Source organism: Terrabacter terrigena, from assembly GCF_042676085.1.
Lineage (GTDB): Bacteria > Actinomycetota > Actinomycetes > Actinomycetales > Dermatophilaceae > Terrabacter > Terrabacter terrigena.
The window spans coordinates 456524-569426 of sequence record NZ_JBHTKH010000001.1; the positions used below are offsets into that span (position 1 = coordinate 456524).

102 protein-coding genes, 1 tRNA gene and 1 pseudogene (1 of these 104 only partly in view) are annotated in these 112903 nt (G+C 72.3%); 41 read left to right on the plus strand and 63 right to left on the minus strand.

Annotated features, from left to right (window positions below):
- Window positions 1–1526 carry the 3' portion of a hypothetical protein gene (locus ACFQ2V_RS02110; RefSeq protein WP_386050317.1) on the plus strand. It extends 40 nt beyond the left edge of the window, so the window shows 1526 of its 1566 coding nt (coding positions 41–1566); the start codon falls outside the window, past its left edge; its stop codon occupies window positions 1524–1526.
- A gap of 102 nt (window positions 1527–1628) precedes the next feature.
- Here ACFQ2V_RS02110 and ahcY read toward each other — a convergent pair whose 3' ends face one another.
- The 7 genes from ahcY to ACFQ2V_RS02145 all read right to left on the minus strand — a co-directional run bounded on the left by ahcY (window position 1629) and on the right by ACFQ2V_RS02145 (window position 8979).
- The gene (ahcY, locus tag ACFQ2V_RS02115; protein ID WP_386050318.1) at window positions 1629–3065 is read right to left on the minus strand and encodes an adenosylhomocysteinase; all 1437 of its coding nucleotides are present in this window, start codon (window positions 3063–3065) and stop codon (window positions 1629–1631) included.
- A 199-nt stretch (window positions 3066–3264) separates the two neighbouring features.
- Entirely contained in the window at window positions 3265–4209 is a 945-nt protein-coding gene (locus ACFQ2V_RS02120) for a DUF808 domain-containing protein (protein ID WP_386050320.1), read from the minus strand.
- Window positions 4210–4251: 42 nt separating this feature from the next.
- On the minus strand, window positions 4252–5655 hold the full coding sequence (locus ACFQ2V_RS02125; protein WP_386050322.1) for a mycothione reductase: 1404 nt from the start codon (window positions 5653–5655) through the stop codon (window positions 4252–4254).
- A 36-nt stretch (window positions 5656–5691) separates the two neighbouring features.
- Complete coding sequence (locus ACFQ2V_RS02130) at window positions 5692–6831, minus strand: SIS domain-containing protein (RefSeq protein ID WP_386050324.1); 1140 nt, start codon at window positions 6829–6831, stop codon at window positions 5692–5694.
- A 14-nt stretch (window positions 6832–6845) separates the two neighbouring features.
- Window positions 6846–7052, minus strand: coding sequence for a Trm112 family protein (locus ACFQ2V_RS02135; RefSeq protein WP_386050326.1), 207 nt, complete (start codon window positions 7050–7052; stop codon window positions 6846–6848).
- A complete protein-coding gene (locus ACFQ2V_RS02140; protein WP_386050328.1) occupies window positions 7049–8578 on the minus strand; it encodes a phosphomannomutase/phosphoglucomutase in 1530 nt (509 codons plus the stop codon). Before ACFQ2V_RS02140 ends, ACFQ2V_RS02135 begins: the two co-directional genes overlap by 4 nt.
- Before the next feature lie 8 nt (window positions 8579–8586).
- Window positions 8587–8979, minus strand: a complete 393-nt coding sequence (locus ACFQ2V_RS02145; protein ID WP_386050330.1) for a DUF3499 domain-containing protein — start codon at window positions 8977–8979, stop codon at window positions 8587–8589.
- Between the two features lie 357 nt (window positions 8980–9336).
- On the opposite strand from ACFQ2V_RS02145, the gene ACFQ2V_RS02150 reads away from it, so the two are divergent.
- A complete protein-coding gene (locus ACFQ2V_RS02150) occupies window positions 9337–9672 on the plus strand; it encodes a metallopeptidase family protein (RefSeq protein WP_386050331.1) in 336 nt (111 codons plus the stop codon).
- Between the two features lie 60 nt (window positions 9673–9732).
- Here the strand turns inward: ACFQ2V_RS02150 and ACFQ2V_RS02155 are convergent, their stop codons facing one another.
- The 3 genes from ACFQ2V_RS02155 to ACFQ2V_RS02165 all read right to left on the minus strand — a co-directional run bounded on the left by ACFQ2V_RS02155 (window position 9733) and on the right by ACFQ2V_RS02165 (window position 14766).
- Window positions 9733–11196 (minus strand): DUF5719 family protein, encoded by a 1464-nt coding sequence (locus tag ACFQ2V_RS02155; protein WP_386050332.1) that lies wholly within the window; start codon window positions 11194–11196, stop codon window positions 9733–9735.
- On the minus strand, window positions 11193–14387 hold the full coding sequence (locus ACFQ2V_RS02160; protein ID WP_386050333.1) for a glycosyltransferase family 2 protein: 3195 nt from the start codon (window positions 14385–14387) through the stop codon (window positions 11193–11195). The genes ACFQ2V_RS02155 and ACFQ2V_RS02160 overlap by 4 nt, the downstream gene beginning before the upstream one ends.
- A gap of 112 nt (window positions 14388–14499) precedes the next feature.
- Window positions 14500–14766 carry a WhiB family transcriptional regulator gene (locus ACFQ2V_RS02165; RefSeq protein WP_020143018.1) on the minus strand — a complete coding sequence of 89 codons (267 nt, stop codon included), beginning with the start codon at window positions 14764–14766 and terminating at the stop codon, window positions 14500–14502.
- Window positions 14767–15009: 243 nt separating this feature from the next.
- On the opposite strand from ACFQ2V_RS02165, the gene cofD reads away from it, so the two are divergent.
- Window positions 15010–16023, plus strand: a complete 1014-nt coding sequence (gene cofD / locus ACFQ2V_RS02170; RefSeq protein ID WP_386050334.1) for a 2-phospho-L-lactate transferase — start codon at window positions 15010–15012, stop codon at window positions 16021–16023.
- The gene (locus ACFQ2V_RS02175; protein ID WP_386050336.1) at window positions 16020–17078 is read left to right on the plus strand and encodes a coenzyme F420-0:L-glutamate ligase; all 1059 of its coding nucleotides are present in this window, start codon (window positions 16020–16022) and stop codon (window positions 17076–17078) included. Before cofD ends, ACFQ2V_RS02175 begins: the two co-directional genes overlap by 4 nt.
- Window positions 17079–17131: 53 nt before the next feature.
- Here the strand turns inward: ACFQ2V_RS02175 and ACFQ2V_RS02180 are convergent, their stop codons facing one another.
- A complete protein-coding gene (locus ACFQ2V_RS02180) occupies window positions 17132–18103 on the minus strand; it encodes a zinc-binding dehydrogenase (protein WP_386050337.1) in 972 nt (323 codons plus the stop codon).
- A 51-nt stretch (window positions 18104–18154) separates the two neighbouring features.
- Between ACFQ2V_RS02180 and ACFQ2V_RS02185 the strand changes: the two genes are divergently transcribed.
- The 3 genes from ACFQ2V_RS02185 to ACFQ2V_RS02195 are packed head-to-tail and all read left to right on the plus strand — an operon-like array spanning window position 18155 to window position 20327.
- A complete protein-coding gene (locus ACFQ2V_RS02185; RefSeq protein ID WP_386050339.1) occupies window positions 18155–18877 on the plus strand; it encodes a biotin transporter BioY in 723 nt (240 codons plus the stop codon).
- A gap of 26 nt (window positions 18878–18903) precedes the next feature.
- On the plus strand, window positions 18904–19626 hold the full coding sequence (locus tag ACFQ2V_RS02190; protein ID WP_386050341.1) for an energy-coupling factor ABC transporter ATP-binding protein: 723 nt from the start codon (window positions 18904–18906) through the stop codon (window positions 19624–19626).
- Window positions 19623–20327: an energy-coupling factor transporter transmembrane component T family protein gene (locus tag ACFQ2V_RS02195; protein ID WP_386050342.1), complete on the plus strand. Its 705-nt coding sequence runs from the start codon at window positions 19623–19625 to the stop codon at window positions 20325–20327. Before ACFQ2V_RS02190 ends, ACFQ2V_RS02195 begins: the two co-directional genes overlap by 4 nt.
- A 33-nt stretch (window positions 20328–20360) precedes the next feature.
- On the opposite strand, the gene ACFQ2V_RS02200 is transcribed toward ACFQ2V_RS02195, so the two are convergent.
- The 3 genes from ACFQ2V_RS02200 to ACFQ2V_RS02210 all read right to left on the minus strand — a co-directional run bounded on the left by ACFQ2V_RS02200 (window position 20361) and on the right by ACFQ2V_RS02210 (window position 24321).
- Window positions 20361–21545 carry an NAD(P)-dependent malic enzyme gene (locus ACFQ2V_RS02200; RefSeq protein ID WP_386050344.1) on the minus strand — a complete coding sequence of 395 codons (1185 nt, stop codon included), beginning with the start codon at window positions 21543–21545 and terminating at the stop codon, window positions 20361–20363.
- Window positions 21546–21718: 173 nt separating this feature from the next.
- A complete protein-coding gene (locus ACFQ2V_RS02205) occupies window positions 21719–23014 on the minus strand; it encodes an HD-GYP domain-containing protein (protein ID WP_386050346.1) in 1296 nt (431 codons plus the stop codon).
- Window positions 23011–24321, minus strand: coding sequence for an HD-GYP domain-containing protein (locus ACFQ2V_RS02210; RefSeq protein WP_386050348.1), 1311 nt, complete (start codon window positions 24319–24321; stop codon window positions 23011–23013). The genes ACFQ2V_RS02205 and ACFQ2V_RS02210 overlap by 4 nt, the downstream gene beginning before the upstream one ends.
- Before the next feature lie 457 nt (window positions 24322–24778).
- Here ACFQ2V_RS02210 and ACFQ2V_RS02215 point away from each other — a divergent pair, with 457 nt between their 5' ends.
- Window positions 24779–24853: a 50S ribosomal protein bL37 gene (locus ACFQ2V_RS02215; protein WP_369791897.1), complete on the plus strand. Its 75-nt coding sequence runs from the start codon at window positions 24779–24781 to the stop codon at window positions 24851–24853.
- Window positions 24854–24995: 142 nt separating this feature from the next.
- Here the strand turns inward: ACFQ2V_RS02215 and rsrA are convergent, their stop codons facing one another.
- Genes rsrA through ACFQ2V_RS02235 form a run of 4 tightly spaced genes read right to left on the minus strand, consistent with a single transcriptional unit; the run spans window position 24996 to window position 27662 of the window.
- Complete coding sequence (gene rsrA / locus ACFQ2V_RS02220; protein WP_386050350.1) at window positions 24996–25283, minus strand: mycothiol system anti-sigma-R factor; 288 nt, start codon at window positions 25281–25283, stop codon at window positions 24996–24998.
- Entirely contained in the window at window positions 25280–26164 is an 885-nt protein-coding gene (locus ACFQ2V_RS02225; RefSeq protein ID WP_386050352.1) for a sigma-70 family RNA polymerase sigma factor, read from the minus strand. The genes rsrA and ACFQ2V_RS02225 overlap by 4 nt, the downstream gene beginning before the upstream one ends.
- A gap of 17 nt (window positions 26165–26181) precedes the next feature.
- On the minus strand, window positions 26182–26823 hold the full coding sequence (locus tag ACFQ2V_RS02230) for an alpha/beta hydrolase family protein (protein ID WP_386050353.1): 642 nt from the start codon (window positions 26821–26823) through the stop codon (window positions 26182–26184).
- Window positions 26820–27662, minus strand: coding sequence for an SOS response-associated peptidase (locus tag ACFQ2V_RS02235; protein WP_386050355.1), 843 nt, complete (start codon window positions 27660–27662; stop codon window positions 26820–26822). Before ACFQ2V_RS02235 ends, ACFQ2V_RS02230 begins: the two co-directional genes overlap by 4 nt.
- Before the next feature lie 209 nt (window positions 27663–27871).
- Here ACFQ2V_RS02235 and ACFQ2V_RS02240 point away from each other — a divergent pair, with 209 nt between their 5' ends.
- From ACFQ2V_RS02240 to ACFQ2V_RS02260, 5 genes are all read left to right on the plus strand, one after another.
- Entirely contained in the window at window positions 27872–28402 is a 531-nt protein-coding gene (locus tag ACFQ2V_RS02240) for a DoxX family membrane protein (protein ID WP_386050357.1), read from the plus strand.
- A 64-nt stretch (window positions 28403–28466) separates the two neighbouring features.
- Window positions 28467–29795: a 3-phosphoshikimate 1-carboxyvinyltransferase gene (gene aroA / locus ACFQ2V_RS02245; protein ID WP_386051035.1), complete on the plus strand. Its 1329-nt coding sequence runs from the start codon at window positions 28467–28469 to the stop codon at window positions 29793–29795.
- Window positions 29792–30835 (plus strand): ribosome small subunit-dependent GTPase A, encoded by a 1044-nt coding sequence (gene rsgA / locus ACFQ2V_RS02250; RefSeq protein ID WP_386050359.1) that lies wholly within the window; start codon window positions 29792–29794, stop codon window positions 30833–30835. The genes aroA and rsgA overlap by 4 nt, the downstream gene beginning before the upstream one ends.
- A gap of 114 nt (window positions 30836–30949) precedes the next feature.
- Window positions 30950–31741: a histidinol-phosphatase gene (gene hisN, locus ACFQ2V_RS02255; RefSeq protein ID WP_386050361.1), complete on the plus strand. Its 792-nt coding sequence runs from the start codon at window positions 30950–30952 to the stop codon at window positions 31739–31741.
- Between the two features lie 43 nt (window positions 31742–31784).
- Window positions 31785–32354, plus strand: a complete 570-nt coding sequence (locus tag ACFQ2V_RS02260) for a GNAT family N-acetyltransferase (protein ID WP_386050362.1) — start codon at window positions 31785–31787, stop codon at window positions 32352–32354.
- Window positions 32355–32438: 84 nt separating this feature from the next.
- Here the strand turns inward: ACFQ2V_RS02260 and ACFQ2V_RS02265 are convergent, their stop codons facing one another.
- Complete coding sequence (locus tag ACFQ2V_RS02265) at window positions 32439–33827, minus strand: M16 family metallopeptidase (RefSeq protein WP_386050364.1); 1389 nt, start codon at window positions 33825–33827, stop codon at window positions 32439–32441.
- Complete coding sequence (locus tag ACFQ2V_RS02270) at window positions 33824–35191, minus strand: M16 family metallopeptidase (protein WP_386050365.1); 1368 nt, start codon at window positions 35189–35191, stop codon at window positions 33824–33826. Before ACFQ2V_RS02270 ends, ACFQ2V_RS02265 begins: the two co-directional genes overlap by 4 nt.
- A 124-nt stretch (window positions 35192–35315) precedes the next feature.
- Here ACFQ2V_RS02270 and ACFQ2V_RS02275 point away from each other — a divergent pair, with 124 nt between their 5' ends.
- Both ACFQ2V_RS02275 and ACFQ2V_RS02280 read left to right on the plus strand, forming a co-directional pair.
- Entirely contained in the window at window positions 35316–35765 is a 450-nt protein-coding gene (locus ACFQ2V_RS02275; protein WP_386050367.1) for a hypothetical protein, read from the plus strand.
- A gap of 159 nt (window positions 35766–35924) precedes the next feature.
- Window positions 35925–37628: an aminotransferase class V-fold PLP-dependent enzyme gene (locus ACFQ2V_RS02280; protein WP_386050368.1), complete on the plus strand. Its 1704-nt coding sequence runs from the start codon at window positions 35925–35927 to the stop codon at window positions 37626–37628.
- A 147-nt stretch (window positions 37629–37775) separates the two neighbouring features.
- Here the strand turns inward: ACFQ2V_RS02280 and ACFQ2V_RS02285 are convergent.
- Window positions 37776–37849 (minus strand) — tRNA-Met (locus ACFQ2V_RS02285).
- 144 nt (window positions 37850–37993) lie between these two features.
- Complete coding sequence (locus ACFQ2V_RS02290) at window positions 37994–41014, minus strand: UPF0182 family membrane protein (RefSeq protein ID WP_386050370.1); 3021 nt, start codon at window positions 41012–41014, stop codon at window positions 37994–37996.
- A gap of 256 nt (window positions 41015–41270) precedes the next feature.
- Between ACFQ2V_RS02290 and ACFQ2V_RS02295 the strand changes: the two genes are divergently transcribed.
- Complete coding sequence (locus tag ACFQ2V_RS02295; protein WP_386050372.1) at window positions 41271–41801, plus strand: PPA1309 family protein; 531 nt, start codon at window positions 41271–41273, stop codon at window positions 41799–41801.
- Between the two features lie 38 nt (window positions 41802–41839).
- Here ACFQ2V_RS02295 and ACFQ2V_RS02300 read toward each other — a convergent pair whose 3' ends face one another.
- Window positions 41840–43015 carry a YlbL family protein gene (locus ACFQ2V_RS02300; protein WP_386050374.1) on the minus strand — a complete coding sequence of 392 codons (1176 nt, stop codon included), beginning with the start codon at window positions 43013–43015 and terminating at the stop codon, window positions 41840–41842.
- On the minus strand, window positions 43012–43485 hold the full coding sequence (locus tag ACFQ2V_RS02305; RefSeq protein ID WP_386050375.1) for a molybdenum cofactor biosynthesis protein MoaE: 474 nt from the start codon (window positions 43483–43485) through the stop codon (window positions 43012–43014). Before ACFQ2V_RS02305 ends, ACFQ2V_RS02300 begins: the two co-directional genes overlap by 4 nt.
- 153 nt (window positions 43486–43638) lie before the next feature.
- Between ACFQ2V_RS02305 and ACFQ2V_RS02310 the strand changes: the two genes are divergently transcribed.
- Window positions 43639–45339 carry a zinc-dependent metalloprotease gene (locus ACFQ2V_RS02310; RefSeq protein ID WP_386050377.1) on the plus strand — a complete coding sequence of 567 codons (1701 nt, stop codon included), beginning with the start codon at window positions 43639–43641 and terminating at the stop codon, window positions 45337–45339.
- Entirely contained in the window at window positions 45336–45905 is a 570-nt protein-coding gene (locus tag ACFQ2V_RS02315) for an NUDIX hydrolase (RefSeq protein WP_386050379.1), read from the plus strand. Before ACFQ2V_RS02310 ends, ACFQ2V_RS02315 begins: the two co-directional genes overlap by 4 nt.
- Before the next feature lie 363 nt (window positions 45906–46268).
- Here the strand turns inward: ACFQ2V_RS02315 and ACFQ2V_RS02320 are convergent, their stop codons facing one another.
- Entirely contained in the window at window positions 46269–46820 is a 552-nt protein-coding gene (locus ACFQ2V_RS02320; protein ID WP_386050381.1) for a M48 family metallopeptidase, read from the minus strand.
- Between the two features lie 189 nt (window positions 46821–47009).
- Here ACFQ2V_RS02320 and ACFQ2V_RS02325 point away from each other — a divergent pair, with 189 nt between their 5' ends.
- The 3 genes from ACFQ2V_RS02325 to ACFQ2V_RS02335 all read left to right on the plus strand — a co-directional run bounded on the left by ACFQ2V_RS02325 (window position 47010) and on the right by ACFQ2V_RS02335 (window position 49855).
- Entirely contained in the window at window positions 47010–47171 is a 162-nt protein-coding gene (locus ACFQ2V_RS02325; RefSeq protein ID WP_020143053.1) for a DUF5679 domain-containing protein, read from the plus strand.
- A 276-nt stretch (window positions 47172–47447) separates the two neighbouring features.
- Complete coding sequence (locus ACFQ2V_RS02330; protein WP_386050383.1) at window positions 47448–48419, plus strand: hypothetical protein; 972 nt, start codon at window positions 47448–47450, stop codon at window positions 48417–48419.
- A gap of 104 nt (window positions 48420–48523) precedes the next feature.
- Complete coding sequence (locus tag ACFQ2V_RS02335) at window positions 48524–49855, plus strand: ABC1 kinase family protein (protein ID WP_386050384.1); 1332 nt, start codon at window positions 48524–48526, stop codon at window positions 49853–49855.
- A 36-nt stretch (window positions 49856–49891) separates the two neighbouring features.
- On the opposite strand, the gene ACFQ2V_RS02340 is transcribed toward ACFQ2V_RS02335, so the two are convergent.
- From ACFQ2V_RS02340 to ppk2, 6 genes are all read right to left on the minus strand, one after another.
- Complete coding sequence (locus tag ACFQ2V_RS02340) at window positions 49892–50086, minus strand: hypothetical protein (RefSeq protein WP_386050385.1); 195 nt, start codon at window positions 50084–50086, stop codon at window positions 49892–49894.
- A 212-nt stretch (window positions 50087–50298) separates the two neighbouring features.
- Window positions 50299–50433, minus strand: coding sequence for a hypothetical protein (locus ACFQ2V_RS02345; RefSeq protein ID WP_386050387.1), 135 nt, complete (start codon window positions 50431–50433; stop codon window positions 50299–50301).
- Window positions 50434–50507: 74 nt separating this feature from the next.
- Window positions 50508–50795 (minus strand): WhiB family transcriptional regulator, encoded by a 288-nt coding sequence (locus tag ACFQ2V_RS02350; protein ID WP_386050389.1) that lies wholly within the window; start codon window positions 50793–50795, stop codon window positions 50508–50510.
- Window positions 50796–51104: 309 nt separating this feature from the next.
- Window positions 51105–51365, minus strand: coding sequence for a hypothetical protein (locus tag ACFQ2V_RS02355; RefSeq protein ID WP_386050391.1), 261 nt, complete (start codon window positions 51363–51365; stop codon window positions 51105–51107).
- Window positions 51366–51509: 144 nt separating this feature from the next.
- Complete coding sequence (locus ACFQ2V_RS02360; RefSeq protein ID WP_386051037.1) at window positions 51510–53624, minus strand: ATP-dependent DNA helicase UvrD2; 2115 nt, start codon at window positions 53622–53624, stop codon at window positions 51510–51512.
- A gap of 20 nt (window positions 53625–53644) precedes the next feature.
- Window positions 53645–54484, minus strand: coding sequence for a polyphosphate kinase 2 (gene ppk2, locus ACFQ2V_RS02365; RefSeq protein WP_386050393.1), 840 nt, complete (start codon window positions 54482–54484; stop codon window positions 53645–53647).
- A gap of 119 nt (window positions 54485–54603) precedes the next feature.
- Here ppk2 and ACFQ2V_RS02370 point away from each other — a divergent pair, with 119 nt between their 5' ends.
- Window positions 54604–54873, plus strand: a complete 270-nt coding sequence (locus ACFQ2V_RS02370; protein WP_386050395.1) for a mycoredoxin — start codon at window positions 54604–54606, stop codon at window positions 54871–54873.
- On the opposite strand, the gene nudC is transcribed toward ACFQ2V_RS02370, so the two are convergent.
- Entirely contained in the window at window positions 54874–55863 is a 990-nt protein-coding gene (nudC, locus tag ACFQ2V_RS02375) for an NAD(+) diphosphatase (protein ID WP_386050397.1), read from the minus strand.
- Window positions 55864–55960: 97 nt separating this feature from the next.
- Here nudC and ACFQ2V_RS02380 point away from each other — a divergent pair, with 97 nt between their 5' ends.
- Window positions 55961–57355, plus strand: a complete 1395-nt coding sequence (locus tag ACFQ2V_RS02380) for a phosphotransferase (protein ID WP_386050399.1) — start codon at window positions 55961–55963, stop codon at window positions 57353–57355.
- 57 nt (window positions 57356–57412) lie between these two features.
- Here ACFQ2V_RS02380 and ACFQ2V_RS02385 read toward each other — a convergent pair whose 3' ends face one another.
- The 4 genes from ACFQ2V_RS02385 to ACFQ2V_RS02400 all read right to left on the minus strand — a co-directional run bounded on the left by ACFQ2V_RS02385 (window position 57413) and on the right by ACFQ2V_RS02400 (window position 67061).
- On the minus strand, window positions 57413–60922 hold the full coding sequence (locus tag ACFQ2V_RS02385; RefSeq protein WP_386050401.1) for an ATP-dependent helicase: 3510 nt from the start codon (window positions 60920–60922) through the stop codon (window positions 57413–57415).
- Window positions 60919–64185, minus strand: coding sequence for an ATP-dependent helicase (locus ACFQ2V_RS02390; RefSeq protein WP_386050403.1), 3267 nt, complete (start codon window positions 64183–64185; stop codon window positions 60919–60921). The genes ACFQ2V_RS02385 and ACFQ2V_RS02390 overlap by 4 nt, the downstream gene beginning before the upstream one ends.
- Before the next feature lie 140 nt (window positions 64186–64325).
- The gene (katG, locus tag ACFQ2V_RS02395) at window positions 64326–66602 is read right to left on the minus strand and encodes a catalase/peroxidase HPI (protein ID WP_386050404.1); all 2277 of its coding nucleotides are present in this window, start codon (window positions 66600–66602) and stop codon (window positions 64326–64328) included.
- Between the two features lie 30 nt (window positions 66603–66632).
- Window positions 66633–67061, minus strand: a complete 429-nt coding sequence (locus ACFQ2V_RS02400) for a Fur family transcriptional regulator (protein WP_386050406.1) — start codon at window positions 67059–67061, stop codon at window positions 66633–66635.
- A gap of 297 nt (window positions 67062–67358) precedes the next feature.
- On the opposite strand from ACFQ2V_RS02400, the gene ACFQ2V_RS02405 reads away from it, so the two are divergent.
- Window positions 67359–68555 carry an FUSC family protein gene (locus ACFQ2V_RS02405; protein ID WP_386050408.1) on the plus strand — a complete coding sequence of 399 codons (1197 nt, stop codon included), beginning with the start codon at window positions 67359–67361 and terminating at the stop codon, window positions 68553–68555.
- A gap of 30 nt (window positions 68556–68585) precedes the next feature.
- On the opposite strand, the gene ACFQ2V_RS02410 is transcribed toward ACFQ2V_RS02405, so the two are convergent.
- Window positions 68586–69317, minus strand: coding sequence for an MGMT family protein (locus tag ACFQ2V_RS02410; protein WP_386050409.1), 732 nt, complete (start codon window positions 69315–69317; stop codon window positions 68586–68588).
- A gap of 43 nt (window positions 69318–69360) precedes the next feature.
- The gene (gene moeB, locus ACFQ2V_RS02415) at window positions 69361–70539 is read right to left on the minus strand and encodes a molybdopterin-synthase adenylyltransferase MoeB (RefSeq protein WP_386050411.1); all 1179 of its coding nucleotides are present in this window, start codon (window positions 70537–70539) and stop codon (window positions 69361–69363) included.
- Window positions 70540–70641: 102 nt separating this feature from the next.
- Here moeB and ACFQ2V_RS02420 point away from each other — a divergent pair, with 102 nt between their 5' ends.
- From ACFQ2V_RS02420 to ACFQ2V_RS02435, 4 genes are all read left to right on the plus strand, one after another.
- A complete protein-coding gene (locus ACFQ2V_RS02420) occupies window positions 70642–71331 on the plus strand; it encodes a TetR/AcrR family transcriptional regulator (protein WP_386050413.1) in 690 nt (229 codons plus the stop codon).
- A gap of 56 nt (window positions 71332–71387) precedes the next feature.
- The gene (locus ACFQ2V_RS02425) at window positions 71388–71609 is read left to right on the plus strand and encodes a DUF3107 domain-containing protein (protein WP_386050415.1); all 222 of its coding nucleotides are present in this window, start codon (window positions 71388–71390) and stop codon (window positions 71607–71609) included.
- A gap of 298 nt (window positions 71610–71907) precedes the next feature.
- The gene (locus ACFQ2V_RS02430) at window positions 71908–72180 is read left to right on the plus strand and encodes a GlsB/YeaQ/YmgE family stress response membrane protein (protein ID WP_386050416.1); all 273 of its coding nucleotides are present in this window, start codon (window positions 71908–71910) and stop codon (window positions 72178–72180) included.
- A 125-nt stretch (window positions 72181–72305) separates the two neighbouring features.
- Window positions 72306–72569 carry a GlsB/YeaQ/YmgE family stress response membrane protein gene (locus ACFQ2V_RS02435; protein WP_386050418.1) on the plus strand — a complete coding sequence of 88 codons (264 nt, stop codon included), beginning with the start codon at window positions 72306–72308 and terminating at the stop codon, window positions 72567–72569.
- A gap of 114 nt (window positions 72570–72683) precedes the next feature.
- Here the strand turns inward: ACFQ2V_RS02435 and ACFQ2V_RS02440 are convergent, their stop codons facing one another.
- Complete coding sequence (locus tag ACFQ2V_RS02440) at window positions 72684–73376, minus strand: ferritin-like fold-containing protein (protein WP_386050420.1); 693 nt, start codon at window positions 73374–73376, stop codon at window positions 72684–72686.
- A gap of 238 nt (window positions 73377–73614) precedes the next feature.
- On the opposite strand from ACFQ2V_RS02440, the gene ACFQ2V_RS02445 reads away from it, so the two are divergent.
- The 4 genes from ACFQ2V_RS02445 (at window position 73615) to ACFQ2V_RS02460 (ending at window position 78298) form a co-directional block, all read left to right on the plus strand.
- Window positions 73615–75435 (plus strand): DEAD/DEAH box helicase, encoded by a 1821-nt coding sequence (locus ACFQ2V_RS02445; RefSeq protein ID WP_386050421.1) that lies wholly within the window; start codon window positions 73615–73617, stop codon window positions 75433–75435.
- 138 nt (window positions 75436–75573) lie between these two features.
- Window positions 75574–75834, plus strand: coding sequence for a hypothetical protein (locus ACFQ2V_RS02450; protein WP_386050423.1), 261 nt, complete (start codon window positions 75574–75576; stop codon window positions 75832–75834).
- A gap of 75 nt (window positions 75835–75909) precedes the next feature.
- Entirely contained in the window at window positions 75910–77730 is a 1821-nt protein-coding gene (gene glmS, locus ACFQ2V_RS02455; protein ID WP_386050425.1) for a glutamine--fructose-6-phosphate transaminase (isomerizing), read from the plus strand.
- A 10-nt stretch (window positions 77731–77740) separates the two neighbouring features.
- Entirely contained in the window at window positions 77741–78298 is a 558-nt protein-coding gene (locus ACFQ2V_RS02460; protein WP_386050427.1) for a pyridoxamine 5'-phosphate oxidase family protein, read from the plus strand.
- Window positions 78299–78382: 84 nt separating this feature from the next.
- On the opposite strand, the gene ACFQ2V_RS02465 is transcribed toward ACFQ2V_RS02460, so the two are convergent.
- The 8 genes from ACFQ2V_RS02465 to ACFQ2V_RS02500 all read right to left on the minus strand — a co-directional run bounded on the left by ACFQ2V_RS02465 (window position 78383) and on the right by ACFQ2V_RS02500 (window position 85811).
- Entirely contained in the window at window positions 78383–79435 is a 1053-nt protein-coding gene (locus ACFQ2V_RS02465; protein ID WP_386050428.1) for an NAD(P)-dependent alcohol dehydrogenase, read from the minus strand.
- Window positions 79436–79542: 107 nt separating this feature from the next.
- Window positions 79543–80415 carry a ParA family protein gene (locus tag ACFQ2V_RS02470; protein ID WP_386050429.1) on the minus strand — a complete coding sequence of 291 codons (873 nt, stop codon included), beginning with the start codon at window positions 80413–80415 and terminating at the stop codon, window positions 79543–79545.
- Between the two features lie 26 nt (window positions 80416–80441).
- Window positions 80442–81113, minus strand: a complete 672-nt coding sequence (locus ACFQ2V_RS02475; protein WP_386050430.1) for a maleylpyruvate isomerase N-terminal domain-containing protein — start codon at window positions 81111–81113, stop codon at window positions 80442–80444.
- Complete coding sequence (locus ACFQ2V_RS02480; RefSeq protein WP_386050432.1) at window positions 81106–81990, minus strand: RecB family exonuclease; 885 nt, start codon at window positions 81988–81990, stop codon at window positions 81106–81108. Before ACFQ2V_RS02480 ends, ACFQ2V_RS02475 begins: the two co-directional genes overlap by 8 nt.
- 92 nt (window positions 81991–82082) lie before the next feature.
- Window positions 82083–82697, minus strand: a complete 615-nt coding sequence (locus ACFQ2V_RS02485; protein ID WP_386050434.1) for a MarC family protein — start codon at window positions 82695–82697, stop codon at window positions 82083–82085.
- Window positions 82694–83572, minus strand: coding sequence for a PHP domain-containing protein (locus ACFQ2V_RS02490; RefSeq protein ID WP_386050436.1), 879 nt, complete (start codon window positions 83570–83572; stop codon window positions 82694–82696). Before ACFQ2V_RS02490 ends, ACFQ2V_RS02485 begins: the two co-directional genes overlap by 4 nt.
- A 107-nt stretch (window positions 83573–83679) precedes the next feature.
- Window positions 83680–84222, minus strand: a complete 543-nt coding sequence (locus tag ACFQ2V_RS02495) for a MaoC family dehydratase (protein ID WP_386050438.1) — start codon at window positions 84220–84222, stop codon at window positions 83680–83682.
- A gap of 95 nt (window positions 84223–84317) precedes the next feature.
- Complete coding sequence (locus tag ACFQ2V_RS02500) at window positions 84318–85811, minus strand: threonine/serine exporter family protein (protein WP_386050440.1); 1494 nt, start codon at window positions 85809–85811, stop codon at window positions 84318–84320.
- Between the two features lie 235 nt (window positions 85812–86046).
- Here ACFQ2V_RS02500 and ACFQ2V_RS02505 point away from each other — a divergent pair, with 235 nt between their 5' ends.
- Window positions 86047–87576 carry an aminopeptidase P family protein gene (locus ACFQ2V_RS02505; protein ID WP_386050442.1) on the plus strand — a complete coding sequence of 510 codons (1530 nt, stop codon included), beginning with the start codon at window positions 86047–86049 and terminating at the stop codon, window positions 87574–87576.
- Here ACFQ2V_RS02505 and ACFQ2V_RS02510 read toward each other — a convergent pair.
- The 5 genes from ACFQ2V_RS02510 to ACFQ2V_RS02530 all read right to left on the minus strand — a co-directional run bounded on the left by ACFQ2V_RS02510 (window position 87573) and on the right by ACFQ2V_RS02530 (window position 95094).
- Window positions 87573–88772 (minus strand): hypothetical protein, encoded by a 1200-nt coding sequence (locus ACFQ2V_RS02510; RefSeq protein ID WP_386050443.1) that lies wholly within the window; start codon window positions 88770–88772, stop codon window positions 87573–87575. The genes ACFQ2V_RS02505 and ACFQ2V_RS02510 overlap by 4 nt on opposite strands.
- 90 nt (window positions 88773–88862) lie before the next feature.
- A complete protein-coding gene (locus tag ACFQ2V_RS02515; RefSeq protein WP_386050445.1) occupies window positions 88863–89507 on the minus strand; it encodes a general stress protein in 645 nt (214 codons plus the stop codon).
- Between the two features lie 38 nt (window positions 89508–89545).
- Complete coding sequence (locus tag ACFQ2V_RS02520; protein ID WP_386050447.1) at window positions 89546–90745, minus strand: acyl-CoA dehydrogenase family protein; 1200 nt, start codon at window positions 90743–90745, stop codon at window positions 89546–89548.
- A 132-nt stretch (window positions 90746–90877) separates the two neighbouring features.
- A complete protein-coding gene (locus tag ACFQ2V_RS02525; protein WP_386050449.1) occupies window positions 90878–91753 on the minus strand; it encodes a caspase family protein in 876 nt (291 codons plus the stop codon).
- Between the two features lie 62 nt (window positions 91754–91815).
- Window positions 91816–95094 carry a DUF7379 domain-containing protein gene (locus ACFQ2V_RS02530; protein ID WP_386050451.1) on the minus strand — a complete coding sequence of 1093 codons (3279 nt, stop codon included), beginning with the start codon at window positions 95092–95094 and terminating at the stop codon, window positions 91816–91818.
- Between the two features lie 285 nt (window positions 95095–95379).
- Between ACFQ2V_RS02530 and ACFQ2V_RS02535 the strand changes: the two genes are divergently transcribed.
- Window positions 95380–96288: a serine protein kinase RIO gene (locus ACFQ2V_RS02535; protein WP_386050453.1), complete on the plus strand. Its 909-nt coding sequence runs from the start codon at window positions 95380–95382 to the stop codon at window positions 96286–96288.
- A gap of 90 nt (window positions 96289–96378) precedes the next feature.
- Here ACFQ2V_RS02535 and ACFQ2V_RS02540 read toward each other — a convergent pair whose 3' ends face one another.
- The 3 genes from ACFQ2V_RS02540 to ACFQ2V_RS02550 all read right to left on the minus strand — a co-directional run bounded on the left by ACFQ2V_RS02540 (window position 96379) and on the right by ACFQ2V_RS02550 (window position 99693).
- Window positions 96379–97035, minus strand: a complete 657-nt coding sequence (locus tag ACFQ2V_RS02540; RefSeq protein WP_386050454.1) for a nitroreductase family protein — start codon at window positions 97033–97035, stop codon at window positions 96379–96381.
- A gap of 256 nt (window positions 97036–97291) precedes the next feature.
- Complete coding sequence (gene proS / locus ACFQ2V_RS02545; RefSeq protein WP_386050456.1) at window positions 97292–98701, minus strand: proline--tRNA ligase; 1410 nt, start codon at window positions 98699–98701, stop codon at window positions 97292–97294.
- A 92-nt stretch (window positions 98702–98793) separates the two neighbouring features.
- Window positions 98794–99693, minus strand: coding sequence for an extensin family protein (locus ACFQ2V_RS02550; protein ID WP_386050457.1), 900 nt, complete (start codon window positions 99691–99693; stop codon window positions 98794–98796).
- 436 nt (window positions 99694–100129) lie between these two features.
- Between ACFQ2V_RS02550 and ACFQ2V_RS02555 the strand changes: the two are divergent.
- Window positions 100130–100432 (plus strand): annotated as a pseudogene (locus ACFQ2V_RS02555) (alpha/beta fold hydrolase); the annotation flags it as partial.
- Between the two features lie 174 nt (window positions 100433–100606).
- Here ACFQ2V_RS02555 and ACFQ2V_RS02560 read toward each other — a convergent pair.
- Both ACFQ2V_RS02560 and ACFQ2V_RS02565 read right to left on the minus strand, forming a co-directional pair.
- The gene (locus ACFQ2V_RS02560) at window positions 100607–101506 is read right to left on the minus strand and encodes an HpcH/HpaI aldolase/citrate lyase family protein (RefSeq protein WP_386050459.1); all 900 of its coding nucleotides are present in this window, start codon (window positions 101504–101506) and stop codon (window positions 100607–100609) included.
- Between the two features lie 4 nt (window positions 101507–101510).
- Window positions 101511–102584, minus strand: a complete 1074-nt coding sequence (locus tag ACFQ2V_RS02565) for an HpcH/HpaI aldolase/citrate lyase family protein (RefSeq protein ID WP_386050461.1) — start codon at window positions 102582–102584, stop codon at window positions 101511–101513.
- 89 nt (window positions 102585–102673) lie between these two features.
- Here ACFQ2V_RS02565 and ACFQ2V_RS02570 point away from each other — a divergent pair, with 89 nt between their 5' ends.
- The 4 genes from ACFQ2V_RS02570 to ACFQ2V_RS02585 all read left to right on the plus strand — a co-directional run bounded on the left by ACFQ2V_RS02570 (window position 102674) and on the right by ACFQ2V_RS02585 (window position 106503).
- A complete protein-coding gene (locus ACFQ2V_RS02570) occupies window positions 102674–103360 on the plus strand; it encodes a hypothetical protein (RefSeq protein ID WP_386050463.1) in 687 nt (228 codons plus the stop codon).
- A 17-nt stretch (window positions 103361–103377) separates the two neighbouring features.
- Complete coding sequence (locus ACFQ2V_RS02575; RefSeq protein WP_386050465.1) at window positions 103378–104685, plus strand: magnesium transporter MgtE N-terminal domain-containing protein; 1308 nt, start codon at window positions 103378–103380, stop codon at window positions 104683–104685.
- Complete coding sequence (locus ACFQ2V_RS02580) at window positions 104682–105251, plus strand: DUF1003 domain-containing protein (protein WP_386050467.1); 570 nt, start codon at window positions 104682–104684, stop codon at window positions 105249–105251. The genes ACFQ2V_RS02575 and ACFQ2V_RS02580 overlap by 4 nt, the downstream gene beginning before the upstream one ends.
- A 109-nt stretch (window positions 105252–105360) precedes the next feature.
- Entirely contained in the window at window positions 105361–106503 is a 1143-nt protein-coding gene (locus ACFQ2V_RS02585) for an Mrp/NBP35 family ATP-binding protein (RefSeq protein ID WP_386050468.1), read from the plus strand.
- Window positions 106504–106679: 176 nt separating this feature from the next.
- Here the strand turns inward: ACFQ2V_RS02585 and tatB are convergent, their stop codons facing one another.
- From tatB to ACFQ2V_RS02610, 5 genes are all read right to left on the minus strand, one after another.
- Window positions 106680–107033, minus strand: a complete 354-nt coding sequence (gene tatB, locus ACFQ2V_RS02590) for a Sec-independent protein translocase protein TatB (RefSeq protein ID WP_386050470.1) — start codon at window positions 107031–107033, stop codon at window positions 106680–106682.
- Between the two features lie 56 nt (window positions 107034–107089).
- On the minus strand, window positions 107090–108778 hold the full coding sequence (locus ACFQ2V_RS02595; RefSeq protein WP_386050472.1) for a S1C family serine protease: 1689 nt from the start codon (window positions 108776–108778) through the stop codon (window positions 107090–107092).
- Window positions 108775–109455, minus strand: a complete 681-nt coding sequence (locus ACFQ2V_RS02600; RefSeq protein ID WP_386050474.1) for a hypothetical protein — start codon at window positions 109453–109455, stop codon at window positions 108775–108777. Before ACFQ2V_RS02600 ends, ACFQ2V_RS02595 begins: the two co-directional genes overlap by 4 nt.
- Before the next feature lie 19 nt (window positions 109456–109474).
- Window positions 109475–110134, minus strand: a complete 660-nt coding sequence (sigE, locus tag ACFQ2V_RS02605; RefSeq protein WP_386050476.1) for an RNA polymerase sigma factor SigE — start codon at window positions 110132–110134, stop codon at window positions 109475–109477.
- 142 nt (window positions 110135–110276) lie between these two features.
- Complete coding sequence (locus tag ACFQ2V_RS02610; protein WP_386050478.1) at window positions 110277–110735, minus strand: hypothetical protein; 459 nt, start codon at window positions 110733–110735, stop codon at window positions 110277–110279.
- Window positions 110736–110807: 72 nt separating this feature from the next.
- On the opposite strand from ACFQ2V_RS02610, the gene ACFQ2V_RS02615 reads away from it, so the two are divergent.
- The gene (locus ACFQ2V_RS02615) at window positions 110808–111431 is read left to right on the plus strand and encodes an O-methyltransferase (RefSeq protein WP_386050480.1); all 624 of its coding nucleotides are present in this window, start codon (window positions 110808–110810) and stop codon (window positions 111429–111431) included.
- A gap of 116 nt (window positions 111432–111547) precedes the next feature.
- Here ACFQ2V_RS02615 and ACFQ2V_RS02620 read toward each other — a convergent pair whose 3' ends face one another.
- Window positions 111548–111721 (minus strand): DUF3117 domain-containing protein, encoded by a 174-nt coding sequence (locus tag ACFQ2V_RS02620; protein ID WP_076262632.1) that lies wholly within the window; start codon window positions 111719–111721, stop codon window positions 111548–111550.
- A 152-nt stretch (window positions 111722–111873) separates the two neighbouring features.
- Here ACFQ2V_RS02620 and ACFQ2V_RS02625 point away from each other — a divergent pair, with 152 nt between their 5' ends.
- Window positions 111874–112707, plus strand: coding sequence for an enoyl-CoA hydratase/isomerase family protein (locus tag ACFQ2V_RS02625; protein WP_386050482.1), 834 nt, complete (start codon window positions 111874–111876; stop codon window positions 112705–112707).
- Window positions 112708–112903 lie beyond the last annotated feature (196 nt).

Here is a 112903-nt window from a genome sequence, read left to right on the forward strand (position 1 = left end):
CGGCGCCTGGCTCGGCGACCGACGCGGCGCCTGACGCGGCGCCTGACGCGGCTGCTGACGCGACCGCCGCGACGACCGCCGGCGAGGGTGTGACCCTGCCCACCGGGGACGGCTCCGGGCACGCGGACACCGGCCGCCGCTCGGCGCTGCCGCTGCTCCTGCGTCAGCTCCTCCCCGGCCTCGTCGTCTGCTTCACCGTCCTGCGCATGGTGAAGCCGGTCGACGACCCCGACACGTTCTGGCACATCGCCGCGGGCGACCGGCTGCGCGAGACCTGGTCGTTCAGCGGCCCCGACCCGTGGAGCACGATGTCGACGCAGCCCTGGCGGCTGCACGAGTGGCTCCCCGAGCTGGTCATGAGCTGGGCCCAGCAGGCGTTCGGCCTGCCGGGGGTCTCGTGGCTGCTCCCGGCCGGTGCCGCGGCGGTGGTCCTGTGCTTCTGGGTCGTCGTCCGCCGTCAGGCTCCCCTGCTCGTCTCCGCCATCGTGCTCGTCGTCGCGACGGTGGCCCTGAGCGGCAGCCTCTCGTTGCGTCCCCACCTCGTGTCGTTCGCCCTCGCCGCGGTGACAACGGGCGCGTGGCTGGCGACGCGACGCGACCTGAAGCCGCGCTGGTGGCTCGTCCCGCTCACCTGGGTCTGGGCGTGCAGCCACGGGATGTGGTTCGTCGGCGTCGCCATCGGGGTCGTCACCCTCGTGGGCCTCTTCCTCGACGGGTCGGTGCGCGGCCGCGCCTGGCTGCGGCTGGCGCTCGTGCCGCTGGGGTCGGTCGCTGCCGCAGCGGTGACGCCCGTCGGTCCCGAGCTGCTCGTCGCGCCGTTCTCTGTGCGTGAGTACGCGAAGTTCGTGACCGAGTGGCGGTCCCCGTCTCTCACCGACGCCGCATTCGTCGCCTTCCTCGTCGTGGCGGCGGTGACGCTGCTGGTCTGGTCCCGGGATCGTCGGCGCACACCGTGGACCGAGATCCTGCTCGTGGGCCTCGCGACCGGGTTCTCCCTGCTCTACGTGCGCACCATCGCCGTCGGTGCGGCGGTCATCGCGCCGCTGGCCGCCCTGACGGTGGCCAGGGTCGTGCGACTTCCTCGCGAGCCCATCGCCCGACGAGAGGTCGCCCTGACGCTGGGACTCGCGGCGGCCGCCCTCGCGGTCGCCGCCCTGCTCGCGCCCTCGCGTGGCGCCCAGCCGGAGTGGGGGCCGAACGACCTGGACAGCCAGATCGCGGCCCTGCCCGCCGGCACGGTGCTGTGCAACGACTACGGCAGCGGGGGCTGGCTCATCTGGAAGCACCCCAACGTCCGTCCCGCGATCGACGGGCGCACCGAGGTGTATGCCGTCACGCACGTCGAGTCGTACATGACCTTCCAGAGCGCCGCCACCGGCTGGGACGACTACCTCGACCGGACCGGGTGCCGGTGGGCCCTCGTGCCCAAGGACCTTCCCGTGGCGGAGGCCCTCGTGCGCCAGACCTTCTGGACCGTCGCCGCGCGCGGCTCGACCTACCTGCTCCTCAAGGCGCCCACCCCCTGACCGACGCGCACCCAGCCCCGAGAGCACGTATGCCGCCCACCTCGCGAGGTGGACGGCATACGTGAGCGGTCGGCTGGGCTCGTGGGCCCGGCGGACGGGTTGTCAGTAGCGGTAGTGCTCCGGCTTGTACGGGCCGGCGACGTCGACGCCGAGGTACTCGGCCTGGCCCTTGGTCAGCTCGGTGAGCTTCACACCGAGGGCGTCGAGGTGCAGCCGCGCCACCTTCTCGTCGAGGTGCTTCGGCAGCGTGTAGACCTGCTTGTCGTACTCGCCGGTCTTCGTGAAGAGCTCGATCTGGGCGATCGTCTGGTTCGAGAACGAGTTGCTCATGACGAAGCTCGGGTGGCCGGTGGCGTTGCCGAGGTTCATGAGGCGACCCTCGGAGAGCACGATGATCGAGCTGCCGCCCTCGAACGTCCACTCGTGGACCTGCGGCTTGATCTCGGTCTTCTGGATGCCGGGCACGCGGGCGAGGCCGGCCATGTCGATCTCGTTGTCGAAGTGGCCGATGTTGGCGACGATCGCCTTGTTCTTCATCTTCGTCATGTGGTCGGCGGTGATGACGTCGTAGCAGCCGGTCGTGGTGATGAAGATGTCGGCGCTGTCGACGACGTCCTCGAGCCGGGCGACCTGGAAGCCCTCCATCGCGGCCTGCAGCGCGCAGATGGGGTCGATCTCGGTGACGATGACGCGGGCGCCCTGGCCGCGGAGCGACTCGGCGCAGCCCTTGCCCACGTCGCCGTAGCCGGCGACGACGGCGACCTTGCCGCCGATGAGCACGTCGGTGGCCCGGTTGAGGCCGTCGATGAGCGAGTGGCGGCAGCCGTAGGTGTTGTCGAACTTGCTCTTGGTCACCGCGTCGTTGACGTTGATGGCCGGGAAGAGCAGCTCGCCGGTCTCGGCGAGCTGGTACAGGCGGTGGACGCCCGTCGTGGTCTCCTCGGTGACGCCCTTGATGCCGGCGGCGACCGTGGTCCACTTCTGCGGGTCGACGGCCATCGTCTGGCGCACGAGCTCCTTGAAGACGCCGAACTCCTCGGAGTCGTCCTCGGTGGTGGCGGGGACCTGACCGGCCTTCTCCCACTCGAGACCCTTGTGGACGAGCATCGTGGCGTCGCCACCGTCGTCGAGGATCATGTTCGGGCCCTCGCCGCCGGGCCAGGTGAGGATCTGGTCGGTGCACCACCAGTACTCGGGGAGGGTCTCGCCCTTCCAGGCGAAGACGGGCACGCCCTGCAGGTCGTCGGCCGAGCCGTGGGGGCCGACGACGACGGCGGCCGCGGCCTCGTCCTGCGTCGAGTAGATGTTGCAGGAGGCCCAGCGGACCTCGGCGCCGAGCGCTGTGAGCGTCTCGATGAGGACCGCCGTCTGGACGGTCATGTGGAGGGACCCGGCGATGCGCGCGCCCTTGAGCGGCTGGGCGGCGGCGTACTCCTCACGGATGGCCATGAGACCGGGCATCTCGTGCTCGGCGAGCCGGAGCTGGTGTCGGCCGGCCTCGGCGAGGCCCAGGTCGGCAACCTTGTAGTCGAAGGACATGAGTGATCGCTTCCTTTGATGGTCGGTGTCCTGACCCGGCGCGCCCCTCTGGGCTCATCTGGCGGGTCATCACCCACGCCGGCAGTCCCCGAGTCTAGCGGCGACGGCGCGTCGACTCGAACGCCGTGTCGAGCGTTGCGCGCGGCCTCCGCGCATCCGCAGACCTACGAGGCGGCCACACCGCGTGCGCGGTGAGTGCTCAGTGGGCCGACGCGGTCGCGTCGGCCTTCTTCCGACGCGGCACCACGTGCAGCACCGCGACGACGACGGCACCGACGACGAGGCCGATGAGCGCGGAGGCGAGCGTGTTGACCACCCACGCGAGGACGCCACCGACACCGGCGACCCCGGCCACACCCTCCTCGAGGTGGTGCACGAGGTCGTAGGGCGGGTGCCAGCCGAGCTCGTCGGCGCCGACGAGCAGGATGTGGCCGCCGACCCAGAGCATGGCCGCGATGCCGACCGTCGACAGGACCGACAGGAGCCTCGGCATGCCCTTCACGAGGCCGCGGCCGATGCGCTGGGAGGCGCCGGAGTCGCGCTCGGCGAGCTTGAGGCCGACGTCGTCCATCTTCACGATGAGGCCGACGACGCCGTAGACGAGCGCCGTGATGAGCAGCGCGACGATGACGAGGATGATCAGGCGCGAGACGAACGGCTCTGTCTCGACCTCGTTGAGGGCGATGACCATGATCTCGGCCGACAGGATGAAGTCGGTGCGGATGGCGCCCGAGACGACGGAGCCCTCGTCGACCTCGCCCTGCCCGGCGTCGTGCTCCTCGCGGTGACCGGAGACGATCTCCCACACCTTCTCGGCACCCTCGTAGCAGAGGTAGGCCCCGCCGACCATGAGGATCGGCGTCAGCAGCCACGGCAGGAACTGGCTGAGCAGCATGATCACCGGGAGGATGACCAGCAGCTTGTTGCGCAGTGAGCCGAGCGCGATCTTCTTGATGATCGGCAGCTCGCGCTCCGGGGCCAGCCCCTGGACGTAGCGCGGCGTGACCGCGGTGTCGTCGACCACGACGCCGGTGGCCTTGATGCTCGCCTTCGCCGCCGCGGCGCCGACGTCGTCCACCGAGGCGGCGGCGAGCTTGACCAGGGCCGCGATGTCATCGAGGAGCGCTACGAGTCCGCCTGCCATGGCGTCATCCTAGGGTGGTCTGGGAATCGGCTGGGAACGCGTTCAGGCCGTGCGCTCGAGGCGCAGGCCGAGCAGGGCGTTCTCGACGACCTCGGCGAGCGCCGGGTGGATCCAGTACTGGCCCCGGGCGAGCTCGTCGACGGGGGTGCCCAGGGCGAGTGCCTGGATGAGCGGCTGGATGAGCGACGTGGCGTGCGGGCCCATGAGGTGGGCACCGAGGAGCCGCCCCGTGGTCGGGTCGGCGACGAGCTTGCACACGCTCGAGCGGTCCTCGAGGGCCCAGCCGTATGCCGTGTCGCCGTAGGCCTGAACGTGGGTGACGTGGGGACGGTCCTGCTCGATGCAGTCCTGTTCCGTCAGCCCGACCGTGGCGACCTGCGGGTGGCTGAAGATGCCGGACGGGACGTGGTCGTGCGGGAGCCGCCGCAGGTCGTCGGGGTGGACGAGGTTGTGGGCGACGGCACGGGCCTCGGCGTTGGCGACGTGCTTGAGCTGGAACGGTGAGCTCACGTCGCCGAGCGCCCACACGCCGGGTGCCGTCGTGCGGCCGTACGCGTCGACCTCGAGGCGCCCGTCGTCGAGGACGGCGAGGCCCCCGGCGTCGGCGCCGAGACAGCTGGTGTTGGGCCGACGTCCGGTGGCGACCATCAGCAGGTCGGCGTCGACGACCGCGGCACTGTCGAGGTGCAGCCGCACGCCCCCTCCCCCGTCGCCCCGCCCGACGGCCAGGACGTTCGTCCCCGTGCGCACGTCCCACTGCTCGCGGGCGAGGTCGGTGAAGCGCTGTGAGATCTCGGTGTCGATGTGCCGCAGCAGCTGCGAGCCGCGCGCCACGACGGTCACGTGCACGCCGAACGACGCGAAGACGTGGGCCATCTCGGCGGCGATGAACCCGCCGCCGATGATGGCGAGGCGCCTCGGCAGCTCGTCGATGCGCATGATCGTGTCGGACGTGTGGACGAGGTCGCCGAGCTCGAGACCCGACTCGGTGACGACGTCGGGGATGACGGGGTGGGCGCCGGCCGCCACGACGACCTGGTCGGCGGTGATCGTCTCCTGGCGGCCGCCTGGCAGCTCGACCATCAGGCTGCGGTCGCCCGTGAACGTGGCGTGGCCGAGGAACGCGGTGGTGTTCGGCCCGTCCTGCCGGTAGCGGCGGCCGCCGTCGGAGATCGGGTCGATGCGCCCGAACACCCGGTCGCGGACGTCGGCCCAACGCACGCCCTCGAGCGTCGCGTCCACGCCGTACCGGCCCGCCTCACGCACGGTGGTCGCCACCTCTGCGGCGTAGACGAACATCTTCGTCGGGATGCAGCCGACGTTGAGGCAGGTGCCCCCGAAGGTGCCGCCCTCGATGACGGCCACCCGCTTGCCGTCGAAGTCGGGGGTCACGAGCGAGTTGCCCGAGCCGCTGCCGATGATGGCCAGGTCGAAGTGCTGGGTCACCGGGGCAGCCTACGTTCCGGCGCCGAGGCGCGGCGGTCAGGTGCCCCGCGCACCCCGGAGCAGGCGTACGTGCGGTGAGGTCGCCGGGTCGAAGCCGAAGCCGAGCGCGAGGTAGGTGGCGGCGAAGTCGGCGAGCGCGACGTGGTGCGCGAGTCGCAGCAGCGGGTCGGGAGCGTCGGCGTCGAGCAGCGACACGCGTACGCCGGCGTCCTCGGCCACGGACACGACGGTGTCGGCCAGGCGCGAGCGGTCACCGCCGGAGGTGTCACGAAGCATGATCAGGCGCAGGGGCGGCCGGGTCGGGCCGTCGAGGAACGGGTCGGCGAAGATGTCGTCGGCGCCGCCGCCCTCGGACTGTCCGGACGCGAGGGGGCCGTCGAAGCAGGCCACGATCTGGCTCGCCGCGTCGGGCAGGCAGCCGTGCGCGACGGGGACCCGGCCGGTTCGACCGAACATCGACGCGGCCCGGCGGGAACTGACGCCACCGAACGGTCCCTCGCCCAGCACGATCGGGGTCGACTCGGCCAGCTCGGCCGCGAGCACCTTGGCCGGGTTGACGAACGCCTCGGACGAGGGTCGGGCGTCGGTGGCCACCCGGTCCAGCAGGTCGGCGAGCTCGGTCAAGGTGTCGTGGCTGCACGAGGCGATGCCCATGGCGTCGGCGGCCAGCAGCGCCGGGGTGGCCTGGGCCCACATCGACGTGCGCGACGACGAGCCGACGACCGGGATCGGCACGTGGACGCCGTGCGCCCTCGCGCTCACGTCGGCGAGAGGTGAGCCGTCGGCGCCGACGGTCACGAGGAACGCTCCGCGCCGAGCCGCCTCGGCGGCGAGGGAGAGGGTGCCGGCGGCACGACCGGACTGGGACACGGCGATGACGACGTCGAGGGTGCCGACCCAACCGGGCAGCGACCCGGACGAGCAGCTCTGGACGGGCAGGGCCGCAGCCCCGTGGGAGACGGCCTCGAACAGGTCGGCGACGGCGACCGACCCTCCGGCAGCCGCGACCACGACGCCGCGGGGCTCGATGTCGCGCAGGCGGTCGAGGCCCGCCTCACCGGCCGCGGCCACGGTGCGCCGCACCTGGGCACCGGAGCCGGCGAGAGCGCGCAGCGTCTCGCTGCGGTCGAGGGCGCCGAGGGCGTCCTCGTCGTCGAGGCGGGCTTCGTCGAACACGGCGCCCACCGGAATCAGCTGTCGGTGCGGCGGGCGAGGTCGACGAGCAGGACCGGCACGCCACCCTCGACGGGGTAGGCGAGGTGGCAGGTGTCGCACCGCAGCTCGGCGACCTCGGTGCCGCCGGAGGCAGCAGGCACGTCGGTGACCTCGCCCTTGCACTGCGGGCAGCGGATGATCCCGCGCAGCCACGGCTCGATGGTCTGGTGGCTCTGGCTCACGAAGCGTCTCCTGCGTCCTGGGTGGTGGAGCTGGTGGTCGAGCTGGTGCTGGAACCCGTGGTCGACCCGTTGTGGTCGCCCGCGGGGGCGGTGGCGTCCGAGCGGATCAGGGCGAGCAGCTCGTCGCGCACGTCCTGCATCGTCTCACGGTCGGCGGCCTCGACGTTGAGGCGCAGCAGCGGCTCGGTGTTGGAGGCCCGCACGTTGAACCACCACGTCGGCGACTGGCCGTCCGGACTGGTCACGGTGAGTCCGTCGAGCTCGTCGGTTGCGGCCCCCCGCACCTGGGCCCAGGCGCGCACCTGCTCGACGACGGCGGCCTGGTCGGTCACGGTCGAGTTGATCTCACCGGACGCGACGTAGCGCTCGTAGGCGGCGCAGAGCTCGGCCAGGGGCCGCTCCTGCTCACCAAGCGCCGACAGCACGTGCAGGGCGGCGAGCATGCCGGTGTCGGCGAACCAGAAGTCACGGAAGTAGTAGTGGGCGGAGTGCTCGCCGCCGAACACCGCTCCGGCACGGGCCATCTCGGCCTTGATGAAGGAGTGCCCGACTCGCGTGCGCACGGGGGTCGCCTCGGCCTCGAGCACCACCTCGCGGACCGCGGCGCTGGAGATGACGTTGTGGACGATCGCGACGTCGGTGTCGCCGGCCGCCCGGGCGCGAGCGATCTCGCGCACCGCCACCAGCCCCGTCACGGCGCTCGGTGAGACGGGGTCACCGTCGGCGTCGACGACGAAGCAGCGGTCGGCGTCGCCGTCGAAGGCGAGGCCGATGTCGGCGCCGTGCGCGCGCACCGCTGCCTGCAGGTCGACGAGGTTGGCGGGGTCGAGCGGGTTCGCCTCGTGGTTCGGGAAGGTGCCGTCGAGCTCGAAGTAGAGCGGGACGACCTCGAGGGGCAGCGCGGGCAGCCCGGCGCCCGTGCCCAGCACGGCGGGGACCGTGTGCCCGCCCATGCCGTTGCCTGCGTCGACGACGACCTTGAGGGGACGTGAGCCGGAGAGGTCGACCAGGCCCCGGAGGAACGCCGCGTAGTCGCCGAGCAGGTCTCGGGTGGTCACCGTGCCGGGGCCGCCGACGGGCTGGGCCAGGCCGGAGCCGCCGTCGAGCATCCACTGGGCGAGGTCGCGGATCTCGGCGAGGCCGGAGTCCTGCCCGACCGGGCGCGCCGCCGAGCGACACAGCTTGATGCCGTTGTACTGGGCCGGGTTGTGGCTCGCGGTGAACATCGCACCGGGCAGGTCGAGCGCGCCGCTCGCGTAGTAGAGGCCGTCGGTCGAGCACAGGCCGATCATCGTGACGTCGACGCCGCGCGAGGTCACGCCCGCCGCGAAGGCCGCCGACAGCTCGGGCGAGCTGGGCCGCATGTCGTGGCCGATGACGATGCCGGCGGATCCGTCGGGAACGGCGACCACCTCGGCGAAGGACGCTCCGAGAGCCTGTGCGACTGCCGGCGAGAGCTGGTCGGGGACGGTTCCGCGTACGTCGTACGCCTTGACGAAGTCTGCGAGGCGAGGCACGCCGAACACCTTAGTGGTCAGGAGTCCCTGAGGATGCGCAGGTGTCCACGACGGCCGGACTCGACGGCGCCCGAGCCCGCCTCGGCGTCGGCCTGGCCGCGGGGGGTGCTGCGCGGGTCGCTGCCGCGCTGCGCGCGCGGCCGGCCCGCCTCACGGACGGCGTCGGCGAGCGCGAGCAGGTCGTCGGCCGCCAGCACGGGCTCGGGGAACTCCCCGCCGACGCGGACGACCTCCCAGCCCCGCGGGGCGGTCATGCGCTCGGCGTGCTCGAGGCACAGGTCGTACGTGTGTGGCTCGGCGTACGTCGCGAGCGGGCCGACGACGACGGCCCGGTCTGCGTAGGCGTAGGTCAGGGTCGCGACGGCCGGGCGAGCGCATCCCGTCTTCGAGCAACCACGTGTCAGACCCACGATCCGGGACTCTAGCCCGCGCCTCCGCCGAGAACGAATCACCACGCCGTCCGAGGCGTTCGGACGTGCCCCGTGGTGCCCCGTGGGGCCCCGTGGCGGGCCCGTGGCGGCGCCAGGAGCTGCCCGGAAGCGGGCACCGCGGCGAGGTCAGGCAGCGAGCGGGCCCTCCCGGCCTCGTGCCGCGCACGTGCGGGGCGGAGGTCAGGGCCCGGCGGTTCGGTGGGCCGTCGGTCTGCGACCGAGATCTAGAGTGGAGGCGTGGACACCGTCTCGCCCCGCACCCCAGCGCGACGCCGGCGGCGCGACCGGCACGGTCGCGGGCAGCGCGGGCCGCTGGCGTGGCCTCCGGTGCCGGCCATGACCTCTCGCCGCGACGAGTTCGACGACTTCGTGCTCGACGCGGCAGCGCGCCTGGAGGCCACGTGCGGGCGCGCCTTCCCCGCCGTGGAGTTCGCGGTCGAGGACGTTCCGAGGGGTCCGGCCCCCTGGGACCACCGCGAGGTGCCTCTGGGACGTCTCTACCCGGCGACGAGCGCCCGGCCGGCGCGCATCGTCGTCTACCGCCGCCCCGTGGAGACGCGGGTGACCGACCGGCGCGACGTCGCCGCGCTCGTCGCCGACATCGTCACCGAGCAGGTCGCGGGACTCCTCGGGGTCTCCCCCGAGGAGCTCGACCCCGGCTTCGGCGAGTGACAGCCCGGGTCGCCCGGCGCTGCCTTCAGCGCATCGAGACGGTGACCGACCCGCACTGCGTCAGTTGCGGACCTGACGCACCGGCACCGAGAGCGCCCTGACCGGGGCGTCGACGAGCGGGGCGACCGAGTAGAACGGCACCCCCGCGTCGTCACCGGTGACCGACACGGCGCCCCGCACGGTGCCCTTCACCGGCACGACCCAGACGGCGGTGGCGTCGCCGGCATCGACGACGGTCGTCGAGTCGGGCGCGACCTGCACCGTGGAGACCTTGGACGCACCGTCGCCACCCAGGCGGACGGTGACGGTGCTCGGAGCCGAACCCGCTGTCAGCAGAAGGCGTTTCGTGGCCCCTTCGAGCCCGGGGAGCAGCACTCCGGCAACGCCGCGGATCGCGGGTGCAGCGGGCGTCCACGCGAAGTCGCCCATCTGGTCACCGGTCTTCGCACGGCGCTCCGCCCACGCGGACGCGACGAGCGGCTGGTCGGAGCGGATGCCCAGCCCAGACGTCGTCGACGGCGCGACGGGCACGTCGAGCGTCGACCCGGCGGGCACGCGGAGCGCGCGCAGCTCGGCGGGTTGCTCCACGCCCTTCGTGCCCAGCAGACGCACCTGCGCCAGCGCCTCGGTGTCACCGGGGTTGGCGAGGCGCAGCCAGATGCGCGCAGCGGCGTCGACGCCCGGGACGACGAGATCGGTGCCGGGCGACGCCGCCCGGGTGGAGTCGTCGATGCCTCGGCCGGTGGCGCCGACGATCCACTGCTCGTCGAGGACCGCTGACACGACGCCGCCCGTGGCGACGACGTGGACGACCGGGCTGGTCTCGTCGGGCGCGATGGCGTCGAGCGAGATGACCTGCCGGGAGAGCGGCGGCACCGGGACGCTGCGGTCGGCGGCACCTTCGATGCGACCCGAGCGGCCCAGCACGTCGACCGACACCGACACGGCGTTCGCGCCCGGGTTGCTGACGATGATGCGCTCGGTGCGGGATGCGCCGCCGCCACCTCCGACCAACCACACGTCGGACGACGGCAGCTGGCAGGGAGTCAGGGCGAGTCCCCTGTCGTCGTCGCCCGTGTGGCGCCACACCTGAGTGGCCGCGAGGCCGGGCGCGAGGGCGTCCTTGCCTGCTGCGACGACCACCTCCGGTGTGGAGACCTCGGCCGTGGCGAGGCTGTCCGCCGACGAGGTCTGCGCGAGACCGGTCGACGACGTGCCGAGGGACAGCCGGACGGAGCCGGCACCGCCTGCGGGCGCCCCCGCGACGACACCCGACTCCGGGGCCGCAGCCGCGACCGAGACCGTGCCCGGCACGTCGCGCAGGCCGACGGCGCCGAGCCGCTGCTGCCCCGGGCACACGAGCGAGGCCTCGTCGACGAGCACGCTGGAGGACTCGGGCAGGCCCGCCCGCTCCCCGGCTGTCGCGAGCTGAACGGAGCCGCTGACGCGGGTCGCGCCGACGGCCAGCGCCGCAGCGACGAGTGCGACCGACCCGACCCGGACGATGCCTGAGGTGTTGCTCATGCGCGCCTCCTCGAGCGGCGGTTGCCGAACGGCACGGCAAGGAAGACGACGAGGCCGAAGAGCAGGGCCTGACCCAGACGCCACCAGGGCTGCGCGGCGGCGAGGTCGACGACGAGGTCGCCCGAGGTCGGTGGGACGGCATACGTCGGCTGGGCGGTGCCGGGCACGGGGTCGAGGCGCCTGCCGTCGAAGGTCACGACGGCCTGGGCCGACCACTCGGCCGGCTCGGCCAGCACGAGCAGCCGTCGACCGGAGCCCGCAGGGATGGTGGTGTCGACCGCGGCGTGCGGTCCCGTGGTGGGGACGACCTGGAGCAGGGCGCCCTCGGGGTCGACGAGCCGCGCCCGCGAGGGTGCCGTGGCGACCGACGCGCCGTCGGAACCGCGGAGCGGTTGCACCTTCCAGAGGATGCCGCGCTCACTGGCCCCGAGTCGGCTCAGCCCGGCCGAGGAGTCGAGACGTCGCGTCAGCGTGGACTCGCTCGTGGCCCCGACCTGCACGAAGCCGATGCCCAGCCGGGCCAGGGTGGTCGAGTCGAGGGAGTCGGCACCCCGGCCGCCCACGATGTTGGCGACCGCCGCGACCAGCGGTGCGTCGTCGGCGTCGGGGACCCGGTCGAGGTCGCGCAGGACATCACCCGGCTCCTGTCCGGCGAGCACGAAGTCCACGACCTCGTCGGACGGGCGGAGCACGAGCAGGCGGTTGCCGAGTGGGCCGCTGCCCTGCTCGACGGCGACGGCGGGCAGGGTTGCCTGCCCGACGGACAGCGTGCGCCCGAGGCCGTCATAGGCCTGCAGCCCGGCCGCGGCGACCAGGGGGACGACGGCGACGGCCGCGGCGACCACGGCCGCGACGAAGCTCCATCGGCGGCCGGGCCGTTGCAGGACTGCCAGGACGGGGCGGCTGCCGGCCAGCAGGCCGACCAGCAGCCCCGCCAGCCACAGCTGGACCCCGAGGCCGCTCCACAGGTGCGCTGGGCCCGACTGGCCCACGCCGGTCTCGGCCGAGCCGAGCACGACCCGCTGTGAGACCAGCGCCCCGGCGAGACCGAGCAGGCCCAGGAACGCACCGGCGAAGAGGCCGACCGACTCGGCGCGGCTCCGTGCGCGGACGGCGAGGCCCAGCACCCCCAGGAGCACGAGCGGCGCCGCGAGCCAGACGGCGGCGCCGGCGCTGCCCGGCTCACCGAGCACCACGGCCAGCACGCCCCACGGCCCTCGGTCATCAGAGGTGGAGACGAGGCCGGGACCGGACAGGAGCAACCGCCAGTCCTCGACGAAGCGGGCTGCCCAGGGCCCCAGCAGTGCGGCCGGGACCACGACCAGCACGAGCGCGCGAGCGCGGCGCAGGCCTGGCCCGAGCAGCAGCAGGAGCAGCGCCGCCACGGCCGAGAGGCCGAGCAGCGGCGGGGCGAACGCGCCGAGCACGGCGGTGGCGAGCGCGGTCGCGAAGGTGGCCGTGAACGTGCCGTCGCGGCGGCCCGCGAGGCAGAAGCCCGCGAGCACGAAGGGCAGCAGCACGTGCACGACGGCGACGCTGACCCGGCCCTGGGCGATGCCCGCAGCCGCGACGCCGGCGGTGCCCCAGGCGACGGCGCCGAGCGCGCGGGCCGTGCGGGCCGGGGTGACGACGCGGGCAGCGAGATAGGCGGACCACACCGACAGCACGGGGGCGAGGAAGAGCAGCCACGCGATGGTCACCCCGGCACTCGACCGGCTCTCGGCCACGCCGGGCACGCGTTCGGCCAGCCAGGTCAGTAGCGACAGGACGGCCAGGTGCGGACCCGGGTCGGCCCCGGTGCCGAGGCCGGCACCGTGCCAGGCGTCGCGGAAGGCGTGCCACAGGCCGGAGGACCCGGACGTGACCGGGAGCAGCTCGCCGCCGGCGACCCCGGTGTGGGTCGGAGAGAGGGCGCCGGTGCGGATCGCGTCGCGCCAGGCCACGACGGTCGTGACGAGCACCGCTGCGACCGCGAGGAACCCGGGATGGCTCACGATCCTGCGCGGCAGCGACGCCGGGAGGTGGTCGAGCGACTCGGACTCGTCGGCCACGGGTCCGGTCTCGGTGGTCGCCGCGGCCTCACGGCGCGCTCGGGCGCGCTCGGGGGTGATGGCGTCCTGGATGTGGTCGATGGTCGTGCGCGCGGCGACACCCGGCGGCACGAAGAGGGTGCCCAGGTGGTCGCGGCGTAGGCGCTTGGTGCGCCGACCGCGCCAGCGGGCGGCAAGGGTGGCGAAGGGGTGCAGCAGGGCTGCCACGTCGGTCAGCTCACGCCAGGCCTGCCTCGGCCGCTTGGCCACGAGGAGGGTCAGCGAGGCGACGACGGCCGACAGCGCCATCCAGAGCGCGAGGAAGGGCGCGGCGAGGGGCGAGCACCTGGCGAGCGTGACCTGCCGGGCCGCGCGGCGGCCACGGCGCTCGATCTCCCTGGGGCGGGCACCGCCCGGGCGCTCCCCGTCGAGGCCGGCTGAGGCGTCGCGGACGACGGCCGCGGGGACGATGACGACGCGGTGACCCGCGAGCTGGGCGCGCCAGCCGAAGTCGAGGTCGGCGCCGTGCTCGGTGAACGAGGGGTCGAACCCACCGAGGTCGTCGTAGGCGGAGCGCCGGACGAGCATGCCGCTGGTGCTCACCGCGAGCACGTCGGCCCGATGGTCGTGCTGGCCCTGGTCGGCCTCGCCGCGCGCGGGCGAGGCGAGCCGTCGGCCCGTGCGGGTGATCTGGATGCCCATCTCGACGAGGCGGCGGGGGTCCTCCCAGCTGACGATCTTCGGGCCCGCGACGCCCACGCTCTTCGAGCTGAGCCCGGTCTGGAGCAGCTGCGCCAGGGCGTCGGCGCGAGGCACGGTGTCGTCGTGCAGCACCCACACCCAGCTCGACGACGCGTCGCCGCCGACGGGGAGCCGGGTCATGCCGCGCTCGATGGCGCGGCCGAGGGGGACACGTGAGTCGAGTGGGAGCACCTCGACCGAGCGGATGCGCGCCCGTACGCCTTGGTGGGCGGTGGCGATGGCTCTGGAGGTGTCGGTGCTCGCGACGTCCACGATGACGAGCCGCGCGGGCGGCAGTGTCTGAGCGGCCAGGCCGTCGAGACACTGCGCCAGCCACGCAGCCCCGTTGTGCACGACGACGATCGCGTCGACCGTCGCGTTCGGTCGCTGCCCGGTGGAGGGAGGGGCAGACAACGACACGGACGACACACTCCCCGCCCCGGCGGGGGTGCTTCGGTCTTCGGTCAGCTCGTCGGGCACAGCGGCTACCTTCACCCGGACACCAGCTCGGTGCCGGGGGCGTACCTCACGATCAGACCGCGCGCTTCTTCAGCTTGCGGCGCTCCCGCTCGGACAGCCCGCCCCAGATGCCGAATCGCTCGTCATTGGACAGGGCGTACTCGAGGCACTCCGAACGCACCTCGCAACCCACGCAGACCTTCTTGGCCTCGCGCGTGGAGCCGCCCTTCTCCGGGAAGAACGCCTCCGGGTCGGTCTGGGCGCAGAGCGAGCGCTCCTGCCAGGAGAGCTCACCCTCCTGCTCACCCGTGTCCGACCAAACCACCATCAGCTCGTGCATGACCCCTCCTCGACCCTGACTCCTCTTGTGTCAGCACATGCTGTACCCGTCATGACCGGTTTTCTGTGGGAATCGGGCGAACTGCCCGAATCTTCACAGCGACCCCGGAAGCAACGAATACAACAATGAAATTACATGCGTGTCATACCCCCCAAGTCAAGCCAGTTGGTGATATTCGCTGCACGAAATGTCGCTGTCCACCCGCAGGACACGACGTGTCCGGACGGCTGAGAGGATCGAGCCATGCGAATCACCGCCCTGGCCGGAGGAGTCGGCGGAGCCCGCTTCCTGCGCGGCCTGCTCCATCACGTCCGAACACCGCAGCCGACGGGTCCCGCCCCCCATTCCCTCGAGCAGGTAGAGCTGACCGTCATCGGCAACACCGGCGACGACATCACGCTGTTCGGCCTGCGGGTCTGCCCCGACATCGACACCCTGCTCTACACGCTGGGAGGCGGCATCCACGAGGGTCAGGGTTGGGGCCGTGCCGACGAGACGCACAGCCTCGCGGGTGAGCTGGCCGCGCTCGGGGCCGAACCACAGTGGTTCACGCTGGGCGACAAGGACTTCGCCACCCACGTCTACCGCTCGCAGCTGCTCGGCCAGGGTATGCCGCTGAGCGCGGTCACGCAGCGGCTCTCCGAACGCTGGGGGCTGGGCGAGCTCGGGGTGACGCTGCTCCCCATGACCGACACCCCCGTCGAGACGCACGTCGTCGTGCACGCCGACGGCGACGACGCAGGGCAGCGCGCGATCCACTTCCAGGAGTGGTGGGTCCGGCACCGCGCCGAGCTGCCGGCCGACCGCTTCGTCGTCGCGGGCCTCGACCGGGCGGCCCCGGCGCCCGGTGTGCTCGAGGCCATCCGCGAGGCCGACGTCGTCATCCTGCCGCCGAGCAACCCCGTCGTCTCGATCGGCATCATCCTCGGCGTCCCCGGGGTGCGCGATGCCCTGCGCGGCACCCGGGCCCCGGTCGTCGGGGTCTCGCCGCTCGTCGGCGGCCGCCCGGTGCGCGGCCACGCGGACGTGTGCCTGCGCACCATCGGCGTGGAGGAGACCAGCGCCGGCGTGGCGGGCCTCTACGCCGACTTCCTCGACGGCTGGCTCGTCGACGAGGACGACCCGATGCCCGACGGGCGTGGCCTGCAGGTCGTGCGCCGCCCGCTGCTCATGAGCTCCGTCGAGGCGGCGGCCGAGATGGCGGGCGCGGCACTCGACCTCGGGATGCGCCTGCGTGCAGAGCGGGCGCCCGCGTGAGCGGTCCGATCACGATCACCCCGCTGACCGGCATACCGGAGGTGCGCGAGGGCGACGACCTCGTCGAGGTGCTCCAGGTGGGGCTCGACCACTCCGGCGTCTCGCTCGCCGACGGCGACGTCCTCGTCGTCTCGAGCAAGATCGCGAGCAAGGCGCTGGGGCTCGTCACCCACGACCCCGACAAGGACCGGGTGGTGCGCGGCGAGACCGAGTACGTCGTCGCGGAGCGCGTGGTCGGCGACCGGGTGACCCGCATCGTGCGGGCCAAGGCGGGGCCGATCATGGCGGCCGCCGGCGTCGACGGGTCCAACACCGGGGCCCGAGGTGGGTGGCTGCTGCTCCCCCACGACCCCGACGCCGTCTGCGAGCACCTGCACGACGCGCTCCTCGAGAGGCACGGCGTACGCGTCGGCGTGGTCCTCAGTGACACGGCCGGGCGCCCGTGGCGGGTCGGACAGGTCGACTTCGCCCTCGGCGCACACGGGGTGGAGGTGCTCGACGACCTCCGCGGCGGTGCCGACGCCGACGGGAGGCCGCTCGAGGTGACCACGCGGGCCCTCGCCGACGAGGTCGCAGCCGCTGCCGACCTCGCCAAGGGCAAGGTGTCGGCGGTGCCGGCAGCGCTGCTCCGGGGTCTGCCGGACGTTCTCGTCCCCGAGTCGCGCACGTCGCACCTTCGCGGGCGCGACCTCGTGCGCACGGGCCCCGGCGACTGGTTCGGCTACGGACGGGTCGAGGCGGTGCGCGCTGCCCTCGGCGTCGAGCCCGGAAGTGCCGACGCCACGGCCGTCGGCGTTCCCCCGGCCGGTGACGACACGAGGATCGACGCCGTCGGTCGGGCGGTCCGGGTGGCGCTGCACGGCGTTCCGTCGGCGACGGCGGACGTCGGCCCGCTCACGGTCACGCTCGGTGCCGACACGGCATACGATCTGGGCCGCCTCGTGACCCGGCTGTGCGCCGCCCTCTGGTGCGAGTGGTTGGAGGGCACGCCCAGTGCCCCCTCCGCCGACGGCCTGTCGGTCGAGGTGCACGTGTCGGGGGCCCAGCGCGGCTGAGGCCCTGCCACACCGGCCGACACCCGGCTGCCGACACCCGACCGAAGCGCGCGTCAGCCGACGGTGAAGACAACCTTGCCGAAGACGTCGCCGTCGACCATGCGTGCGAAGCCGTCGCGGGCGTCGGCGAGCGGCAGGACGGAGTCGACCGCCGGCTCGATCCCCTGCTGCTCGACGAGGCGTGCGAGCTGGGCCAGCTCCTCACGCGTGCCCATCGTCGAGCCGACGACCCTCAGCTGCTTGAAGAAGATCTTCGTGAGCTCGGCCTTGGTCGGGGCGTCACCCGACGTCGCGCCCGAGATCACGATGGTGCCGCCGGGACGAAGGCTGTTGACCGAGTGGCTCCACGTCGCCGCCCCGACCGTCTCCATGACGGCGTCGACGCGGTCGGGCAGCCGCTCGCCCGAGGCGAACACGCGGTCGGCGCCGATCGCGAGGGCACGCGCGCCCCGCGCCTCGTCGCGCGAGGTCACCCACATGCGGTAGCCGGCGGCCGAACCGAGCTGGACGAGGGCGGTGGCGACACCGCCACCGGCACCCTGCACGAGCACCGTGCCGCCCGGCTGCACGCCGGAGTTGGTGAAGAGCATCCGGTATGCCGTCAGCCACGCCGTCGAGAGGCAGGCCGCGGTCTGCCACGACATCGACTCGGGCTTGGCGACGACGTTGCCGGCAGGCACGAGCACCTTCTCGGCGAGCGTGCCGTCGTGCAGCTCCGACAGGAGCGTGCGGCGCGGGTCGAGGGTCTCGTCGCCGCGCCAGCCCTCCGAGGGGACGACGGCGTGCACGATGACCTCCTTGCCGTCGGGGTCGACGCCGGCGCCGTCGCAGCCGAGCACCATGGGCAGCCTGTCCGGGGCGAGCCCCACACCTCTCAGCGACCACACGTCGTGGTGGTTGAGGGCGGCGGCGCGCAGGTCGACGACGACCCAGCCGGGCCGCGCCTCGGGGTCGTGCCGCTCGCCGACGACGAGGCCGGAGAGGGGGTCTGACGCGGACTGACTGGCGGCGTAGGCAGCGAGCATTCCAGCACCATAGTGAACGGGGCACCGCGCGGGCCCCGGTAGGGTCCTGCCGTGACCGACGACACCCGGCTGACCGCGGCTCCCCCCGACGCGCCGACCCACACCGCGACCGACCCGGCGACCGACCCGGCGACCGACCCGGCGAACGAACCGGCGAACGAGGTGGCGGGCGCAGCGCGCGGCGTCGATGCCCAGTCGGTGGCGCTGGTCGCCGTGTTCACGGCGCTGCTCGTCGCCGCTGCCGTCGTGCCGGGCATCCCGGTCGGGGGGTTCGGCGTGCCGATCACCCTGCAGACCCTGGCCGTCATGCTCACCGGTCTCGTCCTCGGACCCGTTCGCGGCGCTCTGGCCGTGCTGCTCTACCTCCTGCTCGGTCTCGTCGGCCTGCCGGTCTTCAGCCGGGGCCAGTCCGGGCTGCAGGTCCTCAGCGGTCCGACAGCCGGCTACCTCGTGTCGTTCGTCGTGGCGGCCGCCGTCGTCGGTCTCGCCGCCCAGGTCGTGCTCCGCCGCACGCGCCGCGCACTCTGGGCTCCCGTGCTCGTCGCCGCCTCGTTCGTCACGAGCATCGCGGTCGTGCACGTGCTGGGCGTGGCAGGCCTGATGGTCAACCTCAAGGTGCCACTGGCCGCTGCCGTCAGCGCCGACCTGCCGTTCCTGCCGGGCGACCTCCTCAAGGACGTCGTCGCGGTGCTGGCCGCCGTGGCGGTGCACCGCGCGTTCCCCGACGTTCTCGTGCGACGGCGCCGCCACGCGGCAGGGGCGGCTCGTCGTTGAGCACCCCGTGACGCGGGCCATGACCCATGGGTGAGGCGGCGGTGGCGTCGGTCCGCATCACCTCGGCCACCGTCGAGGTGCCGCTCGACGACTCCCCCGGTCGCACCCGCACCATCCTCGGCCCGGTCGACCTCACCCTCGAGCAGCGCAGGGTCAGCGTCGTCGGTGCCAACGGCTCGGGCAAGTCGACCCTGCTGCGCCTGCTCAACGGCCTCGTCGCCCCGACGTCCGGTGCCGTCACCGTCGACGGCCTCGACACCGTGCGCCAGGGGGCCCGCGTCCGCCGCCGGGTCGCCTTCGCCTTCACCGACCCGTTGTCGCAGCTCGTCATGCCCACGGGTCGCGAGGACGTCGAGCTGTCGCTCCGTCGCCGGCACCGGTCGCGCGGCGAGCGCAGGCAGGCGGCGCAGGAGGTGCTCGACCGGTTCGGGCTCGGACACCTGGCCGACCAGAGCGTCTACGACCTGTCGGGCGGCGAGCGACAGCTGATGGCCCTCGCCGTCGTGCTCGCCACCGACCCGGCGCTGCTCGTGCTCGACGAGCCGACGACCCTGCTCGACCGGCGCAACACGCGGCGCCTGCGCGACCTGCTCGACTCCCTGACGCAGACGGTCGTCGTCGCCACCCACGACCTCGACCTCGCACTCGTGGCAGAACGCACCCTCGTCGTCGACGCCGGCCGTGTGGTGTTCGACGGGCCCCCTCCCGAGGCGGTGGCCCGCTACCGGTCGATGGTCGACGAGTCGTGACGGCGCACGGGCTCTTCGGCGCCCACGTCCCGGGCACGTCCTTCGTGCACCGGATGCCGTTGTGGGCCAAGCTCGCCGGCGTCCTGCTCGTCGGCGCATCACCGTGGCTGGCGCAGTCGGCGTGGCCGCTCGTCACCGTGTCGGTCGGGCTGGTGCTCGTCATCTCCGTGGCCGGGCTGCCCGTCCGTCGCCTGGCGCGGTCGATGCGGGGGCTCGTCCCCCTGCTGGTCGTCCTCCTCGCCTTCCAGTGGTGGTCCGCCGACCTGCCGTATGCCGTCCGCGTCGTCCTCGGGGTCGCCAACGCGTTCGTCGCGGCGGGCATCCTCACGGTCACCACGCCGGTCACCGACCTGCTCGACGGCGTGGCTCTCGCGGCACGTCCGCTGCGACGCCTGGTCGACCCGGAGGTCGTGGCTCTCACGCTGGGCATCGTGGTGCGTTCGGTGCCGTGGGTCGCCGGGTCGTTCGCGAGCGTCCGCGAGTCCGCCCGCGCCCGCGGTCTCGACCGCAACCCCCGGGCGGTGGTCGTGCCGACGGTGGTGCACGTGGTCGCGTTCGCCCGTGCCACGGGCGAGGCCCTGGCCGCGCGGGGGCTCGTCGACCCGGCGGAGCAGCGCTCGCCGGCCGTCCCGGGCCCCGAGCGGGACCAGCCGCGCGGCCGCGACCACCACCACGACCGCGACGACGCCCCCGGCCACTGACGGGCAGTGACCGGGGGCGGAGCCGCTCGGCCTTCAGGTCGTCGTCGGACGATCCCCGTCGGGCACGAGCGCCGACACGGCGGCCGCGACGGTCGGCGCGACGCGCTCGTCGAACACGCTCGGCACGACGCAGTCTGCCGTCGGCTTATCGACCAGTCCCGCGATGGCCCTGGCCGCTGCCAGCTTCATCTCCTCGGTGACGCGGCGCGCCCCGGAGTCGAGCGCTCCCCGGAAGATCCCGGGAAAGGCCAGCACGTTGTTGATCTGGTTCGGGAAGTCCGAACGCCCGGTCGCCACCACCTCGGCGAAGCGCGCGGCCACGACCGGGTGCACCTCGGGGTCGGGGTTGGCCAGCGCGAAGATGACGGCGCGCGGCGCCATGCGCAGGAGGTCGCGCTCGGCGACCGTGCCTCCGGAGACCCCGATGAGCACGTCGGCACCCGACAGCGCGTCGCCGAGGTCGCCGGTGACTCCGCGAGGGTTGGTGACCTGGCGCAGCTCCTCCTTGTGCGGGGCGAGGTCGTCGCGGTCGGGCCCCAGGACCCCGCGAGAGTCGACGACGACGACGTCGCGCACACCCGCGGCCAGCAGGATCCTGCTCACGGCCACACCGGCGGCGCCCGCGCCCGACACGACCACCGTCAGCTCGGCGAGGTCCTTGTCGACGACCTGGACGGCGTTGAGCAGGGCCGCCAGGGCGACGATCGCGGTGCCGTGCTGGTCGTCGTGGAAGACGGGGATGTCGAGCTGCTCCTGCAGGCGTCGCTCGATCTCGAAGCACCGGGGAGCCGAGATGTCCTCGAGGTTGATGCCGCCGTAGGTGGGCGCGATGCGGGAGACCGCGTCGACGATCTCGTCCACGCTGCCCGTCTGCATGCACACCGGCACTGCGTCGACGTCGGCGAAGTGCTTGAAGAGCACCGCCTTGCCCTCCATGACGGGCATGGCCGCGAGAGGACCGACGTCACCGAGGCCGAGCACGGCCGTGCCGTCGCTGACGACGGCGACGGTGTTGCGACGTGACGTGTAGATCGCCGCGAGGGTCGGGTCGGCCGCGATGGCCAGGGACACCCGGGCGACGCCCGGCGTGTAGAGCAGGGACAGGTCGGCTGCGTCGCGCAGCTGCGACGTGGCGTGTACCCCGAGCTTGCCGCCCACGTGGACGCGGAAGACCGGGTCGCTCGGGTCGAAGAGCTGGCTGGTGGGCAACGCACTCATGCTGGAACACCTCGTTCGCATGGAGAAGAAGAGGGCAGACGCCCTCACTGGTGGAACAGTGCCGGGGGTCTGGCCTGCACGCTTCGTTCTCGCGACGGGGGTTGCCCGAAGCCGTCATTCTGGCACGCCGGTGGCGGCCACCCAAGGTGTGGCGCGTGGGTGTGACGGCTGTCTCAGCCGGTCTCGGCCGCGTTCCCGATCGACTTGAGGAGGGCGTCCACGACGCGCGGGTCGTACTCGTAGCCGAGCCCGAGGTAGATGCGCTCGACGGCCGCGTCCCTCGCCCGCGTGCTGCGGGCACCTGCCGTGAGGTCCTCGTAGGCGTTGACGACCTTGACGATGCGGCTCGTCATCGGGATCTCCTCACCGAGCTCACGCACCTGGCGGTAGGGGGTCGTCTGGTGCTCGAGGATCTTGGCCACGCCCTCGAAGACACCGGTCTCGCGGACGATCGCCACGGTGTCGGCCTCGATGCGGCGCTGGTCGGCCGGCGCCGCCAGCACCGTGGCGCCGCCCGGGATCGGCTCGACCAGAGCGACCTGGCCGATGTCGTGCAGCAGGGCGGCGTACTCGAGGTCGAGCAGCTCACGCTCGGACAGGCCGAGCTCGCGCCCGACCCGCACCGAGAGGGCCGCGACCCGCTCGGAGTGCCCCGCCGGGGTGTAACCGGCGGCGTCGGTGAGACGCGAGAGCGTGCGGATGCTCTGGAGGTAGGTGGCGCGGATGCTGACGTAGCGGCGGAAGGCGAAGAGCGTGAGCACGAGGGGCATGAGGAAGAGGGGCAGGGCCGCGACCCCGAGCGGTGGCGCGGCCAGCGCGATGAGCACACCCGTCACGGCGACCGCCATCGACAGGGCGAAGGACGACCGGAACTCCTCCACGAAGGTGCGCCGCAGGCTGACGGCCGCCGACAGCACGCGCATGACAGACGTGAACAGTGCGTCGGTGACCAGCGCGAGCATGCAGATGCCGAGCAGCAGCAGGGCGTGCTGCCACGGCTCCGGGATCTCGTCGGGAACGGGCGTCGCGGGGTTCTGGCCGAGCACGGCGACGCGGTAGACGAGCGTCGCCACCAAGATGGCGACGAAGCGCCCGGTCGTCTCGACGATGCTCGTCTCGCGTCCCGCCACGACGCGCACGGTCGCCCCGAGCGCCATCGACGCGGCCGTCACCGACAGCACGAAGGCAGGCCCGTAGGGAAGCTCTTCGCCGGCCGGCATCTCGGTGGTCAGGGCGAGCCCGAACGCGGCCGCCATGGCGATGGGGGCGCCCCCACGGAAGCCGGGGGCCGCGAGGTGGAACCACTCCCCCAGCACGATGGCGAGCGCGAAGGCCGCGACCGCGGCGAACGTGGCCTGGTCTCGAAGGGGCGGCACGTCGCCGCTGCGGATCGTCACGACGAGTGAGACGAGGAGGCCGAGCAGGCCGAGGACGGCGGCGACGGGCTCACGCCTGAGGGTGCCCTTCACGACGACACCCCCGTGGTGGTCCTGAGCGGCACTCCGTGCTTGTCGAGGGCGACGATGGTGGCCGCGACAACGTCGGGGTCGAACCGGCCCGGGTCGCCTTGGAGCTGTCTGGCGACGTCGGCGATGGCCGCCCGTCCGCCCGTCGTGGGGTCGACCAGGGCGCGCTCGACCGCGGCGACGACGGCGACGATGCGAGCGGCGACCGGGATGGTGTCGCCGGCGAGCCCGTCGGGCCGCCCCTCACCGTCGAAGCGTTCGTGCTGGTGACGGATGCCGGACCGTGCGTCCTCGAGGAAGTCGATGCCCTCGATCATCCGGGCGCCCATGACGCAGTGCCGGTCGAGCACCCGGCGCTCGGCGGGGGTCAGCGAGTCAGCCGGCCGGCGCAGCAGTCTCGTGGCGACGCCGAGGTGGCCGATCTCGTGCAGCGTCGCGGCATACCTGACCGTGCCGATCTGGCCCGGCGGCAGGCCGAGCTCCTCCGCCACCCACTCGGCGAGAGCCGCCGCGCGATGGCTGCGGTCGACGGCGGCGGGCTCCTTGGTTCCGAGCGCGGTCACCAGCGTGTCGATGGTCCTCTCGTGCGACCGCATCTCCTCGCCGTACTGGACGAAGGCCCACCGGGCGGCCAGCAGCGGAGCCATGATCAGCAGGGCGCTGAAGGCCCCGAGGCCGGCCGGGAACCACAGGATCACGAAGAGCAGCCCGATGATGCCGTAGCCGATGTACGCGACGCCGGAGCCGGTGAGCACGCGGCGCAGCTGGACACCGAACGGCACTCCCTGGTCGAGGTGGATCACGCCGGAGAGCAGCACGGCGTTGACGAGGCAGGCGACGACGTCGGCGGCGAGCAGCGGCCAGCCGACCGTCGCCGCGAGCTCAGCGGTGTCCTTGCCGAGCATGCCGTCGCCCTCGACGCCCCCGAGCAACGCGTACGTCAGCCCACCGGCAGCACCGAGCAGGCCGCTCATGGCCGCGTTGAACATCGTTGCCGACCAGCGCCGCTGGTTGCGGTCGACGAGCATCGACACCGACCCGACGACCCAGGCGCCGAAGACACCGGAGATGGCGGCCGACGCGACGAGGATGATCGAGAGGAACGAGAAGCTGATCCGCAGGCCGACGTCGAGCTCTCGGATCTGGAAGCTCACGATGCCCATGAGACAGAGCAGGAGCAGCGGCCACAGCTCGGGTCGGGGCAGCTCGACCCAGGCGAGCACTCCCGTCACGAGGGACAGGGCGAGGACGCCCGCGAGGTATGCGGGCAACCACCGTGACCGGACGGTCACGGTGGTCGTGTTGCTCACGTCGCCCACGGTAGCGCGACGGCACCGGGACCTTCGGGCCCCGGTGCCGTCTCGAGAAGGTTGGTCGGCCTCAGCCGCCCCAACCCCACACGCTGGACATGGTGAGCAGGGCGCGCGTGGCGAAGTCGTTTGCGGCGAGTGCCGACAGCAGGGCAGCGAACATGTTGGGGGGCTCCTTGATCCAAGTGGTGTTCCGGATGCGTGCGCCATGGAGGGGCGTTGCTGCGGCAGCACAGAACAACTGAGGTTTCCCTCGGAAAGCAGCGTCCCAGAAACGGCAGGCGCACGTAAGGGATCCGATCGTCGTCGACCGGATCCATACCAAGATTTTACCGTTGAACCGGCAATCACGTGGGCGAATCGTCCCCGAATTGGGTCGGCTCGCCCGGTTGTGGAAGAATCGGGGCTTCGTGCCCGTACGGGGACGAGACCACAGCAGCACCAAGGAGAGCCGACGATGAGCAAGCGCGCCCGCAAGCGCCGCTCCCGCAAGGGCAACGCCGCCAACCACGGCCGCAAGCCCAACGCCTGAGCCGCAGACGCAAAAGGCCCGCACCCGATCGGATCGGGGCGGGCCTTCGTCGTGTCCGAGCCAGGTGCCGCAGCCACCACCAGGGCGGCGCTTGACCAGCGCGTGTCAGGGCCGTTCAGCAGCGATCCGGCACGGGGCCGGCTCAGCCGCGGTCGACCTGGATCACCGTCATCGAGATGCGCGACATGATGGTCGTGCGCAGCGCGTCGGGCGCCTGCTCGCACTCGCACGAGCGCTTGATCAGCGACTTGAGCGTCGTGTCGAGGTCGTACTCCTTGAGGCACGGGCCGCACTCGTCGAGGTGCGCCTGGATCTTGGCGCACTCCTCCGGACCCAGCTCGCCGTCGAGGTACTCATAGACGCGCAGCAGCGCCTCCGAGCAGTCGGTGCGCGACTCGCTCCCGGGGGCGGCCGCCGTGTGCTCGTTCATGACCGGCTTCCTTCCGTGCCGTCGCCCGTGGCCCCGGCGGTGCCGGCGGCGGCGAAACCGCGGTCGGCGGCATACCCCGAGAGGAGCTCGCGCAGCTGGCGTCTCCCCCGGTGCAGGCGGCTCATCACGGTCCCGATGGGCGTGTCCATGATCTCGGCGATCTCCTTGTAGGAGTAGCCCTCGACGTCGGCGAAGTAGACCGCGAGGCGGAACTCCTCCGGGATCGACTGGAGGGCGCGCTTGACGTCGCTGTCGGGCAGGTGGTCGAGCGCCTCCGCCTCGGCCGAGCGCAGTCCGGAGGACGTGTGCGACTCGGCGCGCGCGAGCTGGTAGTCCTCGATCTCTGCCGAGTCGGACTCGAGGGGCTGGCGCTGCTTCTTGCGGTAGCTGTTGATGTAGGTGTTGGTGAGGATGCGGTACATCCACGCCTTGAGGTTGGTCCCCGGCTTGTACTGGTGGAAGGCCGCGTACGCCTTCGCGAACGTCTCCTGGACGAGGTCCTCGGCATCGCTGGGGTTGCGCGTGGTGCGCAGCGCGGCGCTGTAGAGCTGGTCGAGCAGGGGCATGGCCTCGCGCTCGAAGCGCGCGCGGCGGTCGGTCTCGTTCTCGGCTGCGACGTCGACGCTCGCGTCGGCGGCCTGCTGTGCGGCCGTGGCGTCGAGGGCCGCGTCGAGGGCCGGGTCGGCGGGCCTGTCGGCGCCGGGCGCGTCGCTGCCCGGCTCGGCGAGCCGCAGCGCAGCGCTGGGGTCGGTGTTCTTGTCCTTTGCCATCACGGCCCAGCCTAGTCCGGCGAGCCGGGCCTGCCGCCCGTGCTCCACGGCCTGGTTGTGCCAGGGCAGCACCGAGGCCTCGTCGGGTGCGCAGGTGCGGCTCGTGACCATGCCTGCTGCAACGACACCTAGCCGGGCAGCATTCCCGCGATCGAGGTCAGGGCCTGGGTCAGGGCGCCGCGGGACCCCTTGGGGTAGCTGTGCGCGCCGGGGACCTCGACGAGGCTCGTCCCGGCGGGCAGGTGGGGACGCACCTCCTCGGGCGTACCGAAGGTGTCGTGGGTGCCCTGCACGACCCACGACGGGTCGGGCGCCAGCGCGAGCTCGTGGGCGCGCAGCTTGTCGGGTTGCCCGGGCAGGTGCAGGGGGAAGCTGAGCAGCAGGCCGGCGTCGGCCTCCAGGGGGCCGGCCGTGCGGCACGCCACGCGGGCCCCGGCACTACGGCCACCCACGACGAGCGGCCGCGGCAGCCGGCCACGACCCGTGAGGAGCGCCTCGACGATCGGCACCCAGGCGGCGTCGAGCGTCGGTGGCCGCCCGGCCACCCTGCGGCCGGCGACGAGCCAGGGCTGCTCGACGAGCACCACGGCCCAGCCCGCACCGAGCAGCACCTCGCGCGCGATGGCGAGGTCGATGGCGCCGAGCCCTCCCCCGGCGCCGTGGCCCAGCACGACGGTGCCGCGCGGCCGGGAGGGACGCTGGACGTGCGCCCGGCCGGGCCCGCCCGGGGTCTCGATCTCGCGGACCGTCGTGCGCGTCGGACCGCTCACGCCCCGATCACCTCGCCGGTCATGGGGTCGACGACGCCCTCGAGCTCGGAGGCGGCGACCGGCTCGACGAGGGTGGGTCCGTTGTTGGCGGTGGCCCCGACCGCCCGGCTCACGGGGTGGGCCTCGAAGCGGCCCGGGTCGGCGAACTCGAGGACGCCCTGGACGTAGCCGGCGTCGTTCTCGTCGGGGTCGAGCCACTGCTCCCACTGTGCGCGTTCGAGGACCAGGGGCTGCCGGTCGTGGATGCGGTCCATGCCGGGGTCGGCGGCCGTCGTGATGATCGTGAAGGTCGTCAGCCACGCCCCGGGGTCGCCGTCGGGCAGCTCCTTGTCGCGCCAGAACTCGTAGAGGCCGGCCAAGGCGACCGGGTCGCCGTCGGCGCGGTGGATGAAGAACGGCTGCTTGCGGGGCTTGCCCTTGGCGTCGAGGGCCGTCGGCGAGACCTGCCACTCGTACCACCCGTCGGCCGGGACGATGCAGCGTCGCGAGAGGGCCGCCTTGGCGAACGCGCCCTTGCCGAGAACCGACTCGGCGCGCGCGTTGGTCATGCGCAGGCCCATCTTGACGTCCTTCGACCACGCCGGGACGAGGCCCCAGGTGAGCAGGCGGAGCTGGCGGGTCGGCTCCGCGTCGTCGGGTGCGTCAGTGCCCCGGGGCCGTCGGGTCAGCACGACCGGCGCCTGCTTCGAGGGCGCCATGTTCCAGTCGGGCTCGCCCGCCGGCGGGTTCTGTGGGTTCTTGAGCACGCTGCGCGCGGGCTCGGCCGTGTGGTCCTCGTCGACGTCGAAGGCCTCGATGAGCTCGTCGGGCCGCGCGCTCGCGGCATACCTCCCGCACATGCGGCACAGCGTATGCCGCTGCGCCGACCCGCACGGGCAGGGGCGGGCGCGGGGGCGAGACGGCATACGGACTGATCCGGAAGGTGCGTCACACCGCACCCTCGGTGGGCGCGCCCACCGAGGGTGCGGGTATGTCGATACCGTAGGTGTCCACTGGTCCACGATGGTCGCGGCGCGGTTCGTGCCGCCGACCCGAGGAGGAGCTCCGCATGATCGTCCGTCGTCTCGCCCGTCCGCTGCTCGCATCCGTGTTCGTCGCCGCCGGCGTCGAAGCCCTGCGCCACCCGGCGGCCCGCACCGACCAGGCGGCCCACCTCCTGCAGAAGGTGCCGGGCCAGGTGCCCGGCGCAGAGGTCGCCGCGAAGGACCCCGACCTGTTCGTGCGCGTCAACGGGGCAGCCCTGCTCGGCGGTGGCCTCCTCCTCGCGACCGGACGCATGCCGCGTCTGGCCTCGACGGTGCTTGCCGCGTCCGTCGTGCCGACCACGGCCATCGAGCACGCGTTCTGGGAGGAGATCGACCCGACGCGAAAGGCCCAGAGCCGCAGCCTCTTCCTCAAGAACGTCGGGCTGCTCGGCGGCCTGCTCCTCGCCGCCGTCGACACCGAGGGCAAGCCCGGCCTGGCCTGGCGCGCCCAGCACGCCACGAAGACGACGCGCCGCGAGGCACGGCACGCCAAGCAGACCGCCAAGCGCGAGGCCCGCCTCCTCGCCCATCGAGCACAGGACGTCGTGAGCTGAGTTGAGTCCCGCTGATCCATCGCCCCAGTCCCCCTCCCCGAACGGTGTCACCACAGGCGACACCCTGACGGACGAGCCGGACTGGGCGGCGCCGCTCGCCCCTGGCCCACTCGACGCGACGGTCGTGCTGCCGGGGAGCAAGTCCCTCACCAACCGCTACCTCGTGCTCGCCGCCCTGGCGAGCGACCGTTCCCGCCTGCGGGCCCCGCTCCGCTCGCGCGACACCCTGCTCATGGCGGACGCACTGCGGTCGCTGGGGGTCCGCATCGACGACGTGGCCCCCGAGGGCGAGTCGGCGCCGGGGGCGGTGCCCGACTGGCTGGTCACGCCACCCGAGACCCTCACCGGGAACGTCACCGTCGACTGCGGCCTCGCCGGCACCGTCATGCGCTTCCTGCCCGCCGTCGCGGCACTCGCCGACGGCCCCGTGCGGCTCGACGGCGACCCGCAGGCCCGGGTGCGGCCCATGGGTCCGGTCATCGACGCGCTGCGCGCCCTCGGGGCCGACCTCGACGACGACGGTGGCTGCCTTCCCGTCACGGTCCGCGGCCGGGGGCGCCTGCCCGGCGGGTCGGTCACGATGGACGCATCCGCGTCGTCGCAGTTCATCTCGGCCCTGCTGCTCGCGGGCGCCCGCTACGACGACGGCGTCACCGTGCACCACGACGGCAAGCCGGTGCCGAGCGAGCCACACATCCTCATGACCGTCGAGACGCTGCGTGACGCCGGTGCCATCGTCGACGACAGTGAGCCCGACACGTGGCGGGTCGAGCCGTCCGAGATCAACGCGCTGGACGTCTCCGTCGAGCCCGACCTCTCGAACGCCGGTCCGTTCGTCGCCGCGGCCCTCGTCGCGGGTGGGGCGGTGCGCGTCCCCGGCTGGCCGCAGCACACGACGCAGGCCGGTGACATGCTCCGCGAGATCCTCGACACGATGGGTGCCGACGTCCGGCTCGACCGGGCCGGGCTCACCGTCGTGGGCAGCGGCGAGCTCGTCGGCATCGAGATCGACCTGCACGACGCGGCGGAGCTCACCCCCACCGTGGCCGCCCTCGCGGCGCTGGCGTCCACCCCCACCTGGATCCGCGGCGTCGCGCACATCCGCGGGCACGAGACCGACCGTCTCGCGGCCCTCACGGCCGAGCTCGGGAACCTGGGCTCGCGGGTGACCGAGACCGACGACGGCCTGCGCATCACGCCGTCGACCCTGCACGGTGGACGTTTCCGCAGCTACCACGACCACCGCATGGCGACGGCGGGCGCCATCATCGGCCTGCGCGTGCCGGGCGTCCACGTCGAGGACATCGGCACCACGCGCAAGACGCTGCCCGACTTCGTCGGCCTCTGGCGCGGCATGCTCGACGGCTCGGCGTCCGTGGTGCTTCCTCGATGAGCCGGCGGGAACTCGACGAGGCAGACATCCGGGTCCGCCCGAGCCGCAGGGGATCGAGGCCCCGCACCAAGGAGCGCCCGGCTCACGCGGATGCCGTCGTCGCGATGGTCATCGGCGTCGACCGGGGCCGCTACACGTGTCTCGTGCCGAAGGGCGTCCTCGGCAAGAAGGAGCCCGAACGCACCGTCACCGCCATGAAGGCGCGCGAGATCGGCCGCACCCGTGTCGTCGTCGGCGACGACGTCGCGCTCGTCGGTGACCTGGCCGGCGGACCCGACGCCCTGGCCCGCATCGTCCGCATCGAGGAGCGCCGGTCGGTGCTGCGCCGCACCGCCGACGACACCGACCCCTACGAGCGCATCATCGTCGCCAACGCCGACCAGCTCGTCATCGTCACGGCGCTCGCCGACCCCGAGCCGCGCCCCCGCATGGTCGACCGCTGCCTCGTCGCCGCCTACGACGCCGACCTCGAGCCGCTGCTCGCCCTGACCAAGGCCGACCTCGTCGACCCGGCCCCGTTCCTGGCCAGCTACGCCCCGCTCGAGGTCGAGCACGTCGTGACCTCGCGCACCGCCGACGGCTTCACCGGTCTCGACGACCTTCGGGCCCGCCTGTCCGGCAAGGTGTCGGTGTTGGTCGGCCACTCCGGCGTCGGCAAGAGCACCCTCGTCAACGGCCTCGTGCCGGGCGCCCTGCGGGCGACCGGCGTCGTCAACGACACCACGGGCCGCGGCCGGCACACCTCGACCAACGCGGTCGCCCTGCGGCTGCGCGGCGCCGACGGGGCCGACGACGGGTGGGTCATCGACACCCCCGGCATCCGGTCGTTCGGCCTGGCCCACATCGACGTCGACCGCATCATCGACCACTTCCCCGACCTCGCGGCGGGCACCGACGAGTGCCCACGGGGCTGCACCCACGACGAGGAGGAGTGCGCCCTCGACGCGTGGGTCGCCGGCGGTCACGCCGGCGCCGCCGGGCCCTCGCGTCTCGCGTCGCTGCGACGGCTGCTGTCGAGCCGGTCGGGTGAGGAGCACTGAGCCGCAGCGGCATACGGCCGCTCGCCGTCGTGGCGCACGACGATCCGGCGAAGCCGCGCCCGTGTGCCGGGTGCTCCCCGCCCGCGCGCCGGGCGTTGCCGCTAGGTTGACCCGGTGACCTCCTACGACGACGACCTCCGTTTGGCCCACGTCCTCGCGGATGCCGTCGAGCGGGTGACCATCGCCCGCTTCCGGGCCGCCGACCTCGTCGTCGAGAGCAAGCCCGACCTGACGCCGGTGACCGACGCCGACCGGGCCGCCGAGGAGCTCGTGCGAGGCCAGCTCAAGCGCACGAGGCCCCGCGACGCCGTCGAGGGCGAGGAGTTCGAGACGACCGGGCACGGCCCGCGTCGGTGGATCATCGACCCCATCGACGGCACGAAGAACTTCGTGCGAGGCGTGCCCGTCTGGGCCACGCTGATCGGTCTCGTCGTCGACAACAAGCCGGTTCTGGGCCTCGTGTCGGCGCCGGCCCTGCAGCGCCGCTGGTGGGCGGCCACCGGTTCGGGCGCGTGGACCGGTCGATCCCTCTCGTCAGCCCGCCGCATCTCGGTGTCGCAGGTCGGCCGGCTCGGCGACGCGTCGCTGTCGTACTCCTCGCTCGCGGGGTGGCGGGTGCGGGGCCGGCGCGACGACTTCCTCGACCTCATGGACGACTGCTGGCGCACCCGCGCCTACGGCGACTTCTGGTCCTACATGCTCGTGGCAGAGGGCGCGGCCGACATCGCGGCCGAGCCCGAGCTCGCGGTGCACGACATGGCCGCCCTGGTGGCCATCGTCGAGGAGGCCGGGGGCCGGTTCACCGGCCTCGACGGCCGCGACGGCTGCTGGAGCGGCAACGCCCTGGCCACGAACGGGCTGCTGCACGACGAGGTGCTGGGCCGCATCGGGATGTCGTCCGAGTGAACCGCGGCGCCATGACCTCGCCACTGCCACAGGCGTTTTCGACATGACCGGGTCGCCGACGGCGCCGGGCGCGGCCGCCTCCGTGCGGCCGGCCACCCCGGACGACGTGCCCATGCTCGCCTCGGTGGCAGCCGCCACCTTCGTGCTTGCCTGTCCCCCGTCGATGGCACCCGAACGCGTCGCGGCCTTCGTCTCGGAGGTGCTCTCGCCCGAGCGGTTCAGGGCGTACCTCGCCGACCCTGACCGCCGGCTCCTGCTTGCCGAGCGCTCGGGCGCCGTCCTCGGCTACGCCATGCTCGTCTCGGGCGAGCCGAGCGACGGCGACGTCCGTGAGGCGATCCACTACCGTCCCACCGTCGAGCTGTCGAAGATCTACGTCCTGCCCGAGGCGCACGGCACGGGTGCCGCGGGGCTGCTCATGGAGCGCGGTCTCGACTGGGCGCGCAGCGTCGGAGCGGCGGGCGTCTGGCTCGGGGTCAACCAGCAGAACGAGCGCGCCCAGCGCTTCTACGCCAAGAGCGGCTTCCACCGCGTGGGCACCAAGCGCTTCCTCGTCGGCGGCGTGCATGAGGACGACTTCGTCATGGAGCGCGCCCTCGCCCCGCTTGCCTGACCGAACGCGGCGTTCGGTGTCGGACGCCGTGTTCCACCGGCGCGTTCGAGGCCGAACGCCGCGTTCGCAGGCTGTGGAGGCGGGTCAGGTGTCCTGGACCACGGTGATGTCGCCGAGTCCGAGGGCCCGGAGCGACTCGAGGTGCTCTGACGCGTCGCCCGCCATGACGATCGTCCACCCTGCCCCCGGCGCACCGGTGCCGATGCCCGCCCCGTCGGCGAACCGGGCGTATGCCGCGTCGACGCGGGCGCGGTCGACGGTTGCGAGGTCGCGGAGGTTCGCCGTCGTGAACGCTGTCGTGCGACCGTCGAGGGCCATGCCGACGGCCTCGTCGGCGATGGTGTCGGCGGTGGCGTAGCGACCTGGCGCCGTCTTGGCGATGAAGTCGACGCCGGAGCGAACCTCCTTGTCGCTGAAGCCCGCTCGTCCACCCTCGAGGATCTCGACGAGCAGCCGCAGCGACTCGGCCGTCGAGTCGGCGCGCACCGACCCCGACGTCAGGAACACGCCTCCACGACGACGGGGGCGGAAGCTCGACCGGATGCCGTAGGTGTAGCCCTTCTCCTCGCGCAGGACGGCGTCGACCCGGGCGTTCGGCGATCCGCCGAGCACGAAACCGAGGACGGGGTACGGCGCCCAGCCGCCCTCGACCGACCGGTCAGGCCCCGGGGCGCCGATCACGAGCTCGGTCTGCACCGATCCCGGTCGCGACACCAGCACGATGCGGCCGCGGTCGGCGGCCAGAGAGGCTGCGTGGTCGAGGTGGCGGGGTCGGTCCGTCGGCCCCTTCTGCCAGCCGCCGAGGGCGGACTCGACCAGATCCGGGACGTCGAGGCCCTCCAGGTCGCCGGCGACGACCGCCGTCACGCCGGCTGCGACGACGTGCTTCTCGTGGAACGCCGCCACGTCATCGCGGATGATCGCCTGGACGGTCTCACGCGTGCCGCCGGTGGGCCGGGAGGACCGGTCGTCGGCGGCGTAGAACGTGCGCACGAACTCGAGACCGGCCCGGTGGGCAGCCACGGACCGTTCCTGCTCGATCTCAGCGAGCCGGGTGCGCACCTGACGCGCCACCTCCGCCTGCGGGAACACGGGCTCGGTGAGGATCTGCCGCAACAGGTCGAGCGCCGGCTCGAGGTTGCCCTTGACGACGTCGAGGTCGATCGACAGGCCCGCGTCGGCCATACCGGCACCGAAGCTCACGCCCTTGCGCTCGAGCAGCCGTGCGAACTCCTCCGCCGTGTGGTTCGCGGTGCCCTCGTCGAGGGTGCGGGCCATGATCGAGGCCACACCCTCGCGCTCACGGGGCTCGTCGCGCAGCGACACCGGCAGGCCGAGCCGCACCGACAGGACGTACTGGCCAGGCACGTCGTAGGTGATGAGCCGCAGGCCGTTCGGCAGGTCGTGCGTGTGGCCCTCGGGGAAGTCCCACGGCTCGGGCGGGGCCACCACGGGGCGGGCGACGGCGGTCATGCGGCCTCCTCCGAGTCCTTGTCGGAGTCCTTGTCGGAGTCCTTGTCGGAGTCCTTCACGGAGTCCGTCTCGTCCGGCTCCTCGAAGGGCAGGCCGGGGTCGGCGAGGTAGCGCACGACGGCGCGCGACCGCGGGTCGAGCCACGCCTCGGCGGCGGCCCGCGCCTGCTCTGCCGTCACGGCGCGGATGCGCTCGACGAACGTGTTGACGTAGGCCGGGTCGCCCGTCAGCAGCGCGTGGTGGCTGATGTGGTCGGCGCGCTCCTCGATGCTCGCGAGGGCGCTCAGCCACGAGCGCTCGGTGTCGGCGATGACCGACTCCAGCTCGGCGGCATCCGGGCCCTCGGCGATGAAGCGAGCGATCTCCTCGCAGACCGCGGCCTCGACCTGCTCGACGTCGGCGCCGGCCGACACGTCGACCGTGATGGTGCCGAGACCGACGCCGTCGACGAGACCCATGGTCCAGCCCCCGACGGCGACGGCGGTCTCGTCGGTGCGCACCAGGCGTCGCACCAGGCGCGAGCTCGCGAGCCCCCCGAGCACGTCGACGGCCACCTGGCACGCCAGGTAGTCCGGCGTCGTGTCGACCGGCAGTCGGAAGCAGACGTAGATGCGGTCGTTGGGCACGTCACCGACGCGGTCGAGGCGTACGGGCTCGGAGAGCGGCGGCAGCTGCGCGAGGCGCTCGCGGGCCTGCAGCTCGATCGCCGGGAGCGGCCCGAAGTACTTCTCGGCGGCGGCGAAGCCCTCGTCCGGGGTCACGTCACCGACGAGGGTGAGCACCGTGTTGTTGGGCCCGTAGTGGGCCCGGTAGAAGGCGTGGACGTCCTCGAGCGTGGCCGCGTCGAGGTCCTCCATCGAGCCGATCGTCGGGTGGTGGTAGGGGTGACCTTCGGGGAAGACCGTCGCGTAGATGTCGATGAGCGCCTTGCCGTAGGGCACGTTGTCGTAGCGCTGGCGCTTCTCCTCCTTGACGACGTCACGCTGGTTGTCGAGGTTCTCCTGCGTCACGGCGTCGAGCAGGTGGCCGTGGCGGTCGGCCTCGAGCCACAGCGCGAGCTCCATCGCTCCGGTCGGCACCGTCTCGAAGTAGTTCGTCCGGTCGAACCAGGTGGTCGCGTTCAGCCGTGCGCCCTCGTCCATGAGCGCCGAGAAGTGCTCGCCCGAGGCGACGTTGCGGCTGCCCTGGAACATCAGGTGCTCGAAGAGGTGGGCGAACCCGGTGCGGCCCGGGCTCTCGTGGCGGCTGCCGACGCCGACCCAGAGGTTCACCGCGACGTTGGGCACCGTGTGGTCCTCGCTGACGATGACGCGCAGGCCGTTGGCCAGCGTCCGTTCGACGAGGGGGTAGGAGATCGCTGTCACGCGCTCGACCCTATGCGACGAAACGCTGGGAAACGGCTGGTGTGGCACCCCGGAGGCCGTGCTGGGTGCACAATGCTCTCCGCCGCATCCGGCACAGCACCTGCACAGGAAGAACCCACATCTCATGAGCGACCGCACGCCCGCCGACCCGACAGTCCCCGAGCCGACGCCGGAGCCCGTCGTCCAGCCGGTGCCGCCGACCCCGACCGACGCGCCCCGTGCCGACACGCCCGCCGCGGAGCCGTCCAAGCGGACGGCCCTGTTCAAGCGCTTCGGCGGGGCGTTCCTCGCGATCATCGCCTTGTTCGCCTTCCGCGCCTTCACGGCGGACGACGGCACCCACGGCATCAAGACGGGTGAGTGCGTGGCTGCCGTCGGCACCGACGACTTCAAGAAGGTCGACTGCGCCGACTCGACGTCGCTGGGCACGGTGACGTTCATCCAGGCCGACACGGCGACCGACCAGACGTCGGCCCTGTCGCTGTGCGAGAAGCACGGCGCCCAGGGGGCCTTCACGAGCGTGGTCGGCGACGGCGGCAGGGGCACCATCGTCTGCGTCGCCGATCCGAAGTAGTCGACGCGCGACCCGCGCACTGCGACACGCACCGCGCCACGCATGACGACACCCCTGCCGGCCGCGGTCGGCAGGGGTGTCGTCATGTTCTCGTTGGCCATTGGCTAACCAATGGTTATGGTTTGAACAGATAGCATCACTTGGCGCTATGGTTTGGTCATGGGTGCTCTCGACGACGGCGACGACCTGCTGGCCACGATCCGGGGGAGCGTGATCGGTGACGACCACGTCATGGTCGGTCCCTACGGTCCCCGCCGGGTCACGTATGCCGACTACACGGCCTCCGGGCGCGCCCTGGGCTTCATCGAGGACTTCATCCGCGACGAGGTGCTCCCCCGCTACGCGAACACCCACACCGAGAGCTCGGGCACCGGCCTGCAGACGACGCGACTGCGCGAAGACGCGCGGCGCACCATCCGCGAGGCGGTCGGCGGCGACGACGAGACGGTTGTCGTCTTCGCGGGGTCGGGCTGCACCGGGGCGATCGACAAGCTCGTCGGCATCCTCGGCCTGCGCGTGCCATCGAACTTCGAGGACCGTTGGCACGCAAGCCGTCTCGTGCCCGCCGACCAGCGACCCGTGATCTTCATCGGCCCCTACGAACACCACTCCAACGAGGTCATGTGGCGCGAGTGCGTCGCCGACGTCGTCGTCATCCCCCAGGACCTCGACGGACACGTCGACGTCGCCGTGCTGCGCGAGCAGCTGACGGCACACGCCCACCGCCCGCTGCTCATCGGCTCCTTCTCGGCGGCGAGCAACGTCACCGGCATCGTGACCGACACCGACGCGATCTCGACCCTGCTCCACGAGCACGGCGCGCTCGCCTTCTGGGACTACGCCGCCGCGGCCCCGTACGTCGACATCGAGATGTACGGTCGCGGGGGGCCCGGCGTCGCCCACCCGTGCGCCTACAAGGACGCCGTGTTCCTCAGCCCCCACAAGTTCATCGGCGGACCGAGCACGCCCGGCGTCCTCGTCGTGCGCCGGGCGCTCATGACCAACCGCGTGCCCGACGTGCCGGGAGGCGGCACCGTCAGCTACGTCAACCCGGCCGACCACGACTACGTCGTCGACCCCGCCCACCGTGAGGAGGGCGGCACCCCGGCCATCATCGAGGCGATCCGGGCCGGGCTCGTCTTCAAGCTCAAGCAGGCGGTCGGCGTCGACACGATCCGTGCGCGCGAGGCCCGTTTCCTGCAGCGGGCCGTGCGGGCCTGGCAGGCCGAGCCATCGATCGAGATCCTGGGCAACCTTGCGGCAGAGCGCCTTTCGATCGTGTCGTTCGTCGTCCGCGCCGAGGGTGAGCGCTATCTCCACCACAACTTCGTCGTGGCCGTGCTCAACGACCTCTTCGGCATCCAGGCGCGCGGTGGCTGCTCGTGCGCCGGCCCCTACGGCCACTACCTGCTCGGCATCGACCTCGAGCGCTCGCACGAGTTCGAGCGCGAGATCGGCCGCGGCTGCGAGGGCATCAAGCCCGGCTGGGTGCGGGTCAACTTCAACTACTTCATCTCGGACGTCGTCGCCGACTACGTCATCGACGCGGTGCGCCTCGTCGCGAGGGAGGGCTGGCGCCTCCTCGGCGACTACGACTTCGAGCCCGCGACGGGGCTGTGGCGACACCGCAACGGCCCCGTCGAGCCGCCCCTGCGCCTCGACGGGATCGGGTTCGGCGGCGGGCGCCTCACCTATGCGGCCCAGCCGGAGCGGGCCGGCGAGGAGGCGCTGGCGGGCTACCTCGACGAGGCCAGGGCGATCCTCGCCTCGGCAGAGCCGAAGCGGTGCGACGAGGCCCACGTCAACGTCGACTTCGACCACCTGCGCTGGTTCGAGCTGCCCGTCTCCAGCCTGCCCCGCTGACGACCGGCCCAGCGTCCGCGCGCGAGTGCCGTGCCTGCACGGCATTCGTGTGCCCCCGGGGCCTGGCCGTACGGGCTGCGGACCGTTGAGGACAAGACGAAGGCCCCCACACTGTGGGGGCCTTCGTTGCCGCGCGATGCGCTGTAGTAGCGGGGGCAGGATTTGAACCTGCGACCTCCGGGTTATGAGCCCGGCGAGCTACCGAGCTGCTCCACCCCGCGTCGGCAAGAGCAACGTTACGCGAAACCTCCCGCAGGACCAAATCGAGGTGACGCCTTCGCCTGCCAGACGCGTACGCCACGCGAAACGACCTGCGGCAGCACGCGATTCGCGTGCTGCCGCAGGTCGGGCAAACCGTGGGTGCGTCAGGGTCTTGCGGTCGGAGTCGACTTCGGTGAGGCCTCGACGGCGCGCTTGAGAGCGTCCTTGAGCCTGGTCTGGGCCTGGCCGTAAGCCGCGAAGTCCCCCTTCTTGAGCGCCGCCTCACCCTCGGCGTAGGCCGCCTCGGCGTCCCTGAGCGCCTTGGACAGAGCCGCAGCGTCCTGCGCACCCCCGGGAGGCGGCGTGCCGGTCGGTGGCTGCGACGGCATTGCGGTGCTGCCAGGGGTCTGCGTCGGGGTCGAGGTCGGGGGCGTGGAGGTCCCGTTGTCGCCGGCCTGTACCCCCGAGCCGCCGAAGAGGTCGTTCAGCGCGGCATCCAGTGACCCGGCCCAGGCGATCTTGTCGCCGAAGGCGACGGCCACGGCCGACAGGCGCGGGTAGGTGCCGGATCCGCTCGAGCGGGCCTGGACGTAGATCGGCTGAACGTAGAGCAGGCCGTTGCCCACCGGCAGCGTCAGCTGGTTGCCGAAGATGACGCTCGCACCGGTCGACGAGGTCGTCGAGATGAACTGCGCGAGGGTCAGCTGGCGGCCGAGGGAGGCGTCGTTCGAGGTCACCGCCGAGGTGCGCATGTCGTTGTAGACCTGGCCGGGGCCGTTGACCGAGCCACCGGTCGTCTCGAGCAGGCGCATCTTGCCGTAGTTCGGCGACTTCTTGCCCGACTCGGAGCCGGCGTCGCCGTCGACCGCGAGGAACCCGGACAGGACGTTGCGGTCGCCGGTCGGCATGAACGTCGAGGTGAGCGAGAACGCGGGGCTCGACTGGTCCGGCATGGCCAGCGACAGGTAGTACGGCGGCTGGAGGAAGTCCGAGCCCGACTGCGTCGGGTCGTCGGGCACCCGCCAGAAGTTCTGGCCGCCGTAGAACGACGCGGCGTCGCGGTCGTGGTACTTCTCGAGCAGGGTGCGCTGGACCTTGAAGAGGTCCTCCGGGTAGCGCAGGTGCGACATGAGCGAGCCCTTGATGGCGCTCAGCGGCTTCACCGAGTCGGGGAAGATGGCCATCCACGCCTTGAGGACGGGGTCCTTCTCGTCCCACTGGTACAGGGTGACGGTGCCGTCGTACGCGTCGACCGTCGCCTTCACGGAGTTGCGCACGTAGTTGACCTGACCCGCCTGCACGGCGCGCACCGAGTTCCGCGTGCTCGTGACGGCGTCCTCGGTCGCGGCGTCGAGGGTGGTCGTCTCGGAGTACGGGTAGTTCGAGGAGGTCGTGTAGCCGTCGAGCACCCACAGCACGCGACCGTCGACGACCGCAGGGTACGCGTTCCCGTCGAGGGTCAGCCACGGCGCGACGCGCTGCACGCGGTCACGGGGCGTGCGGTGGTCGAGGATGCGCGACCCGTCACTCACCTGGTCGGAGAGGAGGAAGTTGATCTCGCGGTACTTGACGGCGTACGCGAGGCGCTTGGCGGCGTCGAGCGGGACACCGCCGGTTCCCTTGTAGGTGTAGTTGATCTGGCCCGTGCCCTGCGGGTCGGGGTAGTCGAACTCCTTGTTGGCTCCGACGATGGAGTACTCGGGCGAGCTCTCGCCGAAGTAGATGCGCGGCTCGTACTTGCCGAGCGCGCCGTCGGTGCCGATCTGCGACTCGAAGAAGCTGGGACGGCCGTCGCTCGTGCGCGTGTTGCCCTTCGCCGCGACGACCCCGTAGCCGTGCGTGTAGACCGTGTGGTCGTTGAGCCAGTTGCGCTGGCCGTCGGGCACGCCGCTAAGGTCCAGCTCGCGCGCCGCGATGACGGTGTCCTGGTTCCTGCCGTCGATCTGGTAGCGGTCGACGTCGAGCACGTCGGCGAACTGGTAGTAGCCCTTGCTCGCCTCGAGCTGCTTGAACGTGGGGCTGACGACGTTGGGGTCGATGAGGCGGATGCCGGGGACCGTGGCCGCGTCGTCGCGTAGCGCGTTCTGCGTGGCGACGCTCTTCGTGTCGTAGGGCTTGACGTCGATCTGGTCGAAGCCGTATGCCGCCCGCGTCGCGTCGATGTTGCGCTGGATGTACGGCACCTCGAGCGACTTCTCGGAGGGGCGCACCTTGAGCGACTGTACGAGCGCCGGGTAGATGCCACCGACCGCCACCACGATGACCGCCAGGACCGCGACGCCGACCAGCGGCAGGCGCCACGAGCGGGTCCAGATCGTCGTGAGGAACATGATGGCGCACATCACCGCAGCGACCGCGAGGATGCCCTTCGTCGGGATGATCGCGTGCGACTCGGTGTACTGGATGCCCGTGATCTTCGTCGACTCGGCGGTCGCCAGGTTGTAGCGGTCGACCCAGAAGGCGACGGCCCGCACCAGCACGAGGGCCGCCGCGATGCCCGACAGGTGCACGCGGGCGGCGTGCGTCGAGCGCATCTTGTTGCCGGCGACGATGCCGCCGTACAGATAGTGCGTGAACGCCGCGGTGATGAAGCCGATGACGAGGATCATCGTCAGGAACGCGACGACGAAGTTGATCCAGGGCAGGTCGAAGACGAAGAAGCTGATGTCGAGGTTGAACTCGGGGTCGGTGGTGCCGAACGGGTTGCTGTTGCGCCACAGCAGGAAGGTGTCCCACTGGGTCGCCGCCGACAGTCCGGCGAAGAGCCCCACGGCGAGCGGCGCGGCCACGGTGGCCGTGCGGCGCATCGGCTCGACGAGCTGCCGGTAGTGCTCCATCGCCTGCGTCTCGGGCGACGGCGCGTAGATCGGCCGGCTGCGGAAGGCGATGTGGATGCTCGACCACACCATGGCGGCCGTCAGCAGCCCACCGACGATCCCGAGCAGCAGCTTGGTGACGAGCTGCGTGGTGAAGACGCCGGAGAAGCTGACCGACTGGTACCACAGCACCTCGGTCCAGAACTGCGCCGCGATCGCGATGACGACCAGCAGGGCGGCCGCCACCACCAGGGCGGTGACGAACGGGCGGCGGGTCGGCGGCAGGGTGGCCGTCTCAGCACGCCGGGGCGCGCCGGAGTCGTCGTCGTTGAAGTTGCCCGGCGGAGGGCCGAAGTTGCTGTCGCTCACGTGGCGTGCCTTGGGTGCGAGGGCGGGCAGGTGGTCGGGCGAAGCCCGGTGGCGGCCACCTCGGGCCGCCTGCGGCAACCATAACCCGCGCGTGCTGCGAGGCCGCCGGGCGATACCGCACCGTGACCCCGGGTTTCCGTCCGGCGGCACGTCCGGGTCGGCGCGACCTCGCCATGACACGGCACGACCGGGCCGGCGGCACCGTCCGGCCCACACGTGCGGTCTCGCAGCGGACGGCATACGGCAGCATGGGGGCGTGAACGCGCAGCCCGTCATCGACCCTCTCGCCATCGCCGCCCTGGACACGGAGCGCCACGTCGCGGCCGCCGGCTGGGACCAGCCCGCCCGGCTCTTCGCCCTCGTGCGCACCTCTGACCTGCTCGAGCGCGAACCCCAGCTGCGCGACCAGATGGGCCCCGCCGACCTGGCCGACGGCGCCCTCACCGCGGTCGAGCAGGAGGGCCTGCCGACGACGACCTCGCTCGAGACGCTGCTCGGACGGCTTGCGTGGCCCGACGAGGTCGACGGCTGCGCCTTCGCCATCGAACGCATGGTCGTGCCACCCGAGGCCGAGCGCGACCTGCCCACCCGCGGCGACGAAGCGGTCGACCACCTCGCCGGCCACCCCGACCGCAAGGACGTGCGGCTCGTGGTCGCGGTGCTGCGCGACGGGTCGTCCATCTGCCTGCTGCGGCAGCGCGACCACGACTCCGACGACGCCGTGGCGACCGGCAAGGACATCGCACCCGGCCTCGTCGAGGCGCTCAAGGCGACGTTCGAGGACTAGTCTCGCTCAGCCGCTCGGCCGGCCCTCGCGTGACGGGGTCAGCAGCGCGGCAGTGAGCCGGTCTGCCCCTTGGCGACCGACTCGACCGCGGTGCGGGCGTCGTCGAAGGTGCCGACCTTGAAGACGTCGAGCCCGTCGGGGACGTGACCGACCACCTCGTCGCAGTTGTCGGCCGGGGCGAGGAAGAACTGGGCGCCGTCGGCGCGGGCGCCGGCGAGCTTCTGGTGGATGCCCCCGATCGGGCCGACCTTGCCCTCGTCGTCGATGGTGCCCGTGCCGGCGATCTGGCGCCCGCCCGCCAGGGGGCCCGGCGTCAGCTTGTCGTAGATGCCGAGCGAGAACATCAGGCCGGCGGAGGGACCACCGATGGCGCCGGCGTCGATCTTCACGGTGGCCGGGAAGTCGTGGTCGAGGCCGAGCAGCACCCCGAGTGCCGTGCGGCCGCCCTGCCCCGCGATGGTCGGGACGTCGAGCTTCTCCTGCTTGCCCGACCGCGTCACCGTGAGCGACACGGTGTCGCCCGGCCGTGACTTCTGGAGGGCGTCGCGAACGGCCTGCGTCGAGGTGATCGAGTCGGACCCGATCGCGGTGATGCGGTCGCCGACCTTGAGGAGGTCCTTGGCCTTGGACGAGTCGGTGAGGCCGGCGACGGCGATGTGGGTCGGGACCTCCTTTCCGATGGCGCGCAGGGCCACCGCAGTGGCCTCCTCCTGCGACCCCTCCATCTGGATGGCGTTCTCCTCGGCGACCTGCTCCTTCGTGACCTGCGGGTCGAAGATGTCGTCGACCGGGAAGACGTCGCGAGCCGGGTCGACCCAGGCCTGCAGCACGTCGAAGGCGTCGACGGGGAAGCCTGGCCCGCCCTCGACGCGAACGGTCGTGAAGCGCAGCGCGCCGTCGGTCGGGTAGGTCGGCAGGCCGGAGACCGAGATGATCGGCGTGTTCTTGCCGTCGGCGGAGGTGCCGAGGGTGTCCTGCGTCGGGCCCGGGCTCATGACGGCATACGGGAGGTGGACGACGGATCCGGCGACGATGACAACCAGGAAGAAGAAGAAGGCCGCGAGCACGGCCTTGTTGCCCCGGGTGAGCCTGCCCCGACCCTCGCCGTCGAGCAGCTCTGCGCGGGTCGGCGCCTCGGTGCCGGGTGGCTGCTGGGTGCCGGGTGGCTGCTGGGTGCCGGGTGGCTGCTCGGGGACGCGCTTGATCGTCTTCACGGCAGGCCCACCCACTCGTCGGCGCCGTCGGCGAACTGCTGGTGCTTCCAGATCGGGATCGTGGCCTTGAACTCGTCGATCAGCTGGCGGCACACGTCGAAGGCCTCGCCGCGGTGCTCGGCACTCACCCCGACGACGACCGCGATGTCGCCGACCTCGAGGTGACCGACGCGGTGCACGACGGCGAGGCGCACGGCGCGCCCGTCGGCCGCAAGCCGCTCGGCCAGGCTGCGAGCGGTGTCGGCCGCCTGCGGATGGGCGGAGTAGTCGAGGTGGGTCACGGCACGATCGGCGGGCGCCCCCTGCGTTGCACCGGCACCGGCGTCATCGGGCTCGGCGGCGGGGCCGTCGTGGTCGCGGACGGTGCCGACGAACAGGCACACACCACCGGCCCGCGGCGAGGAGACGCTCGCGAGCACCTCGTCGACCGACAGGGGCGTCTCACGGATCTCGGCAAGGGTGACCGTCACGCGGGCAATGGTATGCCGCCGAGGTGACCGCTGCGGCCCACCGACTCCGCGGACCACACCCCACCGGGGGAACCAACGACGTCGATCCGTGGTTGTCTTGGGTGTACGGCCGAGTGGCCGTCACGAGACCAGTTCGAGCGGGGATGAGCACGCATGGCCGACGACCGCGGACGCGGTGACGACAACAGCAGCGACCGGGACGACGACAGCGCGGACGACCGGGACGAGCAGCAGCCTCGTCACCCTGACCGTGCCCCCGGCGAGTCCCCCTTCGGTCTGCCCCTGGGCAGGCCGGCATCGGGTGCGGGCTCAGACGACGCCGGGCCGGGCGACATCCTGCCCGACCTCGGCGGGATGGACCCGTCCGACCTGGGCGCGATGCTCGAGAAGGTGCTCGGCGAGGCAGCCGAGAACCCCGACCTCGCGGAGGCGATGCGCTCCATGGGCGTCGACCCCAGCGACCCCGCGACCCAGGCCGCCATGCGCGCCCAGCTGGGCACCTTCATGGCCGCGCAGCAGTCACCGACCGGCTCCCGCGACCTCGCCACCGAGGTCGCCCGCCGACACGTGCTCACCGTGGAGGGCAACGACGTCCACGACGACACCGCCGCGCGAGCCGTGCACGAGGCCGTCGCCGTCGCCACCCTGTGGCTCGACGAGGCCACCACCCTCGACTCCCCCGCCTGGCGGGCGACCGGCCTGAGCCGGGCGGGGTGGGTCGACGCGACGATGCCCCGCTGGTTCGAGCTCATCGAGCCGGTGTCCGACGGCGTGACGGCCGCGACGTCGGACGCCATGCGCAAGCAGGTGGGCGAGCTCGGCCCGGAGGCCTTCGGCGAGGCCCTTCCCGAAGGACTGCCGCCGGGGTTCGACCCCCAGCAGATGGTCGAGCAGTGGGCGCCGATGCTCGGCAACCTCAGCCGCCAGATGTTCGCGGCGCAGCTCGGTCAGGCCGTCGGCACTCTCGCCACCGAGGTCGTGAGCGGCACCGAGGTCGGCCTGCCCCTCACCGAGCCCGGCCTGGTCGCCCTGCTGCCCGGAAACGTCGCGCAGCTCGCCGACTCCCTCGAGCTCGACGTCGCGCAGGTCCGGCTCTACCTCGCCGTCCGCGAGGCGGCACGCGTGCGCCTCTTCTCGGAGGTCCCGTGGCTCGGACCGCAGTTGCTCTCCGCCGTCTCCGACTACGCCCGCAACATCACCATCGACACCGACGCCATCGAGTCCGCGCTGTCGACGATCGACCCCTCCGACCCCGAGGCGCTGCGCACCGCACTGCAGGGCAACCTGTTCCGCCCCCAGCCCACCGCCGCCCAGCGCACCGCCCTCGGCCGGCTCGAGACGCTGCTCGCCCTGGCCGAGGGCTGGGTCGACCACGTCACCGACCGCGCGACGGCGGCTCACCTCCCGCAGTCGGCAGCGCTCGCAGAGACCATCCGCAGGCGTCGCGTCGGCGGCGCGGCCCAGAAGACGTTCGCCGGCCTCGTCGGCCTCGAGCTGCGTCCGCGCCGCCTGCGTGACGCCGCGAACCTCTGGGCGGCGCTGGAGAGCGCCGGTGGCCAGAGCCTGCGCGACGGTCGCTGGGCCCACCCCGACCTCGCCCCCACCTCGGCCGACCTCGACGACCCCATCGGCTTCGTCGAGCGTGCCACCGGCAGCGGCGCTGCCGACGCGCAGCCCGTCGGTGGTGACCTCGGCGACGGCATCGGCGACGGGTTCGGCGACGACCTCGACTCGGTGCTGAAGGGAATCCTCGACGAGGCCGACCGCGAGCGCCGGGGTGAGCCACCCGCGGGCCCCGGCGCAGGACCCGACGACACACCCGACGAGCCGGGTGAGCCCGGCGGGACCCGGTGACCGCGTCGAGTCCTGCCTGGCGCCTGCTGCACGACGACGCCGTCGCGCGCCTCGAGGGGTGGATCGCTCCGGACGACGAGCAGGAGCAGCTGCGGCTCGCCTATCTCGACCACCTGGGTGTCCATCCCGACGCGATGAGCAAGACCGGCCCGCCGGCTCACCTCACGGGAAGCGTCATCGTGCTCGACGAGGCAGGCGAGTCCGTCCTGCTGACCCTGCACCGACGGGCTCGGCAGTGGTTCCAGTTCGGCGGCCACTTCGAGCCCGGCGACGAGTCGGTCTGGCACGCGGCGACGCGTGAGGCCCGCGAGGAGTCCGGCATCCCCGAGGTGACCGCCCTGCCCGAGATCGTCCAGCTCGACCGGCACGTCCTCGTCGGCGACTTCGGCACCTGCCGCGAGCACCTCGACGTCAGGTTCGCCGCTGTCACCGCCCGGTCGACGTCGGCAGCGGTGAGCACCGAGTCGATCGACGTGCGCTGGTGGCCGGTCGACGCCCTGCCGGAAGGCACCCGCGACGAGCTCGGCCCCCTCGTCGCGGCTGCCGCCCGGGTCATCGGTCCCTGACGGACCCCGAACGGGTCACATCGGCCTTTCCGGCACACCGAACTGCTGCGGCACGGTGTGATCTGCGTCATGCCGTTCCGTCACTCGAACCACATCAGTCACATGGGTCACAGTCCCCGACTCGGGCAGTTCGCGCGCAGCACGCCGTGGGAGGCGCAACCCACCGGCCTGCGATCGCGGTGAGGCTGACCCGCACGGGTGCAGCCGGGAGGACGCCCGGGCCGTGCACGAGACCTGGCGTGGATCTGGTCGCAGCCGGGCACGGCCGCGGCGGCGGACGCCCGCGGCGAGGCTCCGTCAGGACCGGAGGACGGGGCGGTGCCCGCCGCACGACAGACCGCCTCCGAAAGCCTTCGGGACGGGTCAGTCGTCGCTGAGGTCGAGCCCCGCTGCAGCGGAGACACCCTGCAGGTAGCCGCGCGCGCGTTCGAGCCGGGGATAGCCGCGCAGCAGCTGCCAGAACTCGGGGCCGTGCCCCGGCTGCAGCAGGTGTGCCAGCTCGTGGAGGAGGACGTAGTCGACGACCCACGCCGGCATGCCACGGAGCTTGTCGGACAAGCGGATCGAGCCCTCGGCGGGCGTGCAAGAGCCCCAGCGGGAGTTCTGGTTGCCCACCCACCGCACGCTGGAGGGGACGGCGCGCCCGCCCAGGTGCTCGCGGGACAGCGCGAGGGCTCGCTGCTCGAGATCGCCGTCGGTGCGTTGCCGGCGCTGCTCGGAGGCGGCGACGCGCGCGACCATCGTGCGCACCCACTCCCCCTCCTCGGCCTGGCTCATGCGCGCAGGCACGAGCACGACCAGCCGCCCCTCCTGCCGGTAGGCGGACACGGTGCGGCGGCGCTTGGCGCTGCGGCGGACCTCGACGGTGACACCGTCGACCACCGTGTGCACCACCTCGCGCCGCGTCGTCGCCATGAGGGCAGGGTAAGCCCGCCGACCGACAACCGGCCGGAGCACGGCACCGACACGTCCGCGCACGCCCGGCATACCCCATCGCCGGCGGCCACGCCAAGCGGGGATGAGCATGATTTCGTGCTCAGCGTGCTCTAGGGTTGAACGAGTCGAGGCGCCCGTCGGATGGGCGCCGTCAACAAGGAGACACCAATGGCTGACGAGACCTACAAGGGCGAGTTCTACTGCGTGAAGTGCAAGGAGAAGCGCGAGGCCGAGGGCAAGGTTGTCGTGTCCGACAACGGTCGCCGCATGGCCAAGGGCCAGTGCCCCGTCTGTGGCACGAACCTCAACCGCATCCTGGGCAAGGCCTGACAAGGTCGCGCCGGCGTCGCTGACGCCGCAGATCGAGGGGGCGGGACCACACGGTCCCGCCCCCTTCGTGCGTGCGCGCAGGCAGGCGGGAGGGGCCGTATGCCGCCGGGTGCGCAGGCGGTCGGGTGGCCGCGACCGAAGGGACCTGGTGAGGACACCTGCCCACGACAGCCCTCGACGGTACCTGTGGACGACGGTCGCGGCGGGCGCCGCACGGCTGCGAGCCTGACGACCGAGGGTGGTGCCGCAGGCGGCACCACCGGGTCAGGAGGTCCCATGTCTGCTGCCGTGCCGCCCCACCCGCGCGTCCCCGTCTGGCTGCGCCCGCTGAGGCGACGACGCGACGAGGTGCAGTTCGGGGTGCTGCCCGGGGGTCCGGTCGTGAGGGGCATCAGCGTGGCCGAGGCCGACCTGCTCGCACGGCTCGACGGTGCGCTCCCCCTCGCCTCCACCGACCGCGTGGCGGCCGAGGCCGGAGTGCCGGTCGATCGCTGGCGCACCCTGCTCGAGCTCACCCAGCACCTCGGCATCCTCGTCGACCGCGAGAACGACGGCTCTCCCGCATCCGGCACCGAGCCGTCTCGCGTCGTCGTCGACGGCTCCGGCGGGCTCGCCTCCGAGATCACGGCCGCCCTCTCACGCAGCCACGTCACCGTCGTGCACGGACGGGCCGCCCTCGACCGCACGGTGGCGGCTCCCGAGCGGCCCCGCCCCGACCTCGTCGTCCTCATCGGGTCACCGGTCGTCGACCCCCGCCGTGGCGACCTCTGGCTGAGACACGGCATACCGCACCTGCCGGTCGCGCCGGCCGGCCCGCGCACCGTGGTGGGGCCGCTCGTCGACGCCTCACCTGCCGCGCCGTGCCTGTGGTGCCTCGACCGGCACCGCGCCGACCGCGACGACGCGTGGCCCACCGTGATGAGCCAGGCCGCCCCGCCCCGGCAGCTCGCGCTCGCCGGGGGATCCGACGGCGTTCACGAGACGCTCCCGCCGGGCCTCACCCACATCGTCGTCGGCACGGTGACACTCCTCGTGACAGGTGTGCTGCAGGGGCATCCGCCGCCTGCCGGCGTGTCCGTCGAGGTGAGCCTGCCGTGGCCACGCATGGACCACCGACGCTGGCCCACGCACCCGCTCTGCCTCGCACACCCCGTCGCTCACCCCACCGCTCTCCCCGCCGCGGTCGGCGCAGACGTCGACAGGGCGGCACGGGCACGCTCGCAACGGTTGCGGGCGCGTACGACATAGAGTCGGGGGCGGGAACGGGCCCGGATGCGGCACGCCCCCGACCACCCGCCGTCGCCCTCGCCCCGGCGGGGCGGATGCCGTCGAGCCAGCCGAGGAGGTGTGCCGTGACCGACCTGCCGCGCAAGGCCGTCGTGCGCTCGGCCAAGCTCGCCTCGGTGCCGCTCGGGTTCGCCGGCCGCACGGCCCTCGGCATCGGCAAGCGCCTCGGCGGCCGCCCCGCCGAGATCGTCGCCGCGGAGCTCCAGGCCCGCACCGCCCAGCAGCTCTTCCAGGTGCTCGGCGAGCTCAAGGGCGGGGCGATGAAGTTCGGGCAGGCGCTGTCGATCTTCGAGGCCGCCCTCCCCGAGGACCTCGCGGTGCACTACCGGGCGACCCTGACCAAGCTGCAGGACAGCGCACCGCCGATGCCGACGAGCTCGGTCCACGGCGTCATGCGTACCGCGTTCGGCACTCGGTGGCGCAGCCGCTTCGAGTCCTTCGACGACCACCCCGTCGCCTCGGCCTCGATCGGTCAGGTGCACCGCGCGGTGTGGAAGGACGGGCGCGACGTCGCCGTGAAGATCCAGTACCCCGGCGCCGGCCCGGCGCTGATGAGCGACATCCGGCAGATCAGCCGGGTCGCGAAGGTGGCCGCCGGCTGGGTGCCGGGCATCGAGCTCGGCCCCATCCTCGACGAGCTGCGCGACCGGATGGCCGAGGAGCTCGACTACCGGCTCGAGGCCGAGTCCCAGGCGACCTTCGCCGCCGCCTTCGACGGCGACCCCGACTTCCACGTGCCGCACGTCGTCGAGGGCCGCGAGCACGTCATCGTCTCGGAGTGGCTCGATGGCCTGCCGCTGTCGCGCATCATCGCCGAGGGCACGCAGGAGCAGCGTGACACCGCCTCGCAGCTCTACCTGCGCTTCCTGCTCGCCGGACCTGCGAGGGCGGGCCTGCTCCACGCCGACCCGCACCCGGGCAACTTCCGCATGACGCCCGCAGGGCGCCTCGGCGTCATCGACTTCGGCGCCGTCAACCGGCTGCCCGACGGCATGCCGCCCGAGATCGGGCCGCTGCTCACGACGGGCCTCGAGGGCAGCGCCGAGGACGTGCTCGAGGGCCTGCGCGAGATCGGTTTCGTCAAGAGCAGCATCGACCTCGACCCGCAGCGGCTGCTCGACTACCTCGAGCCCTTCATGGCGCCGTTCCGCACCGACACCTTCGCCTTCAGCCGCGACTGGCTGCGCGGGGTCTTCGCCCACATCAACGACCCACGGCAGCCCAACTACGCCGTTGCCTACAAGCTGAACCTGCCGCCGGAGTACCTGCTGATCCACCGGGTCTGGGGCGGCGGCATCGGGGTGCTGAGCCAGCTCGGCGGCACCGTGCACGGGCGTGCACTCGTCGACGAGCTGCTTCCGGGGGCCGACCTACCGCCGGTGGGCGACCCGAGCTGAGCGGCGGGGCCCCGGGGCGACGGGCGAGGGGGGCCGTCACCACCAGACGGGGTCGAGCTTGCTCTCGATGGAGCGCAGGTTGTCGCGGCTGCATCGCTCGCACGTCCAGGTGGTGCGCCCGCCGTCGGTGCCGCGGCTCCAGGTGAGACGGGCGGCTGCCTGCTGGTCGGCCGGCGGGGTCGTGCCACAGCTCGAGCAGACGAGCACCGGGGCGATCTCTGAGGTGTCCATGGGGTTCTCCCTTCTCCTCACTCCCAGTATCCGCCGGGGGCCGTGGCTGTCGTGGAGCCACGCGGGAATCGTGCACCCGCGCGGGAGCGCGGTCAGGGGGTCGGGCGCGCGGGAAGGCCCCCGGACATGAGGAACCGCGGGTGACGTGCGCGTCACCCGCGGCTCGCTCACTCGATTCAGTTGTCCTGCTACGCGCCCGGCGGCGCGCTCGTTCACTTCTCGTTGTGGCGTCGACTGGCGCGGATCTCCAGGGCGATCAGCCGGGCGCTGCGACGGATGCCGCTGCGGTCCTGGCGCTGACTGCGCTGGTTGATCCGGTCGCGAGCCAGCAGTTCGAGCTGGTTCATGACGATCTCCTGGTCTGTGAAAACGGTTGGTGTTCAAGGTTGTTGGCGCCTGGGTCATGCGTCTTCACGCAGGCTCAGGCAGCCACGGGGTGCTTGCGCGGACGTCCGCGGGGCCTCTTGCGAGCCACGACCGCGCCCTGGACGAGCAGCTGCCCGCCCCAGACGCCCCACGGCTCCTGGCGCTCGAGGGCGCCGGCGAGGCACTGCGTCCGTGCGGGGCAGAGCCCGCAGAGGGTCTTGGCGAACTCGACGTCCTCCGGTCGCTCGGCGAACCAGAGCTCGGCGTCGTAGTCGCGGCACGGGATGGTCTCGCCGACCTGCTCGGCCTCGGTCCTCATGTCGATCAGTTCGCTCAGCTGCATCGTCCTCACCTCCGTCTCCGGGGCCCCCACGGCCGGGCGCCCCTGCTCACTCGTCTCTGTCCTGCTCTCCGTGCGTGTCCGAAGGTCTGCACCGACGGTGCGCGACTCGGTCCTGCTGCTCGGCATCCGAGGAGTCATCTCTTGTGTCCCTGATCTGTCGGCGCCCGATGGGGCGCTGCTGCGGTGTCGGTTACTGCGGTGTGGGGCGGCAATCGTTCGGGAGCTGCTGGAGCTTCCCGGGGAAACACGAAGGCCGCGGACCCGGTGATGTCGGGTTCGCGGCCTGGAGGTGAGGCTTCTGGGTCTGTGTCAGACCGGGGGCCTCCCAGAGCGGGAGCGAACGACATCGATGGTCTTGTAGGCGGAGGCGGACGTGCGGCCGAGAACCGAGACGTCTCCCGTGATCGGGGCGCGGAAACCGGCAACGCGGCCGCCCATGACGGCGGCGACGGACACAGTGGTCCCCTGGGCCTCGAACGTGGAGTCCGCAAGACGGATCTGGCCGGCTGCGCGCGGACGCACGGAAAGGACGCAGGTTGCTGCGTTCATCGTCATCGTGGTGATGTCCATCTGGCCGACCCTCCTATCTGCTTCTTGCGGGCCCCAGCCGGCTACCTGAGCCACTGGGCTTGACGTCCTAAAGGGTACGCGTGCCCGTTGCGGGCGAACAACTCATTTAACGAAGTTTTCGAGACAATTTTTCGTGGGCAGCTGCTAGCCGGTCGATTCCTTTGCGGCAGAACGACTTTCGAGCAACTCTTGCGGGTCGGCGCCACCCAGGATGGCCAGCACGTCGCTGCCGTACTGCTCGAGCTTGCGCGCGCCGACGCCACTGATCGTCGACAGCGCCCCTTCGTCGGAGGGCGCCTCCTCGGCGATCGCGGTGAGCGTCGCGTCCGTGAAGACGACGTATGCCGGCACGCTCGCCTCGCGGGCGACGGCCAGCCGCCAGGTGCGCAGGCGCTCGAACGTCGCCTCGTCGTAGGTGGGCGGGCAGTCGTCGCAGCGGCCGACCTTGCGCTGCGCGGCCGAGACGAGCTCGGCGCCGCAGCCGCGGCAGTGCGCGAGCCGCGCGACCTTCGGGGCGGTGCGCTTGGAACCACCAGACCGGGCCTCGCTGCGCGCCCCCTGCCCGAGGATCCCGGCGGCCGGAGCGAGGAACCGCGAGACACGGCGGGTGGCCCGGGCGCCGGGGGTGCGGGCCCCCGACCACGAGAGGAAGAGCTGCTTGCGGGCACGGGTCAGGCCTACGTAGAGCAGGCGGCGCTCCTCCTCGATGGCGTCGGGCCCCTCGGCCATCGAGATCGGCATGAGGCCGTCGGAGGCGCCGACGAGGAAGACGGTGTCCCACTCGAGGCCCTTGGCCGCGTGCAGGCTCGCGAGGGTGACGCCCTGCACGGCCGGCGCGTGCTGCTCGGCCGCGCGGCGGTCGAGCTCTGCGACGAGCTCGGGCAGCCGCGCGTCGGGTGCGGCCGCCGCCATGTCGTCGGCGAGGGTCGCGAGCGCGCTCAGCGACTCCCACCGCTCACGGGTGGCGCCGCCACCGGATGGTGGCTCGTGCGACCACCCGGCCCCGGTGATGACGTCGCGTGCGATCTCGCCGAGGGACTTCTCGCCGTCGTCGCTGCGAGCCGCACCCCGCAGCAGGAGGATGGCGTCGCGCACCTCCTTGCGCGCGAAGAACCGCTCGCCCCCGCGCACGAGGTAAGGCACGCCCACGTCGGTGAGCGCCGACTCGAAGGCCTCGGACTGGGCGTTGGTGCGGAAGAGGACCGCGATCTCGGCCGCCGGGTGCCCGGAGTCGACGAGGGCGCGAATGCGATCGGCCACCGCCCCCGCCTCGGCGGGGTCGTCGGGGTAGGAGGTGAGCTGCGGGTCGGGGCCCGGCTCGCCCTGGGCGAGCAGCCGCACCGCACCCTCGCGGGCCGCCTGGGTGCCCGAGGCGACGATCGTGTTGGCCAGGCCCACGATCTGCGGGGTCGAGCGGTAGTTGCGCACGAGCCGCACGACCTGCGCCTTGGGGAACCGCTTCGAGAAGCCGACCAGGTGCTTGGGGCTCGCGCCCGTGAAGGAGTAGATCGTCTGGGCCGGGTCGCCGACGACGCAGAGGTCGCTGCGCTCCCCGAGCCACTGGTCGAGCAACCGTTGCTGGAGGTCGTTGACGTCCTGGTACTCGTCGACGACGAACTGGCGGTACTGCCCGCGCACGGTGCGCGCGATGTCCTCGCGCTCGTCGAGGATGCCCACGGTCAGCAGCAGGACGTCCTCGAAGTCGATGACCCCGCGACGCTGCTTGACGTCCTCGTAGGCCTCGAAGAGCCGCGCCATGGCCGTGAGGTCGAGACCCGGGGGCTCGCGGCGCTGCTCGCGGGCGCGGGCGGCATACGACTGCGGCGTCAGCAGGTTGACCTTGGCCCACTCGACCTCGGCGGCCAGGTCGCGGATGGTCGTGCGGTCGAACTGCATGCGCAGCCGGCTCGCGGCCTCGGCCACGGCCGGCGCCTTGTGGCTCATCACCTCGGGGGCCGCGCCGCCGATCGCCTGGGGCCAGAAGAAGTGCAGCTGGCGCAGCGCAGCCGCGTGGAACGTGCGGGCCTGCACGCCCGCGACGCCGAGCCCGCGCAGACGGGTGCGCATCTCGCCGGCGGCGCGCGCCGTGAAGGTCAGCGCGAGCACGCGCTGCGGCTGCTGGGCACCCGAGTGGACGGCATACGCGATGCGGTGCGTGATGGCGCGGGTCTTGCCCGTGCCCGCACCCGCGAGGATGCAGAGCGGGCCGGGCGGCGCGAGTGCGACCTCTCGCTGCTCGGGGTCGAGCCCCTCGAGGATCTGGTCGGCGGAGGCGGAGGTCAGGAGCGATCACCCTTCGCGATGGCGAGTGCCCGGGCGGCGTGGTCGGGCACGTGGTTCTGGGACTCCTGGGGCGGGCGCTCGTAGCCGCGAGGTGCGGGCCGCTCGGGGACCGCCGGCACGTCCGGCGTCATGGCGACGTGCGGGATGGAGCCCAGGAGGTGGTGCATGACGTTGACGCGCGAGCGCCGCTTGTCCTCGGACTCGACGACGTGCCACGGGGCCCACTCGGTGCTCGTGGCCGCCATCATGTGGTCCTTGGCCTCGGAGTAGTCCTCCCAGCGCGTGATCGACTCGAGGTCCATCGGCGAGAGCTTCCACTGGCGCATGGGGTCCTTGGCGCGCGAGCGGAAGCGCCGCTCCTGCTCGACGTCGGACACGCTGAACCAGTACTTGCGCAGGATGATGCCGTCGTCGACGAGCATCCGCTCGAAGACCGGCGCCTGCTCGAGGAAGCGGGTGTACTGCTCGTCGGTGCAGAAGCCCATCACCCTCTCGACGCCGGCCCGGTTGTACCAGGACCGGTCGAACAGGACGATCTCGCCGGCCGCGGGCAGGTGCGCGATGTAGCGCTGGAAGTACCACTGGGTCTTCTCGCGGTCGGTGGGCGCCGGCAGAGCCGCGATGCGTGCCACGCGTGGGCTGAGGTACTCGGTGATGCGCTTGATCGCCGACCCCTTGCCCGCGGCGTCGCGTCCCTCGAAGACGACGACGACGCGCTGACCCGTGGCCCGCACCCACTCCTGGAACTCGACGAGCCCCGCCTGCAAGCGCCTGACCTCGGCCTCGTAGACGTCGAGGTCCATCTTCGGGGGTCGCTTTGCGCCTTTGCGGGCCATGGGGTCATCCTTGCATCGAGGGACGACGTCAGAGGGACCCGTCCCCAAGGTCTCACCCGCGCCGACGGGACTCCGACGCGACTCCGACCGGACGCCACCAGCACGACGAATGGGAACCGATGCCCGAGCTCACCCCGCTCACGCCCGACGAGGGCACGATCACGATGTTCACCACCACGTGGTGCGGCTACTGCACCCGGCTCAAGGGCCAGCTGTCGCGTGAGGGCGTCCCGTTCACCGAGATCGACCTCGAGGCCAGTCCCGAGCACGTCGACTTCGTCGAGCGGGTGAACGCCGGCAACCGCACGGTGCCCACGGTCGTGTTCCCCGACGGCACGGCCGCGACGAACCCCTCGCTGGCCGAGGTCAAGCAGCGCCTCGCCGGCTAGTCACCACCTGCGGCTGGCGCCCCCGACGACCGACTCGACCGTCGACCCGAGCCAGCGCTCGATGATCCGCTTCGCGATCGAGATCCCGCTCGGGGTGCGGATGGCGTCGCTGCGCAGCAGGTCGCGGTACTCCTCGCGCGTCACCCACCGCGCCTCGGCCATCTCCACCGGGTCGATCGTCAGCTCGGTCTCCCGAGTGGTCGCCGCGAACCCGATCATGACCGACGAGGGAAACGGCCACGGCTGGTTGCCCAGGTATCGCGCGGAGTCGATGGCCACCCCGACCTCCTCCGCGACCTCGCGGGCGACCGCCAGCTCGAACGACTCCCCCGGCTCGACGAAGCCCGCCAGGACGGAGAACCGCCCTTCCGGCCAGTGGGCCCCGCGGCCGAGCAGCAGCCGGTCGTCGGGGTCGACGACCGACATGATGACCGCGGGGTCGGTGCGCGGGTAGTGCTCGCTGGCGTCGCGCACGCAGCGTCGCACCCAGCCGGCCTCCACCGGCTCGGTCGGCGCCCCGCACCGTGGACAGAAGCGGTGCGTGGCGTGCCAGTGCGCCAGGGCGAGTGCGGTGGTGAAGACACCGGCGTCACGCGGCCCCAGCGCCTCGCCCGCCTGCCGCAGCGTCAGCCAGCCGCCGGCCTCGGGGTCACCAGCGCCGGCGGACGACCCGTCGGGCCCTTCGCCGGCGGGCTCTTCCGGCGCCACCACGCCGACGTATGCCGTTCCGGCGCCGTCCCGTCCGAGGTGCACTGCCAGCCGCGTGCGGTCCTCGGGCTCGGGCGCCCGCAGCACGAGGCCGAGCGAGCCGTCAGCCGCCGTGGGGTCCGTCGCCACACGCATACGGTCGCCTCGCACCTCGGCGACGAGCGTGCCCGGTTCGTCGAGCAGCTCGGCGAGGACGTCGGGTCGCCCTCGCTCGCCGGCCACCCGGTCCAGGGAGCTGCGTGAGAGTGCCAGGTCCGCCAGGGTCTCGTCGGTCAGCGCCACGCGGCCCACCCTAGGACGGCTTCGCCCCGGCACGTGAACGACCCTGCCCGGGCGCTGCCTCCCACGCTCGACGGCCCGTTCGACTTACCGTGGACGCGTGACCCGCAGCCCGCTCTTCCTCGCCGCCCTGGCGAGCTCGGCCGTCCCGGGTCTCGATCCGGTGTCGGTCGAGGGCGTGCCCAGCCGGTCCGGTGACCTCTTCGAGATCGCCTACGTGCAGGACAGCCAGGACCGCCGCTGGGTGGTCAAGTGCCCGGTGACGCCGGCCGCCGGAGCCATGCTCGACGACATCGCCGCGCTCTCGAGCCTGCTCGGCCGCCGGCTCGACGTGGCCATGCCGATGGTGCGCGGTTTCGCCCCGGTGCCCGAGGGGCGCGCAGCCGTGTACCTCCGGCTGCCCGGTCGGCCCCTCGACTTCGCTGGGCTGCAGCCGGGGCGGCTCGCCGCCGAGGTCGGCCGCTCGCTGGCACACATCCACAACGTCGAGCACCTGCTCTTCGAGGAGGCCGGGCGCCCGACCTACGACGCGGAGGCGCACCGGCGACGCCAGCTGTCCGAGCTCGACCGCGCCGCGGCAACGGGGCACGTGCCCACGGGGCTGCTGACGCGCTGGGAGCATGCGCTCGAGGACGTCTCACTGTGGCGCTTCGCGCCGAGCGCGGTCCACGGCACGTTCACGGGGCCGAACGTCCTCGCGTCGTTCGACGACGAGGACGACTCCTCCACCGGACGAGTGCGCGGCGTGCTCGCCTGGGAGGAGAGCCGCATCGGCGACCCCGCCGACGACTTCGCCGACCTGACCAGGGAGGCTTCGCCCGAGACCCTCGACGCCGTGCTCGAGGCCTATGCGCAGTCGCGGGTGGAGAGGCCCGACGTCCACCTCGTGCGCCGCGCACGGCTCGCCGCCGAGATGGCTCCCCTGCGCACCCTGCTGCACGCGCTCGCCTCCGGCCGGCTCGACGTCGTCGAGCGCACCGCCGACGAGCTGCGCGCCCTCGACGCGCGCATCGAAGCCGACGACCGGCGCCACGCGCGGGAGGACGCCGCGCGCAGCGAGCGCACCCGCGAGGCGCGTGAGCGCGCCGAGGCGGTGCTCGACCCCGACGACCCCGAGCGTCCTGAGCCGGCGTGGGACGCCACCCAGCCGCACACGCCGTTCCCGATGCTCGGCGAGACACAGGCCATCTCGACGACCGACCTGCTCGACGACCGGCACCCCGCCGCCGCCTCCGACGAGCCCGTCAGCTCCGCACAGGCTGAGCCCGCACAGGCTGAGCCCGCACAGGCTGAGCCCACAGTGCTCGAGACGGCAGCGCCTGGTGCCTCCGCAGCAGAGCCCACACCTCTGGTCGCCCCCGACGCGGGCGCCTCCCCGTTCGAGATCGACGAGGTGGAGGCGCTGCCCGACGATGACGGCGACCTGCACGACGGCGCCTCGGACGTCGTCCCGCTGGTCCGGCACGAGCACGGGACCGACGTCCGCCGCCACTGAAGGCCGGTCAGCGTCAGGCGGGCCACGCGGGCCACGCGGGTCACACGGGTCACCCGGTCAGGCCGGCAGGGTGCGCAGCAGCTCCACGAGGTCGGCCTCGCCCGGGACCTCGGGTCGCACGGTGACTCCCTCGGCCGCGTAGTAGAACGCTGCGTCGACGTCTCTGGCGTCGACGCCCCGCAGCCGGGCGAAGGCGACGGCGTACGCCGCGAGCTGGAGGGCACGCACGCGGGCATCGCGACCCGTGGGGCGTGCGCCTGTCTTCCAGTCGACCACCGTCCATCCGCCGTCGTCACGCGCGAAGACCGCGTCGATGCGGCCGCGCACCGCGATGCCGTCGATGATCGTCTCGATGGACAGCTCGATCTCGTCGGGCACACGATCGGCCCACTCGCTCGCCAGGAAGCGCTCCTTCATCACGTCGAGGTCGGTGTCGTCGGATGCCCCCTCGTCTGCGCTGCCGGGCAGGTCGAGCAGGTCGACCATCGCGGCGCGGGAGTAGTGCTCCTCGATCCAGGCGTGGAACGCCGTGCCCTGACGGGCTGCCACAGCCGGAGCGCTGGGCATGGGGCGGCGTAGGTTCATCGCGAAGGCCTCGACGTCGCGGGCCAGCGAGACCACGGCCGAGGCCGACAGGTGGCGGGGCACGTCGACGACCGGCTCGCCGCGCGAACGGCGGGCGGCCTGCTCGGCGAGGAGGAGGCGCAGGTCGTCGAGGCGGGGGTCGCCCGCAGGAGGCACGTCGCCGGATCGCACGGCCTCGGCGAGGCGGTCGACGACCCCCTCGAGGGCGGCGCGGCGGTGGGCCATCGGGTCGTGCGGCCAGACCGCCGAGACGGGGTCGACGAGGTAGGGGTTGGTCGGCGCGACGGCGCGGCCCCTGGAGTCCTCGACGGGCTCGGGCGCCGGGTGCCAGACCTGCTGGGTGACTGCGTCACCAAGTGCGTCGCGGATCTCGAGGAGGAAGCGGCTGGGCACCGAGAGGGTCTTCTTCGTGGCGCCCCACACGTGGGTGGTGAGCAGCACGTCGTTGCGAGCGCGGGTCACGGCGACGTAGGCGAGGCGACGCTCCTCGGCCACGGCGTGCCGGCCGCCACCGAGGGCGAACTCCTCGATGGCGACGCCGAGCTGCTTGCGGTCGGGGACGCTGCGCCAGTCCAGGTGCGGCAGCCCGTCGCGGTCGCCACGCAGGTCGTAGGGCAGGGAGTCCAGCCCCACGAGCCAGCCCTTGTCCTTGGGGGTGCCCGAACAGGCGTACTCGGGCGGGTCGGAGTCGTCGACGAGCGACACCGAGGTCGACGCGTGGTCTGGGAACGCCCCCTCGACGAGCGCGGGGATCGCGACGACGTCCCACTCGAGGCCCTTGGAGGCGTGGACCGTGAGGACCTGGACGGCGTCGGCCTCGGACTCGGTGTGGCCGGCGTCGAGACCGCGCTCCTGCTCACGCGCTGCGTCGAGCCACGCTAGGAAGCCGCTCAGGGCGGGCCGGTCGGCGCTCGTGGCGTAGCGGGCAGCCACGTCGGCGAAGGCATCGAGGTGCACGCGAGCCGTGGAGGCGGTGTGCTCGTGACGGGCCAGCACCTCGATGTCGAGGCCGAGGGCGACCTCGGCCTCGGCGACGAGGTCGACGAGGGGCAGGGCCGTGAGTCGCCGCAGCCGGCGCACGACGTCGGCCAGCCCGTGCAGGCGACGCAGCGCCTCGGCACCGATGCGGGCACCGTCGCGCGCCACCCAACCGGGGCGCGGCAGCTCGTCGAGGGCCTCGACGAGCGTGGCCGTGTCGGCGCTGTCGGAGGCCAGGTCGCTGCCCCGCCGGTCGTCGTCGGGGCGGTCGTCGTCGGGGCCGTCGTCGTCGGAGCCTTCGTGGTCGGACGGCAGACCGGTCGGACCATCGGCGGATCGCGCGACGCGGGGCGGCTCGGGCGTCGACACCGCTGGGGCGGGGCTCTCGAAAGCCGTTGCAGCAGAACCGGACTCGTCGTCTTCGAGAACCTCGCCCGGCCGGCGCGGACCGGCCGGCCTGTCGTGCAGGTCGCGGGCCCACGCCCAGAGGCCGGCGAGGTCGGCCGCGCCGAGACGCACGACGGGGCCGGTGAGCAGGCGCATCAGCTGGTCGCCTCGGGTGGGGTCCTGGACGACCCAGAGCGCCGCGACGAGGTCGCTCACCTCAGGGGTCACGAGCAGGCCTCCGAGGCCCACGACCTCGACCGGCAGGTCTGCGGCCCGCAGCGCCTCGATGACGAGTGGGAACGACGAACGGCGCCGGCACAGCACGGCTGCGGACCGCCCGGTGCGCCGGCCGCTCGGTGAGCGCCAGCGCTCGGCCACCCAGGCGGCGACGTGCGCCGCCTCCGCCTCGGCGGACTCGAGTCGGTCGATGGTCACGGTGCCCGGGCCGGCTCCCGGCCGCGCCGTCAGCGGCTGGACGTGCGCCGTTGCCAGAGGGGCCGCCGTGACGTTGGCGGCCGCGAGGATGAGCTCGTCGTTGCGCCAGCTCGTCGAGAGGGGCAGCACGTCGGCGGGGCCCCGCGGGCCGGCGAACTCGGCGGGGAACCGCAGCAGCGTGGTCGCGCTGGCTCCGCGCCAGCCGTAGATCGACTGGTTGGGGTCGCCGACGGCAGTGAGGGCGACAGCCGGGTCGTGGAAGAGGCTGCGGAGCAGCGTCAGCTGGGCCTCGGAGGTGTCCTGGAACTCGTCGAGCAGCACGGCCGTGAACCGGTCGCGCTCGATCTGGCCCACCTGCGGCATCGTCGACGCCAGCCGGGCGGCCAGGGCGATCTGGTCGGCGAAGTCGAGCGACTCGCGAGACCGCTTGAGCTCGAGGAACGCCTCGACGATCGGCAGCACGAGCCGCCGCTCGCGCAGCACGCCGAGCACCTCCTTGGCGGGCGCGAGGCTGCCCTTCCCGTCACCGTCGGGCAGGGCGTCGAGTCGGGCCAGCACGTCGTCGAGGTGCGCCATCACCTCCGCCGGTGTGCGCACGTGCTCGGCCATCTCTCCGGCGAGCGACATGACGGCGTCGATGATGTTGCTCTCGGACCGTGTCATGCCGTCCATGGGGCCGTCCCACCGTGAGACGGACTCGGCGGCCAGCTGCCAGGCACCGGCCTCGGTGAGGACCCGGAACTCCGGCTCGATACCGACCCGGAGGGCGTGCTCGCGCACCAGGCGGCCGGCGTACGAGTGGTAGGTGGAGACGGTCGGGGTGCCGCCGAGCACCTCGGCGCCGGTGCCGTCGTCGTCAGGCGGGGTCCACAGACCGGCGCGCTCGAGGCCGCGCAAACGCTTCCCGATGCGCGCGGAGAGCTCGGCCGCGGCCTTGCGGGTGAAGGTGAGGCCGAGCACCTGGTCGGGCGTGACGATCTCGTTGGCGACGAGCCACACGACTCGCGCGGCCATCGTCTCGGTCTTGCCCGAGCCGGCGCCGGCGACGACGAGGAGCGGCCCGGGGCCCGCCTCGATCACGGAGGCCTGCTCTGGTGTCGGCGGGGGCAGCTCGAGGGCGACGGCGATCTCGTGGGCGGAGTGACGCACCGTCGTCGTGGTGCGGTCGAGGGTCTCGGTCACAGTGCGTCACCTTCCGGCTGGACCGGGCACGACGAGCGGACGGGGCAGGTGCGGCAGGTGCTCTGGGACGCCGTGAACGTGGCCGCCCCCATGCCTTCGGCCGTGCCCTCGACGAGCGCTCGCGCCCACGTCGGGTCGCCGACCGTCGTGACGGCCTCCTGGACCATCACCGCCGGCTGGAGGCCGGCGAGCCCACCCTTGCCGATGAAGACGAGTGCGGCACCGGCGCTGCGCTCGCCGAGCTCCGCGAACCCGCCCTCCTCCACGGCCACCTGGTAGGCGCCGAGCTGGCCGTGCTCGGCGAGGTCGGCCTTGGTGGGCTTGCTCGTACCGGTCTTGAGATCGACGATGCGCAGCCCGCCGTCGCGGTCTCGCTCGATGCGGTCGACGCGTCCCGCGACCACGGCGCGGCCGACCTGCACGCGGAACGGGGTCTCGACCCCCACTCGCTCGCGCTCCCGCTCGGCCACGTCGCGGTAGCTGACGAACCTGGCCACCATGTCGTGGGCCTCGCGGCGGGTGCGCTCGGTGACCCAGCCGGGTGGCAGCCCGAGCCGACCCCATCGCGCGTCGACCTCGGTGTCGAGCTGGTCTCGTGATGCGTCGGGCTGCTCGGCGACGATGTCGTGCACGAACGTGCCGACCGACGCGGCTCCGAGCTGCACACCCTCGCCCCCCACCGCCGTGAGGAACCAGCGCAGCCCGCACTCGTTGAAGTAGGTCACCTTGGACGGCGAGACGTGCACGGGCTCGTCGGCGGCCCGGACGGGGCGGTCGCTCGTGACGTCGCGCAGGGCCCACCACGTCGACGGGTCGGCGCCGCGGACGCCCTCGCGGGCGGCGACTGCGAGCAGGGCGAGGGCGCGCTCCGCCACGCCCGGGTCGGGGCTCGTGACCTCGCGGCGCAGCTCACCGACGAGGCCGGGAAGCGTCATCGTGCGGGCGACCTCGCTGTGGGGGCGCACCTCGTCGGCGAGGCGGGTGCGAGCGGGCGGGTCGACGAGGTCGAGGTAGACCGAGGGCTGCTCGTCCTCGTTGCCGACCGCGGTCACCAGGAGCCGCTCGGTGGCCCGCGTGACGGCGACGAGGAAGAGTCGGGTCTCGTCGTAGCGCACCGCCGCCTGCGCTGCGCGGAAGCCGACCGGCCGCTGGGCGACGACGTCGACGAGGTCCTCGGAGCCGAGCACCGAACCGCGAAGCCGGAGGTCGGGCCACACGCCCTCCTGGACGCCGGCGACGACGACGATGCGCCACTGTCGCCCGGCTGCCGTCTGCGGCGTGACGAGCGAGACGCGGCCGCCGGACTGGCCGCCGACGAGCAGGGTGTCGCCGGGAACGTCCTGGCCACGGATGTGTTCGAGGAACGTGTCGGGCCCCGCCGTCGGAAGCCGGTCGACGAACGCGCCGGCGGCGTCGAACAGGGCGAGCACGGCATCGAGGTCTCGGTCGGCGCGCTCGCCCGTCGAGCCGCCGGCGAGGGCGGCGCGTCGCCACCCCTCCGCCACTGCCGCCCCCTGCCAGATGGCCCAGAGCACCGACTCGGCGTCGACCCCGGTCGCCCACCGGCCGTCCTCACCCAGGCGCGCGGCGGCCGCTCCTGCTGCGAGGGCGGCGGCCACGCGGGCAGCGGGTCGGGCGACCCCGCCCAGCAGCGCCGCACGGGGCGCATCGAGGAGCAGCTGCCCGAGCAGCTCGTCGCTGGAACGGCCCCCACCCGACTCCAGCTCGTCGTGGCGCAGCAGGCGACGCAGCCGTCGCAGGCCCACGGTGTCGGCGCCCCCGATCGGGGACAGCACGAGGTCGGCCGCGCGCACCGGGTCGATGACGTGCTGCTCACCGCGGTGCTCGCCGCGAGCGACCTCGAGGCTCTCGGCGAGCAGCTGGAGCAGGGGGCGGACCGCGCTCTCGTCGCGCACCGGGGTCTCGGCGCTGCCGGCCTCGACCGGGACGCCGGCCTGCCCGAGCAGGCGGCGCATGGTGTCGGCCCGGGCCGAGCCACGCACGACGACGGCCATGTCGGTCCACGGCACGCCCTCGACGAGGTGCGCCCGACGCAGGAGCGCAGCGACGTGGGCGGTCTCCTGGGCGGCCGAACGGAGCAGGGCCACCTCGACCGTGCACCGGTCGGTCTCGGCCGAGGACGCCGCCATGCGCCGCTGCTCGCCGCCTCCGAGCGCCCCGATGCGCCGCGAGACGCGGTCGGCGACGGCGGTGAGCGCCGGGCCGAGCCGGTGGCTGCGGTCGAGCACGACGGTCGCCGTGCCGGCGTGCCCGCTCGGCCCGGGGTGGCCGGACGACAGCTCGGGCTCGATGAAGTCGAGCAACGTCGGCTCGTCGCCCAGGGCATAGGGGCTGCGACGGACCTCGCCGAGCTCGCTCCACCCGCTCGCGAGGAACCGGGGATCGGCACCGCGGAAGGTCTGCACGGCGACGTCGGGGTCGCCCAGCAGCACGATGCGTGGTCCACCGCGGGCCACGACCCGCAGCAGACGCGCGGCGGCCGAGGTCAGCTCCTGAGCCTCGTCGACGACGACGAGGCCCACGCGCTCGTGCAGCCGGTCCAGGGCCGAGGGGTCGTCGTCGAGCAGCTCGGCTGCCGCCGTCAGCACCCAGGCGGGGTCGTAGGAACCGTGCCGGCTGAACGAGGTGACCTGGTCGTACTCGCGCAGCACCTGGGCGGCCGCCACCCACTCGGGCCGGTCGTGCTGGGCACCGAGCCCGGCGAGGTCGTCGGGACCGAGGCCGTGCTCGACGGTGCGCATGAGCAGGTCGCGCAGCTCGTTGCGGAACCCGCGGGTGCGCAGCGCCTCGCCCAGCCCGGCTGGCCACGTCGGGCCGGGCACGTCGCCGGACTCGTGCCCGGCCAGCAGGTCGCGCAGGATGACGTCCTGCTCGGGCCCGTTGAGCAGCCGCGGGGCCGGCTGGCCGTGCAGGGCGGCCTCGGCGCGCAGGATGCCGAACCCGAACGCCTGCCACGTGCGGGCGAGCGACTCGGTGGACGTGCCGTCGAGACGGGCCGTGACCTGCTGGCGCAGGCCGGCTGCCGCGCTGCGGCTGGAGGTGAGCATGAGGCACGCGTCGGCCCGAAGCCCGTGCCGGCGCACCGCGTCGACGACCAGCTCGACGGCGAGGGTCGACTTGCCCGTGCCGGGACCACCGAGCACCCGGAGCACCCGCGCGCCGGAGTCGAGCGCGGCCTGCTGACGCTCGTCGAGCCGCACCGCCGCCGAGACGAGGGCGGGAGCTCGACGGAGGATGACCACCCGCAGATTCCATCACGGGACACCGACAGGGGCGCGGCCCCTCGCTCCGGCACACCCATGGGGCGGGCATGCGTGGGGGCCGGGCATGCGTGGGGCCCGTGCCGGCACGTGGCCGGCCCGGGCCCCATCACGTCAGGAGGTCACCGCAGGTCGAAGCGGTCCGCCTCCATGACCTTGGTCCAGGCGGACACGAAGTCGCGCACGAACTTCTCCTTGGCGTCGTCGCTGGCGTACACCTCGGCGAGGGCCCGCAGCTGCGAGTTCGAGCCGAAGATGAGGTCGACGGCCGTGGCCGTCCACTTCAGGTCGCCGGTCGCGACGTCGGTGATCTCGTAGACGTTCTCCTCCGACACCGACGTCTTCCACTGCGTGCCGGGGGCGAGCAGGTTCCTGAAGAAGTCGTTCGTGAGCACGCCGGGACGGTCCGTCAGCACGCCATGGGCCGTGCCGCCGACGTTGTTGCCGAGCGCCCGGAGGCCGCCCACGAGAACGGTCATCTCGGGCGCCGTCAGACCCAGCAGGTACGCGCGGTCCAGGAGAAGAACCTCCGGCTGGAGCTTCACGCCGGGGCGCAGGTAGTTGCGGAACCCGTCGGCACGCGGCTCGAGCACGGCGAAGGAGTCGACGTCGGTCTGCTCCTGCGTCGCATCGGTGCGGCCGGCGTGGAACGGCACGGTCACCTCGACGCCCGCGTCCTTGGCGGCCTTCTCGACGGCCGCAGAGCCCGCGAGCACGATGAGGTCGGCGAGCGAGAGCGCCGCACCGCCCGCCGCGTTGAACTCACGCTGGATGCCTTCGAGCTTCTCGAGGACCTCGGCCAGCTGCTCGGGCTGGTTGACGGCCCAGCTGCGCTGCGGCTCGAGGCGGATGCGCGCCCCGTTGGCACCGCCGCGCTTGTCGGTGGAGCGGAAGCTCGCAGCCGACGCCCAGGCGGTGGAGACGAGCTGGGAGACCGACAGCCCCGAGCCCAGGACCTTCTCCTTGAGGGCCGCGACGTCGGAGTCGCCGACGGGCTCGCCCTCGGCGGCCGGCACGGGGTCCTGCCACAGCTGCGGCTCGGGAACCCACGGGCCGAGGTAGCGCGAGACGGGACCCATGTCGCGGTGGAGCAGCTTGTACCAGGCCTTGGCGAAGGCCAGGGCGAACTCGTCCGGGTTGTCCTTGAAGCGCCGAGAGATCTTCTCGTACGCCGGGTCGACCCGGAGCGCGAGGTCGCTCGTCAGCATGGTGGGCCGGCGCTTCGGCGAGTCGGGCGTGGGGCCGGGGATGACAGCCTCGGCGTCCTTCGCGACCCACTGGTGGGCACCGGCGGGGCTCTTCTCCAGCTCCCACTCGTGGGCGAAGAGGAGCTCGAAGAAGTCGTTGCTCCACTGCACCGGCGTGCGCGTCCACGTCACCTCCAGGCCGGAGGTGATGGCGTCGGCACCCTTGCCCGAGCCGTACTCGCTCTTCCAGCCCAGACCCTGCTGCTCGAGAGGTGCACCCTCGGGCTCGGGGCCCACGAGGTCGGGGTCGCCGGCGCCGTGGGTCTTGCCGAACGTGTGTCCGCCGGCGATCAGGGCGACCGTCTCCTCGTCGTCCATCGCCATGCGGGCGAAGGTCTCGCGGATGTCGCGCGCCGAGGCGAGCGGGTCGGGGTTGCCGTTGGGACCCTCCGGGTTGACGTAGATGAGGCCCATCTGGACGGCGCCGAGGGCCTCGTCGAGCTCCCGCTCACCCGTGTAGCGCTCGTCGCCGAGCCAGGTGTCCTCGGGACCCCAGAAGATCTCCTCGGGCTCCCAGACGTCCTCGCGACCGAAGCCGAAGCCGAAGGTCTCGAAACCCATGTCCTCGAGCGCGACGTTGCCGGCCAGAACCAGCAGGTCGGCCCACGAGATCTTCTGGCCGTACTTCTGCTTGACCGGCCACAGCAGGCGGCGAGCCTTGTCGAGGTTGCCGTTGTCGGGCCAGCTGTTGAGCGGCGCGAAGCGCTGGCCGCCGTCTCCGGCGCCGCCTCGGCCGTCATAGATGCGGTAGGTGCCGGCCGCGTGCCAGCTCAGACGGATGAAGAGGCCGCCGTAGTGACCGAAGTCGGCCGGCCACCAGTCCTGCGAGTCGTGCAGCACGTGGACGATGTCCTGCTTGAGCGCGTCGAGGTCGAGCTTGGCGAACTCGGCCGCGTAGTCGAAGTCCGACCCGAGCGGGTTGCCCTTGGGCGAGTGCGCGTGCAGCACCGAGAGGTCGAGCGCGTTGGGCCACCAGTCCTTGAGGCTGTGGGGGCGGCCGCCGGTCTTGGGCTTCGGCGAGTCGAGTGCCGGGTTCTCGCTCTCGCTGCCGCTGGCGGCGGCCGAGTCGTGCATGACCGGGCAGCCACCTGCGGCCTTGCGGTCCACCCCCTGTGGGCTCTCGGGCGTGACGTCGTCGGGGCGTTCGGTCATGAGTGGGTCCTTCCGGGCATCGTTGTCACTTCAGGCAATACGGGCAGTCGAGCAGTCGGGGCAGGTGCCCCAGTAGGTCACCTCGGCTTGGTCGATGACGAAGCCGTGGTCGTCGGAGGCCATGAGGCACGGGGCGTCGCCGACGGCGCAGTCGACGTCGGCGATGGCACCGCACGAGCGGCACACGACGTGGTGGTGGTTGTCACCGACACGCACCTCGTAGCGTGCGACCGAGCCGGCAGGCTGGATGCGGCGCAGCAGACCGGCGTCGGTGAGGGCGCGCAGCACGTCGTAGACGGCCTGGTGCGAGATGTCGCCCGCGGACTCGCGGACGCGGCGGATCACCGAGTCGGTGTCGGCGTGGGGGTGCTCGCTCAGAAGCTCGAGGACCGCGACGCGTTGACGCGTGACGCGCAGGCTGGACCCGCGCAGCAGCGCTTCGACGTCGGTTCCGGGCATGCATCGAGTCTTTCGAGTTTTCTTGAACAAATCAAGTCTTGTGGTCGACGCGGCGTCGACCGTCCGTCGACGTGGTGTCGGTGGACGTGACGCGCCGTCTCGTACGATGCGAGGGGCCGGCCGAGTGGGACCGCCCCGACCAGACCCGTGACCACATCGCAGATCCGGGGGCAGCGGATGTCACCAGAGACCGGCGGCCGAGTGTCCCGGCGGCGCCGTCTGTCCGGGTGGGCCTGGCCCGGCCACCCGGAGACGTGGCAGGAGGTGCCGGCCCGGCTGCGCCCCACGCTCGGGACGGTGTTCCGCCTCACTGCCGCAGCAGTGGCGGCCTACGTGCTCTCGCAGGTGATCACCCCCGGCACCCCCGACCTGACCGGCCCCCTCACGGCGCTGCTCGTCGTGCAGGCCTCGGCCTTCTCGACGATCAAGATGAGCGCTGTCCGGGTCGGCGCGGTGCTGTCGGGCATCCTCGTCGCCACCCTCCTGTCGACCTGGATCGGCCTGACGTGGTGGAGCCTCGCTGCCGCCATCGCTGCATCCCTGCTGCTGGCCAAGGTGCTGCGCCTCGGCGAGCAGGCGCTCGAGACGCCCATCAGCGCCATGCTGATCCTCGGGGTGAGCAACCACGACGTCGCCTCCGAGACCCGCATCCTCAACACGCTCATCGGTGCCGCTGTCGGGGTGGCCTTCAACCTCGTGTACCCGCCGGCCATGCCGATCGGTCCGGCCAGACAGGCCCTGCTGCGCGTCGTCGAGGTGGCGGCCTCCGCACTCGACCAGGCGGCCGAGGCCCTCGAGAGGGGCCCGGTGACCCGGGAGCAGGTCGCAGCCTGGGTCGACCGGGTCCGCTCGGCGAACCGAGAGGTCGCCCGAGCCACCGAGACGATCGGCCACCTGAGGGAGAGCCGTCGCTTCAACCCGCGGGCCCTGGGCACCGTCGACGTGGAGCCCGTCCTGGCCTCGGCGCTGGACACCTTCGAGCAGTGCCTGCTCGCCATCCGCGCCCTCTTCACCCTCCTGCTCGCGGAGCTGCCACCCCAGGGTGCCCCCGAGGACCCGTACGGTGACGAGCTGCGCTCGGCGTTCGCCGTGGTCCTGCACGACAGCGCCGACTGCCTGCGCGCGTTCGGCGGTTTCGTCATCGCCGAGTCGGAGGGTCGGGAGCAGGACACCGAGAAGGCGCTGGCCGAGAGCCTCGACATCCTCCGCGAGACCCAGGCCATCCTCACCGAGCTCATCCTCGTGCGGGCCAGGGAGGACACCTCGTGGCTCCTGCGCGGTTCCGTCCTCGCCGCAGTCGAGCAGGTGCTGGCGCGGCTCGACCTCGAGGACCGTGCCCGCGTGCACCAGCAGTGGAAGGAGGCGCAGCAACGTCGTCCGCTCGCGCAGCTGCCCCGAATCGTCCACGACGCCCTCCCCCACCCGGATCGCCCCTACCCCCGCGGGCTCCAGCCGGGCCGCGGTAGGCGGCGCAACCGACGCGACACGCGATGACGGGCAGCCGGCGAGACCACTCCACCGGACCTACTCGTGGGTCGCGACGACCTCGACCTCGAAGCCCTCGCCGCTCTCCAGGTAGGCAGCATAGTGCTGCGGACCACCGGCGTACGGGTGCTTCTCGGCGAACATCAGGCTCCACCCCCCGTCGCCGCAGGCCTCGACGAGTGCATCGACCTCGGCACGCGAGCCACCATGGAAGGCAAGGTGGTTCAGGCCGGCACGGGTGCGTTCGTGGCGACCGGCCACGACGTCGGGACCGGCCTCTAGCACGACGTAGAGCGACCCGAGCTCCCACGCCTGGCCGTGGCCCCAGTCGTCGCCGAGGTGGTAGCCGAGCCGGCTGAGCAGCCAGCCCCACTCGCGACCGGCGGCGGCGATGTCGTCGACCCAGATCTCCACGTGGTGGAGGCAGCCACGCGGGCCACCCGCACCGGGTCCAGCGGCCACTCCCCCGAAGTCCCACCGCGCCCGGTCCATGTCGGCCCGGCCGCCGTCGACGAGCCCACGGACCAGGGGGGTGCCCTCGGCCCGCCAGTGCCCGACCGCCTCGTCCTCGAGCCCCTGCGGCGGGCGGCCGTCGGAGCGGATGACGCGCCACCACGGCACGTCGGAGCCGTAGCGGCTCATCACTGTGCCGACCGTCCGAGGACCCATGCCACCAAGGCGTTTCGCGATGTCGCCGTACGCCAGCACACGCCCCTCGGGGATCTTTGCGACGAGGTCGAGCACGCGCTCGGCGTGGTCCTCAAGCGGCACGGGCGTCCTCTCGCGGTCGGTGCTGATGGCGTACGCGGGTGGCTCAGTACTCGGGCTGGCTCGGGTCGATCTCCCGCAGGTACGCGAGTATGCCGCCCTCGACGTTGGCGACGTCGGTCAGCCCCGCGCGCAGGGCGAGCCTGGTCGCCTCGGCGGAGCGTCCACCGACCTTGCAGTGGATGAGCACCCTTCTGTCGGAAGGCAGCTCGTTGAACGCCTCCCCCGACCTGAAGCGGTCGAGGTGGATCGGGACGGCACCGGGGATGCTCGCGATGGCGCGCTCCTCGTCGCCACGCACGTCGACGAGCAGGGGCGGGTCGGCGGCCTCGAGCTCGGCTGCCATCTCCCGCACGGTGACGGTCGGCAGGTCGCCCTCGTCGTGGGCGGCGGCGCCGGGCACGCCGCAGAACTCGACGTAGTCGATGAGCTCGGTGAGCGTGGGCGCCTCGCCGCACACCGGGCACTCGGGGTCGGCGCGGACGGTGAGGGTGTCCCACGTCTGGCGCAGCGCGTCATGCACCACGAGCCGTCCGACGAGCGGCTCGCCGATGCCGAGGAGAAGCTTGATCGCCTCGGTCGACTGGACCGAGCCGATGGCGGCGCACAGGACGCCGAGGACGCCACCCTCGGCGCAGCTCGGTACGGATCCGGGTGGCGGCGGGTCGGGGAAGACGCAGCGGTAGCAGGGGCCATGGCCGGCCCACCACACCGAGACCTGCCCGTCGAAGCGCAGGATCGACCCCCAGACGTGCGGCTTGCCGAGCATGACGCAGGCGTCGTTGACGAGGTAGCGCGTCGGGAAGTTGTCGGTTCCGTCGACGACGAGGTCGTAGCCGCCGATGATCTCTAGCGCGTTGGACGAGTCGAGGGCGACGTCGTGGCGCACGACGGTGACGTGCGGGTTGACGCGGTGGACGGCAGCCTCGGCCGACTCGGTCTTGGGCCTGCCGATGTCTGCGTCGGAGTGGATGACCTGCCGGTGGAGGTTCGTCAGGTCGACGACGTCGGCGTCGACGACGCCGATCGTGCCCACCCCCGCCGCCGCGAGGTAGAGCAGTGCGGGCGACCCCAGACCGCCGGCACCGACGACGAGCACCCGCCCTGCCGACAGCCGCTCCTGCCCGTCGCGCCCCACATCGGGGAGGAGCACGTGCCTCGCGTACCTCGTCGTCTCCGCCCTGGACAGCGGCCGACCCGTCTTGACCAGCGGATCCGTCGACATGCCATCACCGTACTGCTCGGTATGGTGAGACGGACACGGTCGTCCGCCTCGGCGGGCGGCGAACAGGCACCACAGACACACGCAGATGCGAAGAGGACCCGCATGGCAGACGACATGACCCCGCCGGGCCGCGGCCAGCGGCTGCCCCGTTCGGAGCGGCGTGCCCAGCTGCTTGACGCCGCGCTCGGCGTGTTCGTCGAGAACGGCTACCACGCGGCCGCCATGGACGACATCGCCGCGCGCGCCGGTGTCTCCAAGCCCGTTCTCTACCAGCACTTCCCGGGCAAGCTCGAGCTCTACCTCGCGCTCATCGACCAGCACACCGGCGAGCTCGAGCAGCTCGTCCGCGACGCCCTGACGCTCCCCGACAACAAGGCGCGCATCAACACGATGACCCGCGCGTACTTCGACTTCGTCGGCCAGGAGGGCGCGGCCTTCCGGCTCATCTTCGAGTCCGACCTCGCCAACGAGCCCGAGGTCCGCAAGAGGCTCGACCAGATCGACCTCACGTGCGCGGAGGCGATGGCCGAGATCATCCGCAGCGAGACGTCCATGGACCAGGAGGAGGCGGTCCTCGTCGGCGTCGCCTTCGTCGGTCTGGCGCAGACCTCCGCACGCCACTGGCTGACGCACGAGGCGACCCTCTCGAAGGAGACCGCGGTGCGCATCACCGCAGCCCTCATCCGCCGCGGCTTCGGCGCGTTCCCAGCGGTCGGCAAGGCCGACGGCCGGGCCGACGCCGACAGGCCGAGCGAAACGGCCAGGGAATCCGTCGGCACGACGGCTGGTTAAGGTGACGACGGGACGCGGTCGACCGCGTCCACACGAACTCAGAAAGCAGGTTTGACGTGGAGGTCCGCATCGGCGTGCAGAACGTGGCACGCGAGATCACCTTCGAGACGACGCAGTCGACTGACGAGATCTTCTCCGCCGTCAAGGCGGCGCTGGGGTCCGACGTGCTCGAGCTGACCGACGACAAGGGTGGGCGCATCATCGTCCCGTCCGCATCGATCGGCTACGTCACGACCGGGGCAGAGCGCAAGGCGGGCGTCGGCTTCGGCGCCCACTGACGACCAGACCGAGAGCCCCGCGACATGCCGCGCTGACAGCTCTCGCTCGACGCCGCCGCTCACGGGTCCGCACGAGCAGCGCGCTCCCGCAAGGGATCCGGTTGCCTCACCGTCAGCGCAGAAGGCCGCAGACCACCAGGTCGGCGGCCTTCTGCGTCCCCTCCCGGACTCCCGGTCTTCAGGCGCCAGAACCCTGTGGGACATCCATACGTCCCGGGTAAGAGGTTGGGTGAGAGCGTGCCGGGGCCACCGGGCGCCGTCGCCCGCGCGCCGGGCACCGAAGGAGGAACGCGAAGTCATGATCGGAACCATCCTGATGGCGCTCGTCGCGGGAGCGATCGTGGGCCCGCTCGCCCGGCTGGTCCTGCCCGGCAAGCAGAACATGGGTGTCCTGCTCACCGTGATCCTCGGGGCCCTCGGCTCCCTCATCGGCGCCTTCATCTACTACAAGGCGACCGGTGTCAGTGACACCAAGGGCATCGACTGGATCTCGGGTCTGATCGGCGTCGTCGTCGCGGCGGCCCTCATCGTCGGCTACGGCATGGTCACCGGCAACCGCCAGACCCGCTGACACCCAAATGTGACGGCCACATCCACCACTCCAGCCCCACGGGGTGGGACATTGAACTCGTTGCAGTGACGTCCGCGCCGCGGACCAATCGACCACCCAGGTGGTCAGAAGAGGAGCTGTGAAACATGATCGGCACCATCGTCGGAGCAATCATCGTGGGCGCCATCATCGGCGCGCTCGGGCGGCTCATCCTGCCCGGCAAGCAGAACATCTCCATCATCGTGACGATCCTCATCGGCATCGTCGCCAACGTCATCGTCACCCTCGTGGTCCGCCAGATCGGCTACGCCAACAACGGCGGGATCGCGTGGATCCCGCTCATCCTGGGCGCCATCGTCGCGGCGATCCTGATCGTCGTCTACGGCCGCATGACCAGCAAGTCCGTCTGACGCAGACCCGAGAACGGAGGGGCCCGACCGCATTGGTCGGGCCCCTTTCGTCGTGTGCCGGCAGCGTGCGGCTCGGGCACGTCGGTCAGGAGTGCGGCAGTGCGGCATACGCCCTCAGGCCGAGAGGCCGAGGCTCTGCATGCGGCGCGAGTGCTCGTCGGTGAGCCTGGCGAACATGCGGCCGAGCTCGGCGAGGTCTGCACCGGCGCGCCCGGGGGCGCCCACGAGGATGCTCGCGAGCGCGTCGCGCTCGACGCCGACCCGTTGCGCCTGGGTGATCGCCTCGCCGACGAGCCGGCGGCCCCAGAGGGCGAGGCGCCCGGCCAGCCGAGGATCGGCCGCGATCGCCTCACGCACGACCTTCACGGCGAACTCCGCCTGGCCCGTGTCCTCGAGCACGCTGACGACGAGCGTGCGGGTGTCCTCGTCGACGTAGCGTGCGATCTCGCGGTAGAAGTCCTGGGCGATGCCCTCGCCCACGTACGCCTTGACGAGCCCCTCGAGCCAGTCGGACGCGCTCGTGCGCTCGTGGAAGGCGTCGACGGCCGGCACGAACGGTTCCATCGCCGTCTCGGGCTCGACGCCCAGCGACTGGAGGCGCTCGGTGAGGACCGAGTAGTTCCGCAGCTCGTGCGCGGCCAGGGTCGCGAGCGCTGACTTGTGGCGCAGCGTCGGGGCAAGCTCGGCGTCCTTCGCGAGCTGGCTGAAGGCCCGCAGCTCGCCGTAGGCCAGCGCCCCGAGCAGGTCGGTGACCGCCGCGAGGTAGCCGGGCTCATCCGTGCGTTCGGGCGTCGCGTCGTCACTCATGCGCCCAAATGTAGTGATTGGTTTCGGGCCTTCACCCCGGGTGCCGGTAGAGTGGGCGGGACAACTCGGTGCCCGGTCGGCCCGATGGTTTGCCCAGATGGTGCTCGCGGACTCCCCGCGCACCGGTGGAGCCCGCCCAGATGCGAGAGCCACCCGCCGTCCTGACAGTCTCCGATCGGCCCGTCACGCGCCACTGAGCTCCCGTCCACGGGGTGCTCGTGCCGATCGAGAGATGCCCATGACCCAGCCCCACGAGACCCCCGCCGACGCGGAGGTCACCACGGACGCGCCCGAGACGATCGCCGACGCCTCCCCCGAGACCACGGCCGAGGTGCTCGCCGAGGCCCCCGCCGAGCCGGCCGCCCCGGCGCCGTCGTTCGCCGACTTCGACGTCCACCCCGACATCGTGGCCGCCCTGGCCGAGGCCGGCATCACGACGCCGTTCCCGATCCAGGCGATGACCCTTCCCGTGGCCCTCTCCGGCCACGACATCATCGGCCAGGCCAAGACCGGCACCGGCAAGACCCTCGGCTTCGGCGTGCCGATCCTCAACCGCGTCGTCGCCCCCGGCGACGACGGCTTCGACGCGCTGACGAGACCCGGCAAGCCGCAGGCCCTCGCGGTGGCCCCCACCCGCGAGCTCGCCGTGCAGGTGGCCGGTGACCTCGAGCGGGCCGGCCGGAAGCGCGGCATCCGCGTGCTCACCGTCTACGGGGGCCGCGCCTACGAGCCGCAGATCGAGGCCCTCAAGGCCGGCGTCGAGGTCGTCGTCGGCACCCCCGGACGTCTCATCGACCTCTCGAAGCAGGGTCACCTCGACCTCTCGCAGGCGCGCACCGTCGTGCTCGACGAGGCCGACGAGATGCTCGACCTCGGCTTCCTGCCCGACGTCGAGACCCTCATGTCGCTGACCCCCGCCTCGCGCCAGACGATGCTGTTCTCGGCCACGATGCCGGGTGCGATCGTCGCCCTCGCCCGGCGCTACATGTCCCAGCCGACGCACATCCGCGCCATGGGCGACGACAGCGAGAACGCCCACACCGTCAAGGCCGTCGAGCAGTTCGTCTACCGCGCGCACGCCCTCGACAAGGTCGAGATGCTGTCGCGCATGCTGCAGGCGAAGGAGCGCGGCCTGACCATCATCTTCAGCCGCACGAAGCGCACGGCCGCCAAGGTGGCCGACGAGCTCGTCGAGCGCGGCTTCGCGGCCGCAGCGATCCACGGCGACCTCGGCCAGGGCGCCCGCGAGCAGGCGCTGCGCGCGTTCCGCAACGGCAAGGTCGACATCCTCGTCGCCACCGACGTCGCGGCCCGTGGCATCGACGTCGAGAACGTCACGCACGTCATCAACTACCAGTGCCCCGAGGACGAGAAGACCTACCTGCACCGCATCGGTCGCACGGCTCGTGCCGGCAACACCGGCGTCGCAGTGACCTTCGTCGACTGGGACGACCTGCACCGCTGGGCGCTCATCAACAAGACGCTCGACCTCGGCATCCCCGAGCCGCAGGAAACCTACTCCAGCTCCGACCACCTGTACTCGGACCTCGACATCCCGACCGACGCCAAGGGCTACCTGCGCAGGTCCCAGCAGAAGCTCGCCGGCCTCGAGGCCGAGGAGATCGAGGACCTCGGGGAGACCGGCAAGCGCCACGGCCGCGCCGGCGGGGGTCACGGCGGAGGCCGCGGCGATCGCGGTGAGCGTGGCGGTGAGCGTGGCGGTGAGCGTGGCGGTGAGCGCGGCCGTTCCCGCTCGGGTGAGCCCCAGGGCCGTCACGGCACCGAGGCCGGCGGCTCGTCGGAGGGCGCCGAGAGCCGCCCACGTCGTAGCCGCAACCGCAGGCGTACGCGCGGGGCGGGTGCCGCGGCCGCCGGTGCGGCGGGTGCCAACGGCACCGAGTCCTCGGCCCCCGCAGGCGGGTCGGCCGAGTCGACGTCGGGCGAGGGCCAGACGCGTCCTCCGCGCCGCCGCCGTCGCGGAGGCTCGGGCCGCTCCGGCGAGACCGCGACGGCCACCACGACCACGACGGGCACGACCGGCGAGGCCGGCACCGACTGAGCTTCGCCTGTCCAGCTCGTCGACAGGGCCGCGTCCACCAACCCGGTGGTCGCGGCCCTTTGCGTAGCCACCGGGCCGATCTGCCCGAATCCGGGCAGATTCTTGGCATTCAGCGAGATCGTGATCCATGATCGAGCGGTGCCCGACCCCGATCTCGTCGCCCACGTGGCCAGCTCGACCGGCCTGTCCGAGGGCGAGGCGGCCCGCGTCGTCGGCGACGTCCTCGCGCACTACCGCCAACCGGTCGAGGAGTACGTGCGTCGTCGGCACGCCCGGCTGCAGCTGCACGGCACCCGCAACCCCGAGATCTACCGCGCCATCGCGGCCGAGCTGGGCGAGCGCCTCGTCGCCGCGCCCGAGCTGAGCGAGCGGCAGCTGCGCCGCATCATCTACGGCTGACCCCGCGGCGACCCGACCCGCTGAAGCGGTGGGCAGCCCACACGCCACCACCCCAACCCGACCAGGAGGTCACCCATGTGCGGCATCGTCGGATATGTCGGGCGCCAGCCCGCCGCCCCGATCCTCGTCGAGGGCCTGACGAGGCTCGAGTACCGCGGCTACGACTCCGCCGGCATCAGCGTGGCCGGCCCTCACGGCCAGACCGTCGTACGGCGGGTCGGTCGTGTGCGCGAGCTCGAGGCCGCGTTGCCCAAGCGCCTCGCCGGGACCGTCGGGATCGGCCACACGCGCTGGGCCACCCACGGTCCGGCGACCGAGGCCAACGCCCACCCTCACACCAGCGGGGACGGGCGGGTGAGCGTCGTGCACAACGGCATCATCGACAACGCCGCCGCCCTGCGCGACCGGCTCTCCCGCGAGGGCGTGACGTTCACGTCCGACACCGACACCGAGGTCATCGCGCACCTCGTCGCGCGCTCCACCGCTCCTGAGCTGGAGGAGCGCGTGCTGGAGTCGCTCGAGCAGGTCGTCGGGACGTACGCGATCGCCGTCCTCGACGCGGAGGCCCCCGACCGCGTGGTCGTCGCCCGCAACGGCTCGCCACTCATCATCGGGGTCGGCGAGCGCGAGATGTTCGTCGCCTCGGACGTCGCGGCCCTCGTCAGGCACACCTCGTCGGTGGTCCACCTCGACGACGGCGAGCTGGCGGTCGTCACCTCGCGCGGCTACCGCACCTTCACCCGCGAGACCCCCGACACCGGACGGGAGCCGACGACGATCGAGACCAGCGACGAGGACGTCGAGCTCGGCGGCCACGGGCACTTCATGGCCAAGGAGATCGCGGAGCAGCCCGAGACCGTGGCCCGCATGCTGCGTGGCCGGCTCGACACCCGCTTCGGCACCGCTCGCCTCGACGGGCTCAACCTCTCCCCGCGCGACCTGCGGGCCTTCCGACGCGTCAAGATCCTCGGCTGCGGGTCGGCCTACTACGTGGGCGAGCTCGGCGCCCTGATGATCGAGGAGCTGGCGCGCATCCCGGCGCACGCCGAGGCGGCCAGCGAGTTCCGCTACCGCAACCCGATCATCGAGCCCGACACCCTCTACGTGGCCGTCAGCCAGTCCGGCGAGACCGCCGACACCGCCTTCGCCGTGCGCGAGATCAAGCGCAAGGGCGGCCAGGTCGTGGGGCTCGTCAACGTCGTCGGCTCGACGATCGCGCGCGAGTGCGACGGCGGCATCTACCTGCACGCCGGTCCCGAGATCGCCGTCGCGTCGACGAAGGCGCTCACCCACATGGGCGTCGGGTTCGCCCTGCTGGCCCTGCTGCTCGGCCGTGTGCGCGACCTGTCGGTGGCCGACGGCCAGCGCATCATCGCGGGCCTGGAGCGGCTGCCCGCCGATATCGCGCAGGTGCTCGGCCAGGAGGACTCCATCTCCGACATCGCCCGCGAGCTCTCGGCCGCCGAGAGCCTGTTCTTCATCGGTCGCGTTCGCGGGTTCCCCGTGGCCCGCGAGGGTGCCCAGAAGTTCAAGGAGATCTCGTACCGGCACGCCGAGGCCTACCAGACGAGCGAGCTCAAGCACGGGCCGCTGGCCCTCATCGAGCCCTCCCGCCCGACCGTGGCGGTGATCCCCGCGGACGACCTGACCTCGCGCAACCTGGCGGCGGCCGAGCAGGTCATGGCCCGTGGCGGCCGGGTCGTCGCAGTGACGCACCCCTCGGTCGACCTCGGCGAGGTGGGCGCGCGGCGCATCGACGTGCCACGCAACGAGACGGAGCTCGACCCGATCCTGCTCATGATCCCCATGCAGCTGCTGGCGTACCACGCAGCGGTCTCCCTCGGCCTCGACATCGACAAGCCTCGTAATCTGGCGAAGTCGGTCACCGTCGAGTGAGGAGCCACGCATGAAGCTGCATGAGCGCATCGAGGGTCGGCTGCGCGAGTTCATCGAGGCACAGCACGTCTTCTTCGTCGCGACGGCCCCGCTCGCAGCCGACGGTCACGTGAACCTCTCGCCGAAGGGCCTGGACGGCACCTTCGTCGTGCTCGACGAGCACACCGTCGCCTACCTCGACCTCACCGGTAGCGGCGCCGAGACCGTCGCCCACCTGCGGGAGAACGGCCGCATCACGCTGATGTTCTGCGCCTTCGAAGGCCCTCCCAACATCGTGCGGTTGCACGGATCGGGTCGTTTCCTGGCGCTGACCGACCCCGAGTTCGCTTCGTACCGTGACCTTTTCGCGGGACACCCCGGCACTCGGGGCGTCGTGGTGGTCGACGTCGAGCGCGTGTCGGCCTCCTGCGGGTATGCCGTGCCGCTCATGCGCCACGACGCCGACCGTGACCTTCTGACGCAGTGGGCCGACAACCGCGGCGAGGAGGGCCTCACGGCATACCGGACGACGAAGAACGCCGTCTCGATCGACGGCCTCCCCGCCCTCGACGCCCTCGACCAGGCCTGACCCCGCAAGGCACAGAGGAACGCACGACACCCCGGGACCGGATCCCGGGGTGTCGTGCTTCTCGGCGTGTTGCCGAGGGGTCGGTCAGGCGGGGACGGCGATCGTCGAGGTGTCGATGACGAAGCGGTAGCGCACGTCACCGGCGACCACGCGCTCGTAGGCCTCGTCGACCTGGTCGGCGGAGATCGTCTCGACCGTCGCGCCGATGCCGTGCTCGGCGCAGAAGTCGAGCATCTCCTGGGTGGCAGGTATGCCTCCGATGTTCGAGCCGGCGACGACGCGGCTGCCGCCCACGACGGCACCCGGGGCGAACTCGTAGTTGCCCGTGGGCAGGCCGACGTTGGCGATGACACCGAGGGGACGCAGCAGTCCGATGTAGGTCTGCATGGGCAGGTCGGCGCTCACCGTGTTGATGATGAGGTCGAAGGTGCCCTTGAGCTCTCGGAGCACGCCGGGGTCGGAGGTCGCGTGGTATGCCGTCGCGCCGAGGGCAGCGCCGTCGTCCTTCTTGGCGTCGGTGCGCGAGAGCACGCTGACCTCGGCGCCGAGGGCGGAGGCGAGCTTGACGGCCATGTGGCCGAGGCCACCGAAGCCGATCACGGCGACCCTCTTGCCCGGGCGTGCGCCCCACCGCTTCAGCGGCGACCACACGGTGATGCCGGCGCAGAGGAGCGGTGCCGCGACGTCGAGCTCGAGGCCGTCGGGGATCTTCACGGCGAAGCGCTCCGAGACGACGACCTGCTGGGCGTAACCGCCCTTGGTCGCCTCGCCGTCGTAGCCGCGGCCGTTGTAGGTCATGACGGCGCCCTTGGAGCAGAACTGCTCCTCACCGTTCTTGCAGAACTCGCACTCGCCGCACGAGTCGACCATGCAGCCGACCCCGACGCGGTCGCCCACCTTGTGGCGGGTCACCCCGTCACCAACGGCCGAGACCACGCCGGCGATCTCGTGGCCCGGGACCATGGGGAAGATCGCGCTCCCCCACTCCTCACGGACCTGGTGGATGTCGCTGTGGCAGATGCCGGCGAACGTGATGTCGATGAGCACGTCGTCGTCACGCAGGTCGCGGTGCTCGACGGTGCGCGCCTCGAAGGCGGCGCCGGCGCTCGGGGCGACCAGTGCAGGCGTGGAAGTCAAGAGAGGGTCTCCTTCGTGGGGGGGTTGGCGACACTCCTCGGTGCAGCACCGCGGGGCCGGGGTTCATTCCCGGCCGGGCGGCCGCCGCACATCCTCCGCGTCCGCGCTCAGAGACGTGCCAGCAGGGAGGCCGCGACGTCCCGGTAGGCCTGGGCTCCCTTGGACGTGCGGGCGGTGGTGAGGATCGAGCGGCCCACGGCCGGCGCCTCGGCGAAGCGCACGGTCTTCGGGATGGGCGGCTCGAGCACGGGGAGGTCGTAGCGCTCGCCCACGTCGGCGAGCACCTCGCGGGCGTGGTTGCTGCGGCCGTCGAAGAGGGTGGGCAGGATGCCCCACACCTCGAGGTCGCGGTTGAGGATCTTCTGCACGTCGGCGACGGTGTCGAGCAGCTGCCCGACGCCGCGGTGGCTGAGCATCTCGCACGGCATCGGGATGATGAGCGCGTCGGCAGCCGTGAGGGCGTTGAGCGTCAGCACTCCGAGGCTCGGCGAGCAGTCGAGGATCACCACGTCGTATGCCGTCTCGGCACCTTCGAGGGCCGAGCGCAGGACGTACTCCCGGCCGGGGCGCGGCAGCAGCATCGCTTCCGCCCCGGCGAGGTCGATGGCGGACGGGACGAGGTCGAGGCCCTCGTCGCAGGTGATGACGACGTCGGCGAGCCCCGCCGTCCCGGTGAGGACGTCGTGCACGGAGCGCTCCACCGTGTCGGGGTCGACCCCGAGCGAGAAGGTCAGGCACGCCTGCGGGTCGAGGTCGACGAGCAGCACACGCTGCCCCTGCTCGGCGAGAGCGGCGCCGATGCTCGCGACCGAGGTCGTCTTGGCGACCCCGCCCTTCTGGTTCGCGAGGGCGATGGTCGTGGGGCCGGTGTGCTCGGGGCCCGGTGACGTGTCGCGGGATCTGCCGGCGCTCCGTGAGCTGTCGCGCACACCTCGCCTCGGGGCCGTGGTCGCGTCGCTCTTGCCGGTCCGGGGCGCCATGCGGCCCAGTGTGTCAGGCCTTCGCGTCAGAACGCCGAGATCGTCCGCGGGGCACGCTCGGCACGTGACAGAGCCGACACCACGGCGCCCTGGCCGTGCTTGCGGACGGCCAGCCGGGTCAGCAGTGCGAGGACCGGGGCCAGCACCTCGTCGGGCAGGTGCGGGGAGTCGAAGCCCAGGCTCGCCGCGACGTCCTCGCCGTGCACGACGACCTCCATCATACGGCCGGTGAGGAAGTCGTCGCGCCGCAGCGCCCAGCCGGCCCACGGGATGAGGACTGCCCGGTCGGCCGGCTGGGCGGCGAGGAGCTCGGGCAGGACGGCCCTGGCCTCGCTCACCCGGGCCAGCACCGCATTGCGGCCGGCCGTGGCCTGCGCGTCGCCGCCGGCACGGATCGAGACGTTGACGTCGTCGTCGAGACCGGCCCGCACCCACGCCGAGCGCGCATAGTGCTCGTCGAGGGCGATGGCCTCGGGCCACGGCTCGGCACGGAGCAGGTCGACAGCGATCACCGGCTGGCTCGCCAGGTGCGCGACCAGACCGCCGACGCTCCAGTCGGGGAGCGCGCTCGGGGTGTCCCAGCCGGCTGCGACGTCGTCGCGCGCCACGACGGCGGCAACGTGGTCGACGGCCGCGAGGAAGGCCCCGCGCAGGTCGCGCGCCGCAGCCGCGGCGACCGTCGCGTCGGTCTCAGGCATCGGCTCGCTCCGGAGCGGTGGAGTCGTAGCCGGCAGGCTCGAGGCCGGCCCAGTCGGACTTCTCGGGGCCCACCTGCTGGCCCTCGGGGCAGTGGGCCCGGAAGTCGCACCACGAGCAGATCGCCGACGGGCGCGGCGCGAAGCGGGTCGACTCGACCCCCACCTGCGTGTAGTCGGCATCGGCCCTGCGCAGGTCGGAGGCGATCGACTCGGCCTCGGCGACCTTGCGCGCGAGCGACTCGTCGGTGTGCTCGTGCACGGCGACCGTGCCGGACGGCACGTGGTGCAGCTCGACCCGACGGCAGGGCCGACGGAAGATCCGCGCCGACGCGACGGCATACAGGGCGAGGGGCAGGGACGTGCGCGCGTCGTCGTCGGTGGGCACCTGCCGGCCGGTCTTGTAGTCGACGACGACGAGCTGGCCGTCACGGTCGTCGAGGCGGTCGATGCGGCCGGTGATCGCCACCTCGTCGGTCTTGAGCGAGACGCTGCGCTCGATGCCGACGGGCTGGTTGTCGCGGTCGCTGTGTCGCAGGTAGTCGGTGACGGCGTCACGCACGCGAAGGCGCCAGGCCGCCGACTGCTCGGGGTCACGGAACCCGACGTCGATCCACGACGTGCGCACGAGCTCGGCGACGCCCGCCGGGGTGCGCTGGAAGACAGGGAGGTCCCAGAAGTCACGCAGCACGTTGTGGGTGGCGATGCCGACCGAGGTGTGGGCGCGCTGCGGCCGGGCTTGCGGCCGCGGCCGGTCGAGGTACTGCATGCGGTAGCGGCGCGGGCAGTCGAGGTACGCGAGCAGCCGCGAGGGCGAGCCGGAGTAGAGCGGCGTGGGCATGCCCGCGAAGGTCGTCTGCTCGGCGGCTCCGGTCGTCACGCCGACACCCTACGACCGCGGGCCGACACGACGCGGGAACCGTGCACACCCGTCCCAGCCGGGTCGCGGGACGTCGGCCGCCGGGAGTCCGGTCAGCCCTGTCCGCTCACGAACGCCCGCACCGAGTCGGCCACCATCTGCACGGCGATGGCCGACAGGAGAAGGCCGGCGATGCGCGTGAGCAGCATCGTGCCGCTCTCGCGGAGCAGGCCGCGCACCTGGCCTGCGAACCTCAGCACGAGGTAGACGACGAGCATGGCGGCCACGAGCGCCGCACCGACGGCGACGTACTCCCCTGCCGTGTCGGAGCGCTGCACGGCGAGCATCGTCGCGACGATCGCGCCGGGTCCCGCCAGCAGCGGGGTGCCGAGCGGCACGAGCGCGACGTTGACGCCGGCGTCGGCGAGCGAGTCGGACTCCTTGCCTGTCAGCAGCTCGAGGGCCACGAGCAGCAGCAGGAGCCCTCCGGCACCCTGGAGCGCGGCGATCGAGATGTGCAGGTAGTCGAGGATGCTACGGCCGAAGAGCGCGAACATGGCGATCACGAAGACCGCCACGAGAGAGGCGCGCCGGGCGGCGACGTTGCGCTGGACCTTGGTGAGCGACCCCGTGAGGGCCAGGAAGATCGGCACCGCGCCGGGCGGCTCGAGGATCACGACGAGGGTGATGAAGGTGCTGAGGAAGACGGTCAGGTCGAAGAGGTTCACGCCCGTACCACCTGGGTGACCCCGCTCGAGGCGGCCTCGATCGCCTCGAGCACCTCCGGGGTCGTGGTGTTCTCGGCGAGCCGGTTGCGCTTGCCCGCTCCGTGGTAGTCGCTCGACCCGGTCAGCACGAGGCCCAGACGGTCCGCGAGCGCCGTGGCGCGTTCGACCTCGGCGCGTCCGTGGTCACGGTGGTAGGCCTCGAGGCCCACGAGTCCGGCGGCGGACATCCGCTCGACGAGGGCGTCGTCGAGGCCGCCCGAGCGCGTGCGGGTGAACGGGTGGGCGATGACGGGCACGCCACCGGCCGCCCGGACGAGCTCGACCGCACGCACGGGGTCGGGGGCGTAGTGCCCGACGTAGTAGGGCGAGTCGTCGCCGAGCCACTCGCGGAACGCCTCGTCCCGGTGCCGGATCGTGCCGTTCGCGATGAGGGCGTCGGCGATGTGGGGGCGCCCCGCCGTCGCCCCGGGGGCCACCTGGGACTCGACCTCGGCGTACGTCAGGGGTATGCCGTCAGCCGCCATCAGCTCGACCATGCGCTCGAGGCGCGTGGACCGTGAGTCGCGGGCCCGGGCGAGCTCGTGCGTGAGCGGCAGGTCGTCGGGGTCGGTGAGGTAGCCGAGGAGGTGGATCGAGGAGTAGCGCCAGGCGCAGGAGATCTCGATGCCGCGCACCAGCGAGATGCCGTGGCGCCGGGCCGCGTCGGCCGCCTCGTCCCAGCCCGCGACGGTGTCGTGGTCGGTGATCGCGAGGACGTCGACGCCGGCAGCAGCCGCAGCCGCCACGAGCTCGTCGGGGGTCTGCGTCCCGTCACTCACGGAGGAGTGCGTGTGCAGGTCGATGACCGGCCCCGCACCTGCCCCTGTCGACGTCACGCCCCAAGAGTAGGGCCGCGTGGCACCCGCCCCAGCCACCTCTCCCGCCTGTCGACTCCTGGGAGCCGACGACGTCCTCGTCGCGGCGACAGCTCCCGCGCGAGGGATCAGGCCTGGGAGGCCGGGTCGGGGCCCGGCCAGCTGCGGTCGGGCACCGGCGTCGGCCGGCCCGGCTGCTCCCCACCGCGGGCCTCGAGGTAGCTCTCCTTCGGCACCATCACCTTGCGGCGGAAGATGCACACCACGGTGCCGTCCTGCTTGTAGCCGATCGTCTCGACGTGGACGACGCCCCGGTCGTCCTTCGACGTCGACTCCCACTTGTCGAGCACGCGCGTCTCGCCGTAGAGCGTGTCGCCGTGGAAGGTCGGCGCCACGTGGCGCAGCGACTCGATCTCGAGGTTCGCGATCGCCTTGCCAGAGACGTCGGCCACCGACATGCCGAGCAGGATCGAGTAGACGTAGTTGCCGACGACGACGTTCTGGCCGAACTGCGTCGTCTCCTCCGCGTAGTGGGTGTCGAGGTGCAGCGGGTGGTGGTTCATCGTCAGCAGGCAGAAGAGGTGGTCGTCGTACTCGGTGACCGTCTTGCCGGGCCAGTGCTTGTAGACCGCCCCGACCTCGAACTCCTCGTAGCTGCGCCCGAACTGCATCCCAACTCCTCCGACCGACGACACGCGAATAGCCAACGGCTCCCAGCCTGCCGGAGCACACGGCATACGACCACGGGCGTATGTCGTGTGCTTGCTCACGGTCGGCCGGTGACCTCGGTGACCTCCGCGTCGCCGTCGGTGGGAGGGGCCACCGCCCCCAGCTCGCCCGTGTCGGAGAGGACGGGCGCCGACGACACGGTGGCGTGCGGCACGGGGTCGACCGGCAGGGTCGCACCGGCCGCGGGACGGGGCCGCACGCCCTGGGAGCGCGCCACGAGCAGGCCTGCGAAGTACGTGCCGAGCGACACACCGGCCGCGAGGCCGAGCCCCAGACCGAACGCCTGCACGAGCGTCGGGACCCCCACGGCGAAACCGTTGCCGTCGGGGTTGGTGACGAGCTGCGAGATTCCCTCGTAGGCCATGCGCCCGGGCAACAGTGGCACGATTGCGGCCGTGGTGACGGCGAGCGCCGAGATGGTGAGGCGCTTGGCGACGAGCCGTGAGGCGAAACCCACGACGAGGGCGGCCGTGGCCGACCCGGTGACGGCACCGAGCTGGAGGGCCCGCTCGCCGACCGCGAGGATCGCCCAACCCAGGCCGCCTGCGACGCCGGCGACGGCGACGGCCCGGCCACTCGAGTACGACATGACGGCGAAGGCGACGGAGATGACCACGGCGCAGACGATCTGCACGGCCACGTCGTCGGTGAGCAGGGTCTGCGAGCTGATCGCGATCGGGTAGTCGAGCCGCTTGCCGAGCGACAGCACGATCGAGATGCCGACCGCGATGCCGAGCGAGAGCACGACGACCTCGAACGCGCGCGCCCCCGCCGTGACGTAGTAGCCCTCGAGGGCGTCCTCCGCCGCGCCGACGACCGACAGCCCCGACAGGAGCAGCACGATGCCGGAGGCCACGACGAGCGACGGCGAGACGCTGCCGAAGAAGGTGACGCCCGCGGACTGCGCCACGACGACGAGCGTGGCGACGGCAGTCGGGATGGCTGCCGCGACGATCTGGGCGAAGAACGCCGCGACGCCGGCGCCCGTGAGCCAGTTCAGCACCCGCCCCACGATCGTGGCCGTGACGAAGCTGAGCGCGACGATGAAGACCCCGGCACCCACCAGCGCTGCGGCACCGGCGGCCAGCGCGCCACCGGCGACGGCCACGAGCCAACGTCGGTACGGGTGCGGGGCCGTGATGACGCCGTCGAAGCGCACCCGCGCCTCCTCGACGGGCACGGGGTCCTGCGACAGGTCGACGATGAGCCCACGCAGCCGCTCGAGCCGGGTGTAGTCCTGCACGCGGAAGCGCACGATGCGCAGCACGGTGATCGGGTCGGCGTTCGGGCCACGGTGGTAGGAGACGGTGACCGACGTGTAGGTGACGTCGACGTGCACCGAGCTCAGGCCGTACGCCTTCGTCAGCGTGAGCACGGTCGCCGTGACGTCCGCGGCTGCCGCCCCTGTCGCGATCATCGCGACGCCGGCGCGCATCGCGAGGTCGATGACGGCCAGGGCCGTGTGCGCGTCGACCCCGTCGGGGGTGGTCCAGATCGGGATCTCGTCGGTCGGTGGCCCACTCGGTCTCATCGCCCGTCGCGTGCTCGCGCGGAGCGACGGGAGCGTGCGGTGGGCGGTGGTCGGCCGGGACGTTCGCTCGGTGGAGGCCACCCCCAGACTGTATGCCGCCCCGGTCCGGCCGCAGGTACCCCCGAGGGGTCTCCCGGGGCCGGCGGGGGCCGGTCCGGGCGGCCGCCGCACTGACGGCACACGCCCGGAAACCCGGTTCGGCGCGTCTCCCGCTTCGTGACACGATGGCCAGGTGATGAGCGAAGAGCAGAAGGTCTCCCCGAGCCGCAAGCGTCCGACGACCGACGAGTTCCGGGCCTTCGTCGCGACCGGCTGGGCGCCCCGCAGCACCGAGGTGACCCCTCGGTCCGAGGTCGCCGACCACGCGGCGCGTCGCCGCGAGGCCGTCAGTGCCGCCTTCCCCGGCGAGCGCCTCGTCGTGCCGGCCGGTGGGCTCAAGGTCCGTAGCAACGACACCGACTACGTCTTCCGACCGCACAGCGCCTTCGCCCACCTCACGGGCCTCGGCAGCGACCGCGAGCCCGACGCCGTGCTCGTCCTCGAGCCGCGGGCCGGCGACGCCGCCGGTCACGAGGCCGTGCTCTACTTCCGTCCCCTCGCCGACCGCGACACCGAGGAGTTCTTCGGTGACTCGCGCTACGGCGAGTTCTGGGTCGGTGCCCGTCCGACGCTCGCCGACATCGAGTCCGAGCTCGGCCTGGCGGCCCGCCACATCGACGAGTTCTCCGACGCCGTCGGCAAGGACGCCGGACAGGTGACGGTCCGGGTCGTGCGTGACGCCGACGCCGAGGTCGCCGTCCGTGTCGACCGGGCGCGCGCCGCGGCCTCCGAGACGCAGGACGCCACCGAGGCCGAGACCCGCGTCGACCGCCAGCGCGAGGCCGACGACCAGCTCGCCCACTTCCTCTCGACGCTCCGCCTCGTCAAGGACGAGTGGGAGGTCGAGCAGATGCGTGACGCGGTCGAGGGCACCCGTCTGGGCTTCGAGGCCGTCATCGCCGACCTGCCCGAGGCGGTCCGTCGCGGACGCGGCGAGCGCTGGGTCGAGGGGGTCTTCGGGCTGCACGCCCGCCACCACGGCAACGGCGTCGGCTACGACTCGATCTGTGCGAGCGGCGACCACGCCAACACGCTGCACTGGATCAAGAACACCGGTGAGGTCAGGGACGGCGACCTGCTGCTCCTCGACGCCGGCGTCGAGGTCGACTCGCTCTTCACCGCCGACATCACCCGCACGCTGCCCGTCAGCGGCACGTTCACCGACGCGCAGCGCAGGATCTACGACGCCGTGTACGCCGCCCAGGAGGCGGGCATCGCCGCGTGCAAGCCCGGCAACAAGTTCAGCGACGTGCACGCCGCGGCGATCCGCGTCATCGCCGAGCACCTGCACGAGTGGGGCCTGCTGCCCGAGGGCGTCGACGTCGAGGGCACCCTCGACGCCGACCACGGCCAGTACCACCGCCGCTGGATGGTGCACGGCACGAGCCACCACCTCGGCCTCGACGTGCACGACTGCGCGCTCGCCACCCGCGAGGAGTACTCCGACGCCGAGCTGGAGCCCGGCATGGTCCTCACCGTCGAGCCGGGCCTCTACTTCAAGGCCGACGACGAGCTCGTCCCCGACGAGCTCCGCGGCAACGGCGTGCGCATCGAGGACGACATCCTCATCACCGACGACGGCTGCGAGAACCTGTCGGCCGCGATGCCACGCAGCAGCGCCGACGTCGAGGCCTGGATCGCCGGCATCTGGGGCGCTCGCAGCTAGCGCGTCATCGGCACGTCGGTCGGCAGCGCCTCCGGCGGGGTCGGCTGGGCGCCGGTGCTGCCCTGGAACCCTCCGCCGGGCGACCCCGGCACCTCGGTCGGCTGGTCCGGTGCCGGCACCGGCAGCGGCGGCGGCCCGACGGAGCCGTCCGACGAGACCGAGCCGTTCGGGTCCGGGCCGGGGATCGGCGGGCTCCACCGCTCGACGAGGGCCACCAGCGTGCTCGCCTCCCGGCTCTCGAGGTTCGTGCCCAGCACGGCCGGGTCGCAGCCGGGGTCGACGTCGACCCGCACGCTCGGCCCGGTGGCATACCGCAGCACGAGGCTGAAGCGTGGGTCGGACGCCTTGCCCGACCCGTCGCAGGTCCGGCCGGTGGGTCGGGTGGACAGGGCGCCCAGCGCCGCGACCACCTCGGCCGACCGGGCGGCATCCAGCGCGGTGGCCCGCGCCGAGCCGTCGACAGCGGGACGGCAGACGACCACGGTCGGGCCGCCCTCGGGGGCGAGCAGCCGGTCGTCGCCGAGCCGCCCCCACGACCGGACACGGCACGGCTCCTCCGCCACCGTCGGTCGCGTTCTCGCGCCCACGGTCTCGTGGAGCACGACTCCGAGCGGGGCACCGGAGACGAAGTCGCCGTTCGTCGCGGTCGAGCAGGCGTTGGCGTCCGCCTTGGCGGCCACCCACACGATCGCGTCACCGTAGGCGGCGCCCACGAGGTATGCCGTCTCGTTGCCGGCCATGTCCGTGCAGGGGCGGGGCCTCAGGGCCGAGCGCGGCGCCCAGGTCATCGCCTCGACGACCGCAGTGCGCTGTGCCCCGGTCGCGACCGTGCGCGTCCTCAGCGGGAACGGTGCCACGAGCGGTGTGGTCGCCGTGATGTCCATGACGGGATAGCCGCAGACGACGAGGGAGACCGGCGCCCGTTCCGGCAGCAGGCGCGCGGCACCGTCGACCCCTTGCGGCTTCTCGGGCACGGTCGTGCCCGCGGCGTCCTCGAGGGAGACCGGGCACGCGAGCGCACCGTCGGGCGCGACGGGCTGGGTCGTCAGCGGCCGCACGGCCGCCGTCGGCTCCGCGCCCGGGGCGTCGTACGTCGTGCTGCCGCACGCAGCGAGCGCGAGCGCCACGACCGGCGCGAGCGCCACGGCCGCGAGGGTGCGGCGCACGGCATACGGGAGGGGTCTGCGAGCCGACATCGGGTGCTCCTTCGTCGGGATCCGTCACCCTGTAGGACACCCTGTGGGGCTGGTTCGTTGCAGCCGGTCCGGGTTGAGCAGCCCGACGGGTCAGCCGGGGGGCGGCGCAGGCGGGTCGTCAGCCCGCGGCGGCGCGCCCGGCGCTCCCGAAGGGCCTCCCGGCCCTGCATGCGGCGTCCCCTGCGGCGTCCCCTGCGGCGTCACCGGCGCGATGCCGATGCTGGACTGCCCGCCGACGGAGATACCCGCTTTGGCGAGGATCTCGCGCCCCTGCTGGGCCACCTTGTGCTCGGCGAACACCTCGTAGCGGGTGGCCACGACCTGGCTCACCGACGAGAAGTCACGAGCACCACGGGTGAATGCGTAGCCGACGAGTGACCAGATGAGGCCGAACACGGCTCCGTACAGGGCGGTCGAGAGCAGCAGTGTCACCGCGCTCGTCGGCCGGGAGAAGAGCGACAGGATGAGCCCGACGAACAGGCCCAGCCAGATCCCGGAGAGCAGCCCGCCCAGCGCCACCCGGCCCCAGGTGAGCCGCGCGGTCACCCGTTCCAGCTGCTTGAGGTCGGTGCCGACGATGAGGCAGTTCTCGACCGGGAACTGGTTGTCCGACAGCGTGTCGACGGCCTTCTGGGCGTCCTCGTACTCGTCGAAGACGCCGAGCGACATGGGGTACTCCAAGGACAGCGTCGCGAATCCCTGGCGTCCCCCCGGGCCCTTCGGTTGCAGGCTCATGTCCCCATCCTCGCACCAGGCCCCCGGGCACCGGGTTGTCAGGCCTTGAGCTTGTAGTCCTCGACGAGCCTCCGGCCGATGATCATCCGCTGGATGTCCGCGGTGCCCTCGCCGATCAGCAGCATCGGGGCCTCGCGGTAGAGGCGCTCGATCTCGTACTCCTTGGAGTAGCCGTAGCCGCCGTGGATTCGGAAGGAGTCCTCGACGACCTGCGAGCAGTACTCGGACGCAAGGTACTTCGCCATGCCGGCCTCGAGGTCGTTGCGCTGGCCGGAGTCCTTCTTGCGTGCGGCCTTGACCATCATCTCGTGGGCCGCCTCGACCTTGACGGCCATGTCGGCGAGCCGGAAGAGCACCGCCTGGTGGTCGACGATCTTCTTGCCGAACGTCTCGCGCTGCTGCGCGTAGGACACCCCGAGCTCGAACGCCCTTCTCGCGACACCGCACCCGCGGGCAGCGACGTTCACACGGCCCACCTCGACGCCGTCCATCATCTGGTAGAAGCCCTTGCCCGGCTCGCCACCGAGAATCTGCGCGTCGGTCGTGCGGTGCCCCTCGAAGACGAGCTCGGTCGTGTCGACGCCCTTGTAGCCCATCTTGTCGATCTTGCCGGGCACGGTGACGCCCTGGGCGGTCTCGCCGAAGCCAGACTCCTTCTCGACGAGGAAGGTCGTCATGTTCCTGTAGACCGAGTCGGCGCCGGTGTCGGTCTTGACGAGCACGGCCACGAGGTTGGCGGAGCCACCGTTGGTCAGCCACATCTTCTGGCCGTTGATCGTCCAGTCGCCGTCGTCACCCTTGACGGCCTTCGTCTTGATCGCCGACACGTCGGAGCCGCAACCGGGCTCGCTCATCGAGAAGGCGCCACGGATCTCGCCGGTGGCCATCTTCGGCAGGTAGCGCTGCTTCTGCTCGTCGGTGCCGTGCTGGAGCACCAGGTACGCGACGATGAAGTGCGTGTTGATGATGCCGCTGACGCTCATCCACCCGCGGGCGATCTCCTCGACGCAGAGGGCGTAGGTAAGCAGGGACTCGCCGAGCCCGCCGTACTCCTCGGGGATCATCAGGCCGAAGATCCCCATCTCCTTCATCCCGTCGACGATCGCCTGCGGGTACTCGTCCTTGTGCTCGAGCTCGGTGGCGACCGGGATGATCTGCTCGTCGACGAACTCACGGACGAGCTTGACCAGCTCGTGCTGCTCCTCGGTGAGGCCTTCGGTCTGCTGGAGTCGGGACATGAGCGGATCGCCACCTTGCGAGTGCGTTGGGCTGGGACAACTGCGACCGAGTATGCCGCCGCGTCGGCTGCCCGGTCAGCGCGCTCGCGTGTGAGTACCGACACCTGTGTCGTGGGTCACCGAGGACCCTTGCTACCAGAGCTGTCCGAAGCCGACCTTCTTCGACTTGACCGGCCCTTCGAGTGTCGAGCGCTGGCTGAAGTCGCCGTCCTTGAGCCCGGCGGTGACGCTACGGAGCAGGTCGGCGCGGCTCGCGTGGGGGTTCGTCCTGACCGCCTTGAGGAAGAGGTAGGTGAAGGCGCCGTTGGACCGGCCGTCGAAGGTCGCGTCGGACGCGGTCTCGTCCGGCTTGCACGCAGCGAAGAGCACCGGCTTGGAGGCCGTGCTGCGGCTCCTGGTCAGCTCCACGAGGGCCTTGCGGTCGACAGTGCGCGCCGGGGCGACGGCTCGCAGCGCTCGGGTCTGCTGGAGGCCGCGGCGGGTCGGGGCTGGGAGGAACCGCGGCTTCCGCCCGAGCAGCTGGGACTGCAGGATCTCCTCGAGGTCCTTCAGGCCGGTGCCGCTGTGGCACGTGTCGAGAAGCACTTCGAGCAGCACGCCGGCCGGGACCCGGGCGAAGAGGTCGCGCAGCTCGTCGTCGACGATGACCGTGTCACGGTCCCACTGGTCGCCCTTCTGGCGGATGTCGTGGCAGGCGAAGGCCTCGTCGAGGTCGTCGGGCTCGACGTCGCCGCCCGGCTCGTTGGGCACCTGGGTGCCGTGGCTGGAGATCGTGAAGACGAGGTGGTCGCCCGGCTTCGCGGTGGTGACCAGCTGCGTGAGGGCCGCCATCACGTTCCTCTTCGTCGCGTCCGCGTCGGTGAGCACGGTCGTCGACCTGGCCGTGAAGCCCATCGGCCGCAGCGCCTTCGCGATGTCGCCGGCGTCGTTGACGCAGCCGGCCAGCCAGCTCGTCTGCGGCAACGACGCGAACTCGTTGATCCCCACGCACAGCGCCCTGCGTGCCATGGTCGTTCCCTTCTGCTCGTGAGCTCGCTCATGCGGCCGGGCTCCTTGTGGCGTATGCCGTTTCAGACCGTCTCCAGGACGGCGTCGGGTCGCGCGTAGACGACGTAGGCGAGCCAGGTCGGGTCGCCCGCGTCACGTGCCGCCTCGCGGGCCACGGCGCTGGCGCGTGACATCTGCGTGCCCTTGAGCAGCTCGTCGTAGAGGGTCTCGACGAAGAGGCGCGCGGGCTCCTCCTGCACCGACCAGAGGCACGAGACGAAGGCCGAGGCGCCGGCGTCGAGGAACGCCTTGGCGAACCCGCCGACCGTGGTGAGCAGCTCGCCCGACCGACCCGTCTGGCAGGCGTTGAGCACCACCAGCGGTCCGGGCACCCCGGGGTCGGTCCAGTCGACGTTCTGCGCGACGTCGGTGGAGCTCAGGTACTGCTCGCGGACGGTCGAGCCGCGCCTCTGGCCGCGCAGCAGCACCTTCGCGTCGGCGACGTCGTCGGAGCGCGCTGCTCCGTGGCCCGAGAAATGGAGCAGGTCGAACCCGCCGCCGCGCAGCAGCCGCTCGACTGCGTCGGGTGTGGCGGTCACCGCCTTGGCCCCGAACCGCTCCTTGAGGTAGCCGGCCTCGGCGAGCCCGACGTCGTTCTTGAACATCGGGTTCGCGTAGACGGGACAGATCGACCGGGCCCTGCCGCGCCGTACCCGCATCTGCTGGGGCGGGAAGCTGCCGAGCTGCCACCGCACCAGGCCGCCGGAGGCGAGGAAGCGCGGCGTGGTGCCACGTTTGCCGCGAGGAGGCTTGAGGTGCACGAGCTCCCACGGGACGTAGGGCTCGTCGGTGTAGACGATGAGGTCGTGCACGCGGTCCCGGCGCTGCCACAGGTAGGCCTGCAGGTCCTCCGGGAAGAACTGGTCGAAGAGCAGCGTGCCGGTGTTCTGCAGCTGTGACATCCGTTGGCGGGCAGTGAGATCCGGGTCCTTGATGACGCGCTCGACCTCTGCGATGCGTTGCTGGACGAAGTCGTCCCGCCCGGTCACCGGCGCCGACTCGAACACCCGCACGGGCTCGCCGGGCACGAGGCGGAGCGCGTAGCTGTAGACGCGCTCCCCCGTCACGCGCCGACCCTCCACGATGTCGAGGCACGGCAGTCCGTCGAGCTCCGGGGCGTCGACGCCGGCGTGCACCACGGCCGTGACGGGCTGCGGGCCGAGCACCGTCGCACCGTCGGCGGCCGCCTCGAGCGTCAGCGTCGCGACGAGCACGCTGCCCTGGCGCAGCGCCACCGCCACCCGGACCGGACCCACGGCGAGGGCTCGCACCCTGAAGGTCAGCTCGGCGGCCCAGTCGGCGCTGTCGGGGAGGCCGAAGACCTTGGGGTCGGGCTCCAGCACCTGCGCGTTGTCCTTGGCGTAGACCTGCACGCTGGCCGCACGCTTCGCGTCGACGTGGACCTTCTCGCCGACGTGCACCGTGCCGGGGGAAGCCACGAGGGCTGCTCTCGAGAGGCGGACCCGCACGGTGAAATCGGAGCCGGGTGCCACCGTGGACGGCATCTCGGCGGCGAGCTCGGCGGACGTCTCCTGCACCGGCGGCTGCGGCGGGGCAGGAGGCGGAGGCGCGGGCGGCTCGGCCTCGGCTCCCACCGGCTCGGGCCCGGCGGGCGCCTCCTCGAGATCGCGGTCGTCGGCCGGCAGCGCTGCGGTCATCCACGCCGGGAGCTGGGACTCGTCGCCGGAGGCCCCGAGACCGAGCGGCAGCCACTGCGAGAGCTGGCCGATCACGCGCAGCTGGGCGAAGTAGTTGACGTGGTGGACGATGTCGTTGGTGCCGAGCGCGCACGTCTCGCGCACGTGGCCGCCGGCTGCCGTGCCGATCGTCGCCATCGACTCCGTGTCGACCACGAGGTCGTTGCGTCCCTTGAAGATCCTGTCGACGAATCCCTCGGCGAGCCTTACCGCGAGCTCTCGCGGGAACTCCGGCGGGTTGTGGTGGTCGTCGAAGAGCGACACGTGGAAGTCGGAGGTCACCACGTACCACTCGGGCTGGTGCCTACGACGTGTCGGCCGGATGGCGTCGAGGGCGGTCACGAAGGTGCCTCCGGGTCGCATCGCCGCCAGGCCCGGCACGCCGTCGTCACCGGCGGCGCACGACGCGAGGTACTTCACGAGCGTCCCGATGCCCCGCACCACGCCGCCGACGATCGCCGCGAAGGGAGCCCCGCCCGGCACGAGCGAGAGTCCGCACGCCGTCAGGACGACGAGGTTCGTGTAGAGGTCGGCGAGGTCGTGCCAGCGCTCCGGGTCGGCCAGGTGGGTGCCGGCGTTCGTCGCCGCGACGAGCACGACGGAGCCGACCGTGGCCCGCAGGCCGGATGCCGGCAGCACGGACTCGACGAACGACCGCGTCACGAGGCCACCCCGGCTGTGTGTGATGACGTCGATGACGAGCTCGCCCTCGAACGGCTCGAGCAGCGCCACCAGGTCACGTGCGTTGTGCTCCGGGTCGACGCTGAGGGTGCGGTGGTCGAAGCCGAGCACGGCGTCGTATGCCGTCACGAGGGTGTCGACGAAGCCCTCTGCGCCGGGCGTGACCGCGAGCGCCCCGAAGGCCCCCAGCGTCGAGGAGAAGGTGCCGTGCACGAGCAGCAGCACCCGCGCCGGGTAGCGGGTCGGCAGCGCGACCTCGGCGATCGTCTCGACCGGTCTCCACGCGTCCAGGGAGCCACCGGTCACGTGGACGAGCCCGGTGCGCACGCCCGACTCGAGGCGCTCGACCACGGTGTCCACGACGGTGTCCACGACGGTGTCCACGACAGCCGGCACGGTGAAGCGCAGGACGACGGCCTGGAGCGCTCCGTGCAGCAGCTCTCCGAGCAGGCTGCGGTCGGCACCGGGGGACGCCCCGCCCTTCTGACGGCCGCGTCGCGGCGGACGGGCCGGCGGCTGCGGCTGCACGGGTAGCGCGAACGTCACGGTGCGCGCGCCGGTCTCGAGCGACCGGGACCGGGCCCCCTGGACCGGCAGGTGCCACGAGTAGACGCCTTCGCGCTCGAGCAGCACCACGGCGTTCTCACCGGCAGGGACATCGACGTCGACGTGCACGGTGCCGCGTCGGTTCGCGACGGGCTGCCCGTCGAGGTCGCGGGTGCCGCGCGGCGCCAGGTCGATGCGGTCGACGACGACGAAGTCGCTGTCGCCGAGCACGTCTGCGAGTGCTGCCCGCTCGGCGGCTCGTCGGTCAGGCTGCGGGACGTCCCGGTCCGCGCGACCGGACGCACCAGCGGCGGACACGTCGTACCCGTGAGGGGCACGCACGCGAACCGCTCCCCCGGCGAAGGACGCGGACGGCATACCTGGGCTCCCTCCCTGACGCTCCCTCCTGATGACACCGTAGAGGCGGACGACGTGCGCGGTGATACAACGCGGCAACCCGTCCGGACGCGTGGCGCCCCACGTGCGGGCCGGCAGCCGTCGGTCTCCCGTGCCGGCGATAAATCGGTTGCACACCTGGTGCGGCTGAGCCAGTCTCTAGGCGAGCGCTGCGGCACACGGCTGCACACCAGGACCCAAGGAGGGTGACATGTCCATCACGGCCACGGGCAGGCCTGCCCACACCATTTCTTCCTTGGAGTTCAATTGTCGTTCAATGCTTTTCACGAAGACGAGTACGAGGTCTTCGACGCCCGGCTGACCGACGGGCGGTTCGCCGACCTCGACCTCGAGTCGTTCGCGATCGACACCCAGCCAGACGCACCGCCCGAGGGCGAGCGCTGGTCGAGCTGGGACGGCGCGACCCACGGACCGAAGCCGCGGCCCGACTGGGTCATCACCGACCTCGGCGCCGTCGAGACGGACCTCGGCGTGCTGAAGACCGGCAAGGAGGCCGACGTCCACCTCGTGCGCAGGTGGGTGCCCGGGTCTGCCGACCGCGACGTCATCATGGCCGGCAAGCGCTACCGGTCGAGCAAGAACCGCCTCTTCCACCGCGACTCCGGCTACCTCGAGGGGCGGCGCGTGCGGAAGTCGCGCGAGACGCGGGCCATCCGGACCCGCACCTCTTTCGGCAAGGAGCTGATCAGCGGCCTGTGGGCCTTCGCCGAGTTCGAGACGCTGGTCCGGCTGTGGCACGAGGGGCTGCCGGTGCCCTACCCGGTGCAGATGTCCGACGACGAGATGCTGATGGAGTTCATCGGCTCTCCCGACGGGCAGGCCGCTCCGCGGCTCGCCCAGACGAGGCCCGCCCCGGACCTGCTGCCGCTGCTCTTCGAGCAGCTGCGCGACGCGATGCTCCGGCTCGCCGAGCTCGGCTGGGCGCACGGCGACCTGTCGCCCTACAACGTGCTGCTCGACGGTGAGGGTGACGACGCGCGTCTTGTCATCATCGACTGGCCGCAGGTGGTGGACGTGATCGGCAACCCGCACGGGCCCGAGTTCCTCGAACGCGACACGCGAAACATGTGTGACTGGTTCACTCGACGTGGGTATGCGGTCGACGAAGGCCTGCTCTTCGGTGACCTGATCGCCGCGGCGACGTCCCGCTGGTGATCGCGAGGAGGGCACGGACGCGATGGAGGCCACCCGTTCGTGGGGTGGCCTCCATCCATGTCCGGCGGTGCGTCGGGGGGTCGGCGCACCTCAGTCGGTGAGGAAGTCGGCGGTGTGGCCGAACTTGCCCGAGTGCACGAACGCCTCGAGGGGCAGACGCGAGCGGGGCAGGCGTGCGCGCGTGCGCAACCAGTCCGGCATCTCGGCGTCGCCATCCGGCCCAGCGGGCAGCCCGAGCGCGATGCCCGTCGTCACGGCCCAGTGCGGCGGCACGGCGAAGACCTCCGCGGCCGCCCGGTGGTCGAAGCCGCCGAACTGACGCACCTGCAGGCCCATCGACCGGGCCTGCACCGTGATGTGGGCGACCGCCTGGCCGAGGTCGAACATCGCGTAGTCGCTGTAGGCGATCTCGTGGTCCTCGTCGGTCGCGACCTGGTGCAGCGTGAGGATGATGGCCGAGGCCGACGGGGCCCAGACCTGGTTGGCCGACGACAGCAGCTCGACCATCGCGGCGTGCGTGTCGTCGCCGCGCAGCCCGACGATGAAGCCCCACGGCTGCGAGTTGCCGGCCGACGGTGACCAGCGCGCGGCCTCGAGGATGGCGCGCAGCGCCTCCGGCGACAGCGTGTGGGAGCGGTCGTAGACGAGGACGCTCTCGCGGTCGCGCAGCAGCGGCGTCAGCGTCTCCGGCTGCGCCGTCGGTCCCGCGGGCGTATGCCGTGCGCCCGACACCGTCGTGTCACTCACGTCGCGTCCTCCGTCCTCACCCACCCGTCAACGATGCCCGACCCCGCTCTCTTCCCGGCGGGTCCTGTGCCCCACGCCACGTAGGCGCCCCCTCTCGAGTCGAACGAGCACCCCGCCGGCTGCCACCGCCCGCGCCCCGACCCTCACGATAGAGAGAGCACTCCCTCACGCCTCCCACGCTGGCAGGGGCCGCCCTCGGGAATCGGGAGAGCGCTCCGTCGCCGATGTGCGGTGACGGAGCGTCCTCTCGACCGGGTCAGTAGGCGCGGCCGACCACGGCGAGCACGCCCTCGTCGTCCTCGGACTCCGGCACCGACCCGTCGGGCATCGTCAGGCACCGCACGGTCACGGCGGACTCGGCCAGGATCGCCTCGCCCTCCGGCCCGATCGTCGACCACGGGATCGTCGCCCAGCCGGTGCGGGCCGCCTCGCGGGCCTCGTCGATGCTGGTGACCGCGCTCGTGTTGGCGGTCTGGTGGGCCAGCGCGCCGGCATACAGCGCCTCGTGGTCCTCGTCGAGCGCACCGGTCACGCTGTCGACGACGCCGCCGAGCGGGACGGACACCTTGCCACCGGCGACGCGTCGGGCGACCGTGACGCTGCCGTCGGCGAGGTCGCGCGGCCCCACCTCGACGCGCACGGGGATGCCCTTGAGCTCGGCGTCGACGGCGCGACGACCGAAGGGCGTGTCGACACGGGCGTCGAGCTCGGCCCGCACGCCTCGGGCGAGCAGGTCCGCGACGACCTGCTCGGCCGCCGCAGCCACCCCGTCTCCGTCCTTGACGACCATCACCAGTGCCTGGACCGGCGCCAGGCGCGGCGGCACCCGCAGGCCGGCGTCGTCGCCGTGGCACATGATCAGGCCGCCGAGCATCCTGGTCGAGGTGCCCCACGACGTCGTCCAGCAGGTCTCCTGGCGCGACTGCTCGGAGAGGTAGGTGATGTCGAACGCCTTGGCGAAGTTCTGCCCGAGCTCGTGGCTCGTGCCCATCTGCAGGGCCTTGCCGTCGCGCATCATCGCTTCCAGCGCAAGGGTGTTGGTCGCCCCGGCGAAGCGCTCACGAGCGGTCTTGCGCCCGAGCACCACTGGCATCGCGAGGGTCTCGCGCATGAAGGCGGCGTAGACGTCGGCGTGGATGCGCCTCGCGTACGCCCGAGCGTCCTGCTCGGTCGCGTGGGCCGTGTGACCCTCCTGCCAGAGGAACTCGCTGGTGCGCAGGAAGACTCGCGGCCGCAGCTCCCAGCGCACGACGTTCGCCCACTGGTTGAGCAGCAGGGGCAGGTCACGGTAGCTCTGGGTCCACTTCGCCATGTACTCGCCGATGACCGTCTCGGACGTCGGGCGCACGACGACCTTCTCCTCGAGCTCCTTGCCGCCGGCGTGCGTCACGACGGCGAGCTCGGGGCTGAAGCCCTCGACGTGCTCGGCCTCGCGAGTGAGGTAGGACTCGGGGATGAAGAGCGGGAAGTACGCGTTCCTCGCGCCGGCCTCCTTGATGCGCCGGTCCATGTCGGCCTGCATCCGCTCCCAGATCGCGTAGCCGTACGGTCGGATCACCATGGTGCCGCGCACCGGTCCGTTGTCGGCCAGCTCCGCCTTGGCGACGACGTCCTGGTACCAGCGGGGGAAGTCCTCTGACTGAGGAGTGAGCACGGTCCTGGGCATGGGGCCGATCCTACGGACGGCACCAAACCAGGCGACCGCCCAGCGGATCCTCGATCGATCCCGACGCGAGGGCACACCGCCACAAGCCCTGCTCAGGCACGCTGCATCGTCGCGACCATGAACGCCTGCCACGCCTCCCGCGAGTCCGCGAGCTCGCCGGGCCCGCCGGCCTGCTCGAGTACGCGTGTGGTCGCGTCGCGCGTCATGTCGTCGAAGTCGCCGGTGATCGCCACGTCGGTGCGGCCCCAGACATGGCGGCACATCGCCTGCACCGCCTGGACCTGCGCGTTCGAGCGACGGATCAGCCGGGGCCGCTCGGGGCCGAACCGGCCGATGTCGACGTGGATGTGGTTCGCGTGAGCGTCATCGAAGAGGTAGGTCAGCACGTCGGCGAACTCGTGGTGGAGGCCGGCAGCCGTGCGCCAGTAGAGGGACAGCCGCCGGCGCAGCTCGGCCGCAGGGGCGTCACGCCACTCGTCGTGGCGCAGCGACGTCAGGTCACGGCCCCCGGCACGCAGCCTCGCGATGTCGATCGCCTCGCCGGAGCTGTGCCACGAGGTGGCCGACCCTCGCACCCAGGCACCGTAGGACCGGATCTCGTCGGGCACGTGGCCGACGTTCTCCCGGTGCAGGGCGAGCCATCGGTCGAGTCGGGCGCCGAAGGCCGCGGTGACGTAGTAGGTCGCCGGTCGGCCCGTGACCTCGTACGCGTGGGCCGCCGTGCCGATGCGTCGCCTCGCCTGCAGGGCGCGGAAGTCGACCGGCTGCGGGTCGACCCGCAGCTCGGGCGGCGGCGGCTCCGCGAACCCGGCGATCCCCGGCAGGGACGGGAGGCCGGGACCGCGCGACACGGCATACGCCCCACCGGCGGCAGCGGCCCCGAGCGCTCCGAGCGTGAGGAGGCGCCGACGGGTGAGGCGGGTCGATGGCGCCGGGACGGCGGCGTCGGGCGGCGGGGCGGCGCGCTCGTGCTCCGTCGTGTCGGGCCTCATGCCTGCTCCAACGTTCGGACCCGCCCTGGCGATCCCGGATGCGGTGCGCACCCGGTTGCGGGCCCTGCGCTCCGTCCATGCCGGCCGCCTCACTCCCCCAGCGCCGCACGCTGCTGCGTGCGGTGGTGGGCATCGCAGCTGCGAGCGCCGTCGCGGGTGTCTCCGCGTGCGGCGACCGTGCGCCCGGAGTCACGGTCTCGGACGGCGTGCTCGACGCGAGGTACGGTTTCGACGCACCGCGTTGGCGGCTCGCCGTGCCGGAGTCCGGCCGGGCCGCGGGCTCGTCGTCGCGCTCCACGGCGCGGGCGGCAACGCCGACGACGCCTTCGGACACGGCTACGACAGGTCCGTGGCGGCCACGGGGCTGGCCCTCGTCTCGGTCGACGGCGCCCGCAGCTGCTGGCACGCCCGCGCCGACGGCACGGACAGCGGCGCCATGGTCAGGGACGCCCTGATCCCGCTGGCGCTGAGCAAAGCCGCACTGCCGCCGACGACCCGGGTCGCCCTGCTCGGATGGTCGATGGGTGGCTTCGGGGCGCTGCTCCTCGCGAGTGACCTCGGGCCCACGCGCGTGACCGGCGTCATCGCGGCGAGCGCGGCGCTCTGGCTCCGCGGCTCCGACACGCCGGCTCGAGCGTACGACGGCCGTGAGGACTTCGACCGAAACTCGATCTTCAACCGGGTCGACAAGCCGGCCGGCATCGCGGTGCGGCTCGACTGCGGCCTGTCCGACCCGTTCGTCGGCGCCGACCATGAGCTCGCGACCCGGCTGCCCGGTGTCGAGACGCACTTCGAGCCCGGCGGGCACGAGCACGCGTGGTGGACCGACCACGCGGCCGGCGCTCAGCGGCGCCGGAGTGCTGCGGCGCTCCTGAGCGCCGCCCCGCCTCCTGAGACGTCCCGGCTCCGCGAGTCAGCCGAGGGCCGCGATGGCCTCGGCCGTGGCGAGCACCTTCTGCGCGGTGTCGACGTGGAGGTTCTCGATGAGCCGGCCGTCGAGGGTGGCGACGCCACGCCCTTCCGACTGTGCCTGCTCGAAGGCCGCGATCACGGCACGGGCGTCCTCGACCTGGGCCTCGCTCGGCGCGAAGACCTCGTTTGCCGGCTCGACCTGACCCGGGTGGATGAGCGTCTTGCCGTCGAAGCCGAGCTCGCGTCCCTGGCGCGCCTCGGCGAGGAAGCCCTCGGTGTCCTTCACGTCGTTGAAGACCCCGTCGACGACCGCGATGCCGGCCGCCCGGGCGGCGAGCAGGGCCAGCTGGAGGCTCGTCGCGATCGCCGCGCGGCCGGGTGCGAACGTCGCGCCGAGCTCCTTGTAGAGGTCGTTGGTGCCGAGCACGAGGCAGGCGAGCCGCCCCGAGGCGCGGGCGATCTCCTCGGCGTGCAGCACGGCGACGGGCGTCTCGACCATCGCCCACAGGCGCGTGTGGTCGGGAGCACCGGCAGCCTCCATCGCGGCCACGAGCCCACGCACCTCGTCGGCGGAGCTCACCTTCGGCACGACGATCGCGTCGGGCCCCGCGGCGGCCGCCGCGGCGAGGTCGTCGTCGTGCCACTGAGAGCCGAGGCCGTTGACACGGATCGTCACCTCTCTGCGGCCGTACTCACCCGACCGCGCTGCGGCACAGGCGTTCTCGCGCGCCGACTCCTTGGCGTCGGGCGCGACGGCATCCTCGAGGTCGAGGATGAGCGCGTCGACGGGAAGGGTCTTGGCCTTCTCGAGCGCTCGCTCGTTGGAGCTCGGCATGTAGAGGACCGAGCGACGGGGGCGGTAGGCACCGGCCCCGTCGGCGTATGCGGTCTGGTCTGGCACGTGGTCAGCCTTCCTGCGTGGCGGGCTCGGCGGCATACAGCTCGGCGAGCGCGGGGTCGGTCTTCGACAGGCGCTCGGCGAGCTCGACGATGACGAGGCACTGCTTGAGGCTCGCGTCGTCCTCCATCTTGCCGTCGAGCATGACGGCGCCGGTGCCGTCGCCCATCGCGGCGACGACGCGGCGGGCGTGCGCGACGTCCTCCGCCGACGGGCTGAAGACGCGCTTGGCGATGTCGATCTGCACCGGGTGCAGCGACCAGGTGCCGACGCAGCCGAGCAGGAACGCGTTGCGGAACTGGTCCTCGCAGGCGACGACGTCCTGGATGTCGCCGAACGGGCCGTAGTACGGGTAGATGCCGTGCATGGCGCAGGCGTCGACCATGCGGGCGATCGTGTAGTGCCACAGGTCCTGCTGCGCCGTCGCGCGCGCCCCCTGGACGTCGCCGTCGACGGGGTCGGTGCGCACGAGGTAGCCGGGGTGGCCCCCGCCGACGCGGGTCGTCTTCATGCGGCGGTCGGCCGCGAGGTCTGCTGGCCCGAGCGAGAGCCCCTGCATGCGCGGCGACGCGCCGCAGATCTCCTCGACGTTGACCATCCCACGGGCCGTCTCGAGGATCGCGTGCACGAGGACCGGGCGGCTCAGTCCTGCCTTCGCCTCGAGCTGGGCGAGGAGGCGGTCGACGTAGTGGATGTCCTCGGCACCCTGCACCTTCGGCACCATGACGACGTCGAGCTTGTCGCCGATCTCGGTCACGAGGGTCGTGAGGTCATCGAGCGCCCACGGGCTGTCGAGGGCGTTGATGCGGGTCCAGAGCTGGGTGTTCTCGCCGAAGTCGGTGGCCTTCGCGATGTCGACGAGCCCGGCGCGCGCCGCCTCCTTGCGGTCGGCCTTGACTGCGTCCTCGAGGTTGCCGAGGAGCACGTCGACGGTGCCCACGAGATCGGGCACCTTGGCCGCCATCTTCGGGTTGCTCGGGTCGAAGAAGTGGATGACCCTGGAGGGGCGGGCGGGCACCTGCGCCAGGGGCGTCGGCGCCCCCACCGCGAGCGGCCGGAAGAAGTCCTTGGCGCTGCGCATGGGCGTCAACGTAGCAACGGGTCAGAGACCCGCGTTATGACGACAGTCACGCCCGCCGTCGATGAGTTCGGCATCACTATGGTGGCGGTGTGACCGAGCGCGCGACCGAGCCAGCAACTCCGCCGGCAACCCCGCCTGCGAACCAGCCCGCGGCCGACCAGCAGGCCGAACCGCAGTCGGCCAACGCCTCGGCGCTGCTGAACGAGGCGATGGCGAAGTCGGGCCTGCTCTGGATCGAGGTGGCCGACGACCGCACCTGGCCGGCCTGGCACGTGTGGGACGACGGTGCCGCCCTCGTCGTCAGCGGCCCCGGCGAGCAGCCGCTCCCGTGGCTGCCCAAGGAGGTCCGGCTCATCCTGCGCAGCAAGGACACCGGCGGCCGCCTGCTGACGGTGCGCGCCCACGTGCACGTGCTCGAGCCCGGCACACCGGAGTGGCAGCGCGCGACCGAGCTGCTGCGCGCCTCACGGCTCAACGCCGTCGACGACTCGCTGACCCGCTGGGCGGCCGAGTGCACCGTGACGGCGCTCGTCCCCTTCGACAGTCCGCTCGAGTCACCGGGGGCGTATGCCGCCCACGACCATCGCGAGCCCCCGGCGCGCACCACGGCGACCACCACCTCGTGGCGCCCGTGGCACTGGGGCGGCCGTGGCGAGGAGAAGGCCGAGCGCAAGCGGCTGCGCGACGAGAAGAAGGCCGCGCGCCAGGCTGCCAAGGAGCGGGCCAAGCTGCGCAAGAAGCGCCAGCGACGTGGCGGCCGACGACGGGGCCGCTGAACCCATAGCCTTGCCCCATGAGTGCGAGCACCCGAGTCTTCGTCGCACGCCTGACCGGACTCAGTGTCTTCGACCCGCTCGGCGACCAGGTCGGCCGGGTGCGCGACGTCGTGGTGATGTTCGCGGTGAACCGGCCCGAGCCGCGCGCCATCGGGCTCGTCGTCGAGGTCCCCGGTCGGCGTCGGGTTTTCGTTCCGATGACCCGGGTCACCTCCATCGACGCAGGCGCGGTCATCACGACCGGGTTGGTCAACATGCGCCGCTTCGAGCAGCGCGTCAACGAGGTGCTCGTCGCCGCCGAGCTCTTCGACCGCGCCGTCCGCGTCACGGCCCCTGAGGCCGTCGAGGCCGGTTTCGCCGACGCCCTCGTCGAGGACCTCGCCATCGAGCAGGGCCCGCGCCGTGACTGGCTGGGCACCCGGGTCTTCGTGCGGCAGGCGCCGACCGGCATCTCTCCCGCGTCCAAGGCGATGTCGCGCCTCACGCGCCGACGCTCGGGCAAGACCATGCTCGTCGACATCCGCGACGTGGTGGGCCTGCACGAGCAGGCCGGGGCCCAGAGTGCCGAGCGCCTCCTCGAGACCTACGACGACCTCAAGGTCGCCGATCTCGCCGAGGTCATCCACGACCTCAACCCCAAGCGTCGCGCCGAGGTGGCCGCGGCGCTCGACGACGAGCGCCTGGCCGACGTGCTCGAGGAGCTGCCCGAGGACGACCAGGTCGAGATCATCGCCGGTCTCGACACCGAGCGTGCCGCCGACGTGCTCGAGGCCATGGAGCCCGACGACGCAGCCGACCTGCTCGCCGACCTCCCGCCGGAGCAGGCAGAGCAGCTGCTCCAGCTCATGGAGCCCGACGAGGCCGCACCGCTGCGACGCCTGCTCTCCTACGACGAGAACACCGCCGGCGGCATGATGACCACAGAGCCCGTGGTGCTCGGCCCCGAGGCGACGATCGCCGAGGCCCTCGCCACGGTGCGACGCGAGGAGCTCGCCCCCGCCCTGGCCTCGATGGTCTACGTCTGCCGCCCACCTCTCGAGGCACCGACCGGCCGCTATCTCGGCCTCGTCCACTTCCAGCGGCTGCTGCGCGAGCCCCCCCACGGCGCGATCGGGTCGATCATCGACAAGGAGATCGAGCCCCTCGCCGCCGGCGCGTCGCTCGAGACGGTCACGCGCACCCTCGCGACCTACAACCTCGTCTCGCTCCCCGTCGTCGACGACGACGGCCGCCTCATCGGGGCGGTCACGGTGGACGACGTGCTCGACCACATCCTCCCCGAGGACTGGCGTGAGGAACGGCACGAGCTGGAGGTGCGCCCGTGAGCGAGCGCGCCGAGCGTCGTCCCGGCTCGCGTGCCGTGCGCGGCGACAAGCTCGACCAGCCCCAGGAGCAGCGCGCCCGCGTCCTGCCCCGCCTGACCTTCTCTCAGGAGGCCTTCGGCGTCCTCTCCGAGAGGTTCGCCCGCCTCATGGGCACCGCCGGCTTCCTCATCGGCATGACGGTCTTCGTCGCCGCCTGGATCGTCTGGAACACCCTGGCGCCCGCACGGCTCATCTTCGACGAGTTCCCGTTCATCTTCCTCACGCTGATGCTCAGCCTGCAGGCGTCGTACGCCGCCCCGCTCATCCTGCTCGCGCAGAACCGCCAGGCCGACCGTGACCGGGTGGCCCTCGAGCAGGACCGCGCCCGTGACGAGCGCAACCTGGCCGACACCGAGTTCCTCACCCGTGAGGTCGCCTCGCTCCGCCTGGCCCTGCGCGAGCAGGCGACGCGAGACTTCGTCCGCAGCGAGCTGCGCAGCCTCCTCGAAGAGCTCGAGGACCGTTCCCTGCTCCGCGGCGACGACGGCCCCCACCCCCCGCAACACCCCGCCCACCACACCGAGTAGGCCACGGGGCACCGGCCCGCGACACCCGCGACCCGCCGCCTTGGCGGTGTGTTGCGGTAGACACCGGGCGTGGTCGGGAGGCCCGGCAGGGCGGCATACGATGGAGGACATGCCTGTCCCCGTGCTGCCCAGCCGTGACGCCATGCTCACGGCGCTGTCGAAGGTCAACGACCCCGAGATCCGCAAGCCGATCACCGAGCTCGGCATGGTCAAGTCGGTCGAGATCGACGAGGCCGGCAAGGTGGACCTCGCGATCTTCCTCACCGTCTCCGGCTGCCCGATGAAGGAGACGCTGACGAAGGACTCCAGCAACGCCCTGCTGGCCCTCGAGGGCGTCACGGCCGTCGAGGTCGAGCTCGACGTCATGAGCGACGAGCAGCGCGCCGAGCTGCGTTCGCAGCTGCGTGGCGGGGCCCCCGAGAAGGAGATCCCCTTCGCCAGGCCCAACAGCCTCACGCGGGTGTATGCCGTCGCGTCCGGCAAGGGCGGCGTCGGCAAGTCGTCGGTGACCGTGAACCTCGCCGCCGCGATGGCCGAGCAGGGCCTGCGGGTGGGCGTCGTCGACGCCGACGTCTACGGCTTCTCCGTGCCGCGCATGCTCGGTGTCGAGCAGCGCCCGACGCAGGTCGACGACATGATCCTGCCGCCGATCAGCCACGACGTGAAGGTCATCTCGATCGGCATGTTCGTTCCCGGCAACCAGCCTGTCGTGTGGCGCGGCCCGATGCTGCACCGAGCCCTGCAGCAGTTCCTCGGCGACGTCTTCTGGGGTGACCTCGACGTGCTGCTGCTCGACCTGCCGCCCGGCACCGGTGACATCGCGATCTCCGTCGCGCAGCTCATCCCGACCGCCGAGATCCTCGTCGTGACCACGCCCCAGCAGGCTGCCGCCGAGGTCGCCGAGCGGGCAGGCTCGATCGCGCTGCAGACCCACCAGCGGGTGGCAGGCGTCATCGAGAACATGAGCTGGCTCGAGCTGCCAGACGGCACCCGCCAGGAGATCTTCGGCTCCGGCGGCGGCCAGGCCGTGGCCGACTCGCTCAGCAAGAGCATCGGGGCACCCGTCGCGCTGCTCGGCCAGATCCCCCTCGACACGCGCCTGCGCGAGGGCGGCGACAGCGGCACGCCAGTCGTGCTCGGTGAGCCCGACTCGGCCGCCGGCGTCGCGCTGCGGGGCATCGCCCGCGGACTCGGCGCCCGTGCCCGCGGTCTCGCCGGCCGCTCCCTGGGGCTCACCCCCGCCGGCCGCTGACCGCCGCCTTCCTCGATCGAAAGAGCACTCCGCCACGTGACGGAGTGCTCTTTCGATGTCTGGCGCGTGCGGCGTACGGTGCCTGACTGCCTTCGCGAAGGTCAGGCGAGGGAGTCGACCCACGCGCGGTGCAGGTCCGAGAACCGGGGCCCGCCGCTGGGCGTCGAACGGGACCCTCAGGTCGCCTCGTCGTCCCAGGGCGTGGGCACCGTCGGGTCGTGCCACTTGGGCGCGCTGACCGGCTTGTCGACGACGGGCGCCGGCTCGTAGTCCTCGGGGGGCGAGGCCAGCGCGTCACGCACGATCTTGCGCGGGTCGTACTGCCTCGGGTCGTAGGCCCGCCAGTCGACGTCGGAGAACTCCGGGCCCATCTCGTCCTTGAGCTGCTGCTTCGCCCGGTCGGCCATCGTGCGGGCCTGGCGCACGAACTTGCCGAACTTCGCGGCGTACTCGGGCAGGCGCTCAGGTCCCAGGATGACGATCGCGAGCAAGCCGAGCAGGAGCAGCTCCCACCCGTTGATGTCGAACACAGTCCCTCGCTTCCAGCACGTCTCGGCTGCGCCATCCTATGTCGGCGGGCTGGGACCTACTTGCCGGGATCGGCCTCGAGGGTCATGGACAGATCGATCTCCTTGCCGCCGCGTTCGACCTTGAGCTTCACCGTGTCACCGACGGCCCGCGCCCGGATGGACACGATGAGCTGGTCGGGTGTGCGGATGCGCTTGCCCTCGAAGGCGATCACGACGTCGCCCGCCTTCACGCCGGCCTTGGCGGCCGGCCCGCCGGCTGTCACGGCGCCGGGCTGGTCGGAGACTTGCGCACCGTCACCCGAGAACGTGCGGTCGAGCGAGACGCCGATGATCGGGTGGGTGGCCTTGCCGGTGGCGATGAGCTGGTCGGCGGTGCGCCGGGCCTGGTCGCTCGGGATGGCGAAACCGAGCCCGATGCTGCCGCCGGTGGATCCGGTCGTGCCCGGCACGCGGGCGATCGCGCTGTTGATGCCGATGACCTCGCCCCTCATGTCGAGCAGCGGACCACCCGAGTTGCCGGGGTTGATGGCCGTGTCGGTCTGGATCGCGTTGATGAAGGAGGACTCGGGGCCCTCGCCCGCGCTCACCGGTCGGTTGAGCGCACTGACGATGCCGGTGGTCACCGTCTGGTCGAGCCCGAGCGGGGCGCCGACCGCGATGACCTGGTCGCCGACGACGACCTTGTCGGACGGCCCGAGCCGCAGCGGGGTGAGGTCGGTGCGCCCGATCTTGAGCACGGCGAGGTCGTAGCTCGTGTCGCGCCCGACGATCGTGGCCTTCTGGGCGTCGCCGTTGCTGAGCACGACCTCGATGTCGCCGTCGGGAGCGGTCGCGACGACGTGGTTGTTCGTCAGCACGTGCCCCTTCTTGTCGATGACGAAGCCGGACCCCGTGGCCGAACCCTCGCTGCCGCCGTCGACCTTGATGGTGACGACGCTGGGCAGGGCGGCTGCCGCGATGTTGGCGACGGAGCCGGGCGGTCGGGCGGTCGCGCCGGGCCCGGGCTCGGGCAGGGTCGAGGCGCCCGTGTTGATGCGGTCCTCGGCGAGCTGGCCGGCCACGCCGCCGACCACGCCCGAGAGCAGGCACAGACCCGCGACGGCCGCCACGAGCCGGCCGCGGCGTCGGCGGGGGCGCGGTGCGGGCTCGTCGGCGAGCAGCACCCCCGCGGCGGGGGGCGTCGTGCCGGGCGTGGGTGACCCGTCGGTGGGGCCCTGCGGGCCGGGGCTTGCGTATGCCGTCGTCTGGGGCGCCGTACCCACGCCGGCGGCCGCTGCGGCCGGGGTGGTCACAGCCACGCCCGGATCGGTTGCCGGACCCGGCGTGGCACGGGCCGTCGCGGGGTCGGAGACCGGCGGCGCGTAGGCGGACCGGTGGGCCTCCTCGGCGAGCGCGTCGGCGCGGTCGCTGCCCCAGGACGCGTCGGCACGGGCGGGGACCGCGGCGCCTTCAGCGGGGTGCTCGCCGCCGAAGACGTCGAACCATGCGTCGTCACCGCTGTCGTCGCCGGAAGAGCCGCCTTGGCCGGCGCCGGTCGGGGCCGCGGGAGCAGGTGGGGTGGCGGCAACGGGCGGCCCAGCCGGAGCCGACGGGATGGCGCGGGTGTCGTGCAGGTCGATGATGCCGGTCTCCTCGGGCTCGGGGCCGAGGGTGCGGGTGCCCTCTGCAGCGGGTCGTTCGGGCGCAGCGGGCTCGGGAGCCTCCGGGGTCGGCTCGCGGTCCGGCGTCGTCGACTCGTCGGTCATGGGCCCGATTGTGCCGAACTCACGTCGGTGCCGCGCAACAGGCCCTGCGCCCCCGGCGTCGAGGGCGCGCGGTTGACGACCCCGTTCGTGACGACCCAGTAGGCGGAGCGGGTGCCGAGGTCGTTGGTGCGCTGCGGGTCGCGGGTCGTGACCCGGCTCGCCGGTAGCGCGGAACCGCCGAAGCTCGATGCCCCCACCGGGCTGACGCCGAGGTTGGCGATCGGCCCACGCACCACGGGGGCCCGGGTGCCGGGGACCGGCGTGATGGCGAGGCCCCACGCGGCGGCCACCGACGCCCCGGCTGCGATCGAGGCGACGACCGCCGCGCGCATCGGCGAGCGGTGCAGGGCCGGTGCGGTCGGGCGCACGGTGGGCACGGGGTCGTAGGACGGCGCGGACGGCATACGGAAGCCGAGTGGGGGAACCGGGACGCGCGGGGCACTGCGCGCCGGGGCGCCCTCTGTCGGCTCGACGGCGGCGAGGCCCATGAGCGAGGTGCGCAGGCTCATCGGCACGCCGGTGTCGGCGCGCAGGGACGCGACGATGCGCCGTTCCTGGTCGGCGGCGGCGCGGCACGTCGTGCAGCAGACGACGTGCTTGTCGTAGAGGTGCAGGAGCGCAGGCGGGAGCGCGCGGTCGACGTAGGCGCGTACGTGTCCTTTGAGGTGCGGCGTCACGACATCACCCCCGGCCCCATCAGTGCGTGCTCGCCGCGACTCGACGACCGGGAAGGCGCAGGCCGGCGCGGCCGGTGCGCGTGCCGGGCTTGGCGGGACGGGCCGCAGCAGCCACCTCGGGCGCGCGGTGCGCGAGGGCCTCACGCAGCTGGGCGCGGCCGCGGTGGATGCGCGAGCGCACCGTGCCGAGCTTGACGCCGAGCGTGGCGCTGATCTCCTCGTAGGACAGGCCCTCGATGTCGCACAGCACGACCGCGGCACGGAACTCGGGCGCGAGCGCGTCGAGGGCGCGCTGCACGTCGTCGTCGAAGCGAGCGTCGTGGTAGGTCTGCTCGGGGCCCTTCTCGAAGCTCGGGATGCGGCCTGCGGCGTCGTCGGGCAGGGCGTCGAAGCGGATGCGCTGCTTGCGGCGCATCTTGTCGAGGAAGACGTTCGTGGTGATGCGGTGCAGCCAGCCCTCGAACGTGCCGGGCTGGTAGGAGTGCAGGGAACGGAAGACGCGCACGAAGACGTCGTGCGTCAGGTCCTCGGCGTCGTGGGGGTTGCCCGTGAGGCGGTAGGCGAGGCGGTAGACGCGGGCCGAGTGCTGCTCCACGATCTCCTCCCAGGTGGGAGGCGTCCATGTCGAGTCGGCCTGATCCCCGCGGGCGGGAGAGGTGGACGTCACGCTGGTGCTCACTGGGGGCGGGGCCTTTCACGGGGACGGTTCATCGACAAGAACGCCGTCGATGTTCGATTCGTTCCCACCGATCGTCCCGAACCCGGCTGTCGGGTCGCCAGCCGGAACCTGTGAATCACCTGTGGGGTCGTGCTCCGGACGGTCACGGCGACTGCTCCCCGCCGTCGTGGGGAACCGCCTCGTGGTGGCGCCGGCCGTGGGTGCGACGGTCCTCCTTCATCTCCGCCTCGAAGAGGTGGCGCCGACCGCCGACGAGCTCGTCACGGGCGAGCGCCTCGAGCCGCTTGAAGGTCGCGTAGTAGCCGTCGTCGTACTCCTCCATGATCTGGAAGGTCCACCGCCCCTCGATGACGTTGCGGCCGACGAGCTCGGTCGAGATCCTGTCGGCCAGCTCGGCGTGGCCCGAGTCACGCAGCAGGTCGACGGCCTCGCCGAGCGCCAGGTCGGCGGTCCCGGTCAGCCGGTGGAACCCGTAGAGGTGCCCCCGGGCGTCCTCGATCACCTCGAGCGCCTCGGAGAGCTTGCCGAGTGCCTCGACCGTGGCGTCGTCGACGCCGTCGGGACGCTGGTGCTCGGTCGTCGGCCTGTCCGCTTCGTCCATGACCTGATCCTTACCCGATCGCGCCCGGCAGGCTGCCGAACCTGCCCATCCCGTCACAGTAGGGTGACGGACATGAGCACCCAGAAGGTCGCAGCCTGGTCGCACGCCGAGGACTTCGTCGCCGCGAGCGAGCACATCGACGCGGCCCGCCACCGCGGCGAGGAGCTCGGTGCCGAGTCGGTCGGCAACGGTGTCGGTTCGGTGCTGCAGGTGCTCGCCGCCGCCATCGGCGCCAAGGCGGTCATGGAGATCGGCACGGGCGCCGGCGCCTCGGGCCTGTGGCTGCTCGGCGGCATGCCGGCCGACGGCATCCTCACGACGATCGACCTCGACACCGAGCACCAGCGGGCGGCCCGAGAGGCGTTCGCCGCCGCCGGCATCGCGCACCAGCGCACGCGCGTCATCGCCGGCCGCGCCCTGGAGGTGCTCCCCCGCATGACCGACGCCGCGTACGACCTCGTCGTCGTCGACGCCGACAAGCTCGAGTACCCCGACTACCTCACCCAGGCCACGCGCCTGCTGCGGCCCGGTGGCACGCTCGTCATGACGTGGAGCGACAAGGAGTCCGACCCGGCCAACCGCGACGCCGAGACGCGCACCCTGCGTGACGTCGGCCGCAGCATCCGCGACCACGACCAGTACGCCGTGTCGCTGCTGCCCGTCGGCGAGGGCCTGCTCGTCGCCGTCAAGCGCTAGAGGGCGTATGCCGCACGGCCGGGCGGGCGGCACACGTGCTCGGAGCGCCGGGCGGGGACGCGAAACGGCCCCCGACCTGGTGGTCAGGGGCCGCCGGACCTGGATCAGGCGAAGGGTCAGCTGACGCCGTCACAACCCTGGATCGCGTCGCGCAGAGCTGCAGCCTCGTCGGGGGTCATCTCGACGACGAGCCGGCCGCCGCCCTCAAGGGGCATCCGCAGCACGATGCCGCGACCCTCCTTGACGACCTCGAGCGGGCCATCGCCGGTCCTCGGCTTCATTGCTGCCATGGTTCCCCTTCCCTAGGAATCCTCGGTCTTTGCTCCCATTATTCCGTGTCTCGTTTGCGAGACCTAATTGGGGATGTGAGAGTCCGCACGTCAGGGCGTCGAAGACCCCTTCACGCTTCCGCACCGGGACGGAATGGGACAGAGTGACGCGCATGACCGAGACCGCCGACGACCGTCGCCCCGCCGAGACCCCCGCCTCCCCCGCCCCGCTGCTCGTCGAGGTCGCGGACGGCATCGCCTGGCTGCGGCTCAACCGGCCCGAGGCGATGAACAGCCTCGACAACGCGCTCAAGGACGCCCTCGTGTCGGCGCTGCGCAAGGTCGGGGACGACCCGGCGGTGCGCTGCGTCGTGCTCACCGGCACCGGGAGGGCGTTCTGCGTGGGGCAGGACCTCAAGGAGCACGTGCGCAGCCTCGGCGACCCGAGCTCGACGCTCGCCACGACGGTGACCGACCACTACAACCCGATCGTCACGGCCCTCTCGACGATGAACAAGCCGGTCGTCGCGGGGATCAACGGCGTGGCCGCCGGAGCCGGGCTCAGCTTCGCCCTCGCCTGCGACTTCCGCATCGCGTCCGACCGGGCCGGCCTCAACACCTCGTTCGCGGGGATCGCGCTCTCGTGCGACTCGGGCGCCTCGTGGTCGCTCCCCCGGCTCGTGGGGCCGGCCAGGGCGAAGGAGCTGTTGCTCCTGCCGCGGACGGTCCCCGCCGACGAGGCCCTTGCGCTCGGCCTGGTGACGAAGGTCGTGCCGGCCGACGAGCTCGAGGCCGCCGTGGATGAGCTCGCGCGGCAGCTCGCAGACGGGCCGACGCTCGCGTACGGGTCGATCCGGCGGGCGGTCGCCTTCTCGGCGAGCGCGGACCTGGCCGCCGCCCTGGCCAACGAGGCGGAGCTGATGGCCCTGACCGGGGCGAGCAACGACCACCGTGCCGCGGTCGACGCGTTCCTCGCCAAGCAGGCCCCGACCTATACCGGCACCTGAGGCCTCCCGCCCCGACGTCGCGGTCTGGGCGGGTCTGCAGGTCGAAGCGCGGATGGTCCGTCCGCGACTGGACCAGGACCGCCATGCCGACGTCGTCGAACCACACGTCGGGCGAGGTGAGCGCCCCACCGGACGGGCCGGTGAGCAACGGGTCGGCCATCGGTCGCGGAAGGCGGCGCGAGGTCCGCACCAGTGC

Coding starts and splice junctions, on each gene's coding strand:
- ppk2 (WP_386050393.1), bottom strand. CDS start 54,484: ATGGCCCGCAAAGGCGCAAAGCGACCCCCGAAGATGGACCTCGACGTC.
- ACFQ2V_RS02150 (WP_386050331.1), top strand. CDS start 9,337: ATGACCTCTCGCCGCGACGAGTTCGACGACTTCGTGCTCGACGCGGCA.
- ACFQ2V_RS02520 (WP_386050447.1), bottom strand. CDS start 90,745: ATGTCCCGACTCCAGCAGACCGAAGGCCTCACCGAGGAGCAGCACGAG.
- cofD (WP_386050334.1), top strand. CDS start 15,010: ATGCGAATCACCGCCCTGGCCGGAGGAGTCGGCGGAGCCCGCTTCCTG.
- ACFQ2V_RS02310 (WP_386050377.1), top strand. CDS start 43,639: ATGGCCGACGACCGCGGACGCGGTGACGACAACAGCAGCGACCGGGAC.
- ACFQ2V_RS02445 (WP_386050421.1), top strand. CDS start 73,615: ATGACCCAGCCCCACGAGACCCCCGCCGACGCGGAGGTCACCACGGAC.
- ACFQ2V_RS02120 (WP_386050320.1), bottom strand. CDS start 4,209: ATGGCAGGCGGACTCGTAGCGCTCCTCGATGACATCGCGGCCCTGGTC.
- ACFQ2V_RS02430 (WP_386050416.1), top strand. CDS start 71,908: ATGATCGGAACCATCCTGATGGCGCTCGTCGCGGGAGCGATCGTGGGC.
- ACFQ2V_RS02330 (WP_386050383.1), top strand. CDS start 47,448: ATGTCTGCTGCCGTGCCGCCCCACCCGCGCGTCCCCGTCTGGCTGCGC.
- ACFQ2V_RS02280 (WP_386050368.1), top strand. CDS start 35,925: ATGGGTGCTCTCGACGACGGCGACGACCTGCTGGCCACGATCCGGGGG.
- ACFQ2V_RS02420 (WP_386050413.1), top strand. CDS start 70,642: ATGGCAGACGACATGACCCCGCCGGGCCGCGGCCAGCGGCTGCCCCGT.
- ACFQ2V_RS02525 (WP_386050449.1), bottom strand. CDS start 91,753: ATGGCACGCAGGGCGCTGTGCGTGGGGATCAACGAGTTCGCGTCGTTG.
- ACFQ2V_RS02340 (WP_386050385.1), bottom strand. CDS start 50,086: ATGGACACCTCAGAGATCGCCCCGGTGCTCGTCTGCTCGAGCTGTGGC.
- ACFQ2V_RS02260 (WP_386050362.1), top strand. CDS start 31,785: ATGACCGGGTCGCCGACGGCGCCGGGCGCGGCCGCCTCCGTGCGGCCG.
- ACFQ2V_RS02265 (WP_386050364.1), bottom strand. CDS start 33,827: ATGACCGCCGTCGCCCGCCCCGTGGTGGCCCCGCCCGAGCCGTGGGAC.
- ACFQ2V_RS02180 (WP_386050337.1), bottom strand. CDS start 18,103: ATGCTCGCTGCCTACGCCGCCAGTCAGTCCGCGTCAGACCCCCTCTCC.
- ACFQ2V_RS02460 (WP_386050427.1), top strand. CDS start 77,741: ATGAAGCTGCATGAGCGCATCGAGGGTCGGCTGCGCGAGTTCATCGAG.
- ACFQ2V_RS02225 (WP_386050352.1), bottom strand. CDS start 26,164: ATGGTCACGAGCCGCACCTGCGCACCCGACGAGGCCTCGGTGCTGCCC.
- ACFQ2V_RS02505 (WP_386050442.1), top strand. CDS start 86,047: ATGAGCGAAGAGCAGAAGGTCTCCCCGAGCCGCAAGCGTCCGACGACC.
- ACFQ2V_RS02240 (WP_386050357.1), top strand. CDS start 27,872: ATGATCGTCCGTCGTCTCGCCCGTCCGCTGCTCGCATCCGTGTTCGTC.
- ACFQ2V_RS02510 (WP_386050443.1), bottom strand. CDS start 88,772: ATGTCGGCTCGCAGACCCCTCCCGTATGCCGTGCGCCGCACCCTCGCG.
- ACFQ2V_RS02350 (WP_386050389.1), bottom strand. CDS start 50,795: ATGCAGCTGAGCGAACTGATCGACATGAGGACCGAGGCCGAGCAGGTC.
- ACFQ2V_RS02550 (WP_386050457.1), bottom strand. CDS start 99,693: ATGAGGCCCGACACGACGGAGCACGAGCGCGCCGCCCCGCCGCCCGAC.
- ACFQ2V_RS02620 (WP_076262632.1), bottom strand. CDS start 111,721: ATGGCAGCAATGAAGCCGAGGACCGGCGATGGCCCGCTCGAGGTCGTC.
- ACFQ2V_RS02530 (WP_386050451.1), bottom strand. CDS start 95,094: ATGCCGTCCGCGTCCTTCGCCGGGGGAGCGGTTCGCGTGCGTGCCCCT.
- ACFQ2V_RS02500 (WP_386050440.1), bottom strand. CDS start 85,811: ATGAGACCGAGTGGGCCACCGACCGACGAGATCCCGATCTGGACCACC.
- ACFQ2V_RS02475 (WP_386050430.1), bottom strand. CDS start 81,113: ATGCCTGAGACCGACGCGACGGTCGCCGCGGCTGCGGCGCGCGACCTG.
- ACFQ2V_RS02615 (WP_386050480.1), top strand. CDS start 110,808: ATGAGCACCCAGAAGGTCGCAGCCTGGTCGCACGCCGAGGACTTCGTC.
- glmS (WP_386050425.1), top strand. CDS start 75,910: ATGTGCGGCATCGTCGGATATGTCGGGCGCCAGCCCGCCGCCCCGATC.
- ACFQ2V_RS02440 (WP_386050420.1), bottom strand. CDS start 73,376: ATGAGTGACGACGCGACGCCCGAACGCACGGATGAGCCCGGCTACCTC.
- ACFQ2V_RS02200 (WP_386050344.1), bottom strand. CDS start 21,545: ATGAGTGCGTTGCCCACCAGCCAGCTCTTCGACCCGAGCGACCCGGTC.
- proS (WP_386050456.1), bottom strand. CDS start 98,701: ATGCCCAGGACCGTGCTCACTCCTCAGTCAGAGGACTTCCCCCGCTGG.
- ACFQ2V_RS02470 (WP_386050429.1), bottom strand. CDS start 80,415: ATGGCGCCCCGGACCGGCAAGAGCGACGCGACCACGGCCCCGAGGCGA.
- ACFQ2V_RS02400 (WP_386050406.1), bottom strand. CDS start 67,061: ATGCCCGGAACCGACGTCGAAGCGCTGCTGCGCGGGTCCAGCCTGCGC.
- ACFQ2V_RS02190 (WP_386050341.1), top strand. CDS start 18,904: ATGGGTGAGGCGGCGGTGGCGTCGGTCCGCATCACCTCGGCCACCGTC.
- ahcY (WP_386050318.1), bottom strand. CDS start 3,065: ATGTCCTTCGACTACAAGGTTGCCGACCTGGGCCTCGCCGAGGCCGGC.
- ACFQ2V_RS02595 (WP_386050472.1), bottom strand. CDS start 108,778: ATGACCGACGAGTCGACGACGCCGGACCGCGAGCCGACCCCGGAGGCT.
- ACFQ2V_RS02345 (WP_386050387.1), bottom strand. CDS start 50,433: ATGAACCAGCTCGAACTGCTGGCTCGCGACCGGATCAACCAGCGCAGT.
- rsgA (WP_386050359.1), top strand. CDS start 29,792: ATGAGCCGGCGGGAACTCGACGAGGCAGACATCCGGGTCCGCCCGAGC.
- ACFQ2V_RS02275 (WP_386050367.1), top strand. CDS start 35,316: ATGAGCGACCGCACGCCCGCCGACCCGACAGTCCCCGAGCCGACGCCG.
- ACFQ2V_RS02235 (WP_386050355.1), bottom strand. CDS start 27,662: ATGTGCGGGAGGTATGCCGCGAGCGCGCGGCCCGACGAGCTCATCGAG.
- ACFQ2V_RS02565 (WP_386050461.1), bottom strand. CDS start 102,584: ATGCGCAGCGCCAAGGACTTCTTCCGGCCGCTCGCGGTGGGGGCGCCG.
- ACFQ2V_RS02165 (WP_020143018.1), bottom strand. CDS start 14,766: ATGCACGAGCTGATGGTGGTTTGGTCGGACACGGGTGAGCAGGAGGGT.
- ACFQ2V_RS02355 (WP_386050391.1), bottom strand. CDS start 51,365: ATGGACATCACCACGATGACGATGAACGCAGCAACCTGCGTCCTTTCC.
- ACFQ2V_RS02495 (WP_386050438.1), bottom strand. CDS start 84,222: ATGCAGTTCGGGCGCAGCTACGAGGAGTTCGAGGTCGGGGCGGTCTAC.
- ACFQ2V_RS02625 (WP_386050482.1), top strand. CDS start 111,874: ATGACCGAGACCGCCGACGACCGTCGCCCCGCCGAGACCCCCGCCTCC.
- moeB (WP_386050411.1), bottom strand. CDS start 70,539: ATGTCGACGGATCCGCTGGTCAAGACGGGTCGGCCGCTGTCCAGGGCG.
- katG (WP_386050404.1), bottom strand. CDS start 66,602: ATGACCGAACGCCCCGACGACGTCACGCCCGAGAGCCCACAGGGGGTG.
- ACFQ2V_RS02320 (WP_386050381.1), bottom strand. CDS start 46,820: ATGGCGACGACGCGGCGCGAGGTGGTGCACACGGTGGTCGACGGTGTC.
- ACFQ2V_RS02585 (WP_386050468.1), top strand. CDS start 105,361: ATGCCTGTCCCCGTGCTGCCCAGCCGTGACGCCATGCTCACGGCGCTG.
- ACFQ2V_RS02370 (WP_386050395.1), top strand. CDS start 54,604: ATGCCCGAGCTCACCCCGCTCACGCCCGACGAGGGCACGATCACGATG.
- ACFQ2V_RS02610 (WP_386050478.1), bottom strand. CDS start 110,735: ATGGACGAAGCGGACAGGCCGACGACCGAGCACCAGCGTCCCGACGGC.
- ACFQ2V_RS02325 (WP_020143053.1), top strand. CDS start 47,010: ATGGCTGACGAGACCTACAAGGGCGAGTTCTACTGCGTGAAGTGCAAG.
- ACFQ2V_RS02435 (WP_386050418.1), top strand. CDS start 72,306: ATGATCGGCACCATCGTCGGAGCAATCATCGTGGGCGCCATCATCGGC.
- ACFQ2V_RS02155 (WP_386050332.1), bottom strand. CDS start 11,196: ATGAGCAACACCTCAGGCATCGTCCGGGTCGGGTCGGTCGCACTCGTC.
- ACFQ2V_RS02575 (WP_386050465.1), top strand. CDS start 103,378: ATGAGTGCGAGCACCCGAGTCTTCGTCGCACGCCTGACCGGACTCAGT.
- ACFQ2V_RS02515 (WP_386050445.1), bottom strand. CDS start 89,507: ATGAGCCTGCAACCGAAGGGCCCGGGGGGACGCCAGGGATTCGCGACG.
- rsrA (WP_386050350.1), bottom strand. CDS start 25,283: ATGAACGAGCACACGGCGGCCGCCCCCGGGAGCGAGTCGCGCACCGAC.